The organism is Candidatus Eremiobacteraceae bacterium, from assembly GCA_035710745.1.
GTDB lineage: Bacteria > Vulcanimicrobiota > Vulcanimicrobiia > Eremiobacterales > Eremiobacteraceae > JANWLL01.
The window spans coordinates 10,001-125,343 of record DASTCX010000018.1; the positions used below are offsets into that span (position 1 = coordinate 10,001).

The window sequence follows — 115,343 nt, forward strand, 5'->3', positions numbered from 1 at the left end:
CCCGGTCATGCCGCATCAGTATCTGAGGGAGACGCCAGTCGAGCCGCCGCGTCCGAAGAAGGCGAGCGTTCCCAAGAAGAAGACCGCGAGTCGCACGGTTTCTATTCCGGTCCGCGGTGGTCAGACCGCGGCGGTCGACCGTAAAGGTCGACCGCTCCATGGTGACGTCGCGAAGGGTCGATCGGCGAACGCGGTCGACGTCGAACCTCGCAAGAACGAGAAGGCGCGCGAGCTTGTCGCGACCGCCATCAAACACGCACGCGCCGGGAAACTCGACGCCGCCGAGCGTTCGGCGGTCGCGGCGATCGCCGCAGATTCGCTCGATCCCGAGCCGCACGTGCTGTATGCCGCCCTGCTCATGGCGCGCAACTCGCTCAAGGAAGCCGAAACCGAACTGCGCCGAGCGCTCTTCCTCGATCCGGTCTTCGTGCCGGCGCTCTGGCAGATCGGCAACCTCTACGGAATCACCGAGCGCAAGCGCCAAGCCGCGTTCGCGTTCGCGCGCGCGCTGACGCAGCTCGAAGGTCTGCCGCCCGAAACCGAAGCGCTGCCGTTCGACAACCTCTCCGTGGGCGAGCTGACGACGCTTTTGCGCGCCGAGCTCGGCGAGCGGGCGGAGGCATAGACGATGAACGCTGCCTGGCACGCGCAAACGACATCGGCTTCGAGCCTCACGCAGTCGCATCTGCTCGCGCGCGTCGACCGCTTCGATCTCGCATTCCCGGTCGAGCGCATCATCTCGGTCCACGAAGCGCCGCTCGTCTTCACAGTGCCCGGCAAGCAGCCCGGCATCCTCGGCGCGGTCAAGGTCCGCGGTGAAGCGATCCCGGTCGCGGACGTACGGCGCAGCTTACGGATCGCATCGAAACAAGTCGAGCACGACGATCGGCTCATCATCATCCGCAGCGCGGGCGATCGCCACGTCGGCGTCATCGTCGATCGTGTGCTCACGCTCGTCGACGTCCCCGAAGGCGTTCTCCAAGGTCCGGATCCGCTGTTCGGCGACGCGCAGATCAACGGCAACATCATCACCGGCATCGCCGCCGCGCCCGATCTGTGCGCGGTCGTCGATCCCGACGGTCTCCTCGTCCCCGACTCGTGGGATGACGATGCCGATACCGCCGCGGTTCTCGCCGCCGAGATCAAGCCAGACGATCCGCTCGCGAACCGCACTCGTACGCTCGCCGAAACGGTCATCGCGATCGAAAAGTCCGGCACCGACGCCGCGGTCTTCACTCTTTGCGGACAGCGCTACGCCGTGCCGATCGGCAGCGTTATCGAATTCTTCAGCGATGCGACGTACTCGCAGCTCCCGTTCTCATCGGCGTCGATGGCCGCGCTGGTCAACCGGCGCGGCGAAGCGCTTCCACTATATGATGTACGGCCGCTGCTCGGGCTGCGCGGCGACGCGCTCTCGAGCACGGTCGACGGCGTCGTCCTCGGCGGCAACGGCTATCGCGTCGCGATCGCCGTCGACGCGTTCGAGGGTCTTGAAGTGTTGGCCACCGCGGCTGCATCGAGCACGCGGCCGGGCCGTTATTGCGTCTCCATCCACGCCAGCGAGCGTGGAGCCATACAACTCCTCGACGTCGCGGCGCTGACCGCGGCGCCGCAGCTCAACCTGTCAGGTGAGGGACCCATATGATCCAGCAACTGCTTGCCGTCCAACAGCAAACGCTGCGCGGCAAATTGCTTCGCATCCTCGGCGTCGTGCTGCTCGTCGTCGCGGCGCAGATCGCGCTCGCGTTCGCGCTGCCGCGGATGATCTTCGACCGCGAGTCGGACATCATCTCGGGCATCCAGCCGATCTCCGATGCGGCTGCGAACGTCCGGCTCGACGTCCTCTCGATGATCGGCGGCACCGCGCAGTGGGGCCTGTCGAACAGGACCGAAGATCTGTCGCTGTACAACGACGGCTCGACGAGCTTGCCGAAGGACATGGCGAACCTGTCGCGACTCGGCGATCAACAGCCGACGAACGTCAAGAACGCCGTGACGAAGCTGACCGAAGCGGCGCAGGACGAGTCGCAAGTCGTCCAGTCGATCGTCTCCCAGGCGCAAGACGGCACGACCGACATCCGCAAGGCTGTCGCGGGCGGCTTTGCCGAGGAACGCGACAAGATGGGCCGCTTCATCCAAGCGCAGCAAGCGCTTCAGGGCGCGCTCGATGACGAACGTGCGCAAGACGAGCGCAACGTCACGGAGCTGCTGTGGGTGCTCATCGGATCGCTCGTCTTGACGGCTGTGCTCGCGCTCCTCATCGCGGTCTTCCTCGCCGGCGGCACGATCCGCGCGGTGAGCGATGCCGCGGTGCTTCTCTCGAACACGGCCGGATTGATCGCATCGGGCGACTTCACGAGCCGCGTCGAGTTGAAGACCGAAGACGAGTTCGAAGCGCTCGGCGAGGCGGTGAACAACATGGTCGAGCGGCTCGGCGCGTCGCTGCAGCAAGTGCAGACGGCCGTGAACGAATCGACCGTCGCCGTCATGCAGATCGCGACGACCGCCCAAGAACAAGAGCGCATGGCGACCCAGCAGTCCGTCGCCATGAGCGAGATCTCGCAGACGATCCAAGAGCTCAACTCGGCATCGCAGAACACCGCGACGCAGGCCGAGTCGGTCTCGTTCAAATCGCAAGAGAGCGCCGAGATCGCGCGGCGCGGCCGCGCCGACGTCGAGACGAACGTCTCGATGATGCTGGCGCTACGCGACCGGTTCCGTCAGACGTCGGACCGCATCGCGCATCTCTCCGAGCAGATCGCGCAGATCGGCACGATCACGCGCACCGTCGCCGACTTCGCGGCTCAGACCAACCTCCTCGCGCTCAACGCAGCCGTCGAAGCCGCGCGCGCGGGCGAGCAAGGTCGCGGCTTCGCGGTCGTCGCGGCCGAGATCCGCAAGCTCGCCGACCAATCGAAGACGGCGACCGAGCGCATCGACGCGCTCACTCGCGAAGTGCAGCGCGCTTCGGACGAGTCGGTCATGGCGATGATCGAAGGCAGCCGCAACGTCGACGAGAACGCGACGCACGCGGCGCAGACCGGCCAAGCGATCGCCGAGATCATCGAGACGCTCCAGCATACGGTCGACTCGATGCAAGAGATCGCGCTCGCGGCCAAACAGCAATCGCACGGCATCGAGCAGGTCACCCAGAGCATCACGTCGATCAACGCCGCGATGCGCGACACCGTGTCTGCGACGGCGCAGACGCAGGAGGCGACTTCACGGCTCAACGATCTGGCCCTCGGCCTCAAACATCTCGTGGCGGCGTATCGGATCTAAGCGTACATGGAACTCTCGCCGGCCGAGCTGGCCGAGCTGCAAACCGTCTTCAAGGCTGAGTGCGACGAGCATCTGTCGGCCTTGAACGATTTGCTCATGAGCCTCGAGCGCCGTCCAGACGACGCGGAGTCGCTCAACGAGACGTTCCGCCGCGTCCACTCCGTCAAGGGTGCGGCGCGGATGGTCGGTCTGGCGGGCATCGAAGCGATCGCGCACGCACTAGAGACGATGCTCGCTCCGGTCCGCGACGGGAAGCGCAAGCTCGAACGTCGCGAGCTCGACATGCTCTTCGAGGGCACGGACGCGATCACGGTCTTCATGTCGACGGCCTCAGGGACGTCTACCGAGGATCCGAAGGTCCGCGAATTGCTCGCGAAGATGGCGCCGGCCAACGGACACTCGAACGGTGCGTCGACAAAGCCTGCGAGCGAATCAAAGGCCGACACGCCGGTTCCCACTGCATCGCCTGAGGGCCCGAAATCGACGCCCGCCTCCGCGATCGAACTCGCCGTCGAGAACGTCGCCGGCGGTGAGATGGTGCGCATCCCGGCGGACAAGATCGACAAGCTCATCGCGCTGCGCGGCGAGCTCGTCCGCGCGCTCACCGTCGAAGAAGACGAGCTGAAGAGTCTCTCGGCGCTCGTCGACTCGGCGCTCGAAGACATCGAAGAGGCTCGGCGCAAAGCGATCGGTGACGCGGCACAGATGAACGATGCGACGACGTCCGAATTGCGCCGCCGCCGCGAACAGCTGCGCACCGCGCTCTCGCGCATGGCCGAGCGCAACGCGCGCCGCACGAGCGGACTCGAGGAACTGCGCGACAGTCTCGCCGATCTGCGCATGCTTCCCGCCGGAACGATACTGCAGGGCATGCACCGCATCGTCCGCGACGTCGCGCTCAATCAAAGTAAAGAAGCCGATCTGACGATCGCCGGCGGCGACGTACCGATCGACAAGGTCATCCTCGACGCGCTCAAAGAGCCGCTCATCCATCTCGTCCGCAACGCGGTCGCGCACGGCCTCGAGTCATCGGACGTCCGCGCCGCCAACGGTAAGCCGCGATCGGGCAACGTCCGCATCTCCGTCAGCACCGGCACCTCGAGTGCCACGATCACCGTCGAAGACGACGGCGGCGGCATCGACTTCGAGCGCGTCCGCGACTCGGCGATCGCCAACAATTTCGCGACGACCGTCGAAGCGGAGCAGATGACCGAGGCGAAGCTCGTCTCGCTGTTGTTCAAGCCCGGTTTCTCGACGGCGCGCTCGGCCGACCAATTCTCCGGCCGCGGTGTCGGGCTCGACGTCGTCGCCGACCGCATCGCGCAACTGCACGGCAGCTACACGGTCGAGAGCGTGCTCGGCAAGGGCATGCGGGTCTCGCTGCGCGTGCCGGTCAGCTTGCTCACGTCGTCCGTCTTGACGGTCAAAGCGGGCACGCATGAGGTCTGCTTGCGCCAGACCGAGATCCGCGAAGCCGTGCTGCTCAAGCCCGAGGACGTCGTCAACGTCGACGGCCGGATCAACGCGACGGTCCGCGGCGAGGTCATGCCGGTCGTGCCGCTCGCATCGATCGCAGGCGGCGACAACGAGGTCTTCTTCACGCACGACGGCGTCAAGCCGGCGATCGTCATCGAATTCGGCGAACGCGCGGCGGCGCTGGTCGTCGACTCGCTCGAAGGCGTCTCGGACGTCATCGTCAAGCCGCTTCCGAAACCGCTCGGTCAGCTCGCGGGCATCGCCGGTTGTGCCATCCTTGGGAACGGCATCCCGCTGTGCGTTCTCGACGGCGAGCATATCGTCGTGTCGGCGCACGATCGCGGCTCGCGCGGCGCGGTCGTCCATCAGAAGCAGACGGTGAAGCGCAGTCTCTTGATCGCCGACGACTCGCTGACGACGCGCACCCTGCTTCGAAACATCATGCTGAGCGCGGGGTATGACGTCGAGACGGCTGTCGACGGCGTCGATGCCTGGAACAAGGCGCAGCAACGCAAGTTCGACTGCATCATGAGCGATATCGAGATGCCGAACATGAACGGCTGGGAGTTCTGCGCGCGCGTGAAGCGCGACGGCAGGCTCGCCGACACGCCGCTCGTCCTCATCACGTCGCTGTCTCGCGACGAAGAGCGCCGCCGCGGCCTCGAGCTCGGCGCCGACGCCTATATAGTGAAAGGATTGTTCAACGAGACGCAGCTCCTGGAGACCGTGGAGCGCCTTGTCGCGTGAGCAAAGCTCGTTGGGCCCGCGTGCTCATCGTCGAGGACTCGCCGACCGCCGGCCGAGTGCTCTCCGAAGGCATCAGCCGCGATAGCCGCCTGGCCGTCGCCGGCGTCGCGAGAACCGCCAAAGACGCGATGTCGATGGCGAGCCTGCTCAAGCCCGATGTCATGACGCTCGATCTCATGCTGCCCGATCAGAATGGGCTCGCCATCATCCGCAATATCACCGAGCACGCGAACCTGCCGATCATAGTCGTCACGTCGCTGCCGGCCGAGGGCGCCGATTCACTACCCTTCCAAGCGCTCGAGGCCGGCGCGACTGACGTCGTCGCCAAACCCAATGGCGATGCGGCGTCACTTCGGCGGTTCTTCGACGACCTCAACGAGCGGCTCGCATCGATCGCGGTCACGCGATCGGTACCGACGCACGCACCGATCGCGCTCGCGCGGCCGATCCCGATGGCGCCCGAGGCGCACCTCGATTGCGTCGTCGTCGGCGCGTCGACCGGCGGACCGCCGGCGATCGTCGACTTCCTCCGCGGGCTCGGTGAGAGCTTCCCGGCTCCGGTCGTCATCGTCCAACATATCGCGGCGCCCTTCGTCGACGGCCTCGTCCGCTGGCTCGACAAGGAGACGCCGATGTGGATCTCGTTGGCGGATGACGGCGTTCGGCCGCAGCCGCATCATGCGTATCTCGCACCGGCAGGCTGCGACGTCACGTTCGCTCCGAGCGGTCGGCTTATAGTCAAGAAGGCATCGAACGACCGCAAGGGGATCGCGCCGTCGGCGGACGCGCTGTTCGAGTCCGCAGCCGAGACGTACCGTTCGCGCTGCGCGGGCGTGCTGCTGACCGGCATGGGTAGGGATGGGGCGGTCGGTCTCTTGAAGATGCGCAGCAGACGTGCGCATACGTTCGCTCAAGACGAACGGAGTTGCGTCGTTTTCGGGATGCCCGCTGCGGCCGGCAGATTGGGAGCGGTTGAGATGTTCGCCGAACCGAAGGTTATAGCATCACGTCTGCGAAGGCTCGTCGCGAAAAGCGAAAGGATGGCCTGATGAGCAAGACCGTCTTGCTGGTCGACGACAGCGTCACGCAGAGCTTCGCTCTGAAGTTGGCGCTCGTCCGAGCCGGCTTTCGCGTGCTCACCGCTCCGGACGGGCGTACGGCGCTCAAGACGCTCGCGGCGGAGAAGCCCGACGTCGTCGTCGCCGACGTCATCATGCCGATGATGGACGGCTACGAGCTCTGCCGTCAGATCAAGGACAACGCCGATTCGGGGAAGACGCCTGTCATCCTGATGAGCGGCCTCGGTGAGACGCACGACCAATACTGGCGAAAGCACGCCGGCGCCGACCTCTACGTCGCGAAATCCGCGGACGCGAGCCGCCTCGTCAAAGCGGTCGAAGACCTCCTCGCGGGCAACGTGCCGGACGCGGACGCCTCGGCGAACTAGCCCAGGAAACCAAGCGGACGTCTGAGGCGGTCGAGCGCGGCTCGGCCGTCTTCCTTTTTGGATGTCGATTGGGCCGCCCTATTTTTGTCCGACGCCGTCGACTTCGGGCATTAATATAAATGATGGTTCGACGGCGCTGGCGCCTCGAGCCGCCGGCTCTTACGAGTCGTAGCACTTTTTCATTCTTATCGAAAGCGGTGCGACCCGTGAGAAGCTCCGTCTCAATCGATTTCACCGTAGAGCGCAAGCCGAAGATCGACGCATTGTTCGACGAGCCGACGGACGACGTCGTGTCGATCGCTATCGAGGACTCGCAAGCCGGGCTGAGCCTGAGGATCGCGCGATCCGACTTCGAGCGGCTCATCAGCGCCGTCGATTCGCGGCGCAAAGAATACGCCCGGATCAAAGGGCTCTCGCAGCAATCGAAGTTCGTGGCGGACATCCGGCGAGCTCGGGTCGAGGGGCGCCTGAAAGACCGCTTCTTGCCGAGCGACTTGCGCGAGGCGTGTCCGGGCTGGGCGGACGCCACGTATTCGGCCTTCCCGCCGCAGTATCGCCGGGGCAATCCCTCGGGCCACGTGCCTTACTTCGAGCAGAACGAAGACGGCACGTATTCGCTGCTCGAAGAATCCGTCGCTTCGATCTAGACGACCGCCCCGATTAGATTGGGAGCGGTCGAGATTTATCTCGACCGCCGCGGCCCCGCAGAGATAGTGCTGGGGAGCGGTCGACCTTTACGGTCGACCGCCGAGCTTCGCTCGGCCTGCTACGTCTTTGAAGCCGACCTCACGTCGCGTAGGAGCGCCTCCGCGTGACGAAGCGCTTCCGTACCTTGCTCGTCACCGGATAGCATCCGGGCGATCTCGATCCGCAACTCCTCGCGATTGTCGATCATCCGGGCCGCGATCGTGACGCGATCGCGCTTCTTCGCCTTTTCGAGAGCGATATGTTCGTCGGCGTGCGCGGCGATCTGCGCGAGGTGCGTCACGCAGAGCACCTGCACGCGACGCGAGAGCGCGGCTATTCGCGCACCTACGGCACGCGCGGCAACGCCGCCGATCCCGGCATCGATCTCGTCGAGGACGACGATCGGATGCGGGTCGACGTCGGCAAGCGCGACCTTCAGTGCTAGAAGCAGCCTTGAGAGCTCGCCGCCCGACGCGGCCCGCGCGATCGGCCGCTCCGGCTCGTTCGCATTGAGCGAGGCGTAGAACTCGACCTCATCTGCGCCATCCGGACCGATTCCGTCAGCCTTCGGGTCCACCGCGCACCTGAACGCAGCGCCGCGCATGTCGAGAGATCCGAGCTCCTCTCCAACTTTCGCGGAGAGCGTCTTCGCGGCGGCGACTCGCAGTCTCGTAAGAAGCGAAGCGGCGTGCTCTAGCTCGCGCTCGACATCGGCGAGCGACCGCTCGAGGGCGACGATGTCCTCGTCGCGTCCTTCGATCCCGCGCGCGGTTTCGGCGTAGCGCTCGCCGGCGGCGACGATCTCCTCGATTGTTCGGCCGTACTTCTTCTGCAGCCGCTCGATGAGCGTCAGACGGTCTTCAAGCGCATCGATCGCAGCCGGATCGTCTGCGACTTCGTCTGCGCCTGCGGCAACGGCGCTTAGAAGATCGGAAGCGGCGCCTTGAACGCCCTTCGTGCTTTCGGCGAGTTCGCGCAGCCGAGGGCCGAATTGTGCAATGCTTTCCAACGCGACTGCAGCTCTGCCCAGCGACGCAACCGAACCGATATCTGCGTCGTCGAGCGCTGCGATCGCGGCGCGCAAAGCGTTGCCGATCTTCGCCGCGTTCGCGAGCATGGCTCGGCGCTCGTGCAGTTCCTCGATCTCGCTGGACCGCAGGCGCGCCGCGGCGATCTCATCGGCCGCGTAGCGAGCATCTGCGAGGGCTTTGTCCGCTTGAGCCGCCGACATCCGAAGCGCCGACAGCCGACCCACCAGTTCGACGCGCTTCGCGTAGAGCGACCGGACCGAATCAAGCGCTGTCGTCGCGGGTTCTCCTGCGAACGCATCGAGCGCTTCGCGATGGAGCGCCGGCCGTACGAGACGCGTGTGCTCGTGCTGGCCGACGACGTCGAGCAGGATGTCGCCGAGTTCGCGCAGCTGAGCGGCTGTCGCGGGCCGGCCGTTGATGCGCGCGCTCGAGCGCCCCTGCGCTTGCATCTCGCGAGCGATGACGAGCGGCTCGCCCTCGTCCGAAGCGAAGCCGTTGTCGTCCGCCCAACGCCGAGCAACGGCGTTCGGCTCGACCTCGACATGCACGGTTGCTTTTGCGCTGCCTGCACGCACGACGTCGGCGCCTGCGCGAGCGCCGAACGCGAAGCCGATCGCATCGATGACCATCGATTTGCCGCTGCCGGTCTCGCCGGTGAAGACGTTGAGGCCAGGTCCGAGGTCGACGGTCGTCCGATCGATGAGGCCGAAGCCTTCGACCGTCAGCGTCCGCAGGGAACCGTCAGTGCGTCGGACGGCCAACGCTCCCATCCTCGTGTCTGACGGATCGCTTGATCGACGTCCCCCAGTGCAGCTTGCGCTCGAGGACGCGGAAGAAATGGCGATCGTCGAGGCGCACGAAGTGCGCGGCGTACGGCGCGCGCGCGATCTCGATCGACGAGCCCGGCTGCAGATCCGCTTCGAGTCTGCCGTCCGCGTAGAGGTGGGCGGGTCCGCTCGCATCGCGCGGCACGCCGATGCGGATCGTCTCGTCTGCCGCGACGACCAGTGGTCGCGAGAAGAGCGTGTGCGGGCAGATCGGTGCGATGCCGAACGCGTCGAGACCGGGCGCGAGAATCGGTCCGCCCGCTGACAGGAAGTACGCCGTCGAGCCGGTGGCACTCGAGACGACGATGCCGTCGGCGGGGATATCGGCGACCCGCTCGCCTCCGAGCGCGATGCTGAACGTCAGCGTGTGCCCGTGCTCTTTGCGATCGATATGGACGTCGTTTATCGCGAGAAAGCGCTTGCCGTTTTCGAGCGTCGCTTGAAGCACCGTGCGCGCCTCGGTCTCGACGCCGTTCGCGATCAGGCCGCCGAGCATCGTCGCGTAGTCGCTGCGGCTGAGCGCGGTGAGGAATCCCATCCGACCGAAATCGATGCCGACGACCGGGATGCCGAGCGGAACTGCAAGGTGCGCAGCGCGGAGCAGCGTGCCGTCGCCGCCGAGCGAAACGATGAGGTCGGCGCCCGCGGGGAATCCATCGGAAGCGGCGGCTTTCAGACCGACGGCCGAAGCTTGGTCCGGTTTGATCTGGAGAGCGACCTTGGCTTCTTCGGCGATCCGAATGACGGTCTTCGCCGCGTCGACCGCCGAGCGCCGGCGCGTATCGACGTAGATCCCGAGGTTGCCGATGCGTCGCGCGCTCATCTGACGAGCGTTTCGTGAGCGGCCGCGACGACCCCCGCCACGTCGAGGTCGCGTGCTAGGACGCCGCCATCGGCTCGTCCGCCACCGGCGATAACTGCGCCGATAAGGAACTCGATGTTGCCGGCAGGGCCGGTGATCGGCGAGAACGTGAGCCGCGCCGGCGCTAGACCGACGCTTTCAAACGCCGCCATGACGGACTCTATCGCTTTCGCGTGCTCCGATGCATCGCGGACGACTCCGCCGCGACCGACGGCGGCCCGACCGGCTTCGAACTGCGGCTTGATGAGGGCGACGAGCCGCGCGCTATCCGATGCCGAGGCGCGAAGCTGATCGGCCAGTTTCGTCAGTGATATGAACGAGACGTCGATCGTGATGAAATCGAACGGAGCGCCGAGCTCGCGGACGTCGGCGATACGGAAGTTCGTGCGATCGACGACGGTGACGCGCGGGTCGCTTTGCAGCGACCACGCGAGCTGGCCGTAGCCGACGTCGACGGCGGTCACGGATGCGGCGCCGCGCTGAAGCAGACAGTCGGTGAAACCGCCGGTCGATGCCCCGACATCGAGACAGCGCAAGCCTATGACCGGCCACTCGAACGCGTCAAGCGCCTTTTCGAGCTTCTCACCGCCCCGGCTGACGAATCGCGTGTCGTCGGTGATTTCTATCCGAGCGTCGTCGGGTACGCTCGCACCGGCTTTCGTAACGGGACTCCCGTTTACCATGACCTTGCCGGCCATGATGAGCGACTGCGCTCGCTCGCGCGAGATCGATGCGGATGTAGCGACCACCGCGTCGAGGCGGTTCGTCTTAGGCTTGGACGTCATCGAAGTCAGGTTCGATATCGAGCGGCCGCGGCGGTCGACCATAAAGGTCGACCGCTCCCTTTTCTAGCCGAGCTTCGCTCGGCATACCACATTTTCTCAATGGCTAGACCGCGGCGGTCGAGATAAATCTCGACCGCTCCCTACCCACCGTCTTCTTCGTCGTCGGCGTCTTCTTCACCATCCAGGTCGGCGGTGGAGCGGGGCGACTCGACGTCGCGCAACGCTTCCTTCACTTGGACTTCGGCTTCGGCGAGGAGCTCGCGGCAAGCGCGGGCGAGCTTTGTGCCTTCCTTGAACAGCGCGAGCGACTTCTCGAGCGGCAAATTGCCGTCGTCGAGGGTCTCGACGATCTGCTCGAGTCGCGCGAGGCTTTGTTCGAAATTCGGCCCGTCGCCGGAACCGTCGTCAGGCTTCTTCTTGCTCGTCGTCTTCGCCACGAGGATCCTCCTTCGCGGTCACGGCTGCTTCGAGGCGGCCGCGGTGCAATTCTATATCGAGCGGATCGCCGACCCGCGCTGCGGTGCTGTCGACCAGCGCCATGCCGCCCTTATCGAACACGATCGCATAGCCGCGCCGCAGCGTCTCCGTCGGACCGAGTGCGGAAAGTCGCGCGTTTGCGACTTGCAGCGAGTTCGTGCGAGCGAGCATCGCCTGCGCGAGCGAGATGCGCAACTGCTCTTCGAGTTCGACGATCTCTGCGACGGCGCCGGCGAACGCGCGCGCCGTAGCGACCCGCAATCGCATTCCGGCCGACGCGATCCTGCGACGCAATTCCACGGTCCGCCGACGCGGGTCCGAAGTGCGCAGCCTGACCTCGAGTTCGTCGATGCGCTGCGCTCGTGCGAACACGACTTCGCTGGCCGCACCTACGATATCGTCCGATGCGCGATCGACGCGTGTCTGAAGGCCTGACAGCGCACGCCGAAGCGACCCGATGAGCCGCCCCTCGCTGGCATCGAGCGATTTCAGCAAGCGCGCACGATCGGGCGAGACGAGCTCTGCGGCCGCTGTCGGCGTGGCGGCGCGAATGTCGGCGACGAAGTCGGCGATCGTCACGTCCGTCTCGTGACCGACCGCCGATATCACCGGCCGCGCGCACGCGGCGATCGCGCGAGCGACGACCTCGGTGTTGAATGCCCACAGATCTTCGAGGGATCCGCCGCCGCGCGCGACGACGACGACGTCGACCGGAAGCGTCGAAGCGCGCCGGATCGCCATCGCGACCCGCGTCGCCGACGCCTCGCCCTGCACCGGCGTGTGGACGACGACTACCTCGATGTGCGCGCCACGGCGACGGCACGTCGTGAGGAAATCCGCCAACGCCGCTCCTTCGCGGCTCGTGACGATCGCGACGCGGCGGACGAATTCCGGCAGCGGCCGCTTGCGTTCGCGGGCGAACAGCCCTTCGCGCGACAGCTGCTGTTTGAGCTGCTCGAACCGCCGGTGCAGCTCGCCGCGGCCGACCGGAACGATGTCGTCGACGTCGATCTGATACTTGCTCTGCGGGATATAGGTCGTGACGCGACCGCGGATCTCGACTTGCAAGCCGTCGGGAAGAGGAAGCGTGACGTCGATCTGCGACAAGCGATCGCCGAGGCAGATGCATGCGATGCTCGCTTGCGCGTCCTTCAAAGTGAAGTATGCATGGCCGCTCGCCCGGTTGACGTTGCAACCCGAGATCTCACCCACGACTCGAACGCGCTGTGGAAACGCGCCTTGGAGCGCGCGTTTGATCTGCCGGCACAACTCGCCGACGCCGACCGGCGGCGCTTCGAACAACGATCGCATCGTCACGTATCGCGCGGAGGCGCTGTCACCGGCGTCACGGGCGGCGTCGCCGGCACATCAGCGGGCGTCGCGGAATCCAAAGGCGTCGGCGTCGGGGCCTCCGCCTGCGGCGGCAGCGTCACGTCCGGTGCCGGCGTCGACTGATCCACCGGGGCTAACTCGTGCCTGCCGACCGCGACGTGCGCCGTCTGCGAGCAATATTCAAGCGGGGCCGTGCCGTTGAGGAAGTATTCCGCGCGACCGCCTTGCCCCGGCCGCGCTCGGCGATTGTTGCCGCACACTCGCACCACCTGGACGTCGGGCGGCTGCGATTGGAAATCCTCGACCTTCTGATCCGCGAGCGCGGTGCGCATGAAGCGCGCCCAGATGCGCGCCGGCACGTTGCCGCCGTACGATTCGTACATCTTCGAGTAGTCGTCGTTGCCCACCCATACCGATGCCGCAAGCTGCGGCGTGAAGCCGACGAACCACGCGTCGCGAAAGTCGGACGTGGTGCCCGTCTTGCCCGCGGCAGGCCGGCCGATGATCGCGTTCGGATAGCCGGTCCCCTCTTGTATCACGCCCTCCATCATCGTCGTCATGATAAACGCGGCACCCGCCGACATCGCGACGTGACGTTCGGGGAAGCGCGCGTCGTAGACGATCGAGCCGTACTTGTCCTCGACGTAGCGGATGCCGGTCGGTTGCGTGTAGATGCCGCCGTCGGCGATCGTCGAGTATCCCGAGACCATTTCGAGCGGCGAAACGACCGCGGTTCCAAGCGCGAGTGAGAGATCGGGCTGCAGATCTTCGGTGATGCCCATCCTGCTCGCGTAGTCGATGACGTTGCCGATGCCGATATCGTGCGCCAGCTCGACGGCGACGATGTTTCGCGAGAGCTCGAAGGCTTTGCGCAGCGTGATCGGGCCGAGGTATCGATGATCGTCGTCGGACGGCGTGTAATCGCTGCCGTCGCCCGCCGGATACGTCACTTTGGAATCCGGATACACGGTCGAGACGGGCACGCCGCGGTCGACCGCTGCCGAGTAGACGAAGCCTTTGAACGACGATCCCGGTTGGCGCCGGGCTTGCCAGGCGCGATCGAATTGACTCTTGGCCGAGAAGCCGACGCCGCCGACCATCGCCATGATCTCGCCGGTGTGCGGGTCTTCGGCGACGAGCGCTCCTTGGTGCATGCCGTAGCCTTCGGACGCGCCTTCCTTAACGAGCGACGTCACCGCGTTCTGCGCGATCGTCTCGTACTTGGGATCGAGCGTCGTGTATACCGTCAGTCCGTCGTGGAACAGACGCTGCGGCCCGATGATGCTCTCGAGCTGCGCGATGACGTAGGTCGTGAAGTACGGATATTTGTAGGAAAGCACGCCGCCCGAGTTCGCACCGACGAGATGGGCCGGCGCGGCGGATGCGGCGTCCGCTTGGGCCTCGGTCACGAAGCCGTTGGCGACCATCCGGTCGAGCACGTGCTGCTGGCGGTCGCGGGCGAGCTTGAGGTTGGCGTACGGGTTATATAAGGAAGGCGCGGCGACGAGCCCGGCGAGCATCGACGCTTCGGAGAGGGTCAGATGGCTCACGTCCTTGCCGAAATACGCATGACTGGCGGCTTGGACGCCGTACGCGCCGGCACCGAAATAGACGAGATTGAGATATCGCTCGAGGATCTCGTCCTTCGTGTAGTAGCGCTCGATCTCGATCGCGAGCAGCGCCTCTTGGATCTTGCGGCCCATCGTCTGCTCGTCGGTGAGGAACATGTTGCGCGCGAGCTGCTGCGTGATCGTGCTCGCGCCTTGCTCGATCTGTTGGTGCTGCCAGTTGGCGAGCGCCGCGCGCGCGATGCCGCGGATGTCGACGCCCGAATGGCTGTAGAAGCGCTCGTCCTCGCTGGCGACGATCGCCTCGCGCATGACGGTGGGGATCTGCGTGATCGGCACGTAGACGCGGTTCTTGTCGTAGAGCCGCGCGAGCAGCGTTCCGTCGCGCGCGAGAATGCGCGTCGTCCCTGCGGGTTCGATATCGGATAGCCGCGAGATGTCCGGCAGGTTCTTGCCGTAGGCGGCGATGATGCCCAGGGCGGTGATGCCGGCGCCGACGGCGAGGACGAGCACGATCGCGACCACCCAGATCGCGACCCGGCCGATCCTGCGATAGATAAGCTTCATCTCGTGACCGATGGCCGCGTTTTCGCGAGCGCGTCAAGGATCGCGTTGACGAACGAAGCGCTCTTCTCAGTCGACAAGCGGCGAGCCAGTTCGATGGCATGGTTGATGACGTGTGTCGTCTCAGCCTCCGGCCGGTAACGGAGTTCCCACGCGGCGAGATAGAGTATCAAGCGGTCGACGCCCGCGAGCCGTTCGAGCGTCCAACGTTCGAGCAACGGCTCGAGCTGCGCTTCGAGCACCGCTTGGCGCTCGAGCGTGCCGCGCACGAGCATCTCGACGATCGTCCAGTCGGTATCGCGCGGTGCATCGGAACGCTTGTCGATCGCAGGATAGACGGGCTCGTACGGATCCTCGGCCGCCGCGTCGTCGCCGCGCGCGAAAACGCCGACGCCGTTGCGCGCCTGGGCGATGGCGTCATCGAGCGGGCGCCGCCCGATCTCGACGGCGTAGAGGATCTCGACTGCGACGCGGTGTTCGCGGCGTTCTAAGGCCATACGATCTCAGGCAGCGGGCGGCTGCAGCACTTCTTCGCGCAGCCACGTCACGTGCGTGTTCGCGCCGGCGAACGACGGCGACTCCAAGATGCGCTCGTGGATCGGCACCGTCGTCGTCACGCCCTTGATCTCCGTCTCGGACAGCGCGCGACGCATCCGAGCGATCGCGCTCGCGCGGTTGCGATCGTACGCGATGATCTTGGCGAGCAGCGAATCGTAGTACGGCGGGATTTCGGCGCCCGAGAAGATGTGCGTGTCGACGCGGATACCGGGTCCGCCAGGCAGCAACACCGAACCGAGCTTGCCCGCGGCAGGCGCGAACTTGTTGTCGGCGTCTTCCGCGTTGATGCGGCATTCGATCGCATGGCCGCGCGGCTTGATGTCCTCTTGCCGAACGGTGAGCCGTTCGCCGGCCGCGATGCGTATCTGCCAGCGTACGAGATCGATGCCGTAGACGACTTCGGTCACCGGATGCTCGACCTGGATGCGCGTGTTCATCTCCATGAAGTAGAAATTGCCGTCGTCGGTGACGAGAAATTCGAGCGTGCCGGCGTTCGCGTACTCCGCGGCGCGCGTCGCCCGCACGGCCGCCCAGCACAGCTTTTCGCGAACTTCGGTCGGCAGGCGAGGCGCGGGCGCCTCTTCGAGCAGTTTCTGGTGTCCGGGCTTTTGCACGGAGCAGTCGCGTTCGCCGACGTGGATCGTGTGGCCGAACTCATCCGCCAAGACTTGCACTTCGATATGGCGCGGATGGACGAGCAGCTTCTCGACGTAGACGCGGCCGTCGCCGAACGCCGCTTGCGCTTCGCCGCTCGCCGTCTCGAGCCCGGCGGAGAGATCCGCCTCGCGCCCGACGATGCGCATGCCCTTGCCGCCGCCGCCCGCGGTCGCCTTGATGAGCACGGGGTAGCCGACGGTGCGACAAAACGTCTTCGCGTCTTCGAGCGACTCGACGATGCCGGAGCCGGGGATCACCGGTACTCCCGCTTCTTCCATCCGCTTCTTCGCCGATGCTTTGTCGCCCATGAGCGCGATCGCCGCTGCCGGCGGCCCGATGAACTTGAAACCGTGCGACGCGCAGATCTCCGCAAAGGTCTCGCGCTCCGATAGGAACCCGTAACCCGGATGGATCGCATCGACGCCGGCGACTTCCGCCGCGCTGATGATGTTCGGTATGTTGAGGTACGAGCGCGCCGATTGCGGCGGCCCGACGCAATACGATTCGTCGGCCATGCGGACGTGAAGCGAATTGCGGTCGGCCTCGGAGAAGATCGCGACCGTCTTCACGCCGAGTTCTTTGCATGCGCGGACGATGCGGAGCGCGATCTCGCCGCGGTTGGCGATCAGTACTTTGTTGAACACGTCGTGTCTTTCAGATGCGCGGTGGCTCTATGTCGTCGTCAGGCCCGCTTTCGGTGCCTGCGGGTTCGTCCGGCAGCGCTTCGATCGGTCCGGTGTCGATGACGAACAGCGTTTCGCCGAAATCGACCGGTTGACCGTCCTCGGCGACTTGCGCCACGAGCCGGCCGTCGACGCCGGCTTTCACTGGCGTCCGCACCTTCAACGCCTCGATGTATCCGAGAATCTGATCCGGCGCCACTTTCGCGCCGAGCTCCAGGGCATCCGGCGCGCTGTGGAAGATACCGACGACGTCCGCAGCGACGGTCGTGTACGCGCGACCTGGCTCGGCATCCGGCAGGTAGTCGTGCGTGCGGGGCGAGCGGCGGGGTTCGGCGGTTTCGGCATCGAGCGATGATGCCCGCGAACCGGCCTTTTCAAGCGTGACGCTGCCTTCCGGCGTCGTCACGCGAAGCTGCATGAGCGGCGTTTGTGCGAACGCGTCGCAGAGCTCGGGCAAGCGGTCTTCGACGAACTGCAAGAGGTCGGCCGACGCCGAATCCATCCCGTCGTTAGAGTCGTGGGTCACGTGCGGCCGCTTCGCCGCAGATACCCTTGCGGCCTATCGCTTTGCGGCGTTCCAACGCTCCCGGATACGATCATCGCCCGTACGCTGCGACGCACGCGCACCGAGTGTTTCCAATCCTCGCGCATCCTGGCGACGCCGCGACGGAACTCATCATCGGGGATAAGGAAAAACGACGATAAGAATTTGCGTTCGATCCTATCGGCGAGACTCTGGGGATCGTCTTCGAGCTCCATGTGGATGTCGCGCTGTTCGACGTCCTCGAATCCCGCGCGTACCAGGTCGTTCGCGAGCTTCTGCGCGCTCGGAAATCTCGCCATATCGATCGCCGGCAACGAGGTGAAATAGCGCGCATAGATCACTTCGGCGAAATGGCGATGCGGGAACGTCGCGATCGAGAGGACGGCGCCGGGGTCGAGCGCGTGGAGGGCGCGACGAGCGAACGGCTCGACGTCAATATAGTGGATGCAATAGAACGCGGTGATCGCATCAAAGGGTCCGCGCGGCAGCGTCTGGTTCGCATCGCCTTGGAGGTATTCGATCGCCGGCACACGCGCGCGCGCGGCCTCGAGCATCGTTTGGCTTGGATCGTAACCGGTCACGCGGCAGCCGAGTTCATGAAGGCGCTCGGAGAATCGGCCCGTGCCGCAACCGACGTCGAGGACGCGAGCCCCGCGTGTGAGACGCGCCGATTCGACGACCGCGTCGAGCACAGCCTTATCGAATTTCGAAAACGGGCGCAGCTTGTCGTAGCCTTCGCCCGCGCCTCCGGGTGCGTCGTAGTCGACGCGTGGCGGCGGCACGAGCTTTGCAGTTCCGCGAAGTCTAGTCACGCCGCGACGCTCCTCGGCCGGCAAGGCGGCGAGTAGTGCTGCCGCGTTGCGGCCATCGGACGACGCGACAACGTCCGGCGCGATCTCCGCCAGCGGCTCGAGGGCGAATGCGCGCGACGCGAGACGCTCGTGCGGCACTATGAGATCCGGCTCGTCGATGCGCGCATCACCGAGCAAGAACAGATCGAGGTCGAGCGTTCTTGGTCCAAAGCGTTCACGGCGTTCGCGACCGAACTCCCTTTCGATCGCTTGGAGGCGTTCGACCAGTTCGCGAGCACCGAGTCCCGTGTCGAAGGCGGCGACGGCATTGATGTACGAGGGCTGCTCTTTTACGCCCCACGGCTCGGTGAGATAGAGATCGGAGTTGACGAAATCCGTTCCGAGCGCGCGCAGCCGCTCGAACGCTTCGCGCACGATGCCGGCCGAATCGCCGAGATTAGACCCGATGCCGACGAACGCCCTAGCCACGCGGGCGCGTGCGCGAGAGTTCGACTTCGGGCGTCGCTCCGTCGAGCAGACCGGACTTGCGCACGCGGACCGAGGCTCGCTCGACGCGCGGGTCGCGCATCAACTCGTTTAGGCACTCGTCCGCGAGCGCTTCGAGCAGCGAGAACGAGCGCTCCGTGACGACGCGCTCGCAAAGGCGATAGGCTTCGTGGTAATCGACCGCGTCTTCGAGGCGATCCGAGCGGGCGGCGCGCGAGCAATCGACGATGAGCTCGGCGTCGAGTTCGATCTCTTGCGGGTTCGCCCGCTCCGCTTCCGTCACGCCATGGCGGCCCCAAAAGCGCATGCGCCGGATGCGGATCGCGTCCGTCACGGCTTCTGTCCGGTCGAGGTTGAAAGATCCGGCGTTGCGGACCGCGGGTTACGCGCCGCACCGACGCGGCAGATCGCATCCGCGACGTCGATCGCCGGCACGAGCTTTTCGACATCGTGGATCCGCACGATGTCCGCGCCCGCCTCGATCGCGAGCGTTATCGATGCAGCGGTGCCGAACGCGCGCTCTTCTACCGGCAGCCCGGTGATCTTGCCGATGAACGACTTGCGCGACGTGCCGACGAGCAGCGGATACGGCAGCCGTTCGACGAACTCGCCAAGACGCCCGAGCACGAGGACGTTTTGGTCCGGCGTCTTGCCGAAACCGATTCCTGGATCGACGATGACGCGCGCGACGCCGGCCTGTCGCGCCTCCTCAGCCGAGCGTCCCAACGAGTCGATGATCTCGTCGACGCAATCGCCTTCGTAGTCGCTCGCGTTGCGGTTGTGCATGACGACGAGCGGCACGTCCGCGCGCGCCGCGACCTCGACGATGCCCGGAACGGCTCCCCAGACGCAATTGACGATGTCCGCGCCGGCCTCGAGCGCGGCCGATGCGACTGCGGGCTTGAACGTATCGATCGATATCGGCAGATCGACGGCCGCGCGAATGGCTCTCAGCGCCGGAAGTACACGCGCCGCTTCTTCGTCTTCTCGCACAGGCTCGTGACCGGGGCGCGTCGATTCCCCGCCGACGTCGATGATGTCGGCGCCGGCCGCGGCGAACGAACGAGCCCTTTGCACGGCGGCTTCGACGTCGCGGCTCAGACCGTCGCCCGAAAACGAATCTGGCGTTACGTTGATGATCCCCATGACGAACGTCCGCGTGCCCCAGCAGAACTCGCGGCCGCGGATGGTCATCGGGTCGAGTGCGAACGGCCGGATGCTACGCACGCGCGTGACTCCCGTCCGCGACGTTGCGGGCGAACCACTCGCGCAGCCGTGCGACGAGGAATGTCGAGCCGGTGACGACGACGAGTTCGTCGGCCGCCGCCATCCGCCGCGCTATGGTAAGCGCCTCGATCGGGTCGTCGATCGCGCGGGCGCTCACGCCCGCGGCCTCGGCGGTAAGGGCGAGCCGCTGCGGGAGCATCGCCGCGCGATGCGCGACGTCAAACGACGTGAAGATGAAATGCGCGGGCAGCGTCGACCATGTCTCGAGCATCTCGCGAGATGCCTTGCCCTCGGCGACCGCGACGACGAACGTGAAGCGCTTGTCCGGAAAGTGACGCAGCAGACCGCCGCGCAACGCTTCCGCTTTCTCGGCGTTGTGCGCGACGTCGAACAACAGCGAGGGCCGCGATGGATAAAACTCCATGCGTCCGGGCAGCGCGATCGACGACATCGCGTGTTCCACTTGCGTGGGACTCACCGGCAGCACGTCCCGGACCTGTTCGAGCGCGACGATCGCCGTCGCCGCATTGAGCACTTGGAATTCGCCGAGCAGCGGCATCGAAAACGAGTACGCCGCGCGCTCTGTGCGGATCTCTGCGTGCTGCTCGTACGCGCCGCGGGCTTCAGAGCTAATAGCTGCAGCCGACTGCACCCTCGTCAGCGGCGCACCGGCTCGCAACGCCGCCTCTTCGATGACGCGGAGCGCGCCAGGATGTTCTGCCGCGGTCACGACCGGTACGCCCTGCTTGATGATGCCCGACTTGTCGGCGGCTATCTCCTCGACCGTGCCCCCGAGCACGTCAGCGTGATCCGTTCCGACGTTCGTCAGCACGCTGACGATCGGCAACAAGACGTTCGTGCCGTCGAGCTTGCCGCCGATCCCGACTTCCACGACCGCGCAGTCGACGCGCTCTTGCGCAAAAAGCTTAAACGCGAGCGCCACGAGCAATTCGAAGTACGACGGAGCACCGTGCGGGCCGCGCTCCATCTCGCCGACCGCGGGCATCATCTCCTCGATGATCGCGGCGAAACGTTCCTCGCTCACCGGTGCACCGTCGATGACCGCGCGTTCCGTCACCGACCGGAGGTGCGGCTTCGTATGCAGGCCGATTTTGAATCCGGCCGATCGGAGCATCGCGGCGGCCATCGTCGCGGTCGAGCCTTTGCCCGATGTGCCGCCGACGTGGATCGACTTGAATTCGCGCTCCGGATTTCCGATGAGGTCGAGCAGGTCGCGCATGCGATCGAGCCGTCCGGGATGCCGCCGCGACACCGACTCGTTCGTCGTCGTCTGGAGGAACTTGACCGCGCTCGCGAAGTCCATCGATCAGGGCTCCGCCGCATGTTCGCCGACGCTTCCGGCGAGAAGCTCGATGGCGTGCGGCAGCACGCCGGCGATGACGCCGAGCGTCTCGCGCACGCCGCGCGGGCTGCCGGGAAGGTTGACGATGAGCGTCTTACCGCGCACCGCGGCGACCGCGCGCGACAACATCGCGGTGGGGACTGCCCCGACGCTCGCGGCGCGCATCGCTTCCCCTAAGCCCGGCACCTCGTAATCCATGATCGCCAGCGTCGCCTGGGGTGTTAGGTCGCGCGCGCTCAAACCGGTCCCGCCGGAAGTGAGAACGCAATCGACGTCACCGGAATCGCACCACGTCCGCAAGCGCTTTTCGATGAGCGGCCGGTCATCTGCGACGATCTCGCGTGCGACGACACGCGACCCTTTCGGCAGACCCGCTTCCATGACGGGAAGACACCCGTCGTCACGCACGCCGGCTGCGGCCTTGTCGGAAAGGACGAGGAGCGCGAAACGCATCAGGCCTTGTACGTGCCGCTTCGCCCGCCCGATTTCGCGAGCAGCTTGACCGACTCGATGACGATGCCGCGATCGAGCGCCTTGCACATATCGTAGATGGTGAGCGCGGCGACGCACGCGCCGGTCATCGCTTCCATCTCGACGCCCGTCGGACCGGTGCAGCGAGCGCTGCACGTGACCGAGGCGGTGTTGCGCCCGCGCAGCGAGATGTCGACGTCGACGTGCGTCAAAGCGAGGGGATGGCACAGCGGGATGAGGCTCGACGTCTTCTTGGCGGCCATGATGCCGGCGATGCGCGCGGTCGCAAGCGCGTCGCCCTTCTTGAGATCGCCGGACTTGAGCGCTCGGTGCGCTGCCGCGTTCATCCGGATGATCGCTTGCGCCGACGCTTCGCGCAACGTCGCGCGCTTAGCGCCCACGTCGACCATGGTCACCGAGCCGTCCGGACGCACGTGCGATAACTTCGCCTTCACGGCGAAATAGTTACCGCACGACGAACCGTTGCCCTATCGACGCGTATCCGCCGGCGATCAGCCGCCGTGGACCCGGCCGAGCAGTATCCCGAGCGTCACGAGACCGAACGCCCAGCAGTAGTATGCGAACGGCGTCAGCCGGTGATCGTTGACGTAGCGCATGAAGAACCGGATCGCGAACATGCCGGTGACGAACGCGACGATGAAGCCGGTGACGATCACGAGGCTCGGTTCCGGCGCCGCGCACAGATTAGCGACGCCGTGCAGCTCCGTCGTCACCGTCGGATCGCACGGTTCCGGCTTGAGGATGCGCAGCATTTCGAACGCGCTCGCGCCCAAGATCGCGGGGCCTGCCAGCAAGAACGAGAAGCGCGCCGCTTCCTCGCGCGTCAGCCCGGCCCACATGCCGGCGACGATCGAGAAGCCGCTGCGCGATCCGCCGGGGAACAACCCGCCGATCTGGCTGAGTCCGACGAGAATCGCCTTCACCCATGAGAGGCCGGCGGCGCCGGGATGATCGTCGGCGCGCCGCACTTCGGGGAAGTACATGCGCGACGATTTCGGATTGAGCTCCTCGTGTTCGACTTCCTCGACCTGCTCGACGGGCCGCCGCTGCATACGCTCGATGAGGAAGAGCGCGAGGCCGGTCACGAGCAAGAAGCACGCCGCGAAGATCGGCAGACTGAAGAGCTGGTCGAAGAACGGTTCGCCGGCTTTGCCGATGAGGAAGAGCGGTATCGTGCCGGCGATGACGAGCAGCGAGAGCCGCTGGTCGGACTTCGTGAACTTGTCGCGGAAGCCGGTGAAGAACCCGACGACGAGCGCCCAGTAGTCTTTCGCGAAGAAGAGAAGCACAGCTAGGAACGTGCCGAGGTGGAGCATGACGACGAAGGGCAGGCTCGGCGGTTTCCAGCCCAAGAGCGCGGAGATGATGAGCGTGTGGCCGGCGCTGCTCACGGGGAACAGCTCAGCCACACCCTGGATGATGCCTAAGATGATCGCATGGACGTACGCGTTATCCAATCGTGCACCCCTGTCACTACGCGAGAAACGCGGACCGACATGCGCCCGCGCCTTCTACCGATAGTGTGTTTCGAGAGCCCCTTCCTAAGCAGGGTACGCACTTTCCTGTGCATTTACGGGGCATCGCGCGAGGGCGACTGCAAAAACGACGTTTTTCCTAGCGGTCGACGTTCCCGGCGGCCTAAGGCGCTATAGGGCGTAAGTCGGCACGACGGTTCATTTCTCGGTAAGACACCAGCGATCTAACGCGTCACGAATCCGACGTCATCGTCGCCCGCTTGTCGTCCGGCGTCGAGTATCTTCACGATCGCGTCGTATTTCGCGTCGGCATCGGCGACGATCGCGATGTGCGTCGAAAGATGCACGCGCTCGTGCGCGGCGACGGCGTTCGCGATGGCTGCGTAAAGACCGCTGTCCGTCGTGGCGACGCCGTCGACGTAGATCGCGCCCGCGCGCGTCACCATGACGTCGATGACGCGCGTCGGATCGATTATCGGCGTAATGGGATTAACAGTACCGGTTAGCTCTTTTTGGAATCCCGGAGGTACTGCGATCGACGTCAGGATCATGAAGACGATAAGCAGCACGAGGAGCACGTCGGTGAACGGCGTGATATTGATCTCCGCCATCACATCGCCATCTTGCCGCGCGACTGCCGACGTCATCTTGCGTGTGAGTCGCGATCGGAGCGGCAAAGGTTCACGGGTTTGAACAAGGGAGCGGTCGACGTTTACGTCGACCGCCGCGGTCGTCCCAAAGAGCCGAGCTTCGCTCGGCCTACTACATTACGAAAGAAAAATCACAAAGAAAAACCGCGGCGGTCGAGATAAATCTCGACCGCTCCCTGATCCTTTTCGCGGTTTGTGTTGTAGGGCGACCTTATTGGTCGAGGCGGAAGTTGTAGACGATCAGGTAGTCGAGCTGGACCGCAACGCCGTTGTACGTTGGCGGCTTGAACGTCGATGCTCTCGCGGCTTTCAGCGCCGCTTGATCGAGAAGCGGATTTCCCGACGATTCCTGGATGACCGCGGCGAGCACCGACCCCGTCGGACCGACGGTGATGCGGACGGTGACATCGCCTTGGATGCTCTCTTCCTTGGCCATGTCGGGATACTCGGGCGCCACCTTGTTGATGAAGACGGCGTCGGTCGCCTCGACCGGGCCTGACGGCGTCGGCGGTGCTGTCGCCGGCGGCGCCGTGCTGGCGGCCGTCGCCATTGCGGTCGGGACGCCGTTCGGATTCCCGACCGGCGGCGGCGTATACGCCTGCTCGGCAGGTCCACCACTATTCGAGCTGCTGTGGCTCTGCACGACGTGCAGCTTGAGATTGACCGGCGGAGGCGTGTTCTTCGGCGGCGGGGGCGGCGTCGGCGTCGGCGTCGGATGCGGCGTCGGCGTCGGCTTGGGCGGCGGCTTGATCAGCGTTTGGACGGTCACTTTTTGCGGCGGCGGCGTCGCCTCTTGTTTGAAATGAGGAACGACGCTCTCACCCAACGATCCTATCGCGAAGTGGATGATGCCGGACGCGATGATGAACGCGATCGACAGACCCGTGATGTAGTACTTCTCGCGCTTCGTGAAAAGCGGAGGCAGCGATTGGCGCTGGCCCGGACCGCCCGGAGGTCCGGGGGAGCTCGGCGAGCCGCTTGTGGGTGGTGTCGTCGACACTCGATGGATCCTTTCGGCCTAGCCGTTCGATGTCGCTGGCGTGCCCTGGATGTGGTTAGCCAGACCGAATTCAGTGAAGCCCGCCGTCTTCGCCGCGTCCATGACGGTGAGCACCGTGCCGTACTTCGACGTCGGCGCCGCCTTGATGATGATGTCGGTCTGGCTGCCGTTCAACTGGTCGAAGTACGCTTTGAAGCGGTCGTAGATCTGTGCCTTCGGGATCGTCTCGGCGCCGATCTGCACCTGGTCCTTCGGGTCGATGATGACGACGATCGGCGACGGCGACACCTTGAGGCGGTTCTTCGCCTCCGGCACCGGCGGCGGCTTGAGCAGCGAGGTGAGGATCATGAAGATGATGAGCAGGACGAGGAGCACGTCCGTGAACGGCGTGATGTTGATCGTCGACATCACGTCTTCTTCGGGGCCCGATCCGACAAGTGCCATTGCTCGCTAGTCCTTACTGCGTGACGAATCCGACGTCGTCGTCGCCGGCCGCGCGCGCCGCGTCGAGTATCTTGATGATCGTGTCGTACTTCGCGTCCGAATCGGCGATGAGCGAGATGTGCGTCGTATAGCCTTGCGCGACGTGCGCCTTGTGATAGGTGACCGCCGAATTGATCGCGTCGTAGATGCCGTTCACCGTCGTCGGATGTCCATCGACGAAGATGCGGTTCGCCGCCGTCACGATCACCTGGATCTGGAAGTGCAACTGGTTCTGCGTGACGTTATGCGGCGTATTGTTGCTCTTCGGCAGTTCCTTTTGGAAGCCGGGCGGTGCGGCGAGCGCGGCGAGGATCATGAAGATGATGAGCAAGACGAGCAGCACGTCGGTGAAGGGCGTGATGTTGATCTCCGCCATCACGTCGCTGTCTTGCCTTGCCGATGTCATGCCCATGGTCTATCGCCTTCTCTGCCGTGAGTCGCCAAAGGACGCCAGATGGTTCATTGCCGGGCGATCCTCGAAGAGCGGCCTAGCTCGCGGGGCCGGACGGTTTCGGCGCCGGCTGGGCCGACGGAGCCGCCGTGCGCTGCATACCCTTCGGTGTGTACAGCTCGGTCGGGATCGGGGCGCCGGTGTTGTGGAAGTGGAGCATCTCGGCGAGCTTGTTCGCGGCGACGATCATCTCTTGGTTGTACGCCTTGATCCGCGATTTGAAGTAGTTGAAGAACACGACCGCGAGGACGGCGACGAGCAGGCCGGCGGCGGTCGTCACGAGGGCCTCAGAGACACCTGCCGCGACGACGGCCGGCGTCGAATTGCCTTTGAGCGCGATGTCGTTGAACGCCCGGATGATGCCGAGGACGGTTCCGAAAAGTCCGACGAACGGCGCGATGACGGCGACCGTACCGATGATCGAGAGGTTCGCTTCGAGCGTGTTCAACTGCTCGAGCAACGCGATCGAGAGCGCATCCGAGATGTCGGCGCGGCTCTTCTCGTGCCGGTACAGACCGAATTGGAGGATCTTCGGCAACATGCCGCGGTTGCGATCGCAAACGGCTATCGCGCCCTTCATGTCGTCCTTGCTCACGCGGTCGCCGATGTCGCGCAGCAGCTGCGCGGGATCGCTGTGTTGGCGCATGAAGAAGAATATGCGCTCGAACACGATGCCGAGTGAGACGATCGACAGAACGAGCAGGATATACATCGCGAAGCCGCCGCGGTTGAGAAAGTCGACAAAATCTTGTAACGGATTCATCTTACGTTGTTACCCCTTCGGTCGACAGCAGACGACCGCGTTTCGCGAGAACCACGGGTTTTAGAGTAAAAAACACAGACGGCGGGCCGACGCCCGTCCGTATGTTCGCACCAAAGTACGACGGCGTCCTATGGAATCCTACCACGCTCAGCGCAGACCAAACGCATGCTACGACGCTCGAACGCGTGTGTGGACGGAGAGTCGGAGCTGCGTGTGCGGGCTCCGACTCGCCTAACGATTCGCGCTTAGGATTGATGGCCGGGCTGATTTGTCTGTTCGTCTCTACCATTGTTGTAACCGGTGAGATCCTGACCGTTCAGCTGCTTGTAGGCGGCGTTGACCTGCTCCATGCCCTGCGAATTGTTTTGTGACTTGAAGATGTCATACGCTTTCTTCAGCGCGGCATCGGCCTGGGTCTTGTCGCCCTTGATCACCTGAGCATCCGCGACGCCAAGCGCGTACCAAGCGTGCGGGTTGTTCGGATCGGCCTTCGTGGCCTCGTCCGCGTACTTCTGCGCTTCGGAGGCGAGATTCGCATGGCTCGTGCTTTGCGCGTTGAGGTAGTCGATGGCGATGCTCGCTTCGTAGGCGGCCGCCTGGACGGGCGTCGCCTTCGCTGTGAGCTGCGCCATGCCGTTCGACACGGTCTGCGTATCGCCAGCGGCTGCGCTCAGCTGAAGCATGCCGAATTGAGCGTCGAGGTTTGACGGATCGATCGAGAGCGCTTTCTTGTACGCATCGTGCGCCGCCGCCGTGTTGTTGTTCGCCATGTACATCTCGCCGATCTGCGTCGGCCAAGCGGCATTTGTCGGGTCGAGCAGCTCGAGCTGGTTGAGCGGCGTGATCGCTGCGGCGAAGTTGCCCGAGCGGGCGTAGTAGCTGAAGAGATATTCGTACGCGAACAGGCCGTGCGAGTTCGCTTGTTCGGCGCGGTTGATGTCGGCCATGCCGTTCGTCCGGTCGCCCTGCGACAGCTCGGCGTTGGCCTCGTCAGCGAGGATCCGCGACGTCACCATCGAGCTCGATTTGTTGTCGAGCGACTCCGCCTTCTTCAACGTCGTGACCGCGTTGGCGAAGTCGCCGAGCGACGTCTGCGCCTCGCCGAGGAGGATGAAGTATTCAGACGACTTCGGGTCGAGGTTCGTCGCCTTTTGCGCGTACTGCTGTGCCAGCGCGCTCTGGCCGTTGTTCTGCAGCAAGAAGCCGTAGTTGAAGTACGACCCGGCAGCGATGTTCTGGAGCTCGACGTGCGGGTCGAGTTTGAGCGCTTGATCGAACGCATCCGACGCGCTCTTGTACTTGTCGAGCGCCGTCGCCTGATTCGACCCGGCGTCTTGATAGAACGCAAGTCCTTGATTGGCCCAAAGCTTCGCGTTCGTCGGCATGAGCTGCGTGCCGGCCTCGTATGTCTGCTCCGCTGCCGAGTAGTTCTTCGCGAGCAGATATTGATTGCCGATCGCTAGTCGGGTCGCCACGTCTCTCGGGTTCGCGGCGAGCTTCTTTGCGAGCGTCGACGATGCGCCTTCGTCCTGGGCGACGCCGGTGAGCGTGAAGCGATACGTCACGTCGTAGAAGCCGACGGTCGGTGTCGTACCGCGCGTCGCGGGATTGTACGTCGACGCTTTTGCGGCCGTCACGACGGCGTCGTCGAGATCCTTATGACCGGACGACTTGAAGACGATGAACTGCTTCGGCTTGCCGTCGGCTCCGACGAGGACCTTGAGCACGACGGATCCGATCTCGTGCTTCGCTCGTGCGGTATCCGGATAGACGGGTTGAACGCGAGTCTTGAAGGTCGGAGGCGTGTAATAGGTGACGTCCGCTCGTGCGGCGGGCGAGTAGGCGGCTAAGCAAGCCGCGGCCACGGCGACGGCGGCGATCCGCCTTGCGATGTTGCTCATTGGACTCCTTGCGGGTTTTTGATTCTGGCCGATATGAACGGCGCGTTGAATTTAACGTAAAAAGTGGGTCGATGATTCTGCGACTAGTCGGCCACAACCCGCCTGCGGGCCGAGCCGGCTTTGGAGAATAGTCGTTCCATCGCCCGTACGTCGGCCTGCCGAGCGGCGCTGGTGACACGCGCTGTCACGCGCTCGAGCGCCCGCAGGCAGCGGACGATTTCGCCCCGGTTCGCATCGATGGCGGGGCGCCAGATGTCGTAGGGCGACAGCGCGAGGCGTGTCGTGTCTGCGAACCCGGGGCCGGCGAGCAGCGCCGCCTTTCTCCCGCCGATTTCGGTGGCGGCCAAGACGAGCGCGATCGACGCGAGTTGGGGCAGTGCGCTCATCGCGGCGACGGCGCGGTCGTGCGCCGATGCGCTCATCCTTAATCCGGTGCCGCCCACTCGTTCGACGAGCGCCGACGCGCGCTTGAGGGCATCGCGAGAACGGACGTGCGGCGGCACGACGAGTGCGAACGGCCGGCCGGTGAAAAGGGTCGCGTCGGCATTGCGCGCTCCGCCTTTTTCTCGACCCGCCATCGGGTGCATGGAGACGTAGGCGACGTCCGGCCGCCGACGCAGAGGGAGCCGGACGGCGCGAAGCATCGGGCCTTTCACCGGAGTGACATCGAGGATGAGCGCGCCCTTAGCGGCGGCGCGGATGACATGCGGCGCTAGATCGAGGGCCGCGTCGAGCGGGGTGCCAATGACGACGACGTCCGCCTCGCGCACCGCTTCTTCCATAGAAGCGGCGATTTCGGTGATGCCGCGACGCTTCAGGGCTGATCGCGCATTTGAGGGACGCATGTCCCAACCGACGATGCGAGGCCGCGGCGGTCGAGATGAATCTCGACCGCTCCCAGATCTTAGAGCGAGACCGAGCGAGGCTCCGATGAGACCCGTGCCAAGGATGGCGACGGTCGATCTCACACCGGCGCCGTCACGTCCGACGCCACCGGCCGTCCGACCGCGCGCGCGACCGGGCGCAGCCCATCCATCATGGCCGCGAAATTATCGAAGGTCAGCGACTCGAAGCCGTCCTTGAGCGCCTCTGACGGATTCGGATGGACCTCGATCATGAGTCCGTCGGCACCGGCAGCGATGCCCGCGCGCGCCATCGGCGTCACGAGATCCCACTTGCCGGTGCCGTGACTCGGATCGACGATGACGGGCAAGTGCGTCAGCTGCTTGACGAGCGGCACGGCGTTGAGATCGAGCGTGTTGCGCGTCGCCGGTTCGAAGGTGCGAATACCGCGTTCGCACAGGATGACGTCATGGTTGCCGCCCGCGTAGAGGTACTCGGCGGCGAGTAGCCACTCTTCGATCGTCGCGGAAAGCCCGCGCTTGAGCATCACCGGTTTGCGCGACTTGCCGCATTCCTTGAGCAGATTGAAGTTCTGCATGTTGCGCGCACCGATCTGGAGGATGTCGGCGTATTCTTCCACGATCGGAACGTCGCGCGGGTCGAGCACTTCGGTGATGACCGGCAGTCCGGTTTGCGCTCGCGCTTCGGCTAGGATCTCGAGTCCGTCTTTGCCCATGCCTTGGAACGAGTACGGCGACGTACTCGGCTTGTATGCGCCGCCGCGGAGCAGCGTCGCGCCGCAACTTTTCACCCAATGCGCGGTGTCGACGAGCATGTCGCGGCCTTCGACCGTGCACGGTCCAGCCATGACGTGCACCGCGTTCGCGCCGATCTCCGTGCCGTTGGACAATCGAACGACGGTGCCGCCTTGCATACCTTCGCGGCTGACGAGCTTGTACGGCTTGCTGATCGGCATGACGCGCTCGACGAAAGGCAGTCCGCCCAGCTGCGCCGCCAGCGTCTCTTTGTTCTCGCGAACGCCGAGCACGCCGATGATGAGTTTTTCGGCACCTTGCGAGACGTTCACGCCGAAACCCATCGCGGTGATCTTGTCGACGACCGCCTTCGTCTGTTCCGGCGTCGCACCGGACCGCATCACGACGATCATCGAACTGTCGTGCTCCCCTCTCGTTGTTGTGCGCCCTCGAGGTCGGGTCGGAGCGACCTCGCGCCGTCGAGGTAGACGTGCCGGATCGCGGCTTGCGCGACGTCGACGTTGACGAGCATCATGACGCGCACGCACTTGTCGAGCCGGCCGGGCACCGACATCTCGTGACCGCAAAGCAGCGGAACGTCGTGCCAACCGAGCTCGCGCGCGGCCGCTGCGGGGAACTCCGCTGTCAGGTCGGGCGTAGTCGTGAAGAAGATCGCGCCGATGTCTTCCACCCTCACCGCGTTACGTTCGATGATCTCGCGGAGAAGACGGCTCGTCGCCGCGACAATCGCCTCTCGCTCGTTCCCGGACGCCGTGATCGCGCCGCGGATACCTCGTGCTGCCATGTGGGCGCTTTCATTCTGTGGGCTGAACGGCCGCCCTTTTTCGACGCTTCAGTCTCGTTTCAGGCGGCGCCGATAGCGTTCGAAGGCGTTCGAGCGCGACGTTTTCGGTTTTGGTCGGCATACGAGTCGCGCCCGGTTTCAGACCACCAAGCAACACAGGGCCGAATCGGATCCGCTCGAGATCGATGACGCGTAGGCCGCGGTTCGCGCACATGCGACGCACTTGTCGATTTCGACCTTCGCGGAGCGTCATCGAAAAGGAATGCGTGCCGTCGGCGTTCGCGCGGATATCGCGCGCGCCGAGCGCTGATTTCGACTGCCCGGTCAACGTGCCGCTCGCGCGCACACGATAGACCTTTTCGACGCCGAACGACGGATGCGTAAGAACCCGCGCGAGTTCACCGTCCGTCGTGCAGAGAAGGACGCCGGTCGAATCGGCATCGAGGCGGCCGACTGGGAAATAGCGCGGTGATCCAGGGAGAAGCTGCGCGATGCTAGCGCGCCCGCGTTCGTCGTGCATCGTCGTGACGACGCCGCGCGGCTTGTTCAAAACGAGCGTGTCGAGCCGCGCCGCCTGTCGCGCGATGTTGCGACCGTTGACCGTCACGCGTTGCGTGGTCGGGTCGATCGTCTCGCCTAGACGCGCGACGCGCCCATCGACCGCGACAACGCCGCTTTCGATGAGCGCATCTGCCTTGCGCCTTGCGCATATGCCGCGCTCGGCGAGGTACTTGTTGAGCCGCGTCACGGCGCTATCAGACCGCTCGCCGAGCTTCGCTCGGCATACCACACCAGACTAGCGGTCGCCGTCGCCTGACATCGACATCGCTTCTTTGGTGACCGACTTGAGGAACGCTTCGTTCGAGTCGGTGCGCCGGAAGCGCTCGAGGATGAGTTCGGTCATCTCCTGCGTGCCGAGCACCGCGGTGGCGCGGCGCAGCATGACGACCTTGCGGAGCTCGATCTCGCTGAGCAGGAGCTCCTCGTGACGCGTGCCCGACTTCTTGATATCGACGGCCGGGAAGATCCGGCTGTCGGCGAGCTTGCGCACGAGATTGATCTCCATGTTGCCCGTGCCTTTGAACTCTTCGAAGATGACGTCGTCCATCTTCGAGCCCGTCTCGATGAGCGCGGTCGCGACGATCGTCAGGCTTCCGCCTTCCTCTATATTGCGGGCCGCTCCGAAGAAGCGCTTCGGGCGATGGAGGGCGCTCGTGTCGAGGCCGCCGGAGAGGGTCCGCCCGGTCGCCGGCATCACCTGGTTCCAGGCACGCGCGAGACGGGTGATCGAGTCGAGCAGGATCACGACGTCGTGACCGAGCTCGACGAGCCGCTTGCAGCGTTCGAGGGTCAGCTCGGCGACGGCGGTGTGGTTGTCAGGATGTTCGTCGAAGGTCGAAGAGACGACCTCGCCTTCGATCGACCGGCGCATGTCGGTGACTTCTTCGGGCCGCTCGTCGACGAGCAGCGCGAACAGGTCGACCTCCGGGTGGTTGGCCGCGATCGCATTCGCGATCTTCTTGAGCAGCGTCGTCTTGCCGGCTTTCGGCGGCGACACGATGAGCGCGCGCTGTCCCTTGCCGATCGGGCAGAAAAGGTCGAAGACGCGCCCGCTCATCTCGAGCGGCGACGTCTCCATCTTCAGCCTGACGTCGGGATAGACGGGAACGAGCTTGTCGAAAACCGCGCGACCGCGGAGCGATTCCGGGTCTTGACCGTTGACCGCCTCGACTTTGAGGATGCCGTGGTACTTCTCGTTGTCCTTCGGATCGCGGATCTGTCCGGCGATGAGGTCGCCCGTGCGAAGCTCGAATCGGCGGATCTGGGATTGCGAGATGTAGACATCGCCCGGACCAGGGCGCATGTTCTCACGCCGCAAGAAGCCGTAGCCTTCGGGTAAAATCTCGAGGACGCCGGTGGCGAAATGGAGTCCGGCCGCTTTTGCCTGCGCCTCGAGGATCGGGAACACGATGTCGCGCTTCTTGATTCGCTGGAGGTTCGGGATTTCGAGGCTCTTCGCGAGCTCGATGAGCTCGGTGCGGGTCTTGTCCTCGAGCTCCTTGACGGAGAGCAAGTTCATGACGGTGCCGTCTTTGCCGACGTACGTCTTCGGCGAATTGTCGTAACGCTCGACCGGCTGCTGCTGTTGCTGCCGCGGCACGAACACTCTGCCCGGCTGCCGGTTGCCGCGATCGAAACGCCCGCGGTCTCGGTCGCCGCGATCTTGGCGGTCGTAGCGCCCCCGGTCTTGGCGATCCCGGTTATCGCGGCCGTCGCGGTCCGGACGTTCGACGCGGTCGTGCCGCTCGTAGCGTTCCGGCCTCTCGACGCGCTCGGGGCGCTCGCGCTCGATGCGATCGGGCCGCTCGCGCTCTACCCGCTCGACGCGATCTTGGCGGTCTCCGCGATCTTGGCGCTCCTGGCGGTCGTAGACGCGCTCCACGCGCTCTCGGGGTTCGCGGGGTTCGCCGCGATCTCGCTGATCGTAGGCACCTTCGGCCTCCGCGTCACGCGGCTCTCGATCGTCGAACGCCGACGTCGTTTCTGCGCGCCCATCGCTCTCCGGCGCCTCGTCGGTATCATCCGAGACGGGGCGGATGCGCGCGCGGCTGACCGGCCGTCCAGGTCGAGCGGGGCGCTCTGGCCGGGGCGAATTTTCGAAATCGTTGTCTTCTTGCACTGTGACCTGCTTTGAGTCTATGGAAGGTGAGGCGAATGAGGGTGGGGCGTGTTGAGGATGAAGCGGCTCGCCCGGATCGGGCCTACGCTCGAGGCTTTAGGACGCATGACGAATGACAAGACGAACCTTGGCGACGCTCGTGCCGATGGTGATCACGTTAGGATGTTGTGATTGAAGCGGATGAACCGGTGCCGTGTGCTTGCGACCGGTCTCGCTTTCGTCACTATAGCATATGGCGCGAGCGTCCGTCAACGTTGACGCGCGACACATCGCTCGCCGGCCGCCCTCGGCGATGGGCCGAAATCGCCTTGCTGTCGGCATCGAAAAAGCGCAACGGCCACTCGCGGGCGACGGTAAGCCCTATTCGGTGGCCCTCGAAGAGCCGCTTCGGCTCGGTGCCCTTCGCGATGCGCAACTCGCCGACCGCGAGATCGACGCCGTCGAGCGAGCGATCGATCGCGAGCGCGCGGCACAAGTTCCCTGGTCCGCTCGCCAATCTGACGTCGTCGACGCCCGGCCTTCGGGCGCGCATCGTTTCGATTCCACTGACGGGCTCGGCGGCACGGATCAGCACGGCTGCGCCGATCCCGGGGCGCTCGGTTGTGACGTTCAGACAGAAATGATTTCCATAGATGAAGTAGACGTACGATGTGCCGGGGCGCCCGAACGCGCTCGCGTTGCGTTTCGTCGGACCGCGATACGCGTGACACGATGGATCGACGAGCGGCAAGTAAGCTTCCGTCTCGACGATTCTTACTGCGATCTTGCCCGAGCGCTCATCGCCGTCGAGCGGCTCGCGGATCAGCAGCGCTCCGACGAGCCGGCGGGCGACGGAAATCGTCGGCCCGTAGAAATCGAATGGGACCTCGCGCGCTGGGTCTTGACGGCCGTCGTGTTTTGCGTGATGATTGCGCAACACAGGGACCGGCTTCGCTCCGCTAGGTGAAGTGGTTCGCACGTTCGCTTTTCGGCAGCGCGTTCATCATGTCGGCCGGCCCTTGCTTTGAAGAGGGGCACCATCATGCTGACGACGGCGTTTCGCCCGCACCGCGCGTATTCGCTCCTCGAGGTCTTGCTGACGGTCTCACTCCTCGGCATGCTGCTCTTCGCGATCGCATATGCGGTGACGCATGCGCTTGCGACCACCGCGCTCGATGTCGGCCGCAACGGCATCGCGAGATCGGCCGACGAGCTCGCCGGCCGGCTGTCATCCGAGGCGCGCAGTTCCACCGCTGTGTTCGTCCCCTCGAGCGATGTGTACGGTCGGCCGAACGACGATCCGAACGGCGGCCATGAGGTCGACTTCTTTCGGAAGGCGTCGGACGGCACCGCGACCTTTGTTGCCTATAGATACGACCAAGCCTCAGGCGAAGTCGACAGATTTGAGTACAATCCGATAACGGGCGGCCCACCGAATATTCTGAACCAGGACGTGGTCGCGACAGAGGTTTCCGCATTCGCGGCGACGTTTCATGAGGCATCTTCGGTGCCGGGAATCGTCGGCGGTGCCAACGCGAAGCCCGTGCACATCTATTATGGATCAGCTTCTTGGTCAGGTGGAAATGGTATCGTAACGGTAAGCGTAACCGCTGGTGCGAGCGGCGGGCTACAGCAGCATCTCGATGTCCATCTTGCGTCGCGCGCGGCACCGACGGACGTGTTGGTTCTCGTCGCTCCCGGATCGCCGCCGCCGTCACCCTCACCGAGTTCTAGTCCAATTTTAGTCGGTTTTAGCTTACACTCCGCACATCCGCATGGACCAAACCACCAAGGAGGTGGCGGTGATGGCGATCCCGGCGGCGGCCTATGGGGTCCAGGAATACCCGGAACGGCATGGTTTACCGGAAACGGTGTCGGCGCGTCGGAGGATTGGCAGTCGTTGTATAGCCAGTTCAACATTGTCCAAGACGGAACGTATAATTTCAAAGACTCGAATGGCAATGCCGAGTCAGTGACAATATCATGTGACGGCTCGTGTCCGCCATTCATACCAAATCCGATCGCGACTGATGGTCCGACGGTCATTTTTCATACTGCCAACTAATGGGAGGATAAGCCGGAACCCATTCGAACCGCCCCATAACCAGCTTCCGACATGCGGGTTACGCCGCGCGCCTTGGACGGTCCCAAAGGACCGCAGCGTGGCGCGACTCGGGTGGCTGGTGTTCTTGCCATTGAGGGAGGAAATCTCGAATGCCCAAGTTGATGCGGGCTTTGATGGCGGTTGCAGCGGGTGCGCTGCTGGTCTTCGCAGGTCAGGAAACACGGGCTCTGGCTGCTGCGACCACCGGCGCGATCGCGGGCACCGTCACCGATGCCTCAGGACATCCGCTTGCAAACGTAGCGGTCTCCGCCGTCTCGCCATCGATGACGGAGAAGACGACAACGGGTTCCAACGGATTCTACGCGCTCCAGGGCTTATCGCCGGACACGTACACGGTTACGTTCACGCTCGAAGGTTACCAACCGCAACAAGTGCTGGGGCTGACGATCGTGCAGGGCGAGTCGTACACGCAAAGCGTCAAGATGCAGAACGAGGCGAAGGTGATCGGCACCGTCGCAGTTCGCAGCGCGACGTCGCTCGTGCAACCGAAGGCACCGGCCGACACCTATACGGTCAATCCACAACAGATCCAGAACATCACAGGCACGCCGCAGAATATCTCCGAGACGGCGCTGCTCGATTCTCTGCCTGGTATCACAACCGATAATGCCGGTTACCCGGTCATTCGCGGCGGTGCCGAGAACGAAGAGGGTTACGAACTTCAAGGCGTCGATGCAACCGACCCGATCACGGGCCAGTTCATCAACAGTCTCAGCCTCGCCGGCGAGTCGTCGGTCGTTCTTTCGACCGGTGGTTACGACGTCAGCGCGGGCAACACGAACGCCGGCGTCGTCAACGAAGTCATCAAGCGCGGCACATACCCTGGTGAGGGTGAGATGACCGCGACGGTGAACGCGCCGAACTTCGACCACCGCTTCGCGTTCGATTACGGCAATGCGACGGCGGACAACCGCTTCAGCTACTTCTTCGGGTTCAACGGCCTTCGCCAGTTCCGCGTCTACGGAGACACGAAGACGTTCCTGCCGCGGCTCGTAGGCTCTGTCGGTGATGCTTCCGGCAACATCGACACGACGAATATGTTCTACCGCTGGGGTACGAACAACGCGAACGAGCTCGAGTACATGGGCGAAACGGGCGCCAGCGTCTTCTACCTGAACTACGGGATCAACCCAAACAACACGCCATACGCGACGTTCAATCAGCTCGTCCAGCTCGATACGGGAGCGAACTGCACGGGGCCGGGCTTCACGCCGCCGTGCACCGGAGGCGCGGTCGAATTCACCACGCTCTTCCCCGGCCAGACAGCGCTTTCGCAGAACACTGGCTATCCGGACAACGAGAACAACGTCCACACGATCGAGAAACTGAACTACAAGCGCCAATTCAGCGCTTCAAGCTTCGGCGACTTCTTCGTGTTCCGGACGATCGAAGCTGACGTTTTCCTGTTCCCGTGGGACGGCGGAGCGTTCGGCGACGAGTTCGAGCACAACGTCAACAACAATCTTGGCCTCTCATTCGACTATACGAATCAGTTCAATTCGCAGCACGAAGTTTCGTTCGGCGGAGAAACGATCTACACGCAGTCGAAGTACGACCTTGGGCAGCCGTCGTTCGAGGCTTTTGTCTTCCCCGCTCTTGACCCGCCCGGCAGCTTCTCGCCGTGCGGCCAACCAGCGGGCACGGGTTGCTTGCCGCAGCTGACAGGGCTCGTCAACGACCCTCTCCATAGGAGCAACTTCTGGATCCAAGACAAATGGACCCCGACCGACAAATGGACAATCCAACCCGGTTTGCGCTGGGATGGTGAGCGGCTCGATATCCCTGCGAATGCCGCGGCCCAAAACCTGTCACTGACGACCGACGCGAGCGGCAACGTTCTCGAGGTCCCCGGCCCGCCGCTAACCTCTGACGTGACTCGCCCGACGCAGGTGAGCCCGCGTCTAGCGATCAGCTTCCAAGCGAACGCGACAAACACGTTTCGCATGTCCTACGGCAAGAACATAGAGTTCACGCCGTTCTCGAACATCGAGTTCAAGTGGAACGGTAACCCCGCAACAGCGTCGTTGCCGATTCCGAACTTCATCTTCGGAGGCCCCCACGCGCCTGGATTCAGTCCTACGTGCGTGCTCGGTCGCGATCCTCAAAACAACAATGCACCGTGCAACGGTATAAAGAACCTCTATCAATTGAATCAGGACCTCTTCAACTCGTCGTTCTTCGCTCAGTACACGCCGGTGCGTCCGCAGCGCGCGACAAATGTCGACGCGTCGTGGGAGCATGACTTTGGGCGCGGATTGCAGCTTAAGATCACGCCGTATTACCGTAAAGGCGTCGACTACGTCGTCGCCAATACGCCGTTGCTGCTGACGTTGCCGGACGGCACGCCAGTCTTCGGCTCGCCGCGAGAAGAAAATGCCGGCATCAACATCAATACCGGCGTCGAATTCTCGCTGCAGAAGCTCGCGACGTACGGCTGGTCGGGCTTCATCAACGCGACGTACGACAACACGCTCGCCAACTACAACAGCGACTTCTTCCCGTCGGTGAACAACGCGGCGCTGGCACTTGGACATATGTTCCATGTGTCGTACCTCGCCCCGGTCACCGGAGCGTTCAACCTCAGCTACGACTCGCGAGGCGGATTCCATGCGTCGGCGGAAGTCCCGTACGAGTCCGGTTATCGCTACGGCGTCGGTACACACACCTTCGTGTATATCACGAACGCGCAAGGCAAGCTCGTACCGATGGAGGTCCTCAACACCGATCTCGCGGCGACGTCGCTCGGCCTCAATGCAAATACGAGCGCGTACTACTTCACGGACCCGGCCAATCCGGGAACTATCGCCAACCCGAACATCACCGGCTCGCGCGGTACGCCTGACGGCACCGATCCGGGGACGCTCAAAGGCCCGGCGATCGCGACCCTGAACCTCTCGCTCGCGCACGACATAGGCACGAACGGGATGGAGGTCGGATTCCGCGTCTCCAACTTGTTCGGCAACTACACCGACGCGGTTGTGGGTAGCAACTCGCGCTACCGCAACAACGGCCTCGGCGGCTACGGCAGCACATCGGGGACGAACACCTTCAACCCGATCTACGAGCCGTATCAGTACCCCCGCAGCCCGCTTCCGTTCGAGAACGAAGCAACCGGACCGGCGAGACTGTGGACCTTCTTTGTGAGCAGTAAGTTCTAAGAGAAGGCCGCCTCCGTCGTCGAGCGGGCCCTCCGGGGCCCGCTCGATGGCCCGGTTTACAACACACGTGAGAAAGGAATCAACGGAGATGCGCAATTTCGGCGCAGGGATCATCGCGATGCTGTGCCTCGTCGCGATCGCGGGCTGCACGACGAACAAGTCTATCGCCAACATCACGACATCATCGAACAAGATGCAGCTCGCCGTCGGCACTATCAACGATAGCGCCGGCACGCTCGGGATCGGCGGGGTGTCGCTGAACGTCGTCACGACGTTCCGCAACTCGCTCGGCAACTCGGCGTTCATCCACCCAGGCTTCTATACATTGACCGGTCCTAGCGGCACGATCGTCACCCCAAACCCATCGAACCCGTGCGATCAGCTCTTCGTTTACGGCGATCTGCCGATTGGTTGCGAAGCCGACAGCATCGGCGACGCCATCGTCGGTGTTCCTCCGGCGTATACACCGCCGAGCTCGGTCCTCGGATACCCCATGGGCTTCATCCAGACGGGTGCGGCGGCGAGCGCCGGAGCCTATTCGGTTTCGACGATAGTCACCGTCAACGGGCAGAACGTCACCTATACGGCTAACGCGACGTTGAGCCCGATCGTCATGGCGAACGCGACCGGCGTCACCAGTTTCGCTTCCGACGGCAAGGGTGGTGGCACGTTCACGATCGGAAATCCGCTGAAGGCGAAGCTGAAGCTGCACCATCACGGCTTCGTACCGGTGAGCGAGTATCTCATCCTCGTGAGCAACTCGGTCATCAGTTCGTCACCGCTTATCGTCGCGGCCGTCGAGACGACAAGCACGACGGCGACGATCGTCGGCACGGGCGACTGCTCGAGCAGCGTCGGTGGCATCCCGATCCCGTGCGGCGGTAACAACGCCTACGTGATCGACGCCGACTACCCGCTCGTCGAGGACGGGCCGCCAGCCAGCCATGCACAGACGCCTCAGCTCGACGGGCCTAACGGTTCGGCGGATATCAGCGTCTCGCCGATCGCAGGCATCACCGAATAGACCATCCTCGGTAGGACAGCACATGGGCGGCGCAGCGGCGCCGCCTTTTTCTTTTTGCAACTCGGGCGCACGCAGACGAGTAGGCACAACAGCGCGGACGGAGAACGCGCGCGTTTATGGGTGACGACCGTCTAACCCGCAACCTCAAGGTCCTCGGCGTCGTGGCGCTGAGCCTGGCGCTCGCCGCGGTCGCTTACTTGTTCCTCGCGAAGATCAAACTCGTCGTCATCATCCTAATCGCAGCGACGTTTATCGCGTATCTGCTCTATCCCGCGGTCGTCTGGCTCCAACGCCGGCGCTTTCCACGCTGGGCCGCGATCACCGTCGTTTACATCGCGCTCGCGGTTCTCATCGGTGCAGGCCTCGCGTACATTGGACCGGTCGTGACGGACGAGGCGCAACGCCTCACGACCGATACGCCGAAGCTGCTCGCCGAAACGCGCGATGCGATCGTCAACGCGAACAACAACCTGCTCGCGACGATCCCCGAGTCAGCACGACAGTCTGCGGTCACGTCGCTCGACAACCTCGTGTCGCAATTCCAATCCGTCGCCGCCGACTTCGCCGGTCAGGCCGTGCGCTTCGCGGCGAGCCTCGCAGCCTTCATGACGGCGGTCATCTTGGTGCCATTGCTCGCGTTCTATATACTGCTCGATATCGACCGCTTGCGCGAAACGATCGTCGGGCTGTTCCCACAACGCCATCGCGAGCGGGCGCTCGCCGTGCTCGCGGATATCGACTCGGTCGTCGGCGGCTTCGTCCGCGGTCAGATAATCGTCGGCGCGATCGTCGGCGGCCTCGTAACGGTCCTGCTGCTCATCTTCAGGATCAAGTACGCGTTGCTCATCGGCGTCTTCGCCGGCGTCGCAGATCTCGTGCCGTACGTCGGCGCGTTCGCCGGTGCGATTCCGGCGGTGCTGCTCGAGCTCTTCAATGCCGGCCCCGTTTGGGCGCTCATTCTCGTCGGTGCCTTCGCGCTGTTGTATGAGCTCGAAGGTCACATCATCGCACCGGCGATCGTCAGCCAACGCGTCGGGTTGACGCCGCTCGTGGTCATCGTCGCGATCCTCATCGGCGCGGAGGTCGGCGGCATCGGTGGCATGTTCCTATCGGTGCCGATCGCGGGCATCATCCGCGTCTTGACCCGACGCTTCATGCACCCGCAAGTCGTCGTGCCGACGCAGCCGCTTGCGCCGATCGAAGAAGCGGTCGAGTCGACCGCCAGCGCTGAAGACAAGCCGCGTATCGAAACGGCGACAAAGTAGAGTCTCTTCTCAATGGAAAGGCCGCGGCGGTCGAGATAAATCTCGACCGCTCCCTTCATATCGAATAGACCGCGGCGGTCGATTCTGTTTTTGGGTTAGGCGACGCTTTGGTAGACGGTCGACGCGAGCGCCGATGCTTTTGCGCGCAGGGCGGCGAGGCGCTGCGCGGGCACGGCGATGATCCTCGCGCTCGCGAACTCGTTCAGCTTGCAGCCGAGGATGATGTACGGAAGCGTGAGATCGCGATGCGGGTCGGTGCGGCGCTGGATCTCTCCGACGACCGCTTCGTCGTCGGTCTGCAAGAGCACCCGGCGGACGTCGAGCGAACGCAGCCGTTCGAGCGCGCTGATGAGACCAGCGTAGGTGTACTCGTGCCCCTTTTGCGAGGGCATCTCGTGGACGGCGAACGGGATGAAGTGCTCGACCGCGGTGCCAGACTCGTCGATGAGCGTCAGCGCGGCGAGGCCGCGGCCCGGGCCGCAACGCAGGGTCGCGACGAGCGCTTGGCAGTCGCGGCGGGTTTTTCGGGTCCTCTCCAGGGTCTCCATGATGGTAAAAGTATATCGAACATGTGTTCGAAAGTCAAACGAACGTCCCGCTAAAAGTGGGCTCGTCCTGGCCTATGGCGACGTCGATGATACAGCAGAAACGTGCCCAGGATCGACGACGTCAAACAGCTCGTCGAAGGCGGACATATCCGCCGTTCCGGCACGATTCGCCAGTACAGCCTCGTAGACGGCGAGGACGCGGCCGGCGGTAGCCCGAGCATCGAAGGATGCTGCCGCGGCTCTTGAGTGTGCCGACGCGGCGCTTCGAGCAGCCGGATCGGTGAGCAGTCGTTTCAGCTCCGCTGCCATCCCCTCGGCGTCGGCGACGAGCGCCCCGGCGAGGTTGCTTCCAAAGACGTCTCGCGTCTGGGGGCTGTCGATCGCGACGACGGGCAGCCCTGCTCCGAACGCCTCCGCGAGAACGAGCCCTTGCGTCTCGGTCACCGACGGGAACATGAAGGCGTCCGCGGCCGCGTAGTACGTCGGCAGCTCGTCGTGCGGAACACTTCCGACGAAGTGGATGGCCCCTTCGAGCCCCTCAGCCCTCGCCTGCTGCTTGAGCGAATCCTCAAGCGGGCCGCTGCCGACGAGCAGCAATTGGGTGTCGGGAAGGTCGGCGCGGACCAAGGACAGCGCTGCGAAGGCCAGGGGGACGCTCTTCTCCTGCGCCAGGCGCGAAACGAGCAGCAAAAGCGGGGCATCCGGGGCGATTCCGAGCCGTCCCCGGACCCCTATTCCGACGGTCGCTTCGGTGTTGCGGAACGCCTCGAGATCGACGCCGGTCGGCACGATGCAGATCGGCGCGGTGACGCCGTCGCGACGCAATCCGGATGCCACCGTCTGCGTCGGAACGATCACTGCATCCGCGGCATTCGCGTATGCGCGCGTCAGCTCGCGCGTCAACTGCGCCGTGATGCGCGGTCCGAGCGGCGAGTAATGCGAGTAACGATCGAGCATCGTGTGATACGTGAAGACGAGCGGCACGCGAAAACGTCTGCGCGCGTAGTACGATGCCATCCATCCGGTGATGAAGAGCGAGTGGCTGTGGATCACGTCGCACTGGCTCAAGAACTGTCGCTTGTTGCGGCGCGCGACGAGCGGAAGCGTCAAACGATATTCCGTGCGTGCCGGAAGCGGAAGCGACGGCATGCGGAAGACGCGGCCTTTGGTCTCCGCACCGCGCGGGATGTGCGGAGCGAACGTGTACACGTCGTGGCCGCCTTCTCGCAACACGTGTGCGAGCGTGTCGACGGAGGTCACGATACCGTTGACGATGGGACGGTACACTTCCGTGAAAAGCGCGATCTTCAAACGTGCGTTCCTAACGCGGTCAATGCTCGATTGTGGATAAAGTCGCGTTCGTCATTTCGAACCGCGATTCCCATTCGCGGTACAAATCGTCTGCATCACGGAACGCTGCGTGGATTATCGTCGCAGATGAGCGTCCGTTGAATTGACCGCTTCGCTCGCTGCGTGGTATAATGCCTGTACACATCGAGGCTTACTCAAAGCCTTTCTTATTCTGTAGCGTTCGCAACTAACCCGACAAAACGCGAACCTGACCTGAGTCCCGACGCAGCCGAAAATGCGCTGCCGCTTTCAAAAAAAGCCGCTCGGCGAATACGCCGCCGCATGTCGAGACCTACGGAGCATTGCACGATTTGACCCCATTTCGATCTCCTCGCTTGAACTATGCCGCGAAGCATCTCGCACCGGCGCTACGCGCCGCGCGACGGCCGGCATCGCAGATCGGCGGCATCATCGCCGTCTTTTTCATCGCCTGTTCGATCTCGCGCTCCGACGCGAAGATCCAGACGTCACCGCTGCCGATCTTCGATCCGTCGCGCATCGTCGGCACGTGGTATTCATCGACGAACGCTGATCCCGCGACGTCGAACGCTGCGCGTGAAGCGATCGCCGCCGGGCGCACGAGCGCCGTCGTCGCATCGGCACAGTCGATGCTCACGACGACGAAGATCGACGATTCCGATACGCGCGTGCCCGAAAGCGTCTCGAAGCTGCACGTCGAGACGAAGATCCACTCGCGCCGCATCTACTTCGACGCGGATCCAACGGTCCGATATTCGCCGCACCTCGCACCCGGCGAACGCGAGATGCTGCGCTCAGGCGCGCGCGGCGTCGCATGGGTGACGGAACGCGTGACCGTCTGGGATGACGTCGTCGTCAATCGCCAGGTCGTGTCGCGAGAGGTCGTGCATGGGCCGACGCCCGGCGTCGTGCTCGTCGGCACGCCGAAGACCCTCGCGCAGCTGCGTCAGGCGATGCCGAACGTCGCGTTAGGAACGGCGATCACGATGATCGCGACGGCATACACCGCCGATACCGCAACCGCCGCACCGACCGGCTACACCGCGACGGGCATCCTCGCGCAGGAAGGCGTCGTCGCCGTCGATCCGCGTGTCATCCCGCTCGGCACGAAGCTCTTCGTGCCCGGCTACGGCATCGCGCTCGCGGCCGACACCGGCGGTGCGATCGTCGGCAACCGTATCGACCTGTGCATGGACTCGTACTCGCGTGCCATGGAGTTCGGTCGCCGGCCGGTCCAGGTCTACATCCTCAAGCGGTAGCGCACGCCGCGCCGTCGAACGCGCCGCCGCGATGACGGATGACGGCGCGTCCTTTGGTTCACCGAAACAGTTGCTCGCTGCGCATGGCCTGCACGTGCGCAAGCGTCTCGGACAGAACTTCCTCGTCGATCCACGCTTCGCCGCTCGCGTCGCCGACGCGTTGCCGGCGGATGCATTCGTCATCGAGATCGGCGCGGGCACGGGGTCGCTGACCGCCGCGCTTGCGCAACGCGCACGGCGAGTCGCGACCATCGAGATCGACAGGGGTCTGGCTGCGATCGTGCGCGAGCGCTTCGCGGGCGTGGGGAACGTGAGGCTCGTCGAAGACGACGCGCTCGAATTCGATTTTGCCGGCGCTTTGCGGCCCGAAAACCCGCCGCGCGCCGTCTGCGGCAATCTTCCTTATTACATAACGACGCCGCTCATAGAGAAAATCCTCGATACCGTCGACTCATGGGAGTCGGCCGTGCTCATGGTACAGCGCGAATACGCACGCCGCTTGACGGCCGTACCGGGCACGCCCGATTACTCGAGCCTCACCGTGTTCGTCGGTTACCACTGTTCGGTCGAGAAGATATTCGACGTCGGCGCAGCGGGTTTTTATCCGGCGCCGACCGTGTCGTCGGCGGTCGTCCGCCTGACGCCGCGGGCGGATCGAGCCGCCGGCCTTGACGACGAACGAGTGCTTCTCAAGACGATACGCGCGGCGTTTTCGCAGCGACGCAAGACGCTCGCCAACTGCATCCTCGCAGCGGTCCGGTCGAAGTCAGGGGATGAAAAGGACGAGCGAGTCCGGCGATCCATCGAGCAAGCCATCGCGGCCGCACGACTCGAGCCCCAGATCCGCGGCGAGCGGCTGTCGCTCGACGATTTCAAGCGGCTTTCGAATGCACTCGTGACGGCGCGCATCGATATCGTCTAGGGACTTCGCCGCGCGGGCGACAATGTAGCGGCATGCAAGAGACCGTCGAGGAACGTCCTCCGTTTTTGAAATCGGAGTGGTCAGCCGCGGGCTGTGGGCTCGTCGGCTGCTTCAGTTACGCGCTGTTCGCCATCGCGCAGGTCGTCGCGTTCGTCATCGTCCTGCTGCGCGCACATCCCGAAGCGGTTCGGCTTTTCACGGAGCAGCCGCCGCCGCCGAACCTCACGGAACTCGTCCAGCAGTGGACCATCCAGATCAGTTCCGCTGAGAATCTTTTCTGGTTCGCCATCGCCGGCGACGGCTTCATGGTCATCTTCGCACTCATTTTCGCTGCCGCGTTCCTCAACGCGAAGGGCCGCGCGCTCGGGCTTGGCGTCAAGACCACCGGCGCTCAGCTCGGTCTCGGGGTCGCTGCGGGCCTCGCACTCGTGCTCGTCGCCGACCTCGTGACCGCCGGTCAAACGAGGGTCGTCGGCCAGCACCCCCAGGCCGTCGCCGAGATACTCAAGACGCACAAAGGCGGTGTGAGCTTCATCTTCGATTTCCTTTCGGTCGGCGTGATCGCGCCGTTCGCCGAAGAACTGTTGTTCCGAGGAGTCATCTTCGCCGGACTTGCGCAGCGGCTGCCGCTCTATTGGGCAGCTGCGATCAGCGGTGTCATTTTCGGAGCGGCCCACCTCGACCCGTGGAGCATCGTGCCGCTCGCCGTCGTCGGCACCGGTCTCGCGCTGCTTTACCGGCGCACGGGATCGCTGTGGCCGAACGTGTTAGCACACGCGACGTTCAACACGTTTTCGCTCGTGCTGGTCTACGTGTTCCCGAAGCTCGCGACCTGAGGGCCGTTCTTCAATGCAAGACCGCGGCGGTCGAGATAAATCTCGACCGCTCCCTGGCTCATTTTGTGAGACCGCGGCGGTCGAGATAAATCTCGACCGCTCCCAGTCTTCTATGACGGCATCAATGCGTGATGGCGGCGAAGACGAGATAACCCGCGTAGAAGATGCCGCACGCGAGCAGAGCGATGCTGCTGAGGCGCCGGCGAACCAGGGTGGCGATCAACACGAGGAGCACAGCCGCAAAGGCGGCCGCGCACGCAGCATAGCCATGTGAATCCAAGCGCCATGGCGACGCCAGCATCGCGATGGCCGATGCGATCGAGGTCTGGAACATCATCGCACCGATGACGTTGCCAAAGGCGAGTTCATCCTCTTTGCGCCGCATCCACAGGACGACGTTCATCGCTTCGGGGAGTTCCGTCGCGACCGGACTCAAGAATAGCGAAACGACGAGCGGTGGGATGCCGACCATCGCGGACACACCGCTGACGGATGACACGAACCAGTGAGAGGCGAGTACGGTGACGGCAAGGGCGATCGCCATCTGCACGAGCACGATCCACATCGGCGGCTTGACCGCACGTGGCGAGAAGCGGAGCGGCGGCGGTTGCGTTTCGACGCCGGAGTCGCCGTGACGGAAATGATAGCGCAGATAGACGAAATACGCGATGATGACCGCGATCGATGCGCCGATCCGCACCGCCGGAGTCGGAGCAAAGGAAGCACCGACGACGAACGCAAAAGTGAGGACGAACAGGGCGAGACCGACGATCGCGTTACGCGGCTCGACCGCGAGGAAACCACCCGTCTTCTCATAGATGGAGTGGCGGAAGAACGCGATGCCGCCGACGGCCGAGAAGACGACCGTCGATAGCATGAAGGGCGCGCCGAGGACCGCACCGATGCCGACCGCCTGGCTGCGCGCGTCGTGCAAGACGACGAGCGCGACGATCGCAACCATAGTCTCCGGCAGCGACGACCCGATCGCCGCGACGATCGCGCCGGCCGCGTTGCGCGCCAGACCGCGGAGCGACGCGAACCATTCGACCGCGTTCGTAAACGAGTCGCTTGCGATGACGAGCAAGAGGAGCGCGCCGAAGAGCTGGGCGGCGGTCAGCACCGGGCGTCGGTTTAGCCCTACGACGAAGCCTTCCTCCGGCGCCCAGCTGACGCTAGAGATGGAGTGAGCGTGCCGTATCGCATCCTGCACATCGCAGACGTGCACCTCGACATGGCGTTCGCGGGCGCCGATGCAGCCCTCGGAAAACGGCATCGAGAGGAGCTGCGCGCGGCGTTCGAGCGTGCGCTCGCGCTCGCCAAGGAGCGTCGCGTCGACGCGCTGTGCATCGCGGGCGATCTATATGAAGACGGACGCGCGGGCAGCGACCGCGCCGCCTATCTGCGACGCGTTCTCGGCGATCTCGCGCCTATCCGCGTCTTCATCAGCCCGGGTAACCACGACCCTCACACGCCAGCTTCTATGTACGAGCGCATGGGCGACATTCCGGATAACGTCACGATCTTCGGCCGCCGGCGGTTCGCGTCGGCGACGCTCGATGACGGGCTCACGCTATGGGGCTTCGGCCACGAGCATGGGATCGATCGAGATCCGGCGATCGGCGATTTCACCTGTGAAGGGCCGGGAACGCATCTTCTTCTCTTCCACGGATCCGACCGCGACCACATGCCGCCCGACAAGGACGGCGTCGCGCCGTTCTCTGGCGCCGAGATCGAACGGACGGGCGCGGCCTACGCGATGGTCGGCCACTTCCACGGCATGCTCCAGGCACCGCGCTACGCCTACCCGGGTTCGCTCGAACCGCATACGGTCGCGCAGGACGGTCGACATACCGCCTCGCTCGTGACTGTCGAGAACGGTCGCGTTTCGCCCGATTTCATCGACGTCAACCGCGTGCGCTACGTCGACGTCGACGTCGACATCACGCGATATGGCGATCGGGCGGAGCTCGCGCGAGCGGTCGAAGACCGACTGGCGTCCGCAAGCGCCGGCGACGGCGCTATGTATTGCCGCGTGCGGCTTGGCGGCGCGGCGCAAGGGTCGCTCGAGCTCGACGCGGCCGCGCTCGAAGCCGACCTCGCCGAGCGCTTCCCGGGCACACGGATCGTCGACGGAAGCGCCGCAATCGATCTGGATGCCGCCGCGCGCGAAGGGCGGACCGTTCGCGCGCACTTCGTCCGGACGATGCGCGAGCGGATCGCCGCCGCGCCGGCGACCGAACGCCCGCTGCTCGAAGACGCCTTGCGTTACGGGATGCTCGCGTTCGCACGGAAAAGCATCCCGGCGTGAAGCTCGAGCGCCTGGTCATCGCCGGTTTCGGCCGTCTCCGCGATCTTTCGTTGAGATTCGGCGACGGCCTCACGGTCGTCTACGGGCCGAACGAAGCCGGCAAGTCGACGATCGTCGAGTGCATACTACGCATGCTCTTCGGCTTTCCCGAGGCGCACCACAATAAGTTCCGTACGCGTTACGAGCCCTGGACCGGCAACGGCCGCTTCGCGGCGATGCTCGCGTACCGTCTCGACGATGGCCGCACGTTCGAGGTCTCGCGCGATTTCGCGCGCGCTGACGTACCGACCGAAACGGTCGACGCGGTCACGCGGCGCATGATGCCGGCGCTCAGCGGCAACAAGTCGGCGGCGCCCGGCCAAGAAGCGCTTCAGATCCCGCTCGAAGTCTTTCGTTCGGCAGCGGTGTTGAGCGCGAGCGATATCGGCGTCGACGAGGCGGCATCGCAGGCGCTCGCGGAGCGCCTCGCCGAGATCATCGGTTCGGCAGGCGACGCCAGCGCGAAGGAGGCGATCGAGCGCCTCGAAGAGGCTCGCAATTCGATCGGCCTGACCGGCGCGAACACGCCGCTCGGCAAGGCGAGCCGAGAGGCCGACGACGCCGAGGCCGATCTCCGCCGCTTTCGTGAGGACCGGGCCACCTTTTCGGAGACGATTCGCGAGCAGGCCGAGCTAACCGAGCGCGCTCACGATCTCGCTGCGCGAAGATCCCGGTGCGCGGCCGCCCTCGCGGCGGTCAAACTTCGAAGCTTGCGTTCCCGGATCACCGACGCCACCGAAGCGAGGCGGCGTCTCGATGCCGCGCTCGACGAGCGTCGCGCCGTCGACTCAGGATCGCCCGGCGCGTTCGAGCGGCGCGACGACATCGAAACCGCCGTCGAAGCGTTGCGCGCCGCCCAGCAGTCGGAGGCCGACACGACCGCTCGATCGGTCGCCCGCGCCGCCGATCGCGCCGCGCTGCGGCACGACGTCGACGTCGCCGGCAACGAGCTCATCGAGAAGCGCGCGGCCGTCGCGCGCTTCGACGAAACGCTTGCGACGCACGAAGCAGCCGCGAAAGATCGGCCCGCGATCTCGGCGGACACGCTCGCAACGCTCGAACACGAAGCGGACGAGGCCGACGCAGCGGAGAGCCGCGCGCGGACGCTCGAGACCGCCGCAGCGATCGCGCGCCAGCTACAGCGACCGTCGCCGCTGGGCGCATTGGTCGGGTTTGTACTGTCGGGAGCGTTCTTGGCCGTCTGGCTCGTCACACACGCGCTCGGGTTTGCGCTCGGCGGCGTCGCGCTCGCTGCTGTCGGCATTTTCTTCGCGGTCATGTTCAGCGGGGCGAATCGTCGCCGTGCTCAGACGATCGCCGACGCGCAAACAGCGGCCGAAGAAGCCGGCCACGTGAACGACCGGGCGACTGCGGCGCTTGCCGCCCGCTGCCGAGCGGTGGGATGTCCGAACGTCGCCGCAGTGCGAGCGGCGCGAACGGCGCAGCTCGAGATCGAGAAGGTTCGCGTCGCGCGTGACGGTGCGAGCGAGGCGGCACGCATCCTCGGTCAGCGACGCGATGCGCTCTCCCAGCGCCTCGACGACATCGACGCCATCGAGCGCGACCGGCGAACCGCAGCCGCGCAGGCCCAAGAGCGCAAACGCGCGCTCGATGCGCTGCTCGATCACCTTTCGATAGCGCCGGGGCCGATCGACGGTCGCATCGCCTCGTACAAGCAACTGCGAGGCGCCGACGAGCTCGCTGCGCACGCGGATGCAGCAGCCGGCAACGCTCGCGCCCAACTCGAGCGTGCGCTCGGCGGTTCGACGATCGATGCGCTCGAAGACGATGCCGATCGATGCGCGGTGCAAGCCGCGAGCGGCGGCGATGCGGGCGAGTTCGCGGATCGTTCGGAGGCCGACTTAACGTCGGAACTCGAGGCGCTTGAGAGCGAACAACGGATCGTCGAGCGCGCGCTTGACGCCGCGCGTGGCCGCAACGCTGAATTCGAGCGTAATCATCCGGTACCGGTCGCGGAACTCGAAGAGCGGGCCCAGTCGGCTGCGGCCAAACGCGATCGCCTGCGAGCGGTTCGCCTCGCGCTGGAAACCGCAAGCGCGGAGATCGAGCGCGTGAAGGACATCGTCCACCGCGATTTCACGCCGCCTCTCAACGACGCCGTCGGTAAGCTCGGCGCAGCGATGACCGGCGGACGCTATGCCGAGGCGTGGATCGATCCCGCCGACTTCGCGGTCCGCGTCCGCGTGCCCGAGACCGCGACGACGCAAGACGCGTCCGTTCTCTCGACCGGCACGCTCCAACAGCTTCAGCTCGCCTTGCGCGCCGCGCTCGCGACGACGCTCGGGAGCGGCGAACGAGTGCCGATCCTCGTCGACGATGCGCTCGCGAATGCGGACGACGTTCGAGCAGAAGCCGCGCTCATCCAAGCCGCGACGCTCGCGCGAGCCGGCCAGCAGATCGTGTTCTTCACCCATCGCGACGCGCTCGAGGCGCGCGCGTCGTCCCTCGTCGGCGTCACAGTCGTGCGACTCGACGGTCCGGTCACCGATTCTAACCCGCCAGCCGGCCAGCAAGATCACGCCCGCTATTCCGAAGCTGTTCCGGACGCTAGCGCGCAGCCCGCGACTGCCGGCACACCGCCGAGCTCCGGCATGCTGCCGGGCTTCTCGACCTGAGCGCAGAGCTTCGCGTCGGCATCGACGCGTCGAACATCGTTCGCGACCGCCGAGGCATCGGCCGTTACGTCCGCGGCCTCATCGATGCGTGGACCAAACGCTTCCGACCGCGCGTCGATCTCGTGCTCCTCGTGCCGGATCTCTTCCCGCGGCTCGTCGAGCCGCGGCTGCGCGACGCGACAGGCGTCGCCGATATCTCGGCGATTCGCCAAGCTGATGCGCGCAAGTTTGGCGTTCAACTCGTCTGGTATCCGTGGAACGGCATGACGTGGACGACGACGCTGCCTTCGGTCGTCACGGTCCATGATCTCTGGCCGTTCGTATCGCCTGCCGACGAACAGCGCAAGCGTGACCGCGAGCAGAGCCACTATCTGCGCGCGGTCGAGTCGGCGACGCGCTTCATCGCCGTATCCCGGTTCACCGCAGACGAGATGGTCGAGCGGCTGAAGATCGATCGCGCGCGCATCGACGTCATCCCGCACGGAGTCGCGCGACTGACGATAGACGACGTCGCGCCTGCCCGCTTGCCGAGCGGCGATCGATACGTCCTTTTTGTCGGCGAGACGGAGGCGCGAAAGGATGTCGCGACGCTCGCCCGCGCGGCGGCGCTACTACCTCAGTCGCTCCGATCGTCGATTGTTTTCGTCGTCGCGGGTAAAAAACAGCGTACGATGGCTGATGTGTTTGCCACGCCCGGCGTTCGCTTCGACATCCTCGGCGAGGTGAGCGACGGGCGACTTGCTTCCTTGTTTGCCGGTGCATCGGCGTTCGTCTTTCCGTCGCGCTACGAGGGCTTTGGTCTGCCCGTCCTCGAGGCGATGAGCTACGGCGTGCCGGTCATCGCGTCCGACGCGCCTGCCGTCAAAGAAGCCGCCGGCGATGCAGCTTTGATCTTCACTGCCGGCGATGCAGCTGCGCTTGCTTCCGCGCTCGAACGGGCGCTCACCGACGTCGACCTGTCGCGGCGGTTGTCGGAGGCCGGTCGCGCACGTGCCGCGTCGATGACGGTCGATCTCTGTGCCGAGCGGACGCTCGAGGCTTTCGGTCGTGCGCTCGCGGCCTGACGAAACGAGTCCGCGTTTGCGGATCGGCGTCGATGCGGACAATCTCTTGCACGACCGACGCGGCATCGGGCGCTACGTCCGGGCGCTGCTTCGTCGCTGGCTTTCAAACGACGGCGACGTCGACCTGACGCTGCTCGTCTCCCACCCGTTTCCCGGCATGCTGACGAAGCGGCTGGCGGCCGCGCTCGGCCTTGCTCGGGTCGCGGTCGCGAATCGTTCCTACGCGCGGCGCCACGGTTTCGACGTCGTCTGGCACCCGTGGAACGGCATCTTCTTCCGCACCGACTGCCGCGACGTCGCGACTATCCATGACGTTTGGCCATTCGTCGACGCACCTGCCGACGACCCGGCGCTCGCACAGCACCGGCAAGAGCCGTTCCTTCACGCGGCGTCTCGCGCGTCGCGCATCATAACAGACTCACAGTTCTCGAAAGGCGAAATCGTGAGACATCTCGGTGTCGGCGAAGGCCGGATCGAGGTGATCCCGCTTGGCGTCGATGCAGATCTATTGAACGCAAGGCCGCCGCACGTCGACATCGCAGGAGCGCAGCGCTACGTCCTCTTCGTCGGGGAAGCTGAGGCGCGCAAAGATCTGCCGACGCTGTTGCGAGCGATGGGTTTGTTACCCCAGGAGCTGCGCGCGACGACGGCTATCGTCGTCGCCGGCAAGAGCGCGTCATCCGTGTCGGTCCCCGCTGGCGTCCGAATCCACTTCGCCGGCGAAGTCGACGATGAGAGACTTGAAGCGCTCTATGCAAGCGCGGCAGTGTTCGCATTCCCCTCACGCTACGAAGGGTTCGGGCTGCCGGTGCTCGAGGCGATGGCGCTCGGCGCGCCGGTCGTCGCTTCCGATGCGGCGAGCGTTCCCGAAGCGGGCGGCGACGCAGCTTTGTACTTCCCAGCGGGCGACGCGAGCGGGCTCGCCGCGCAACTGGGGCGCGTCCTCTCCGACGGATCGCTCGCGCAAGAACTTCGTGAAAAGGGAAAACGGCGCGCGGCGGACATGTCGTGGGACCGCTGTGCGGCTGCGACGCTCGCCGTGCTGCGGAGCACGGCAGCCACGTCCATATAGGGGCCCTCGAGGCGCGTCACGCGCTCCGAAGGGAATGGCGCTCGACGAACGGACGCTTAAGGGCGATCGAGACCAGCTCTACTTGTGCGGGCCCTGCGGATCGTCGTGGCTGTTGACCCAATGGATGTTGTTTCCGGGCGACGGCGTAGCAGCGGATCCGCAACCGCTCAGGATGGCGGCCAGTGCCAGGCCGGCGACGGCCCGGAGGAGGATGCTCGGACGCATAACAATCACCTTTTCTAGGACGGCTGCAAGCAATGATTAGCAACAGTCTTTCTCTAGCATAGGCTGGCTTTTGATGGCGGTCACCGGGAAAGTCCCCACTCTTATCGACCTGCGGCGTTCTAGTGTGCGCCCGGATACGTTCGTGGGGCGCGTCGAGGAATTGTCGGCACTCCGCTGTTCCTGGCCGCCGGTCACCATCGTGTTTGGAGAGCCCGGCGGCGGAAAGACTCGGTTGCTTCTAGAGGCGGCGCGTCGGGGGCGCACGTCCTCTACGATGGTCTCGTGCCACCCAAGCGCTCGAACGATCCCTCTGGAGCCTCTACTCGCCGTCGCAAATGATCTGCGGAGCGGCAGCCCTCGACCGCGCGAGTGGGAACGCCCGAGTGAGGGTGGGCGCCTCGTCGTGATCAGGGATCAGCTTGAGCGTGAGGCCGCTTCTGGAACGTTGCTGATCCAAATAGATGACGCGCACTGGGCTGACGACCAAACCCTAGACGGCATCGCGTATCTTGCGGACCGCCTTAGGAATGCGCCGATTCGCTGGCACGTCGCGGCGAGGATCGGCGACGATCGTTGCGAGCGACTGGCGGTCCGGCTCGCCCAGATGCGAATCAGCGAGGTCCTGCGCCTTCGCGAGTTCGGGATCGCCGAGTTTCGGTCGTTCGTAGCCAACGCGTTCGATCACCCGATCGATGAGGCGGCGATCGGTGAGCTCTACGCACTATCTGGTGGCAATCCACTGTATACTGAGCAACTAGTCGTCGCCGCTGTAGCGGGTGAAACGACGCAGCCGGCCGGACTAAACGCATTGTTGGCCGAGCGTATCCAATCGCTTTCCGATGGTCAACTTCGGGTAGCACGAGCGATGGCGGTGATCGGCGAAGCCGCCCCGTTAGGTACTTTGAGCCAGTTGTGCGGGCTCCCGGAATCTATGAACTCCCTCGTCGCAGAACTCGAAGCTCGCTTTATCGCGAAAACATCGCCGTTGGGCGTCCAGTTCCGCCACGACTTGCTCAGGCGTGCCTGCTACGCTTGGACGCCGTCTGAGGAACGAACCCGCCTTCACCGCGTAATGGCCGAGCTTTGCACCGACACCTGGCGCCGCGTCTTTCACTTGGATGGTGCTGGCCTCGGGAACGAGGCGGCGGAAGCACTGCTCCATCACGGTCTGTCAATGATCGACAGAGCTGATTGCGTGGAAGCGAGGGCAGCGCTCGAAGGCGCCGTTGCGCGCGCCGGCGATAAATCAGACGTGTCTGCTCAGGCGAACGCCGGGCTCGCGGCAATCGTGGCATTGGCGGGCGAGACTGAATTGGCGCTTGAGATGATCGGTCGCGTGGAGGTGTTGTCAGACCGGCTGGCACCGCAGTTGCGCGCGGAGATGCGAGGCAGATTTGCCGAGGCCGTGTTCGAGGGCTCCGACGACACAGTCGTGCCGTTAGAGTTTTTGAGATTCGCGATCGATGACGCACGTGTCGCAGCGCCGCAGGCGCTACCACGGCTCTACCGGGTTGCGGGCGCCGTCGCTGACCGGTCAGGCGAGTCGCGCGCCGCTGAGGAACTGCTTTCGATGGGGGTCTCGGCCCTTTCGCCGTCGACGCCGTCGCGAGATCGCGTTCAGCTCAAGTCGTGGATGGGCGTCGTCCGAGCGAGGCGGGGAGACCCGGAGAGGGGCATGGTGGAAGTTGCGGAGGCCGCAGAAACCGCCATTGCACATGGACTTACAAGCGAGTTTGCTCAGGCCTGCCTGAAGTGTTGCTACGTGTCGGATCTTAGAAGCGACCGCCAGGCCTACGAGTCCTGGTGCCGCCGAGGTCTCGAAGTCGGCGGCACGAAGCTGCCGCGTGTCGCCGCACACCTGCGCTTGAATCTTGCGACGGCGCTCAAGGATCGAGGCGCGCTCGAGGAGGCCTTGCTAGCAGGCGAAGTCGCGTACATAGACGCGCACAATGGCGGCAAGACGCTTCGTGTCCAGGCCGGGTGTTCTCTCGCGCTGACGTACTCGATGCTAGGAAAATTCGTCGATGCATTTCGGATCGTCAGCGAGATACAACGCTATGACGTGTCGGATCGCTGGCTTCGAGCGATCCAATTCGTCGCGGGCCGCGTGTTCGAGATGTCGGACGATCTGGATTCAGCGCTCGGCTGTTACGAAGGGGTTGGTGTCGCCTGGGTCGACCGGTTCGAACCTGAGGGCACCGACGTTCGCGCCAAGGCTGGTGAGGCGCGGGTGCTCTATCAGCTAGGCCGCATCAAAGAGTTGCATTCGGTGCGGGAATCCGCCATGAAGGGATTCGAGCGCGGTTGGCCGTTGGGTGCGAGCTTACGCGCTGAGATCGAAGGCTACGCCCTCATAGCCGATGGGTGCATCGACGAGGGTGTTACATCGCTGCTCGATGCGGCCCGTACGTCGAAGGAACGGTTCCGTGCGGCGTACCTCAAGGCGACGGCGGGTTTGGCAAAAGCCGATCGTGATCTCATCAACACCGCTATCTGCGAGCTCGACGAGATGGGAGCACAGATCGCCTCCGAGTCGATCCGACGCAAAGCGCGTGGGATCGGCCTGCGGCCGCGGCACCGCCCGCGCTCGAAGCTCGCGGTCACCGGATCTGACGTGCGCATCGCATCGCTCATCCGCGCCGGCAAGACGAATGCCGAGATCGGCGCGCAACTCGGTTTGAGCACGAAGACGGTCGAGCACTACGTCTCGAACATGCTCGCGAAGCTCGGGCTGCGATCGCGAGCCCAGTTGGCCGCGACGATAGGTTCGGACTCCGAGTAGGTCCTAGGCGCTTTCTTCTACGTCATCCTTGCGGAGCCGCGTCGCAGGCAAGGCGAATCCGACGATCGCGCCCGCGATGACGCCGCCGATATGCCCGGCATTTGAGATTCCCGGCTGTGTGAAGCCGACCGCCAGCGTCGCCAGTATCGGGAAAAGCGCCCAACCGACGAGCGTCCTTCTCAGCCTCGGCACTCTTAACCCGAGGGCGAAGATCGCGCCGAACAAACCCATGATCGCGCCTGACGCACCCGCCGTTATGTCGGCGGTGTGGATCGTCGACTCGTATGCCGCAATGCCGCCCGCGATGAGCGCGCTAAAATAGATGATCGCGAAGCGTCCGCTGCCCCAGATGTTCTCGACGACCATGCCCGCCTGCGTCATTGCGTACATGTTGAATGCGATGTGCTGCAGGTTGAACTGCAAGAAGCCGGCGGTGACGATCCGGTAGTATTCCCCGCGCGCGACGAGCTCCGGGATGATCGCGCCTAGGAACATGAGGCGATGCACGCCGGAATCGCCGTACTGCGGCGATAGCTGATCCGCTCCATACACCAGAATATTGATCACGACGAGCGCGATCGTCACGGGCGCGTAGCGAAGGCTCATCGCAGGGCCAGACGCAACCCGGCCGCCAACAAGGGGATCATGATCTCGTGGTGGCCGGTGAACATGTAGCCTCGCCCGCCGTCGAGATGCGGCCGGTGGACGACGTTCGTCCGAGGGCGATAGTGCCGGATGAAATCGAAATCCGCCGTGACGAACTGACCGCGGAAGCCGAGATTGCGCGCTACCGACAGAGCCTTCAGAAACACCTCGGGCATGATGACGGCCGATCCCCAGTTCAGGTACGCGCCTCCGTCGGTCAGCGCTGCGACGACGCGCGTGAACGTCCTGAAATCGAACAGCGTCGCCGCACCGAGCGCCGCGCCATCCGCCTGCGGATGCATATGGATGATGTCGGTCCCGACTGCGACGTGGACGGTCACCGGGATGTCGAGCGCTGCGCCTTGCGCGAGGATCGACGTCTCCGCGTACGGCGCTTTGCGCGCGAGCAGCGCGTCGCCGAGCGCGCGGCCGAGTCCGACCTTCGGACCCGCGCGAGCGATCGCTTCAAGGATGAAATCCGACGTCTCTGCCGACATGCCGAACGATCCGTCACGCAGCGCGACGTCGACCTCCTCGGACGTCTTGCCCGCGATCGCGAGTTCGACGTCGTGGATGCAGACGGAGCCGTTGCTCGCGACCGCATTGACGATGCCGTCGCGCATGAGATCGATGAGGACCGGCGCCAGACCGGTCTTGATGACGTGTCCGCCGATGCCGACGGCGATCGTCTTATCCGCGCGATTCGCGTCGGCGAGCTGGCCGACCAACGCGCGCAGGTCCGACGCCGCGAGAATATCCGGAAGGCCGCGCCAGAACTGCTCGAACGAATCGCCGGCACGTGGCGGCGTCGCGAGCGAATCTTTCGAGACCTTCGACGGCCGCTCGTCGATGTGCGTCAGCGCAAGCTTGTCGAGGTCGATCTCCGGCAAGCGCCGCTTGCGATTCACGTCGGCTTCGTTTCCGTCCGGTAGCGGTCGATCAACGCCTGCATGTCGCGCCGGAAGCGCTCGGGCGAGAACTTCTTCGCGTGTGACGTGAGGGCGGATCGATCGAGCGTGAGCCGCGATGCCGCGCGCAACGCATCGCTAAGCGCTTGTGCGGTCGGCTCGCGGAAGAATATCCCGGTCGCGCCTTCCACGACGGTTTCGAGCGCCCCTCCGCCTGCGAATGCGACGGTCGGGCGGCCCGATGCCGCCGCTTCGATCGGCACGAGACCGAAATCTTCGGTGCCCGGCACGATGACGGCGCGCGCACGTGCGAACAATCGTCGACGCTCGACATCATCAACGCGGCCGGCGAAGCGCGTCATCGGTCCGGCAAGACTGCGCAGACGCGCTTCGTCGGGACCATCGCCCATGATGACGAGCGGCGCCTTCATCGCTTCACACGCCTCGATCGCGAGATCGACGCGCTTGTACGGGAGAAATCGCGCCGCGACGAGGTAGTGTTCTGGCGGCTCGTCCGATGGCGCGAAATGATCGAGCGTCACCGGACACGGCACGACGTCACTGTCGCGCCCATAGATCTCGCGGATCCTGCCGGCGACGTTGTGCGAGTTCGCGACGATCCTCGTCGGGCGCATTGCAGCGGCGAGATCCCAACGCCGCAGCGCCGGCACGGCGGCCGCGAACAACGGACGAGCCCATCGCGGCACGACGTCGGCGGCGTGACCCTCTTCGCGCCAAAGAAATCGCGCAGGCGTATGCATGTAGCAGACGTGCAGCGCACCTGGCGCCGTTCGAACGCCCTTTGCGAACGACGTCGTCGACGAGATGACGAGGTCGTAACCAAACAGATCGAACGATTCGACCGCGCGCGGATACAACGGAAGCAAGGCACGGAAATCGCGCCGGCGGATGGGCACGCGCTGCAGCCAGCTCGTCCGAACGTCGACGCCGTCGAAGGCCCCGGAAAACGCCTTGGGCTCGTAGATGGTCGTGTACAGCGGGGCGTCGGGATAGAGCCGCCGCAGTTCGAGAAGCACGCGCTCGGCGCCGCCGAACTGCGTCAAGAAGTCGTGGACGAACGCGACGCCCACGGGCAAAGCCCTAAGGACCGGCCTGGTTAGGCGAGACGAGCGCGAGCGTCTGCGTTCCGAGATACTTCTGTGCGACGCGGCGAACGTCGGCCGGCGTCACGGCTTTGATCCGCGCCGGCAACTGATTCTCGAACAGGATACCTGACGGCGACAACACCGAGCGCCCGAGAAGCCAGGACTGATCGTCGAGCGTTGCGATCGACGTCAAGAACGTCCCCTCGGCCGATGATTTCGCCTCATTGATTAGTGCTGCGGGCAGCGTCGAAGTCCGCAACCGCGAGACGCCGGCGTTGAGCGTGCGCAGTTCGCTGACGATGTCGACGCCGTTGTAGAACTCGACGAGCATGCCCGGCTCCGCCTCGTACTGATAGTATCCGCCGACAAAGCCTGCCGGCAGCTGTGCGGCCGATCCGTACGAAAACGAATGGACGTCGCCGCCGCGGCCCAAGAGCGCCTCGATGACGAGCATGACGGGGAAATCGGACGAGAATTGCGACGGCACCGAAAAACCGACCGCGACCCACGGCGCCGCGACGGCTCTGTGCGCGACGAGCTCGTTCGCCCGGATCTTAGGCGGCGCAGCGCCGCGCGGCGCCTCGTTCGGCGCAAAACCAAGGAACGCCGATCGCACCGCATCGTAGCCCGCCGGCGTCACGTCGCCGGACAGTGCGACGACCGTGCCGTGACCGTGCCGGTACTGTCCGGCGAAGGCCTCGACATCCGAGGCGGTCGTCGAGGCCAATGCCGTCGGCGAGCCTTGATCGAGCGTCGCATAGCCGGTGCCGGCGAACTCCGACTGCTTGACCATCGCGTACACGGTCATCGATGGATCGGCTATCGCGTCGCGCGCCGACTGGAGCGCCGCTTTGCGCGCTTCGGGCAGCGCGGATGCGTCGGGCGCTCTCAACGCCGCGCCGAGCCCATTCATCAGGCGCGCCAAGTCGTCGGCTTTGCATTCGAGCGAGAAGCGCGTGTTTTCGGGATCGATCGTGTATGAGAGAGAAGCGCCGGCGTCTGAAGCCGCCTGCGATAGCGTCTTACCGCCGTCCACACGCGTTCCGAGAACGACGGCCGCGGTCAGACCCGCAATGCCGCCACGATCGGGCGGCTGTTGCGCCGCACCTGCCGGCAGGAAGACGTTGACGCTCACGATCGGCGTCTCCGCCGACCCCTGCGTCGCGAGCACGACGCCATTCGGCAACGTCTCGGTCCCCGCCCCGGGGAACGTGGCGTCACCAGATGTCACGACGGACCTTGGCGTCAGCACTTGCGGCGCAGATGCGGCAGCAGCCCGAACCGACATCATCGTCGTCGTCAACGCGGCAAGAACGAATAGCGACGCGACGCGCGCGAGATGCCTCACGTCAGTGCCCTCCCGTCAACATCGCGGTCGACGCTTTCTGCGGTGCGATCGTGATGACGACCGGAGCAGCGCCGAGATAGCGGCGCGCGACGTCGTGCACGAAATCGGGCGTCAGCGATGACGCCGAAGCGAAATACTCGCCGCCGAGCGAGACGTCGGTCGCGCTCGGTGCGTACGACGGTGCGTTCATCGCGAAGTACCAGCCGTAGTTGTCCGCGAGCCCCTGCGGCGAATCCATCTGCCGAAGCAGCCTCGTCTCGTACGCCGAGAGCGCCGTCGCGAACCGGTCTTGCGACAGCGGTCGCGCGAGCAGTTGGTCGAGCGCGTTGCGCAGCGATTTCGCCATCGCTGCGGGGTCGACGCCCGTGCCGGTCGCGCTGACGTAGAACAGACCCGGCTGTTCGAGGGTCACGTACTGACCGTCGATCGCCGCGCCGGCCGTGGTAGCGGTCGCTGCATTCGCGAACGCCCCAGTCTGCGGATCGGTGAGATAGTCGGACAAGAAATCCATCGCCGTCGCCGCGCGTCGATCGGTGATCGGCGGACCCGGCCACGCGAGCGCGACGCCGGGTGCATCGACGTCGGGGTTCGTCAAGCTGATCGGCGCAGCAGGAGGCGCGGCGATAACAGAGGCCGGCATCGAAGATCCGGCGCCCGAAGTCGGCGACGCGGCAGCGATGTGCGCCCGCAAGACATCGGCATCGGCGTTGCCGAGCGCGATGACCGCCGATTCGCTCGGCACGTACGAATGCGCCGCGTAGTCGCGGACCTGTGTCAGCGATGCGGTCTCCAAGAGCTTCGAGTTGCCGAGCGTCGCGTCGTGGAGCGGGCCGTTCGCGAAGATCGCCGCGAAGACTTCGTCGCGCAGCACGGCGACCGAGGATTGCGCCGACAGCGCTTGTTCGGCGGCCAGCCGCGTCTTCGCCTGATCGAGGGCGGCCGCGTCGATCGACGGCCGAAAGACCGCGCGCATGAGCGCGTCTTCGAGGGCCGGCGCTTGATCCGCCGGCGCTAAGACGACGAACTCCGTCGCCGTTTGGAAGATCGAGACGCCGACCTGGCCTCCGTGCGAACGGACGATGTCGCGCAGCGTCGTGTTCCCGCTCTTCGCGTCGACGACCGCGAGCGCAGTCAGGCGAGCGATGCCAGGCTGCGTCGACGTCCAGCCGCTTGCCGGGCAGCGGACCCAGATCTCGAGCGCCACCGCGCCCGATCCCGTCGCGTGCCGCACTTCCATGGTCAGGCCGTCGTTTAGAACCGTCTCGCCAGGTGCGAGCTCGGGGCCGGCGAGCGCCGGTGAAGACAGCCCGGCCGCCGAGAGCGTCGCCGCGCCGGCGATAAAAAGCGCGGCGAGCACGCCGCGCCGTCGATACATCATATCAAACCCTTTGGTCGAGAAGATCGAGAACCCTACGCGCTACGCCGGCTCGGGCGGCGGGAACGGCAAGCCTTTGGGCGCGGAGCGCGGCTTCTCGGACGGCGGTTTCGCGGTCGCCGCAGCAGCCGAATCGGGCACGGTGCTCTCCGGCGCGGCGGGCTTCGCCTCGCTCGGTCGGGGGCTGTCCGAAAGCAACCGCTCTATTTCGTCTCCCTCGACCGTCTCTTTTTCGAGCAGCGCTTCGGCGAGCCGGTGGAGCTTGTCGATGTTCGTCTCGAGCAGATGGAACGCGTTCGCGTAACACGAGTCGATGATCGCTCTGACCTCGGCGTCGATCTGACTTGCGACTTCTTCCGAGTAGTTGCGCTCTTCCATGATGTCGCGGCCGAGGAAGACTTGCTCGTGCTTGCGCCCGAGCGCGAGCGGGCCGAGCTTCGTGCTCATGCCGAACTCGGTGACCATCTTGCGCGCGAGCGACGTCGCTTTTTGCAGATCGTCTTGCGCGCCCGTCGTCACTTCGTGGAAGATCAGCTCTTCCGCTGTGCGGCCGCCGAGCAGCACGGTGATGCGGTCGATGATCTCGCCTCTCGCCATCAAGAAGCGGTCCTCGGTCGGCAGCTGCATCGTATAGCCCAACGCCATGCCGCGCGGGATGATCGTTATCTTATGGAGCGGGTCCGCGTTCGGCAGCAGCTTGCCGACGAGTGCGTGGCCGCCCTCGTGGTACGCGACGATCTCCTTCTCGCGATGGCTGATGATGCGGCTGCGGCGTTCCGGTCCCGCGATGACGCGGTCGATCGCTTCCTCGCAATCGTCCATCTCGATCTGGTTCTTGTTCGCGCGCGCGGCGAGCAGCGCGGCTTCGTTGAGCAGATTTTCGAGATCAGCGCCCGAGAAGCCGGGCGTTCTGCGCGCGAGCACTTCGAGTTTTACATCGGGCGCCAGCGGTTTGTTGCGCGCGTGTACGCCGAGGATCTGCGCGCGGCCGACGACGTCGGCGCGATCGACGACCACTTGACGGTCGAAGCGGCCTGGGCGAAGCAGCGCCGGGTCGAGGACGTCGGGCCGGTTCGTCGCGGCGATCAAGATGACGCCTGTGTTGACGTCGAAGCCGTCCATCTCGACGAGCAATTGATTGAGCGTCTGCTCGCGCTCGTCGTGCCCGCCGCCGAGGCCCGCGCCGCGCTGACGACCGACCGCGTCGATCTCGTCGATGAAGACGATGCAGGGCGCGCTCTTCTTCGCTTGGTCGAACAGATCGCGGACGCGCGATGCGCCGACGCCGACGAACATCTCGACGAAGTCCGAGCCGGAGATGCTGAAGAACGGCACGCCGGCCTCACCCGCGATCGCGCGCGCGAGGAGCGTCTTGCCGCTGCCTGGCGGCCCGAGAAGCAGCAGGCCCTTCGGGATGCGTGCGCCGAGCGCTTGGAACTTCTTCGGATACTTGAGGAACTCGACGACTTCGGCGAGCTCTTGCTTGGCCTCATCGACGCCGGCGACGTCGGCGAACGTGACTTTCGGCCGGTTCTCGGAGTGCAGCTTCGCGCGGCTGCGCCCGAACGAGAGCGCCTGGTTGCCCCCCGATTGCGCCTGCCTGAAGACGAACAGAATGATGATGATGACGAGGACGAACGGTCCGATCGTCGTCAGCAAGAAGTATGTGTTCTGGTTCGTGTTGTTCGTGTCGAACTGGAAGCGCACGTCGTGCGACTTCAGCTCTTTCGCGAGATCGTTCTCGACGCCGGCCTGGATCGGGATCGTCTCGGTCGTCCCGTTGCGCTTGAACGTGACCGAATTCTGGCCGATGACGACGACGTCTTGGAACGACTGCGGTTGCGTGTCGACCATCTGGATGAAATCGCTGTAGGTCGGAGGCTTTTGCGCCTGGCCGCCTTTCGTCTGCATGTACCAGACATACGACAAGCCGATTATCGCCAAGAAGACCGCTGACCAGATGATGTTGCGAACGAGTCTCGCCAAAGGGAGTGTCTCCTGCCCGGCCAGCCGTGACCGGGACGTCCGTCCTACTATATACGTTCGGCGGACGTCTGAAGTTTACATATATAAGGGAGATTTCTGAACCGTTCTTGGTGGTCTAAACCGTAACCTACCAGGAAGGCGTCGGGGGCGTCCAGACCTACGAAATCAACTGTGACGCCTTCGTGCCTGTGGAACGGTTTATCGAGCAGGACGCACGCCCGCAGGCTGGCGGGGCCATGGCTGCGGATCGCAGCCAACAGGCGACCGAGCGTCACACCTTCATCGACGATATCCTCGACGAGAATGACGTGTCGTCCCTTGAGGTCGCCGTCGATATCCTTCACGATCCGAACGTCGCCGGCTCCTGTGCTTCGACCCGTTCCATACGATGTCACAATCATGAAATCGATGGTGAGCGGATAGTCGCCGAGCGCACGCATGAGATCGCCGATGAAGATCGCGGCGCCTTTGAGCACGCCGATGAGAAGCACCGGCTCGCCCGCGTATGCGACGCGGATCTGGGCCGCGATCTTTTCGATCGCGCTTGCGATCTGCTCCGCGCCGAAAACGACCTCGAGCGATTCACCGCGCCGCAGAGCCGGCTCGACCATCATACTTGATGTATCGGCAGCGGCGGTTCCCAACGGACTTCGATCACCCGTCGACCCGGACGAGCCGCAAAAGCGGCGCTCGCGCGCACGCCGACCGCCGCGGCGATCGAGCCGTTCTTGCAGAGCAGCGGCACGTGGCGACGCTGTTCGAGCGGTAGCCCGGCTTTGCCAAGAAAACGCGCCATCCCGACGGTGCCGCGCCTGCCGGCGGGGACGAAACGGTCGCCAGTCCGCGGCGATCGCACGACAAGCTCCGCGCCGGGCGGCAGCAGCTCGGAGTCGAGTAGGATGGTACGAGAAGCCGGCGCACGCTCGTCACCAGATCTACGAGCGGCTCGGGCCGCGATACGACGCATGGTGATCGAGCCGCCGCCCCAGGCGATGTTCAGCCTCGTGCACGGTGCCGCGATGGTGAGCGCTTCGCCGTCGCGCGAGCGCCGGCTCGCCGCGATCGGCGTGAACGTCGCGCGCCCTGCCGACAGTTCGGCCTTCGCACGCCCGGCGTGAAACGACCCGCCGCGACGCGTACGGATCGCGCTCGCGATCGCGGCGCAGTGCGCGAACGTGAAATCGCGCGCGACGCCTGCGACGCGGCGGACTTCGATCCGGAGGACGCGCCGCAAGAGGGCGTCGGGCAACCGGCGGAGTTCCGACGCGACGAGCGACGCGCCGTCGCGCGAGCGCACGCGCCGCCACGCCGAGGCAGCGACCGCGTCGAGCAGCGCCTTGTCGTCGTTGGCGATCGCCGCGCCGCGCGCGATCGCTTGACGCGAACCCGGCGCGATCGATTCGAGATCGAGCAGCACCCGGCGGATCGCGTTGCGCCGGAAGCGATCGTCCGCGTTCGTCTCGTCCTGCGCGACCGCAACACCGTTCAGCCGCGCGTACTCGGCCAAGAGCGCTTTCGGCGCCCACAAGAGCGGCCGGACGATGTCGACATCTGCGCCGATCGACCGGCGCGGCCGCATCGCAGCGATGCCATCGATGCCGCTTCCGCGGAGCAGCGCCATGAGCGATGACTCGGCGACGTCGTCGCGTTGATGACCTGCGATCACGATAGAAGCGCGTTGCGACCGAGCGAACTCGGCGAGCGCCTTATAGCGCCGTGCGCGAAGGCGCGCCTCGGGTGAACTGCCTTCATCCACCTCACCGGCAAGACGAACGCTCGCGAGCTCGGCGCCGGATGCCCGCGCTTGCGCTTTCACCGCGCGCTTGTCTTTGGTGATATTCGCTCGGGGGCGCACGTCGTGGTCGACGTAACAGGCGATCAACTGCGCGGTTGGTCGAGCGCTTCGAACCGCGAACAGAGCGGCGGCGCTGTCCGAGCCCCCGGAGCATGCGACGACGATCCTCGATGGGCCGCTCGGAATGCCGAGCATGTCGCAGGCGGTGCGGACGCGCGTTTCGACGTCGTCGATCAGCCGCGCGTCAGCCTCGTCGCGCGACTCGTTCGATCTCGCGACGGACTTCGCGTTCTTTGATCGCTTGCCGCTTGTCATGCGTTTTCTTTCCGCGCCCGAGCCCCAGTTCCACCTTGACGTTGCCGCGTTTGAAATAGGCGCGCAGGGGGATGAGGGTGAGCCCCTTCTCTTGGATCGTGCCGACGAGCCGTTTGATCTCGAGGCTGTGGAGGAGCAGCTTGCGATCGCGCTTCGGCTCGTGCTGCGAGAAGAACGTGCCGCGATCGTACGGCGGTATGTGGACGTTCACGAGCCACGCTTCGCCGTTGCGCAACCGGACGAAACCGTCGCCGAGGCTGCAGCCGCCGGCCCGCATGCTCTTGACTTCCGTGCCCGTGAGCACGATGCCGGCCTCGATCTTGTCGACGAAAGAGTATTCGTGATAGGCGCGCCGGTTCGAGGCGATCGGCTTGATGCCGTCGTCAGCCACCGTCGCGGCCGCCTTCTTCGGTCCCGAGCTCCGTCAAGAACCGCGCTTTGCCTTCGGCGTACAGCGTGCCGTCTTCGCCGCGCAGCGTGCTCTCCATCTCCATGACGCGCCCGCGGCGGCCCTGCACCTTGCCTTCGACCACAAGCGGCGCGTCGGTCGGCACGGCTTTGCGGAAGCGCACTTCGATCCGCGCCGTCACCGCGCGCTCGCCCGCGGCGATCGCCGCATGCGCCATCGCTTCGTCGAGCAGCGTCGCGACGATGCCGCCGTGCATGATATTCGACCAGCCGCCGAATTCGCGCCGCGGCACGACGCGGCTTTTCGCCGTGCCGTCGCCGTAGTCGAAGGTCATCCGAAGTCCGGTCGCGTTGTCGGGCCCGCAAGCGAAACAGCGCCGGTCGTCGGCCAGGCGCGGCTTCATCGGCTCCGTCGGCTTCATTGTATCTTGCCGGCGCGGATGCGATCGAGCTGCGCTTTCGCGTACTCCGGCTCTTCGCCGAACGTCACCGCGTCCGCATAGGCCTTCTTCGCGAGCTCGAGCTCGTGGAGCTTGAGGTAGAGATCGCCGAGGAGCGGCAATCCGAACTGGCCGGCCTCGCCGACGTGGCCGCCGTCGAGATCGATCGCGGTCTTCAAATACGCGACGCCGGCGTCGTACTGGCCGAGATCTTCCATGACCGAGCCGAGGTGGAAGTATGCGTCCGCGTAGCCGGGGATGAGGTTCGGGATGTCGATGAGATACGTCAGCGCGCGCTGCGGGTCGCGCAGATCGTTCTGATAGATGCCCGAGAGGTACTCGAGCGCGAGGATATCGTGCGGCTCCGATGCGATGGCCGAGAGAAATTCCGCCTTCGCGCGATTCGTCGACTCCTCACCGAGCCGATAGATGCCGAGCCCGACGTGAGCGCCGGCGAGCGTGGGCTCGGACGCGACCGCTGCGTCGAGCGCGTCTTTCGCGTCGCTCGACCTCTGCGGCACCGTCTGCGCCTCGAAGAGGTATGTGTAGGCGAGGCGGGTCTGCGCGATGGCGTCCTTCGGATGTTTGACGACCTCGTCTTCCTCATCGTTCGCGAGCGAATCGAGCGCGTCTGGACCGACGTTGCTCACCGCCGCGTTCATGAGCGAGAGCGCGAGCGAATCGGTCGGCGCGATCTTCAGCGCCGCGTTGAAGTCGGTACGCGCATCATCGAAGCGCTTGCCGTAGAACGCCGCGAGCCCCGTGTTGAGATCGGATACGAAAGCATGGTCCGTGTAAGGATCGGCGTTCGACGCCGCGGCGAGCGCCGGCGCGCACGACATCGTCGCACCCACGATCAAGAGCGCTGCAGCGATCGAGGTCTTCATCAATATCCGAGCGCCAGCCGGTCGGCGAGCTGCGAGGGAAGTCGAGCGCTTTCGATCCGCTCCTGGACCGCACGCACGTCGTACGTCACCCTCCGCACGTCGACGTATGCCTCGTCGACGTCGATCACGGCGAACGCCGCCTGCGGATTCCGGTCGCGCGGCTGGCCGACGCTGCCGGGGTTGACGATGTAACGATATTCGTCGGATATGTCGATCCGTCCGCCGTGGAGCAGACGCTGCTGGAACGTCCGGCCCGACTTCTCTTGGTAGTAGACCTCGGCGATGTGGCTGTGGCCGACGAACGTCAGCGACGCGTCCGTGCGCCCGAACGCCGCCTGCGCATCGACGACGTCGAGGATGTAATCGAAGTGGTAGACCGGCGCGCCGTGGACGATGTCGAACGTCGGAAACGTCCGGACTCGCGGCAGCGAGGCCAAATATTCGAGGTGTTCGCGCGACAGCGCGGCTCGATTCCACTCGATCGCCTCGCGCGCGAGCGGACTGAAGTAGTCGATGCCGGACTCGTTCGCGGCAGCCTCATCGTGATTGCCGGCGATCGAGACGCAGTTCCGTCCGATGAGCGTCGCGCAGCACTCGTTCGGGCTCGGGCCGTAACCGACGATGTCACCAAGACAGATCAGGCCGTCGATCTGCAGCGAGTCCAACTCGCCGAGGACGGCAGAAAGTGCTTCCATGTTCGAATGGACGTCGGAAATGATGCCGTAGCGCATAAGAGCGGTGGGGGATCGCCTCGTAAGCTGCGGGTGTTTCTCGTCGCCGGCGACGCCTACCTTTGGTCGATATCTTCAGCCCACTACTTGACTATCGCGAGTTTGTCGACCACCGATGTCACGCCTTTGACGCCGTGGACCGTTTGATCAACGACCGCCTTGTGCGCCGGCGATGGCACGTGCCCCGTCAGCGTCACGACGCCGCGATGCACGTCGACGTGGATGTCCGCCGCGTTGACACCCGTCTGCGCGACGAGCGCGCCGTGCACTTTCGCCGATAGCGCCAGATCTGCTTCGATTTCTGCCGCCGTCGGCGCAGATGCATCGACGACGACTTGATCGTCGAGCGTCTCGACGCCCTTGACGCTGCGCGCCGCCTTGTCGATAGCTGCGCGTTCACCCATATTCGCGATCTTGCCGGTGAGCGTCACGACACCGTTGCTGCTGGAGACGTGTACGAGACCGACCGTCGCGGCGTCGATGCCGGCGATGGTCACTTGCACCTGAGCGGCGAGCAGTGCGTCATCTCCAGCCGAGCGCGCCTTATCGGTTCCGTTCTGACCGCAGTCGACGAGCGACAGAGCCAGCGCGATAACTGGTATGCTCGCGATCGCGCGCAGAGCTTGCAAACGTGCTTCCATTGTTATCCGACCTCCGAGCCCATACCGATGTATTCCCATCCGAGGGCACCGCTAGCGCTGGCAACCGCTCCGAGCGCCGCCGGAACGGCGATCGCCCAAGGAAAGCGATGACCCGGCCCGTCCTCCCACACGATCGCATAAAGCGCCGGCTTGCCCTCTTCGAACGCAAGCGCGAACTGTTCCGCGAGGAATTTCGTGGTCCTCGCCGACGTGCGCATTCCGGCCGCGATCGATGCGGCCGTTTCCCAGGGGTCCTCCGAGGTCCGACGCTCGAGCTCGACGGCCGCACCAGTGCTCGAGTGGCTTGCGCTGCGCGCTTTAGCGATACCCTCCCGGCGCGACCCGATGACGAGCAGCGTGCGACCTTTTCCCAAACGTGCTTGGACGCGCTCGAATGAACCGTCGCGCACGATGATGCCTGCGGCATCGGCCGTACCTTCTTCGAGCGCCTCGCCGCTCTCGTCAGCCGTCCACCGGCAGCGGAATCCCGCGAGCGCGGCGAGCTCCTCGATGAGCGGATCGTATGGACCGGCGAAAAGCGGCATCGATGTGTCGTCGCTTTCGCGCAGCGGCGTCCATTCGACGGCCACGTGACGCACGTGATGCGCCGTGCCGCTTCGCAGACGAAAGCGCGCGTCGGCGCGCGCGAGACGATAGAGGCCGCCGCCGATGTCCGGCAGCGGATCGACGATCGCGCGCGGGCTGCCGGGCGCGGTGAGCACCGTCGCGAGCGGCCATTCGTCGCGCGAACCATCCGTGTCGACATCTCTCGCGAGTCGTGCGCGCCGCGCCTGCGTATCGGCGAAACCGCCGAGCCTTCGGAGCAGCGGCGCGACGTACGCTTCGAAAGCGAAATGGCACGACGCCGGATAGCCGGGCAGGTTGACGATCGCGACGCCGCCGCTGTGTCCGAGGATCACCGGCCGCCCAGGTCGCGTCGCGACGCCGCGGACGTCGATCGCACCGACCCGTTCGATCGTGCGCGCGCCGCGATCGCGCGCGCCGTTCGAAGAGCCGGCCAGCAGCGCGACGACGTCGGAGTTGGCGACCGCGTCCGTCAATGCATCGAGAAGCGCGCCGTCGTCATCGGCGATGACAGCCGTCACCGTGACCTCCGCGCCGAGCGCGCGCGCGGCTGCGGCGATCATGGGCGAATTGCTGTCGATGACGGAGCCGGGCTTCGAAGGGGCTCCCGCCGCGACGACCTCGTCGCCGCTCGGGATGACGGTGAGACGCGGCTTGCGCACGACGTCGATGGTCGTGCAGCCGCTCGCGATGAGCGCGGCGCAATCGACCGGACGCAATGCGACGCCCGGCCAACCGATCGCGACTCCTGGGGGCACGTCGTCACCCGGGAGGCGAACGTGTTTTCCGATCGCGATGCGCTCTGCCACGACGATCGTCTGACCGTCGACCACGACAGCCTCGATCGGGATCACCGCGTCCTTGTCGCGCGGCACCTTCGCGCCGGTGTCGACCGGCGTCGCATCAGTGCCTAACGTCAAGCGTTTTGGATTTGCCGCCGACGCATCGCGGAGGTCGGCGGCGCGCACCGCGAAACCGTCCATCGCAGCAGCACGATACGTCGGACAGGGTTCTTTCGTGCGCGTGACGTGCGCGGGCGCGCGCCCGACGGCGTCGTGGAGCGCGATCGCCTCGGCCGCAAGTCGATCCGGACATCCGGCGTCGCGCAGGTGCGTCCACCACGTCCGCACGGCCTCGGCGAACGGCGTCGCGTGCGGCGCGCCGCCGTCCGTCACGGCCGCGGCGGAGCGCTTAGCGGCCACGCGTCGACGCTCGTGCCGGCGTCGATGCGGCCGATGCCGAGCGGCACGGTGACAAGCGCGTCGGCGAACGCGAGGATGTGCATCATCGCCGACGTGCCGAACAGGGGCCGCGCGCGGACCTCGCCGTTATCGCGATGGAGCGCGACCGGAATGCGGTGTTCGAGCGTCGGGCTCACGTCGATCGTCTGCGAGAGGATCGCTCGCACGGCGACGTCGTTCGGCATTCGGTCGAGCATCCGCAGCAAGATCGGCTTGCCCAAAGTCTCGAGCATGACGAGCGCGGAAACGGGATTGCCGGGAAGTCCGATCACGGGCTTGTCGCCGACCGCACCGAGCACGGTCGGACGACCGGGTTTCGCCCGGACGTGATGGACGATGACGCCGGGCGGCCCGGCGGCCTGCACGACGTCGGGGGTGAAGTCGCGCTCGCCCGCCGACGATCCGCCCGAGATGACGACCGCATCGCACTCGTCGAGCGCGCGTTTGAAGGCTGCTTCAAATGTCGTGCGGATATCGGGAACGCGATCGTACTGCACGGGCTCGAACCCCATCGCCGCAAGCGCCCCCGCGAGCGAGAAACGGTTGATATCCCGGATCTCTCCGGGATGGATGGGATCGCCCGGCGCGACGAGCTCGTCGCCGGTGAGCAGCATGCCGACGCGCGGCCGTTCGTAGACGTCAATCGTATCGATCCCGGCGCCCGCGAGCATCCCGACGCGAGCCGGCGTCAAAACTGTCGCCGAATCGAAGAGCAGATCGCCGCGGCGCACATCGGCGCCGCTGCGGGTGATGTTGTGCTCGGCATCGGAAGCGTCGCGTACGGTCGCGATGCGATCGTACTCTTCCGTATCCTCGATCATGACCGCAGCATCGGAGCCGGGCGGCAAGGCGCCCCCGGTCGAGATGCGCATGGCCTGACCGCGCGCGATCGGGCCCGGCGGCGCGGCGCCCATCGCCACTTCGCCGACGACTCTCACCGTCGCAGGTCTTTCCCGCGATGCACCGGCGACATCGTCTGCGATGACGGCGTAGCCGTCGACGCGCGATCTCGAGAACGGAGGCACGTCCTCGACGGCCTGGATCGGGCCTGCGAGCGTACGCCCGACGGCGTCACGCACGCTCACGCGGACAGTTCTAGCGCGGCGGAGTGGGACCTCAGCCATCGCCGCAAGTGCTTCGGCGATGGTGACGCGGTTGCGCGGGACCTCGATTAGTGGCGTCGCTCACACCCTCCGAGAGCGGCCGCACGGCGGCCGATATTTTTAACGTGGGGGACTTCGCCACGCGCCCGCGCCGTGCGAGCCTGGCATCCTTTGTCGCGGCCCGATAGCGACCCTCGCTCCGCGCCCGAACCGCTCGCGTAAAATTGGAGGCTCGATGTATCCGGTCAAGATGGATGACTTGCTGAAGGCGACCGTCGAGAAGGGAGCTTCCGACCTACATCTCGTCGTCGGCAGCCCGCCGATGATCCGGCTTCACGGCCGTCTCGAACCGCTCACGACGGATAACGTGTCGCCGGCTGTCGCGCAAGAGCTCATCATGTCCATCACCAAGAAGGAAGAGACCGATGCGCTCATCGAGCATCGCGAGGTCGACTTCGCGTACTCGCTGCCTGGTGTGTCGCGCTTCCGCGTCAACGCGTGCTATCAGCGCGACAGCATCAGCGCCGTCATGCGAGCGATTCCCGGCCTGCCGCCGGCGCTCGAGGAGATGGACCTCCCCCCGATCGTCGCCGAAGTGACGAAGAAACCGCGCGGACTTGTCGTCGTCACGGGCCCGACGGGATCGGGCAAATCGACGACGCTCGCCGCGATGATCAACTTCATCAACCGTCGTGAGGCGGTACGGATCGTCACGATCGAAGACCCGATCGAATTCCTCCATCAGAACATCAAGGCGGTCATCAGCCAGCGCGAAGTCGGACGCGATACACTCTCGTTCAAGAACGCGCTTCGCTCCGCGCTTCGCCAGGATCCCGATGTCATACTCGTCGGTGAGATGCGCGATCTCGAGACGATCTCGCTCGCGCTCACCGCTGCCGAAACGGGCCATCTCGTCTTCGGTACGCTTCACGTCACGTCCGCACCGGAGTCGATCAACCGCATCGTCGACGTCTTCCCGCCCGAGGCGCAGGAGCAAGTGCGCCTACAACTCGCGGGCGTGCTCGAAGCGGTTTTCACGCAGACGCTCGTTCCGCGTGTCACCGGCGACGGCCGAGTATGCGCGATGGAGATCCTCGTCGGCACACCCGGCGTGCGCAACCTCATCCGCGAGAACAAGCCCGCGCAGATGATGAACGCTATCCAGACCGGCTCGTCGGTCGGCATGATGTCGCTCGAGAAGAGCTTGGCGGCGTTCGTCGCTGACGGTCGGATCTCGCTCGAAGCGGCGCTCGAGAAATCGTCGCACCCCGACGAGCTCAAGCGGATGTGTTCGGAGAGCGCTCCGAAGACGCGCTTCGCCTCCAACTTCTAACGCATCGACGGGTCGCTTGTAGCGGTCGTGCTTTAGCTCGACCGAGTAGGGCATGGACCGCTCGTCCGATAATAGCGGCCCATGCTCGACCGCGCGCTCATAAGAGAAAATCCAGACCGCGTCCGGCGCGCGCTGGGCCGCCGCCAGCTTTCGAGCGCCGTCGTCGACGAGTATCTCGAAATCGATCAGCGTTGGCGCGCCGCCGTCACCGCGCTCGACGTCTTGAAGTCCGAGCGCAATAAGCTCTCGGCCGAGTTCGCCGCGGCAAAAGGGAAAGCGCCCGACGTGCTTGCGGCGCTGCGCGAGCAGTCCACGAAGATCGGCGAGCGCATCAAAGAGCGGGAGCACGAAGCGACCGCGCTCGATGTGCGGCTCGCCGCGCTGCTCGCCAACGTGCCGAACGTCCTCGCCGACGACGTGCCCGACGGCGCCGACGAACGCGCGAACGTCCAGCTGCGGGCCCACGGCACGCCGCCGGCGCTGGGATTCGAGCCTCGCCCGCACTGGGAGATCGGCGAGCGGCTCGGCATACTCGATTTCGAACGCGGCGTATCGCTCGCGCGCAGCCGCTTCACGGTTCTCACCGGCCTCGGGGCGCGGCTAAACCGTGCGCTCGTCAACTTCTTCCTGGAACGGAACACGGCGGCAGGGTTCACGGAGATCGCGCCTCCTTTGCTCGTCAATCGGGAGAGCGTCGAGGCGACCGGTCACCTATCGAAGTTCAGCGACCTCATGTTCTCGGTCGAAGACGGCTCGCTGTTCCTCTCGCCGACGTCGGAGGTGCAGCTCGTCAATCTCCATCGCGGCGAGACGCTCGAGAACGGCGCCTTGCCGAAACTCTACACGGCCTATACGGCGTGCTTCCGCGAAGAGGCCGGCGCCGCTGGCAAAGATACGCGCGGACTGATCCGCCAGCACCAGTTCGAAAAAGTCGAACTCGTCTCGCTGTGCCGCCCCGAGGAGAGCGCTGCGATCCACGAACGGATCGTCGCGTTAGCCGAAAGCTTGCTACGCGCGCTCGAGCTGCCGCACCGCGTGATGCTCCTGTCTTCCGGCGATACCGGGTTCGCGTCGCAGAAAACGTACGACATCGAAGTCTGGCTGCCCGCGCAGAACACGTATCGCGAGATCTCGTCGTGCAGCAATTGCGGCGATTTCCAAGCCCGGCGCGCCAACATCCGCTATCGCCCCGGACCGAAATCGCGACCGGAGTTCGTCCATACGCTCAACGGCTCGGCGCTCGCCGTCGGGCGGACGCTTGTCGCGATACTCGAGAATTATCAACAGGCCGACGGATCGGTCCGCGTTCCCCATGTCCTCAAGCCGTACATGAACGGCGTCGACGTCATCGCCTGACCGCAACCATCACAGGGAGCGGTCGAGATTTATCTCGACCGCCGCGGCCTGACGGTACTGATTACAGTCAAGACCGACCGTACGTTCGGAATTGTGCGGTTTCAGACAAAGTAGTACCGTTTATTCTGTGGGGCAGCCAACCTCACGGAAAGCCGTCGTCATGATATGCGACATATGCGGCGAGGACAGGTCTGGCATCATCATGATTGTCGATCAAGACGGACGCTATGTAGTCTGTCCTGATTGCGCGCGTCTCATGCCACCATCGTTCTGGAAACAGGAGCCACGCGAGCCCGAGGAATCGGACGAGCAGACCGGATAGCTACGGCTCTGCGTTCTATGCGGCGCTTCCCAGCCATCTTCTCCCAGTGCCCTGACGACTTCGCGACCTCGCTATGAAAGGCCGCGGCGGTCGAGATAAATCTCGACCGCTCCCTTTATCTTATGTATGTGTCGGTGATGGCGAGGCCATCGCGGTAGGCGATGGAGACGGCGTCGCGGTCGCAAGGCCGGGCGCGGGTGCCGCCGACGAGCCGGGCGCGGGCATGGCGAAGATCGAATCGTCTATCGCGACGTTCACTTGCTCCGATGTGATCGTCTCAACTGTCGTGCCTAGTCCAGGCGAGGTAGTCACGACCGTCTTGGGGTAACGTTCGCCTGCCGAACCAACCTGGTAGTTCGAAAGGTTCGCCGATTGCTCCGTATCGCTAACCTTAGTGATAAAGTACGTGGCCGGATCGACGAGCATAGTCGCCTCAGGGCAATCCTTTTCGATGACGTCCAAGGACTCATATTCTTTGCCGTCGACCGTCGCTCTGCTCGACCGCACGGACATCACCGGCGGACCCGCGGCCGATTGTAGCAGCGTGAGGATCGGGTCGATCGCCTGGCAGCGAAAAGTAGATAAATCGCTGCCGCTCATCTCCTGGACGTGTCCGTAGGAGTCGCGCACCCAGCCACGCGTACCATCAAATCCGTAAGTCTCGGTTATACGCATCGCGGGTACTTGGACGACTCGGACCAGTCGATTGGGCCGTTCGTAGGTCATCGTTATCGTCGCTGCCTCGCCCTGGAATGGCAATGAGACGACGACGACGCGCGTCTTGATCGAATCGAGAACGGCACTGCCGCCGTACGCTTCGATCATCTTCGCGATGACCGGATTTATCTTCGTCGCGCCGGCAGACGGAGCGACGGATGCGATCGCCGCCACGACAAGGGCGGCGCAGACCAGGCCGAAAGCTCTCGCTCTCATGCGTTTTCCTCAGGATGACTCTAGATGATTGCGGGACGTGGGTCGCAAGCCGCCCCAAATCATCGTGCGTGAAAAGCGCCTGAAAGGCCTTCCGCGCTCGCACGCCCACACTGCAAGGAACCTACGCCGGACGGTGAACTGTGGTCTTCGGCGCACGGACGTTCCGGTCCGTGCGATTCCGCAATCATCTAACGCACCGAGAGGCATTTCTCGTTCCGCGCTGACTGGGGGTAGTTCTTCCATGAGACGATTTTTCTATGCGACGCTGGCGGTGCTCGCGCTCTTCGTCGCGCCCGCGACCGTAAGAGCCGATGATTCGGGCGGTGGCGGTGGACCCGCGCCGTATGCCGATTTCACGAAGGGCGCCCAGGCCCAGCGCGGATTGTTCACCGTGTGGCGCAAGGACGGCAAAGTGTTCCTCGAGCTCTCGCCCAAGCAGCTCGACGTCGACTTCATCCAGACGGCGGTACCGCGCAACGGCATCGGCGGCTACTTCTTCTTCAACGGCTCGACCGATTTCGCGCCCGCGCGTCTCATCCGCTTCACGAAGGTCGACGACAAAGTAGCGATCTCATGGCCGAACACCGATTTCATCGCGACGAACGATTCCGCGGCGCTCGCGATCTCGCAGACGTTCGCGTCGTCGACCGTCGACGTCGCGCCGATCGCCTCGACTGACGACGCGACCGGCGACGTCGTCTTTGACGCGTCGCCGTTCCTCGGCGACATTCTCGACATCGCCACGACGTTGAAGAATGTCCTTAACGTCCAAGATCCGGAGAACGGCTACCGGCTCGATCCGCAGCGCACGTACTTCGGCCCGACGAAGGCGTTCCCGGACAACGTCCTCATCGAGGCCGATCAGACCTTCGCATCCGATCTGCCGAACGTCATCGATAACGTTCCCGACCCGCGCTCGCTGCTCATCAAGGTCGACTACAACATCGCAAGCGCGCCGGACAACTCCGACTTCATGCCGCGGCTCGCAGACGATCGCGTCGGCTACTTCGACAACACGCATCTCGAGTTCGGTAACGACAACGTCCGCTCGCGCGATGTGCGCTACATCATCAAGTGGGATCAGCAGCCGTCGGATCCGAGCAAACGCGTTTCGCCGTCGAAACATCCGCTCGTCTTCTACTTGAGCAGCACGATCCCGCCGGAATACCGGCCGGCGGTGCGCGACGCGCTCCTCACCTGGAACAAGGCGTTCCTACCGCTCGGGATCAGCGACGCCATCGTCGTCAAGGAGCAGCCGGATCCGTCCGTCGACCCGACTTGGGACGCCGACGACATCCGCTACAACGTCGTCCGCTGGCTCACCGAGAGCAACAGCGGCGGCTTCGCGGAAGCTCAGCTCGTCTACGATCCGCGCACTGGCCAGGAGTTCCACACGGGCATCGTCATCGACGCGGATCTCATGCAGTTCGGAAGCATCTCGTATCCGTTCGAAGTGCAGCCGAACGTCACCGCGACGAAGACGTTCTCCGGCACGGAGGCGCTCTACGCGCAAGGCATGCGGCGTGAGGCGAGCTTCGGCATCGAAGCGCTCCAGATGATGGGGCTGATGAGCTACCAGGTACCCTCGCAATACAAGTACGACTTCCTCAAATCGATCGTGCTCCACGAGTCCGGCCACGACATGGGCCTGCAGCACAATTTCATCGGCTCCGACGACTACACGCAAAAAGAGCTGCAAGACAAGTCGTTCACGTCGCGCTACGGCGTCGCGACGTCGGTGATGGAGTATTCGCCGATCAACTTGTGGCCGAAGGGCTACCACCAGGGCGACTTCTACCAGCTGACCCTTGGTCCATACGACTACTACGTCATCCACTGGGGCTACGCGAAGATCGCCGGGGCACGCTCGCCGCAAGATGAGGTTCGGACCCTCAACAGCTGGGCGTCGGCTTGGTCGGATCCGCGCTATCGCTTCGCGTCAGATGAAGACGTCGCGTGGGCAGATGCGCACGCCGTCGACCCGCGCGTCAACCATTGGGATCTGTCCAACGATACGCTCGGCTGGTGCGACACGCGCATCAAGCTCGCGAGCGATCTCATCAACGGTCTCGACAAACGCTTCCCGCAGGCGGGCCAGTCGTACGAAGAAGCGCGCGATGCGTTCGGCGTCGCGATGGGCGAGTATCTGACGTGCGCGGTCATGCCCGAGCACTTCATCGGCGGAGAATGGCTGTCGCGCGCGCATGCAGGCGACCCGAAAAGCAGCGCGCCGCTGACGCCGGAACCGCGCAGCGAAGAACAGCGCGCCTTTTCGATGCTCGACCACTACGTCTTCGGCGACAGCGCGTGGCAGTTCTCGCCGAAGCTTCTCAACGGCATGACGTACGCCGAGTGGTCGCCGTTCTGGGAAAACGGCTCATGGGCGTACAACCCGTCCGACCGCCACGACATCCCGGTCGCCGAGCTCGCGGAGGGCATCCAAGACCAGGAACTCCATATCATGTTCCAGCCGCTCATGCTCAACCGCATCGACGATATGTCGCTGCGCTCGAAGCCGGGTCAGACGATGAGCCTCACCGATCTCTTCTCGTGGACGCAAGCGAGCGTCTTCGGCGATCTGCGCGGCAAGCAGATCGGATCTATCTCGCTCATCCATCGCAGCGAGCAGCAGAGCTATACGGCGCTGCTTTCAAGCTTGCTGCTCACCCCCGCGCCGGGGACGCCGTACGACGCGCAAGCGCTCGCGCGGCTCGAGCTCACCGACCTCCAGTCGAACCTGCGGTCGGCGCTCGCATCGACCAAACTCGACACGATGACCCGTGCGCACCTCGAAGACCTCCAAGTCAGGGTCGGGCGGACGCTCGACGCGCGGACGGTCGTTCCCGCGGGCGGCTAGTCCTTGTAACAAAGCGCGTTACGGGCAGGTCCATCGTGCAGAAAGGTAATCACTGCCGTGAACCTGCCCGCAACCCGGATCGGTCTCTTCGTCTTCCTCTCGGTGATCGCCGTCGCTGCCGTCGCCGGCGGTGTGGCGCTCTCGCGCCGGCCGGCTCCGGTCGAGGACGCGCTCCACGCGTATTGGGGTGCCTCGGCGGGCTAGGGCCTACGGATATGCCTTGCAAGCCGTAAAGCCGAGCGCAGCTCGGCTTTTTTAGTCCAACAGCAGGCGGGCCAAGCTCGGCAGCCCTTCGGCGTAGGTGGGATGCACGTGGACCGAGCGCTCGAGGACGCGCCACGTCGATCCGGCTTCCATGTGTGCGAGGATGACGTGGACGAGCTCGCCGGTCTCGTAGCCGACAAGCGTCGCCCCGAGGATCTTCGCGCTCTGCTTGTCGACGACGAGCCGGAAAAAGCCGACCGTTTGCCCCCACTCGACGGCGCGCGCGACGTCCCCGATCGGCAACGTGACGGCGCGCACATCGCGGCCGGTCTTGCGCGCTTCGTCCGCCGTCATCCCGACACGCGCGACCTGCGGCTCCGTAAACGTCGTGTAGGCGAGCACGCGATCATCTCGCGTCCGGATACCACCGGCGAGGATGTCTTCAAGACGACGGTGATCTTCCCAGGATACGTGGGTGAACGCCGGCTGGCCCGCGACGTCGCCGATCGCATAGACGCCGGTGCAGCTCGTCGCGAAACGCGCGTCGATCCCGATGTTGCCGCGCTTGTCGAGCGCGATGCCAGACTTCTCCGGTGCGAGCGCCTCTGCGTTCGGACGGCGGCCGACGGCGACGAGCAGCGCGTCGGCCTGCAACGTAGAACCGTCGTCGAGTTCCATCTCGAAGGCGCCGTCGTAGCGGATCGCGACCGCCTGGCGGCCGAGATGGAGCGACATGCCGTCTGCCAGCAGCCCTTGCGCGAGCGCCTCCGACGCGTCCGGTTCTTCGCGCGCGAGGACACGCGCGTTCGAATCGACGACGTGCACCTCGCAGCCGCAGCGAGCCATGCCCTGACCGAGTTCGAGCCCGATGTATCCTCCGCCCATGACGAGCAGGCGTTTCGGCAAAACGCGCTGATCGAAGAAGGTGAGGTTCGTCATGTAGGGCGTGCCGGCGAGGCCGTAAACCATCGGCACGAGCGGCGACGTGCCGGTGTCGATGACGATGAGCGGCGCTTCGAACTGTTCGCCGCCCGCCGTGACGATGCGCTCGCCGCTGAACGACGCCTCGGCTCGCACGACGCGGATCCCGGCGGCCGCGACCCGTTTCTCGACGCTCTGCATGAACTCGTCGCGTATCGCGCGCACGCGATCCATCGTCGCGCCGAAATCGACGCTGACGTCGCCGCGTACGCCGAGCTTTTCGCCGTGGCGCGCGCGGCCCGCGGTGTGCGCGGCGGCGAGGAACGCTTTCGACGGCGTGCAGCCGTAGTTGACGCACGAGCCGCCTAGGCGTCCCCGGTCGATGAGCACGACGCGCTCGCCGCGCTTCGCGCGATCGACCGCGAAGGGCACGCCTCCCTGACCGCTGCCGATGACGATGACGTCCACGCTCTCCATGTTCGTCTAGTCCTTAGCGCTTCGGCCGTCGTATTGGGCGACTTGGCGGATCATCTTCGCGACGATACCGGTCCAGCCGGTCTGATGGCTCGCGCCCAAGCCGGCGCCGTCGTCGCCGTTGAAATATTCGTAGAACGGGATGTGATCGCGCCAATGCGGGTCGGTCTGGAATCTCTCGGACGCACCGAAGACCGCGCGTTTGCCTTGTGAATCGCGGGCGAACAATCCGATGAGCCGGCGCTCGAGCTCCATCGCGACATCCCAGAGATTCATGTACTTGCCCGATCCGGTCGGGCACTCGACCATAAAATCGTCGCCGTAGTAGTAGTGGTACACTTGAAGCGCCTCGATGATGAGGTAATTGATCGGGAACCATACCGGCCCGCGCCAGTTCGAATTGCCGCCGAATGCGCCGGTACGCGATTCGGCGGGCTCGTAGCCGACCATGTGCGTCGTCCCGTTCGATTCGATCATGAACGGTCGCAGCGCATGGTACTTGGAGAGCGCACGCACGCCGTGCGGCGAGAGGAACTCCGATTCGTCGAGCATCCGATAGAGGATGCGCGACAGACGATCGCGGTTGACGATCGAGAGCAGTCGCCGTCCGTCGACGCCGGGCATGACGAAGCTCGCGACGTTGTCCGCTAGATCGGGCCGGTGCGCGAGGAACCACTCGACGCGCGCGCGCAGGTTCGGCAGCTTCTCGCCGAGCGCAGCTTGGGCTGTCGCCACCGCGAAGAGCGGCGCAAGCCCGACTGTCGAGCGAACGCGGAGCGGGTCGTGCTCGCCGCTCGGCAAGTGGAGGACGTCGTAGTAGAAGCCGTCCTCGTCATCCCACAGGCCGATCTCTTTCTCGCCCACGTGGTTCATCGCTTCGGCGATGCGCAGGAAGTGCTCGAAGAACTTGCTCGCGATGTCTTCGTACGCCGGCTTCGTCATCGCGAGCTCGACCGCGATCGTGAGCATGTTCATGCAGTACATGCCCATCCACGCGGTGCCGTCAGCCTGGTCGATATGGCCGCCCGTCGGCAGCTGCGCGTTGCGATCGAAGACGCCGATGTTGTCGAGGCCGAGAAAGCCGCCTTGGAAGATGTCGTTCTCGTCTGCGTCTTTGCGGTTGAGCCACCACGTGAAGTTCATGAGAAGTTTCTGGAAGACGCGTTCGAGGAAGAGCGTGTCCGCGCGGCCGTACATCTCGCGCTCGATGCGGTAGACGCGAAGCGCCGCCCACGCATGGACCGGCGGATTGACGTCGCCGAATGCCCACTCGTACGCCGGCAGCTGACCGTTCGGGTGCATGTACCATTCGCGCGTGAGCAGCGCGAGCTGCTCCTTCGCGAACGCAGGATCGATGAGCGAGAACGTCACGACGTGGAACGCGAGATCCCAGGAAGCGAACCAGGGGTATTCCCATTTGTCCGGCATCGAGAGCACGTCGTCGGCGTACATGTGCACCCATTCGTGGTTGCGGCCGTTAAGACGCTCGGCGGGCGGCGGAGGACCGGCCGGATCCCCATCGAGCCAGCGCTCGACGACGTAGCGGTAGAACTGTTTCGACCAGAGCATACCCGCGAACGCTTGGCGCTGGATCGCGCGTAGGTCGTCGGACATAGCAAACGGCGTGATGCGTTCGTAGAACTCGTCCGCTTCCGCCTTGCGCTTGTCGAACAGATCGTCGAAAGCCGTGCTGAATGCGGCCGGCAGGGATGCGGGCAGCCCCGAGTGGAGGCGCAGGCGGATGACGCGCGTCGCGCCCGCGTCGATCGCGATCGCGTAGCGCAGCGCGCACTTCGTGCCTTCTCCGAGCGGATTGACCGCATCGCTCTCACCGTCGATGATGTAGCGGTGAAATGCGTCCTTCACGTAGTCGATCTCGTTGCGGACTCCGAAAAGCCGCTCGTAGTTCGTCTCGTTTTCGGTGAAGAGCGTTTGCGGTTCGCCTTCGCACTCGAGGAGCATGCGACCGAGACTTGGGTGAAGCGCCTCGACGGCGACGTGCGCCGCGTCGGTGGCACGGTGGAGCGACGGCCTCGGGCTTTGTGGCGCCCACGACCAGGTGTTCCGGAACCAGAGCGTCGGCACCACCTCGATCTCGGCGCGTTCGGGCCCGCGGTTCGTGACGGTGATGCGGATCGACACGTCGTCGACGTCTGCTTTCGCGTACTCGACGAAGGCGTCGAAGTAGCGGTCGCCGTCGAAAATGCCAGTGTCGACGAGCTCGAACTCGGGATCGTTCCTCGTGCGCCGGCGGTTTTCGGCGAGCAGCGCCTCGTAGGGGAATGCGGCTTGCGGATACTTGTAGAGGCACTTCATGTACGAGTGCGTCGGCGTGCCGTCGAGGTAGAAGTAGCACTCCTTGACGTCCTCGCCGTGGTTGCCTTCGTTGCCCGTGAGGCCGTAGAGGCGCTCTTTGAGGATCGGGTCCTTCTTGTTCCAAAGAGCGACCGCGAAGCAGAGGAACTGGTGATCGTCGGAGATCCCAGCGATGCCGTCTTCACCCCAACGATAGGCGCGCGAACGCGCGTGATCGTGCGGGAAATATTCCCACGCGGTTCCGCCGGCGCTGTAGTCCTCGCGGACGGTTCCCCATTGGCGCTCGCTCACGTACGGCCCCCAGCGACGCCATCGCGCTTTGCCGGCGGCGTCATCCTGGAGACGCTGCTCCTCGTGCGTCAGCGGGGTCATGGGCGTCTCTGCGCGGCCAACGTCATCCAAGCCTCCAGCGTCTGCGCCACCGACCAAGCTTGGGCGATGCAACCGCCCGGCGCATGCGGTGCGTCGCCGTCAAAAACTTCAGGGATCTGTCCGAGCCCGTATGCGAAGAGCGCATCCTCGAGCGGCGCGAGCAGCATTCGGGCTGCGCGCGCGTCACCGTACGCGCGATAGTGTGCGATCGCGTATGGGCCGAGCAGCCACGGCCAGACCGTTCCTTGATGGTACGCGCCGTCGCGCCGCGACGGATCACCTTCGTAGCGGCCGGCGTAGCGCGGATCGCTTGGGGCGAGCGTGCGCAAGCCGTACGACGTGAGGAGCGCTCTGCCGCAGGCGTCGACCACCTTGCGCATCCTCGTCTCGTCGAGCAGCGGCTCCGGCAGCGAAATCGCGAAGATCTGGTTCGGCCGCAATGATGCGTCCGCTCCGTCCGGACCATCGAGGACGTCGACGCAGAAACCGAGATCCTGGCGCCAAAATCGCTCGAAACCCGCGCGAGCGTTTGCGGCAAGGCCGTCGAACTTCGCGGGCGATCCGGCCGTCGTCATCGCGAGCCGGCCGGCGGCTGCGAGTGCGTTGACCCAAAGCGCATTCACCTCGACGGGTTTGCCGATGCGCGGCGTGATGACGTTGTCGCCGACCTTCGCGTCCATCCACGTGAGCTGGACGCCCGCCTCGCCGGCGGCGAGCAGCCCGTCCGTCTCGTCCATCTTGATTCCGTGACGCGTGCCGCGAACGTGCCAGTCGACGATCGTGTCGACGACCGGTAGCATCTCGCGCGCGAACGCGGCGTCTTGCGCACTGCTCGCGCACCGCTCGATCGCGAGGATGTACCAAAGCGTCGCGTCGACCGTGTTGTACTCGGGCGCGCCGCCCGTGTCGGGGAACTGGTTCGGGATCATGCCGCGATCGACGAACCGCGCGAACGTCCGGAGCACCGATCGCGCGACGTCGAAGCGGCCGGACCCCAGCGTGAGGCCGGGGAGCGATATCATCGTATCGCGCCCCCAGTCCGTAAACCACGGATAGCCGGCGATGACGGTATCGCCTTCACCGCGCTTGACGATGAACTGGTGTGCCGCGAGCCCCAGGCGATCGATCCACGGCTCGTCCGAGCCTGCGGTCTGTGTGGCACGCAAAGCGGACGCGACATCGCGCTCGCGCGCCGCGAATGCCTCCCACTCGTCGTCCTCGGGCGCGGCCGGCGTTTCGCTTTCGGCGCCGAGAGCAATCGCGCAGCCGGCGCCTTGTGCGAGCGTGATGCTGCCGTGCGCCGCGCAGATGTGATCGTCTCGCGCATCGAGCCCGCGCTCGCGTTCGCGCGCAAGATCGAACCCGTAGTACCACGAGCCGTCGAGCACCCACGCTATCGCGTCCGACATCGCCCAACCCGCCGGCGCACCCGGCGCGGTGGCGAATCGGAAGCCCCCGTGCGACGGCTCGAGCGTCGGCGGCGCACCGCTCGCGCGCGTCGAGCCGTGATGGTCGCGCCCGTCGATGAAGAGGGTGATGCTGAGGTCGACCGGAGCGGACGCGCGCGCGACCTCGTAGCGGACGAACGTGATGTTCGCGCCGCGCTTCATCCAAATGCGCTTTTCGAGGATCGCGTCGGCGAACGCATAGCGCCAGACCGGCGCGGTGCCATCGAGCCTGAACGATTCGATCGACGTGAAGCCGCGCGGATCGACCGTGCCGTCCGCCCAGCCGTTGGCGCCGAGCGCGTAGGCGCGCCCGTCGTAGGTCACCGACTCGTCGACCTTAGGGACGAGCAGCGTACGGCCCGCGGGCGGCGAGGTGGCGGCGACGAGCAGGCCGTGGTAACGGCGCGTCAAGACGCCCGCGACCGTACCGCAGGCATAACCGCCGAGCCCGTTTGTGACGAGCCACTCGCGGCGCTCGGAAAAAGCGAGATCCGCGCACGAGGTGCTGCCGAAGCGGATGGTCAACGGCCGCCCGGCCTCAGTGATGATCTCGGCGGATCGGTTTGCGACGTGACCGCATCTCGTCGATGAGCTCGACGATGCCGGCAGCGGCCGCTGCCAGTAGGCGTTCGCCCTTTTCCGCCGTCGCCTTCGTGGGATCGCCCATGACGCCGCTCTCCGAGATCGCGCTCCAATGCTCCATCATCGCAAGCGGACCGTCGCCGGCGATAAGATCGGTCCAATAATTCTTCGTCGGCTCGTGCGATAGATCGCGCGACGCCTTCGACATGTCGACGAGGTCGGGACGCAGCGCCAGATAGATCGACGTCTCGAACTCGCAAGCATGGTTCATCCCGCCGACCTTGTCGGATTCTCTCAACGACTCGGCGACCTCGCGCACTCCAGGCGCCGCCCAGTAGTTGACGGCAGCCGCGAGCGCGCCGGTTTGCACGACGGTGAGCCTCGCCATGATGTCGACGAACGGCGTGTTGCTGCCGTGGCCGTTGACGATGAGGATACGCTCGAAACCGTGACGCGCTAGACTCGTACAGACGTCGACGCCGTAATGGATGAACGTCTCGGCGCCGATGGTTATCGGACCCGGAAAATCCATGTGGTGCGGCGTGAACCCGTGGATGATCGGCGGCACGAGAACGGCGCGGTCCGCCGCTGCCTCCGCAGCTCGCTCGCACGCGGCGACGCATAGCCGGACGTCGGTATCGATGGGCAGATGCTTGCCGTGGTCTTCAAGTGTCGCCGTTGGGACGACAGCGACCTTGCGCGCTTCGACGGCCGCCTTCACTTCCGGCCACGTCAATTCGCCGTAGCGGTATTTTTGCTGCGTCACGCGCCCGTTTTCAGCCGAAGGGCGGGTCGTACCTTGACCCGCCCTCCCGCTTCGATCAGTACTTCGTGCTGATGAAGAACGTCCAGACGCGCGGTACCGGCGAGTTCGCTTCGTTCTCGTACGGCAAGCGGCCCAGGTTGTACATGAAAGGTTCGCAGCCGAGCGTCTGGCCCGGCGCGCACTGGTTCGGATTGAAGCCCGAGCCCGGTCCGGAGCTACCGAGGCCGTTGGGCACGTAGAAGCCGTTGTTGCCCGGGTTGGTTCCGGTACCCGTCGAGCCGGTATAGTTGCCGAGGATGTTCTCGACGCGAATGCCGACCTCAGTGCCGTTCGAGTTACGGCCGAGCTCGTGGGCGACCGTCAGGTTGACGAACGCGACCGGGATGCCCCGGATCGATCCCGGATCATCGCCTTCCGGCGTGCCGCGCGACGCCGTGATGTTCGGCTGGAACACCGTGCCCGGGTTCGCCGGGTCGGTGAAGTAGTACGCGTCCGCCGACGTGCCGGGGCCACAGGTGTTCTCCGCGAGATCCGTGTTGAGCACTTTGACGGGGATCGCCGGAAGCGACGGATCGCAGAAGTTCGCGAAGACCCAGACTTTCTTGCCGACACCGTACGGGTAACCGGACTCGTACGGCATGTTCATCGACACGTGCCAGCCGTTCGGCGAATCGTACGCGAGGTTGAACGTGCCGGTCACGGGCGCGACGTACGAGACGTGGAACATCTGTCCGGACGCGAGCGCCGCATCGTTCACGAACGGGAAGAAGTCGCCGTCGTAGTTCGCGAGCGTGTTGTCGTACGTGAAGTTGAGGAAGCCCGTGAGACCGGTGCTCGCCTCGCGCTGCAGGTCGAACTCGACGCCGAAGTTCTTGTTGATGCCGGCGTTGCTGAAGTGGAACGGTCCAAAGACCGGCGTACCCGACGGCAGCGTGAAGAGCAGGCTTGAGCTGCCGACGACGTAGTCCGTGCCTTTGCGATAATACGGCGAGACCTTCAGCTCGAAACCGCTGCCGAACGCGTGCTCGAACGACATGTCGTAGTTGACGGCGCGCTGCGGCAGCACGGGCGTGTATTGCGCGAAGTTGTTCGTGTTCTGGTCGATGAGGATCTGCTGGTAGAGGTTGGTGATATTATTGGTCGGCGTACCCGGAACGGGTTGGTTCGGGTTCGGTCCGACGATGAACCCCGGCATGCCGGGATACGGCGCGCCTTGGAGCAGATGGAAACAGCCGTTGTTCGGCGTCGTTCCGACCGTGCAATTCGCGAGCGCCGGGTCGATGCGGTACTTGTTCTCGATGCCAGACTCGGGTTCGAATTCGATGTTCTTGCCGTACGAGAAGCGCAAGACGTCGCGATCGCTCAGCTTGTATGTCAGCCCGAGCCGTGGGCTTATCTGCTGGGGCTGCGTGACGTTCGTTCCGATCGGCGCGCCGAGATGCGTGACGAAGTTGAAGTTATCGTCGAACGTGTAGTACATGTTCTGTTGCGGCACGTCCGGCGGCAGCGAGTAGATCTGCTTGTCGAAGCGCACGCCGATGTCGGCCGTGAAGCGGTCGGACGGCTGCCAGAGGTCCTTCACGTAGAAGTTCATGCGGTGGACCGGGTCGTCGACATACGATAGATCGCTCGGGAACGTCGTGAGCGGAGCTAGCGAATGACTCGTCGGCAAGTTGAAACCTGGGCGGATCGCATCGATAGCCGCATTGAGCGGCGCGATGTAGCAGCCGCCCGAGTCGTTGAAGCCGAGCAGCTGCACGCAGCTCGTACCCTCGAGCGGCATATCGAAGGGCTCGAAACTGGGGACACCTGCGGAATAGAGCGATTTGAAAACCGTGTAGTCGGCGCCGACGCCGAGCGAGTGCCGGCTCGATAACTGGTTCGTGTAGTCGAAGCCGGCCCCGAGGCCTTGGGTCTGGAGATCTTCGTAGAAATCGGAGAAAGATCCGACGTCGTATGGGTAGTTGAAGATCAGGTTCTCGATCGTCTGGTGAACGCGCGTCTCGACGAAACTCGACGAGCTGAGCTGACGTTTGAACTGGAACTTATCGATGGCCGAATTGAAGCTCTGCGAGTCAGGATACTTGATGAACTGGTTGTTCGCCACCTGACCTGGGAACGGCGTCAGGTAGTCCGCTTCGGTGATGTTGCCGATCGGGTTGCCGTTCGGGCCCGTCACCTCTTCGGCGAGTCGCACGTTGCCGTTCGCAGAAGCGTACGGCGCGGTGTTCGGGTTCATGAGCAGGCCGAAGATGAAGTCGCCGGCCGTTACGTCTGAGAGGAACTGCAGCTCGTTCGACTGGTTTTTGCCGAAGTGGTAGTACATGTTCGCGACGGTATCGTCGGTGTCGACGAAGTTCGTGAAATTGAGGTCGAACGGGAGGGTGTCTTTTAGATTGCCGTAGCCGGCGGCGTCGCGCTGACCGCCGAACGAAAAGTAGTACGAGAAGCGGTTGTCCGGTGTCGCGTTGCCCCAATCCATCGAGAGCTCGTGGCCATAAAGCGGGCCGGTGATGCGAACCGTCGCCTGACCAGAGCCGGGATACGCACCACGCGTGATCACCTGGTTGATGACACCCGAATTCGTGTTGCCGTTGCTCACGTCGTAGCCGCCGGTCGAGAGCTGGATGCTCCGCGTGCCGTTGAGGCTCAGGCCGTTGAGGAACTGGCCTGTGACGGGATCGGTGTTGTCCACCCCTTCATATTCGTATCCGACGTCGTTCTCTTGACCGGCGCGGATGATGGGATATCCGAAGTTGTCGGTCGTTACGCCTGGAAGCGAGTTGAAAGCCTGGAAGCCGTTGAGGTCCTGCGGCGTACCGTTGATGTTCTGAACGACGGATTGGGTCACGGTATACGTGTCGGCGGTCTGCGTCGGCTGGATGACCGACGTCTGCCCGCGCACGGTGACGTTGCCGAGCGTCTTGATCGAAGCGGACAAACTGCCGTCGACCCTGCGGTTTTGGTCTTGGACGACCGTCACGCCCGCGATGATCAGCGGTTCGAATCCCTGCTTGCTGAATGTGACGCGATACGTGTCGACCGGTAGGCCGGTGATGACGTAGTATCCGTTCGCGCCGGTCGTCGTCGTCGTCGTGGACGTCGGCGAAGCGACCGAGACGTGGACGCCCGCCAGCGCTCTGCCGGAGGGATCGGTGACGAATCCTTGGATCGTGCCGGTGGTTCCGGCGGATGCGTACGAGGCGAAGCATCCGATCGCCAACATCACGAGGGCGACGATGGTCGCTATGCGCGTCGGTCGGCTTGACATGTCATGCCTCCGCTGAATCGGGAAAATTGCCGTTCGGCGAGGCCGTGCTCTCTCGCATGCGGCTCGCTGGACCAAATCGAGTTCTTCGCCGGAAATCGCCGCCCTGTCGCGTGCCTGCCGGAGGTTCGGACGATGAACCGCGGAACGCTGTCCCCGCGATGACGCGCGACAGCGACGGTAACTGGTGGACGTTCACCATCGATAAAGATGTCCGGGCGGACAACGTGAAAAGCCGCTTTACGGGCGAAATGGACGTCAATCCTGAATTGCCCGGTGGTTTTCACCGCCTCGACTATCACGATTACCTCGGCCTCGATAGACTGCTTGCCTGTCAGCGACCTAGCTCGCGGATTCCCGACGAGCGCGCGTTCATCGTGACGCATCAGCTCATGGAGATCGTCTTCAAGCTCGTCGTTTTCGATTTGGCCGTCGTGGCAGCGACGCTCCAAGACGTCTCTTCTTCGGACCAGACGGCCGCTGCGGTCATCGAAGGTCGCGGAGCAGACGACGCGTGGCGCCCCGCGCTCACGGCAGCCGCTCGCATCTCTTTCGCTTGCCGAGAGCTTCTGCCGTCTACGATGCGCATTTTGTCGGACCCGAGCGACGCCGATGAAACGTTCAACAGCATCGAGTTCCACCGGTTCCGACAAAACCTCGAACCCGCGAGCGGGTTCCAATCCGCGCAGTTCCGGCTCATCCAGCGGGCGCTCGGCAAAGCGAATCTCTTGTCGGTTCGACTATTTCCGGCCCGTACGTATCGACAGTTCTACGGCGACGTCGCCGGCGACACCGTCAGGGTCGACGATCCCGTGATCCTGCGAGAGGATTCAACGGTCGCGTCGCCGTCACCAGGCGACCCGCTCGAACGAGTGGCTCGGCTTGAAGAATCCGCCAACGCCGCCTTGGAGCAGGTGGCCCGCGTCGCCGGCGCATCGCCCGACGCAAGCGGTCCTGATGTCATCGACGATCAGGACGTCAAACGCGCCGTGACGCTGCTCGAACGCATCCTTTCAAGAGGAAGAGGCGGTGCGCGAACGACCGGCTCCGCGTCGGCGGTCCAGTTCGCCGAAGACCTTTCCGCGGCCGCGGCGCGCGAGAACGCCCGTCGCAACGGACTTCAACTCGCACGTGCCGGCGCCCACATCTTGCGCAAGCGCGCGCCCGCGTCGCCGCTCCACGATATTCTCTCGCGCCTCAGCGCGGCCGACGAAGCGCTTCACGGCACGGCGCACGACAGTTTTCTTTCGGTCCACCTGCGCGTGACGCGCGAGCGGTTGCGCCAGATCCGCGCCTATGCGGCGAAATCTGGCGAACCCGAGCCGTCGATCGGCACGGGCGGCGGCGGCATCGAGTATCTCGGATGGTCGCAGCGCTACTTGATCCCGCTCTTCCCGGCGCTCGTCGCCTTCCGCGAACTCGGCGACTGACCCGCGCCGCGGCGCGGCCGAGCGCGAAATGGAACGCCTTTTCATCTGGTTTGTTCCCGGACTGTCACACCTCCGGACGTATCCTCTCGGGTAGAACCCGGCCCAACTGGAGGCCGGTCTGGGAGGACATGCTGATGTTTCGCTTGGGAATCGTGACGGCGGCGGTGGTCTGCTTATTCGCCTCGAGTGCGATGCAGGCGTCGGCGTCTGCGACTGACGGCATCGCGGCGGGCGTTCCGCATTTCGCGAGGACCGCGGTCTATTTGGGCCGAGCCAACCCGAACATGCCGGTCCGGCTCGTCGTCCATCTCGCCTATCCAAGACCGAAGGACGTCGACTCATTCCTACACGTCGTGAATGATCCGTCGTCACCCGTCTACGGCCGCTACCTCACTCCGGCACAATTCGCAGCCGCGTTCGCGCCGTCACCGCAGGCGTACGCACACGCGATGGCCACGCTCGAAAACGCAGGCTTCCGCGTCATCGGCACGTACGCCGACCGGAAGGCCATCGACGTATCGGCTGACGTCCGGCATGCGCAAGCCTTCTTTGGAACATCGATCGGCATGTTCCGGTTCGGGCGATCGGCGACGTACGCGAATATCACGCCGGCTCGCATACCGACGGCGCTTCGCGGCACGGTCATGGCGGTGAGCGGCTTCAACAACTTCACGCGCCTTCACAACCACCTTACCGGAAGGTATCGCTCGTCAGGTGGGCTGAGCCCGAGCGGCACCAACCCCGGACCCTACGGACCGACGGACATCCAGACCGCGTACAACGAGTCGATCCACGTCAATCCGGCGATCAACGGCGATGCGCCGAACGGCAACCACGCGACGATCGCGATCGAAACCGCTTTCGACTATCAGGACAGCGATCTCACCGGCTTCTGGACGATGGGCGGCGTGACGCGAGCGCCGGGCGCGTACGTCTTTCGCGTGCTCGTCGATAACTCGACCGGGCAGGGCATCTTCAACGCCGACGAGAGCGAAGAGACGACGGCCGACGTCGAACAATCGTCGTCGAACGCGAGCGGCGCGAACGTCCTCGTCTACGAAGGCGTCGACAACCTCTTGTCGACGTTCGACGATGTCTACCTCGCCGTCGTGAACGACAAGCGCGTCGACGTCGTGACGACGTCGTGGGGGCTCTGCGAGATCGACGAAGACATCAATGAAGTGCTCGCGGATAACGATCTCTTCAAGCAAGGCGCCGCGGAAGGGCAGACGATGTTCGCGGCATCGGGCGACAACGGCTCGAAGGACTGCCAGGACTCGACCAACCAGAACACGGTGACGGGCGTCGACTTCCCATCGAGCTCGCCGTGGGTCGGCGCGGCCGGCGGCACGTCGATGCTATTGAACTCCGACGACTCGATCAACACGGACACCGGCTGGTCGGGCAGCGGCGGCGGGATCTCGGTCATCTTCCCGTTGCCGTCCTATCAGACGTCGGTGCCGACGCTCGGAAGCACGAGCGGCCGCAATTCGCCCGACGCGGCGCTGCTCGCCGACAACACGACCGGCTACACGTTCTACTACGTCGGTTCGGGCACGCTGCTGAAGATCGGCGGTACGAGCATCGTCGCACCGAACTTGGCCGCCGACTACGCACAGTACGCCGGCTACTACAACAAGCGTCTCGGCCTCGCGCAGTCCGGATTGTACGCGATGTTCCCGAAGCGCACGTATCCGGGAAAGGTCTTCTACGATATCCTGACAGGCAGCAACGGCGACTACAACGCGCACGCGGGGTTCGACAACGTGACCGGCACGGGGTCGTTCAACGGATACCTGTACATGACGAAGGTGCTGCCGCACGCCGGCAACACCCCCCTCTGACCGGCAAGGCCGCGGCGGTCGACCGTAAAGGTCGACCGCTCCATCTCATCTCGAAGGCCCGCGGCGGTCGAGCTAAAGCTCGACCGCTACATCTTTATCGATTTCGCGATGAGTCGGACCACTCACGGTACTCTTCTGCTTTTGCTTTGAGCCCCGCGTCGATCTCGAGTTGCTTCGCGTAGTCGCGGACGTCTTGCGTGATGCGCATCGAGCAGAAATGCGGACCGCACATCGAGCAGAAGTGCGCGACCTTCGCGCCCTGTGCCGGCAGCGTCTCGTCGTGGAAGGCGCGCGCTGTCTCGGGATCGAGCGATAGCGCGAACTGATCCTCCCACCGGAACTCGAACCGCGCCTTCGAGAGGACATCATCCCAGTGGTGCGCGGTCGGATGACCCTTCGCGAGGTCGGCAGCGTGCGCGGCGATCTTGTAGGCGATGACGCCGTCTTTCACGTCTTGCTTGTCGGGCAATCCCAAGTGTTCTTTCGGCGTGACGTAGCACAGCATCGCCGTGCCGAACCAGCCGATCATCGCCGCACCGATCGCACTCGTGATATGGTCGTAGCCGGGCGCGATATCGGTGACGAGCGGGCCGAGCGTGTAGAACGGCGCCTCGTCGCACGCGGCGAGCTGGCGCTCCATGTTCTCCTTGATGAGGTGCATCTGGACGTGGCCGGGGCCTTCGATCATCGTCTGCACGTCGTGGCGCCAGGCGATCTTCGTCAATTGGCCGAGCGTGTCGAGTTCGCCGAACTGCGCCGCGTCGTTCGCGTCGGCCGTGCAACCGGGCCGCAGCCCGTCGCCGAGCGAGAAGCAGACGTCGTACGCCTTCATGATCTCGCAGATGTCTTCGAAGTGCGTGTACAAGAAGTTCTCTTCGTGGTGCAAGAGGCACCACTGCGCGAGGATCGACCCACCGCGCGACACGATGCCGGTGATACGGTTCGCCGTGAGCGGCACGTAGCGCAGCAACACGCCGGCATGGATCGTGAAGTAGTCGACGCCTTGTTCGGCCTGCTCGACGAGCGTGTCGCGGAATATCTCCCACGAAAGCTTCTCGACCTTGCCGTCGACCTTCTCGAGCGCCTGATAGATCGGCCCGGTGCCGATCGGCACGGGCGAATTGCGTAAGATCCATTCGCGCGTCTCATGGATGTGCTTGCCGGTCGAGAGATCCATGACCGTATCCGCGCCCCAGCGCGTCGCCCACGTCATCTTCTCGACTTCCGCTTCGATCGTCGACGAGACCGCCGAGTTGCCGATGTTCGCGTTGATCTTGACGAGGAAGTTGCGGCCGATGATCATCGGCTCGCTTTCCGGATGGTTGATGTTCGCCGGGATGATCGCGCGGCCGCGCGCGACTTCATCGCGGACGAAGGACGGCTCGACGCCCTCGCGCAACGCGATGAACTCCATTTCCGGCGTGATCTCGCCGCGACGCGCGTAGTGGAGCTGTGTGACGTTGCGCCCGTCTTTTGCACGCAGCGGGGTCCGCGAGTGCGCGAAGCGGATCGAGTCGAGCTCGGTTTTCGCCTCGCGCTCGCGACGATATGCGGACGTCGGCTGCGTCAAGCGCTCGACGTCGCCGCGACCTTCGATCCAAGAGGCGCGCAGGGGCGCGATACCCTGATGCGGATCGCATTCGAGGCCGGGATCCGTGTACGGTCCGCTCGTGTCGTAGACGCGGAAGTCCGAGCCATCGGTCAGGTGGATCTGCCGCATCGGCACTCGGATGCCGTCCGAACCGTCGACGTAGACCTTGTGGCTTGATGCGTGCGTGCCGCGGACCGGCGGCTGAAGTGTGGTAGCCATCTTCTCCTCCCTGCGCTGGCATGATCCAGATCAGGTGTTGACGGTCGGCGACGTCGAGTCGCCCTCTCAGTCCGCTCGAAGCGCGGACTCCCGTGCGGCCTGACCCCTTCGCTGGAACGGCCTCGCGCGACCTGCGCGAGCGCATCGAAGGTCCGCCAAGTTGACGCCGAACCGCTGCGAGCTATATGCCGGTCATGACGATAGAGAGCGACCAGCCGACCGCGCGCGCGATGAAGACGACGTCGCAGTACTCAAGACCGACGTGAGAACGCTCGGCGAATCGTTTTTCGGCCCGAACGCCGAGTCATCCGCATCGACGACCGGTTGTCGGGCATCGAGGATCTTCGGCTACGCTCGGTCCTCGACGACCACGAGCGGCGCATCGCGCGCCTCGAAGGGTTCTGACGCAGCCGAGCTTCGCTCGGCCTACTACATCCTAAGCGAATTCACGTTGAGCGAATTCAGGCGAACAAAGCGTCGCATTTCGCCGCGAAGACGAAATCGCTCTCCGTCAAGCCGTTGATCTTGTGCGTCCAGATGTCGATACGGACCGTGCCCCACGCCAAGTAGACGTCGGGATGATGCCACTGCTGTTCGGCCATGGCACCGACGCGATCGACGAAAGCGAGCGCCCCGGCGAAGTCCTTGAACTTGTACGTCTTCGTGAGGTGATGGTCGTCGACGGATCGCCAGCCGTCGACTTCCGCGAGCAGAAATTTGATCGCGTCCGCGCCCAAAGGCGGCACGCCGCCTTTGCACGGGATGCAATCGCGCTCTGCGAGGCCGCTCATGTGTTCCGCCCGCCTGCCGAGCTTCGCTCGGCCTACTACTTTTTCGGTGTCTTCTTCGGCGGGGCGGCCTTGCCGCCGAGAGCGGCTCGGACCTGCGCCGTCGTCACCGGACTGCCGCTATTGCCCCACGATCCGCGGATGTAGCTTATGACTTGCGCGATCTGATCGGGGGTCAAGATGCCTTTCCAAGCCGGCATCGCCATGGAGCCGTAGCTCGTGCCCATCGCCGGCTGTCCGTGCATGCCATTGGCGACCGTCAAGATGACTGCTTTCGCATCGCCCGAAACGAACGGATTGTTGGCCAGGGCTGGCGCGACGTTCGGCGTTCCACCGCCGGTCGCACCGTGGCAGCTGACGCAATTCGTCGTGAAGACTTGCTGTCCAGCCGCGTTTGCGACGGCAGCGCCGCCCGCCGGTGCGGGCGTCGCCGGGGAAGCGCCGGCGCCTTCGACCGGCGTCAATCCGTGGAAGCCGCTCGCGGCTTGCCGCTCGCCGATGACCTTCGCGCCGAACCAGCTCATGTAGACGATGTTCGCAAAGACGAACGCCGTGATGCCGAACAGGAGATAACGCGTGCCCCATTTCCTGCTCGGATTGCGGTCGATCCACGGCAACGCGAGCAACACGAGGACCGCGAGACCCGGCAGGATGACGGTCGCGACGAGCTCCATGCTCGGCGGCGAGGCGTTGAGGATGCCGTACAGCGAGTAGAAATACCAGGCGGGCGTCGGCACGAACTGCGCGTCGTTCGGATCGGCCTGCGCGAGCAGCGGTGCCGGCGAGTGCCATGCGAGCAGCGCGATGATGCCGAACATGATGAACGCGACGACCGTATCCATGAATATCTGGTCGGGGAAGAACTGTCCGACTTTCTTCGGCTTCTCGTCGACCGGCGGGCCCGCCGCGCCGTTGTGCCGGAAGATCGCGAGGTGCGCGCCGACGAGCAACAAGATGAGGATCGGCGTCAGCCAGACGTGCAGGCCGTAGAAGCGGCCGATCGTCAGCGTACCCATCGTCGAACCATCTTGGAGGAAGTTCGCGATGGCCGTCCCGATGACGGGCACGGTGCCGGCGATGTTGATCGATACTTGGGTCGCGAAGTACGCGTCGAGGTCCCACGGCAGCAGGTAGCCGGTGAGCCCCATCGCTAGCGTCGTGAAGAACAACAAGACGCCGACGATCCACTGCATCTCGCGCGGCTTCTTGTACGCGCCCCACACGAGCGTCTGGAGCAGGTGCATCGTCATGAGGACGATCATCGCCGATGCGCCCCAGTAGTGGAGGCTGATGACGAACTGACCGAGCGTCACGTTCTCGTAGATGAATTTCGTCGACGCCCACGCGGTCGTCGCCGACGGCGAATAGTAGAACGTGAGGAAGATGCCGGTGACGATCTGGATGACGAGCGCGATAAGCGTGGCGCTTCCGAACGTGTACCAGTAGCTGACGCCTCCCGGCACGTCTTCCGTGAGGAAGTCTTTCGTCAGCGTGACGAAACCCGTCCGCTGATCGAGCCAGGTCAGAACGTTCTGGATCATCTCTGTCCTCTCGGTCGCTGCAGTGGGTTACGAGTAGGAGACGACGATACGCGTCGGCTCACCCTGTTTGTAGCGGATCCAGGTGATCTTGGCGATGCCGCTCTTCTCCTCGATCGGGAGCGGGTCGAGACCGCGCGGCGCCGGACCGGCGACGTGCTCGCCGTATTTCGTGAACTGCGAGCCGTGGCATGGACAGGCAAATTTTTGGAGGTCTTTTTGCCAAAGAGGTTTGCAACCGAGATGTGGGCAGATCGAACTGAACATCATGAAGCCCATGACGACGGCGGGGTACGGCGAGATGCCCTCCGCCACGACTTTTAGATCGGGAAGGTCCGGACGCGCCGCCTGCAGTTTTGCCATCCCGTCAGGACCGAGCTTCATGCCCCACACGTATTCGGGCTCGTCCGTTTCGATGTAGCCGTCCTTGACGTGGTGCGTGAAGTGGATCTGGACCGGGGTCTCCGCGCTCGCCTCGAGCTGCTTCAGATCGGAGGCGTCGAGCGGCCACTGCCCCTTGGAGCCAGCGATGATCGCCTCGGTCGGCACGAGCGACAAGATCGCGGGAATCGCGACGCCGACACCGACGATGCCGCCGAGCACGACGGTAGCGCCGGCCATAAATGTCCTGCGGCTGATCTCTTCAGGGGTGCCGGGATCCTGCGCGCTCTGGCTGCTCGTCACCGCCCGTCCCTCCATATAATTGCGCCGAAACCGCGTCGCTGCGCACTGTCGGCCTGTCTGTTCTCTACGCTGTGCGGGACGCCTGCCCGATGATTGGGCCGCGCGACACCCTCTCTGCATCGTTTGGCGCACTGCGCCCGTTACGCGGGAGTTCGCGCAAACGGGACCTCCGGGTGGCGCGCATTGGGCTCTTCGAATGGGGGTTGTGAGCCGCGTCCGCGCGCAGTAGCCTGTGCTCCACATCACTACGTCCGGAAGGTGCGCACATGAGGCTTAGAAACGCTTTATCGACCGCGGCGGTCGCAACCATCGCGACGGCGATCGTCGTCGCGGGCTGCTCGATGTACGGCACGAGCGGCGTTCAATCTCCGACGTCGCGGAGCGGCCACGCGGCCGCGCCTTTCGACGTGCCGTCGCCGACGCCGACGCCGATCCAGCTCGCCATCGCTGGTCTAATCGGTACGCCGACGTGGCCCAACCACGACACCGCGACGGGCGGACAGGGCCAGCAGGTCGCCGGCCTCAATTGCCTCGCCCAGCTGTCGGAGCCGTTCCACCACCACGTCCAGTTGAGCATCTTCGTCAACGGCCAGCAGCTCACGGTGCCGATGGGCGTCGGGATGTTCCAGCCTGGCAGCGGCAAGAGCGGCTACATCTACCACACGACGTGCCTCTACTTCGTACACACGCACGACCGGACCGGCATCATCCACATCGAGTCGAAGGTCGACCAGCCGTACACGCTTGGGACCTTCTTCAAGCTCTGGGGTGAGCCGCTCACGAGCACGCAGATCGCGCAGTTCACCGGGCCGGTGTCGATCTACATCAACGGCACGCTCGACACGACCGATCCGATCGCGTCGGTGCCGCTGACCGGCGGCAGCGACATCACGCTCGTCATCGGTACGCCACCCGCGTGGATCCCGGCGTACATACTACCACCGAGCCTGTCGCCCTAGCCTGTCGCCACAGCGCGCTCCGCCCGAGGCAAAGCATCCGGCCTCGAAGCGGAGCGCGTTTTTTATTTCTTGCGGTCTTTTTTGTTGACCCAATCGAAGCGGCTTATATCGCCCGAGAGCTGCTCGACGGCGCCGTCTGCGGTAACCGCAGCCCTTATCGGCTCGTTGCCGCGCAGTTCGACGAATACGTTGCCGTTCGCCGCCTTCCCGATGACGACAAAGCCCAACGATTGGAACTTCTTGACGACGTCCTGCTGCTTATCTGGCATGAAATTCCCGCTTCGGCGGGACGGAAAGCCACCCTCTGGTGTCGAACATCACCGGTCCTGAAAGGTAGTGAATCGTGGAACCGGACCAGTACATCAAGGAATTCTTCGATACCATCAAAGCGCAGCTCTCGGACACGCGCGTCGACGTCGAGCGCCGTCGCGCAAGCTATAAGAACTCGGTCGTCACCGCGCGATGGTCGGACTACTTCTGGGATGTCGAGATGAAGTCCGCAGAGTCGGAGCCGCTGCGGCGGCTGTACGACCCCTCGAACGCCCGGTCGTCGGAGACGGCCGCGGAGTATTTCGTCGACGCGCTGCTCAAGGCGGCTGGAGACGATCCGCTCCCGCCGGAGATGCGTCCCCCGAGACGCGGACGGCGCCATTTCGGGAAGCGGGCGGCGACCTAAACCTAGCGGCGGTAAATGTCCTCGCGCGTCGGCGGCACGCGGACGCTCCCGTCGGGCAGACGCTTCGCTAGGAGCGTCTGGCCCAGTCCCATGCGCCCCACCGAAAAGCCGTGCGCGGAGCCGGCCATGTAGAAGCGCCAGACGTTGTACGTCTCGTCGCCGACGGTCGCGCGCGCCCGCGCTTCGTTCGCTTCGAGCCGGCGCACCCACTCGCGCAACGTGAGCGCGTAGTGCTCGCGCAAGTTCTCGACGTCGCTCACCTCAAAGCCGGCCTCCTCCGCGGCGACGGCTATCTGATCGATGCGAGGCAGGTCGCCGTCGGGGAAGACGTAGCGCTCGATGAAAGTCGAACGTTTCGGCGCGAACCGCTCGACAAGAGCGGCGAGCCCGCTCGGCCGAACGCGCTGCGACGTGATGCCGTGATTGAGGAACAAGCCGCCGGGCACGAGCGCTCCGTGGACCGCTCGGAAGTAGCTCGGCAACATGTCGATCCCGACGTGCTCGACCATCCCGACGCTCGCTGCTTTGTCGAACGGTCCGAGCTTGTCAAGTTCGCGATAGTCGAGCAGCTCGACCTCGCAGCGATCGGTCAACCCCTCGGCCTCGATTCGCTTGCGCGCGTATTCCGCTTGCCGACGGCTGAGCGTGATCCCCACCGCTTTGGCACCGTACTCGCGCGCCGCGAAACGGACGAGACTCCCCCAGCCGCATCCGACGTCGACGAGCCGCTCCCCGGCACGTAGTCGCAGCTTGCGGCAGATGTGGTCGAGTTTTGCGAGCTGCGCGTCGTCGAGCGAGTGCGAACCGTCCTTGAAATACGCGCACGAATAGACGAGTTCGCGGTCGAGCCACAATTCGTAGAATTCGTTCGAGACGTCGTAGTGGTACGCGATCGCCGCTTTGTCGCGATCGAGCGAGTGTTTGCGACCGCGCGCGCGGTAGGCGCGACGCGTACGGCCATTCGTGCGATCGCTTAACGAGGGCGGCAAGCGAAGCGCCATCGACACGATAGCAGCCGCATCGCGCGCTCGTAGCTCGCGCGAAAGACGCTCGACCTGCGCGATCGCAAATTCGACCTCACCCCGGACATCGAGGTCGCCTTCGATGACGGTGCGGGCCGCGGACGCGCTCTCGGGGCCGAGGGCGAGCGCGCGAAGCGCTCCCAGATGACGCGCGATGATGACCGCGCGCGGCGCACCTTCGCACGCGTAGAGCGTCGTCCCGTCGGCGAGCTCGGCGCCGAGCCGATCGGTGTGGCCCTCAAGCATGATGCGCAACATCGATCGCGCGACGTCGACGGCGTCGGTGTCGGCGCGCTTAGCGCTAAACGATCCGTGTGTGAGGTCGGGCCTCATCATCCATAGTATACCGCAGCTCCGGCCGATAATGCATCGTGGCGCGGAGTTCCGGTGGAGATGAATCTCGACCGCTCCCAGGCCGAAAGTCCCGTCTAGCCGCGGGCGATGAGCGAGATGCCGATGGCCGCGCAGCCGACGCCGAGCCACTGGAGCCGGCCGAGCCTCTCGCCGAGGACCATGCGGGCGAGCATGACGGTGCTCGCCGGATAGAGCGACGTTATGACCGCAGCGACGGAGATGAACGTGTAGCGGAGCGACAACAGGTACAAGACGTTGCCGCCCATGTCGAGCACCCCGCTCCACGCCATCGTCCTGATTGACTTCGGCGCCGGGACGGTGAAGCGCCCCAACGCGAGCGCGACGGCGCCAACCGAAGCGACCGAGACGACACGAGCTGCCACCAGCGGCCACATCCCGCGCGACGTCTGCGACAGGATGACGTAGAGCAGACCGAAGCCGATGCCCGCGGCGAACGCTTCCACGAGCCCGGCGCGTCGCGGCTCGGCTTGTCCACTGACGTCCTCATGCGACGACGAGGAGATGAGCGCCACGGCGCCGATCGCGAGGACGATGCCGATGATGGCGATCGTCGACGGCCGTTCGCCGATGACGAACCCATAACCGACGGGGACGACCGCGGCGATGACGGCGGTGATGGGCGCAACGACGCTCATGCTGCCGATCGCTAGCCCGCGATAAAGACACGCGATCGCGACGCCGCCGAACACACCGACGAGCGCGCCGAGTTCGAGATCACGCGCGCTCGGCGGTCCGGGGCTGAGCAACGGCACGGCGAGGAGCGCCGTCGCAAGACCGAACAGACCGGTGAGCGGCACGACGGTGAGGACCGAGTCACGCTTTGTGGCTAGGCCGCCGAAGAAGTCGCCCGCACCGTACACCGCCGCGGCAGCGAGTGCGATGATGACGCCCAAGGCGGCGCGTCAGCTCTTGCGCTGGTGGAGTGCGAAGCGGTTCCCTTCCGGATCGGTGACGAAGCACGCCCGGCACATCGGATTGTCGAAGACGTCGCCGATCTCGACGCCCAGTTTCTTCAGACGATCGTGCTCCGCATCGACATCATCGACTTCGAAGGCCGCGCTGCCCTGAGAGCCCGCTTTGATGCCGATCGACTCGCCGTTGCCGATCCCGAAGGTCGATTCGCCGACGTCGAATTCGGCCCAGAAGTCGGTGAACATGTCGCCGGGAGTCAAGCCGACGACATCGCGGTAGAACTTGATCGCACCCGGCACGTCTTTGACCGAGTATGCGATGAACGCCAATCCTTTATACATCACGGCCTTTTCTCGCGGTCGCGCGCGCTACCCTCGACGCGAAAGGCATCGCGCGCGGGCCCGCCCAACGTGAACCCTCGACCGCGGCCTCACTCGCCGCGCGCTCGCGCGTTGCGCGCTCTCGCCGCGAAAGGATGGCGCCCTTGGCCACCGCGACAGCCTCGCAAGACCGGGAAGCCCAAATCGAACTCACGTGGCGCGCGATCATCCTTGGCGCGGCGATCACTTTGGTCTTCACCGCGGCGAACGTCTATCTCGGACTCAAGATCGGCCTCACCTTCGCGACGTCGATCCCCGCCGCCGTCATCTCGATGGCGGTCCTTCGCGCCTTTCGGTCGGCGACGATCTTCGAGAACAACATCGTCCAGACGGTCGCGTCGGCCGCAGGCACGCTCTCGTCGATCATTTTCGTGCTGCCCGGGCTCGTCATGGTCGGCTGGTGGACTGGCTTCCCATACTGGGAGTCTTTCACGATTTGCGTCACGGGCGGCATCCTCGGCGTCATGTACAGCGTGCCGCTGCGGCGCGCGCTCGTCGCGCAATCGGATCTGCCGTATCCTGAAGGCGTCGCCGCCGCAGAAGTACTCAAGGTCGGCGTCGGTTCGCGCGGCGCGACAGCCGCGTCGATGGACGAGAACAAGAAAGGCCTGCTCACCCTCGTCGTCAGCTCGATCGTGTCGGCGGCCTTCGCGCTCGTCGTGGCCTCACGCGTGTTCATCGACACGCTCCAGGGCTATATCCGAGTCGGCATGGGTGCGAGCGGATTCGGCATCGGCTTGTCGCTCGCGCTGCTCGGTGCGGGGCACCTCATCGGACTTGCGGTCGGCATGGCGATCTTCGTCGGGCTATTCCTCGCGTGGGGCGTCTTGACGCCGCTCTTGACCTCGATGCATCCGATGGTGGGCGACGCCGCCACCGTCGCGACGACCGTCTGGGCACACCAAGTTCGCTTCATCGGGGCGGGCACCATCGGCATCTCGGCGATCTGGACGATCTTCAGACTCGCAAAGCCGGTGTGGACGGGCGTGACGTCCGCGATCGCCGCGACCCGCGCCCGCACGAAAGCAGGCGGCGATGCCGGTCTGCCGCGCACCGAGCGCGACCTTTCGATCAGCGTCGTCGGGATCATAAGCCTCGCGTGCTTCATACCTATAGCCGCGCTACTCGCGATCTTTCTCAACGGTAGCGCGCTCGCATCGCTGACGGTGCCGCTCGTCGTCGTCGGCGTGCTCTATATCGTCGTCGCGGGATTTTTCGTCGCTGCGGCGTGCGGCTACATGGCCGGACTCATCGGCTCGTCGAACAGTCCTGTCTCCGGCCTTGGCATCTTGAGCGTCATCGGCGCCTCGCTCGTGCTCGTCGTCGTCGCGAAGACCGCTGGGCCGGCCGGCGCGCCTGCACTCGTCGCTTATGCATTGTTCGTCACTGCCGTGCTGCTCAACGTCGCGACGATTTCGAACGACAACTTACAAGACCTTAAGACCGGTCAGCTCGTCGACGCGACGCCTTGGCGCCAGCAGGTCGCACTCATCGCCGGCGTCATCTTCGGCTCGATCGTCATCCCGCCGATACTGTCGCTCCTCAACACGGCGTACGGCTTCGGCGCAGGGCCGCACGCGCTGCCCGCACCGCAGGCGACGCTCATCTCGGCGCTCGCGAAGGGCGTTATCGAAGGGCAAATCGATTGGGGGCTTATCGGCACGGGTGTGCTCATCGGCATCGGCATCATCATCTTCGACGAGGTCCTTCGCGCCACGACGAAATGGCAGCTGCCGCCGCTGGCCGTCGGCCTCGGCATCTACTTACCCGCTTCGACGACCGCGGGCGCGGTTGTCGGCGCCGTCGTCGGATATGCGTACAACCGTTGGGTCGCGGGCAAGCCGTTCGGCGAGGTCGCACGCCGGCTCGGCGTGCTGGTCGCCTCTGGTTTCATCGTCGGTGAGAGCCTGTTCGGCGTCGTCAACGCGGGCGTCATCGTCGCCTCGAAGAACTCGACTCCGTTCGCGGTCGTCGGCGATTCGTTCGCATCCGCGTCGAATTGGCTCGGCGCATTGGCGTTCATCGTGTGCGTCTACGCCACGTATCGCTGGACCGCCGGTCTCGCAAGCAAGTCTCCTACGTCGTAAGGAAAGCACGAGTAGTCGTCTAAGACGGCGGTCCGCCCGGAGGGGTGGCGGAGCGGTTTAACGCGGCGGTCTTGAAAACCGTTGAGGCGCAAGTCTCCGTAGGTTCGAATCCTACCCCCTCCGTTCTATTCGCATTTACGCCGAGGTTCCGCTCATGGTCACGATCGCCGAGCTGCGCACTATTCCGCTTTTCGAAGGCGTCGCTGACCGCGATCTCGAGCAGCTCGCCAATGCTGTCGCTGACATCCGACTTCTCGCGGGCGAATACGTCGCCCACGAAGGTGAGGGTCGCGCGCTCATCATCGTCTTGGAGGGGCGCGGCGAGGTCCTCAAAACGGTCGACGGCATCGAACGCGTCATCGGTGTCCGCCGGCCGGGGGACTTCTTCGGCGAAGTCCCCATCGCACTCAACGTGCCGTTCGCCGCGAGCTTGCGGGCCGGAGAACCGTCGCGCGTCATCAGCATCGAGCCGAAGGACTACCACGCGCTCGCCGCTTCGTCACCGGCCGTTTCCGCGAGGGTTGGAGCATCTGCGCTGGATCGGATCGGCGGTCTACAGGATGTCGCGTCCGAACCGAGCGCTCCCGAGCTTATGGTCGTCGCTCCGCGATGGGATCCGAAAGGCCACGAGCTTCGCGACTTTCTCCATCGGAATCAAGTGGCGTACACATCGGTCACTCCCGACGATCCGAGTGCTGCGACGCTCGCTGAAGCGGCAACCGGTCCGTATCCCGTCGTTCGGCTTCGCGACGGATCCACTGCCGTCGCCCCATCGCGACGCGATATCGCCAGAGCTGTCGGCTTGTCGATCGCGCCGAAGGGACGCGAGTACGACGTCGTCATCATCGGCGGCGGACCCGCCGGCATGGCGGCGGCGGTGTATGGGGCATCTGAGGGGTTGAACACTGTGCTCATAGAGCGCCAAGCGCCGGGCGGTCAGGCCGGGCAGTCGTCACGGATCGAGAACTATCTCGGTTTCCCCGTCGGTGTCTCCGGCGATGAGCTCGCGAGCCGAGCCCTAAGGCAAGCTCGACGTTTCGGCGCCGAGATCGTCGTGACTCGCGACGTGACAGGCGTCGACCCTCGGTCTCGAGTTATCGAGCTCGACGGCGGCGACCGCCTAAGCGCTCGTACGATCATCATCGCTGTGGGCGTCACGTACCGCCGGCTCGCGGTCGAGTCATGCGACCGCTTCACTGGGCGAGGCGTATTCTACGGCGCTGCACGGAGCGAGGCGAGCTCGACGCAAGGTCAAGACATCTTCTTGGTCGGCGCCGGCAATTCGGCGGGTCAGGCCGCACTCTTCTTCGCGAATCACGCTCGTTCGGTGACGCTTCTCGTCCGCGGCGACGCGCTCGAGAAGAGTATGTCGTACTACCTTATCGAGGAGATGAGGACGAAACCGAATATCAGCGTCGAGCTGCGATCGGAAGTCGCGGACGCCCATGGCGACGATCACCTCGAGGCGGTGGACGTCGTCGACCACGCGACGGGGAAGATCGCCCGCCGTGCGGCGGCCGCACTGTTCGTCTTCGTCGGCGCCAACGCCGACACGTCGTGGCTACCGCAAGAGATCGCTCGCGACTCGCGCGGGTTCGTGCTCACCGGGGCGGACGCGAGCAAGTCCGGCTCCTGGGAGCTAGAGCGTCAGCCGCATCTGCTCGAGACGTCGGTTCCCGGAATATTCGCCGCGGGCGACATCCGCGCCGGATCGATCAAGCGCGTCGCGGCGGGCGTCGGCGAAGGCAGTATGGCGATCGCGTTCGTGCATCAGTATTTGCAAGAACGTCAAGCGGAGCGGGCGGTGTGACGGCCTAGCGGAAGCGCGCGGACGAGTAGGCGACGCCGCCCTCGGCCTTGAGGCGGAGTTGCGCCGCGACGTAGCGGCGCAGCGCTTCTGCGTCTTGATCGCGCAGCCCGACGAAGCGGACGCCGTAATCGATGTGAAGTTGACCTTGACGCGGCCGGATCGAGACGATGCGGCAGACCGCCTGGATCTTGACGCCGTATGCCGTCTCGACGATGATCGTCAAGACGTCGCTCTTCGTCAGGCGCATCGGTGTCGAGATGCGCGCGCCGCCGGCGGCGAGATCTTCCAACAAAACCGAATGGACCGCACCGTCGCGCGCTAGACGCGCATCGACACGGACTTCGACCGGGATGCGTGCGCTCGAGCGCGATGTGCGATTTTTTTGCGCGTTGAGACCGTCGAAGATTCCCATCGCAACATAGGACACCCCATGCCGCGGAATTGTGACGTCACATCCAGTTCATATGAACGCTGCGGCCGTGTGGCGCGCGTCGTCGCGCGCGGCGACGAACGTGCCCAGCCGTTCTAGGTCTCCTGGTCTGACGCGCACGAACTGGACACCGTAGTCGCTATGGATGCGACCAGGCTTCTGGCGCGCGAAGATGACGGAACACCCGAGGGTGAATGAAGCGCCGCGCCCCGCGGCGATCGTAAGCGTCAGGTCCTCGCCTCGCGCGAAACGCTGCTCCGACGAGATGCGCGCGCCGCCGACCGACAGATCGTAGATGATGACGGTGTTCTTGCTCTGATCTTTTGCGCGATAGAGATCGGCGCGCTCTTCCATAGAGATGCGTTTGGAAGCGCGGGGACGCCTGAACGCCGCGCGGTTGACTCGGCGCTTCCCAACGCCGAACAGCGCGTCCAAGAAACTCATGACTGGGATGATTTGGCCCAGCGCGGCGACGAAACCTCGGGCCGTCCATGGGCCGTCTACATGCGATCATACGAGGGAGCGTCCAAGGCGTATTTTTCAGGGCGTCCGTCGTCGAGCAGGCTCGGTCGCTCGGCCTCGTCGGCTGGGTCCGTAATCGCCACGACGGCTCGGTCGAATGCGTCGCGGAAGGCGATCCCGAGAGCCTGCTCGCCCTTCGGGCCTATTGTGAAAATGGGCCGCCCGGCGCGCGCGTCGTGAGCGTCGAGACGATCGACGAACCCGAGACGGGCGGATTCACTTCGTTCGCGATGCGCTCAAGCGGGTAAGGTCGCGGCGGCGATCGACGTCGGCGAACGCCGAGGGGGTCGATGCATCGACGAGGGTTACGCGATCGCGGTTCAGGACCGTACCCTTCGCGCCTCGATCGCCGCTCAGGCGGGCGAGCTTGGCGTACATCGATCGCGGGAAGATCGCGGGCGAGCCCCACACGCTTCCGCTTCGCAATGCCGCAGGGCGATCTTGATTGTCGAGCCAGGCGGCGATCAGCGCGTCTATATCTGTGACGTTGATGAGCGGCGCATCGGCGAGCATGAGCACGAACGCGTCTTCGTGCGCGTGGGTCGCCGCTGCTAGCGCGATCGACGAACCGATCCCGGTCGCCCACCGATCATTCGAATAGACCGCCAGCCGTCGCGGATCGACCGCGGCGAGAACGCGATCGACGGCCGCGCCCACGATGAGGCTGCAACACGAAGCGCGCGACGCAGCGGCTGCGTCGATCGCGTGCTGTGCCAGCGGTTTGCCTGCCGTCATCGCGACGAGCTTTTCACCCGGCGCGCCGAAGCGACTCCCGGCTCCAGCGGCGAGCACCGCACATCCGATCGCGCGGACTGCGCCGCGGCGATCACGCATACTTCGCGACCACCTCGATCATCCGATCGTGGATCTTGCCATTGCTGGCGACGAGTCGACCGCCATCGAGCGAGAACGCTTCGCCGCGGTAGCCGCTGACGCGTCCACCCGCTTCCGTGCAGATGAGCGCACCTGCCGCGACATCCCATGCGTGCAGACCAGGTTCCCAGAATCCGTCGAAGCGGCCGCAGGCGACGTAGCATAGATCGAGCGCCGCCGATCCATCGCGCCGTATCGCGCGTGTGATCTGCAAGAAGTCGCCGAACGGATGGATATTCGATAGCGGATCGTCGACTCGATGCGCGGGAAAACCGGTGACAAGCATCGCGGCGCTTGCGTCGTCGCACGATGAAACGCGTATCCGACCGCCGTTGCACGTCGCGCCGCTGCCGCGTTCCGCCGAGAACAGCTCGTCTGCCATCGGGTCGAAGACGCAGCCGAGTTCGACGACGCCTTCGCGCTCGAAGGCGATCGACACCGAGAAGCATCGATAACCGTGCGCGTAGTTCGTCGTGCCGTCGAGCGGATCGACTATCCAGCGGCCGCGGCTCGGATCGCCGCTCGAGCCGGTCTCTTCGCCGAGAAACGCTTCGCCGTGGAAGGCTTCCGAGAGGATAGAACGGATGAGCTTTTCGCTCTTCGTGTCCGCGTCGGTGACGAGATTCGTCCGGACGTCCTTCGAACGGACGTGCATTTCGGTCCCGAGCATCGAACGGAGCAGCGCGCCCGCCTCGCGTGCTGCGCGAGATGCGACGTCCATACGACGGTCCACGTCCGCCACTTGGCGCGGCGGCATGATTGTTCATTCAGCGGCTGGAAAGACGCATGTATCATGCTCGAAACGCGTTCGCAGATCCCCGACTACGAGCTTCCCGGTCCGGCCGCAGCCGAAGTCGTCAAGCGCGAAACCGCGCTCATGACGACCGGCACGAAGACCGCACCGGTCGCCGTGAAGACCGCGAAGGGCCTCTTGCTCGAGGACGTGGACGGCAACGTCTTCCTCGACTTCACGAGCGGTATGGTCGCCGCCGTCGGCCACTCGCACCCGAAAGTCGCGCAGGCGATCGCGGATCAGGCGCAGCGATGGCTCTTCATCAATAGCCCCGACTTCTATTCGCCGCTCGCGGCGGAAGTGGCGGAGCGTCTAGCGCGTCTCGTGCCGGGTACGGCCGGAAAAAAAGTCTTCCTGTGCAACAGCGGCGCCGAGGCGAACGAGGCCGCCATCAAGGCGACGCGGTGGAACAACCCGACGCGCAAGCGCCTCATCGGTTACATCGGTGCGTTTCATGGGCGGACGATGGGTGCGAACGCGCTCACCGCGAGCAAGATCGCGCAGCGCGCGCGCTTCACGCCGAACATGCCGGACGTCCATCACGTGCCTTTTGCGACGTGCTACCGCTGTCCGTACAAGATGACATACCCGAGCTGCGACATATGGTGTGCGCGCATCCTCGAAGAGCTCTACTTCAAGCAGCTCATACCGCCGGACGAAGTGTCGGCGATCTTCGTCGAGCCTATCCAAGGCGAAGGCGGCTACATCGTGCCGCCGCCGGAGTTCGTGCAGATCGTCCGCGACATCGCGAACCGCTACGGCATCCCGTACGTCGACGACGAAGTGCAAGCAGGCATGGGCAAGAGCGGCAAGATGCTCGCGATCGAGCATCACGGCGTCACGGCGAATTGCACGTCGATCGGCAAGGCCCTCGGGTCCGGCGTCGCGGTTGCGGCGCAAGTGCTCGACGCGAACCTCGACTTCGGCGTCCAGGGCGCGCATTCGAACACGTTTGGCGGCAACGGCATCGCGCTGGCGGCCGCCAAGGCGACGCTCGACGTCTTCGAGGAGGAGCACCTCGTCGACCGCGCGGCCGAGCTCGGCGCATATCTCTTCGATCGCCTGCTCGAACTTCAGAAGAGTTTCCCGGCGATCGGCGACGTTCGGGGCAAAGGCCTCATGCTCGCGATCGATTTCGTCGTCGATCGAAAGTCTCGGACCCCCGATCCGGCCCATCGAGACCGCGTCCTCGAGGGCTGCTTCAGGCACGGACTCATGTTGCTGCCGTGCGGCTTCTCCGCGATCCGCTTCACGCCGGCGCTCGTCGTCGAGCGCGAGCAGATCGATCGTGCTATCGCGGTCCTCGACAAAGCGATCAGGGAAGCCTGACCGCGGCGGTCGAGATGAATCTCGACCGCTCCCTAATCGAGAAAATCGACTCGCCCTTCGGGGCATGACAATAGCGACGGTGGCTTGCCCTGGCGCTGGTTTATTAAGTACAATGGCGCTAGAGGAGGGCGTGCGCGGTGGAACCCGTCGAAGCGTTCGTCAGCGAGCTATGCGGACGACCGGTCGAGCTGTCGGCCGGCGGCGCTCGCACGCGCATCGGGCGGGTCGAGGATATCGCGGTCGACGCCGCCGAGGCCTATCCTCCGGTCGTGGGCGTCTACGTGAAATCGCGCGGCAAGCTGCGCTACGCGCCGGCCTCGGAGATCGCCTCGATGGACGAACGGGTGACCGTCCTTACGGCGGCGCCGAAGGACCCGGCCGACTCGTCGATCTCCCCGAACGAACTGCTCCTCAACAAGGAACTGCTCGACAAGCAGATCGTCGACGTCGACGGCCGTAAGGTCGTTCGCGTCAACGACGCGCGCCTTGCGACGACCGGCGAGACGCTGCGCCTCATCGCGGTCGATATCGGCATCTCGGGACTCTTGCGCCGCCTCGGACTGCGCGGTCTCGGCCAAGCCTGGCTCCGGCGCGTGACGAAACCAGGTCTGCGGCCGGCGCTGATCTCGTGGGATGCTGTGCAGCCGCTCCATCGCGATGCGGCCGGCGAGGCGATACGCCTGCAAGTCCCGCGCGAGCTCATCAACCGCATCCACCCGTCCGACCTCGCGTCGATCATCGAGGAGCTCAACGCTTCAGACCAGGCGTCGCTCGTCGGCTCGCTCGACGAAGAGACGGCCGCGGACGCGTTCGAGCAGCTCGACTCCGACACGCAGCTTTCGATCCTCGAGGATCTCTCGCCCGATCGCGCCGCCGACATCATCGAGAATATGTCGCCGGATGACGCGGCCGACGTCCTCGGCGAGGTCGAGCCCGAGAAGCAAGAACAGATCCTGCGCCTCATGGAGCCCGACGAGGCGAAAGACGTGCGCGAGCTGCTCACGCACGACGAAGAGACCGCCGGCGGTCTCATGACGACGGAGTACCTCTCGATCCCGCCTGGCCTCACCGTGGCGCAGACCTTCGATCACATCCGTCAAGCGGCGGAAGACGCCGAACTCATCTATTATCTATACGTGCTCGAGCCGGATGAGAAGATCGTCGGCGTCGTGGCGCTCAAGGATCTCATCACCGCGCGCCTCGACGCGCCCGTCGACGCAATCGCGGTCGACGACGTCGTCCACGTGCCGCTCGAAGCGAGCAAGGAAGAGGTCGCGACGACGATCGCCCGCTACGACTTCCTCGCGGTTCCGGTCGTCGACGAGCACGGCCGCATGCACGGCATCGTCACGGTAGACGACGTCATCGACGTCCTGCTCCCCGAGAAGCTCCGGCGCATGCTCAGCCGCGTCGGAAAGTCGCGGTCGAAGTCGCAGAAAGCGCCGCGGTAGGTCTTGGAAGCCGTCGAGACGGTCGACACCGCGCGTCAGTCCAAGCGTCCGAATCTCCTCCGGACGCTCTTGATGTTCTTGTCCATCGTCGGCCCGGGGATGATCACCGCGAACATCGACAACGATGCCGGCGGCATCGCGACGTACTCGCTCGCCGGCGCGAATTTCGGCTACGAGTTCTTGTGGCTCATCGTCGTCATCACCGTCGCGCTCATCGTCATCCAAGAGATGTGCATCCGACTCGGCGTCGTGACGGGCAAGGGTCTCGCGGATCTCATACGCGAGCGCTTCGGCGTGCGCATCACGCTCGTCGTCATGATCTTGCTCGCGCTGTGCAACCAGTTCACGACGGTCGCCGAATTCGCCGGCATCGCTTCGAGCGCGGACGTGCTGCACATCAGCCGCCTCGTAGCGGTCGCCGTCGCCGCGCTCATCGTCTCGCTGCTCGTCTTGCGCGCCAACTACAAGGTCGTCGAAAAAGTCTTCCTCGCCGCGTGCCTCGTCTATCTGACGTACATCGTATCCGGGATTCTCGCTAAACCCGATTGGCCCGTCGTGCTGCGCGCGACGATCTCGCCGCATATCTCGTTCGCGCCGGCGTATCTCGCGATGTTCATCGGCGTCATCGGCACGACGATCGCGCCATGGATGCAGTTCTACATCCAATCCTCGGTCGTCGAAAAGGGCGTCAAGCCGAAGGAGTTGCGCTACTCGCAGGTCGACGTCGTCCTCGGCTCGTTCGTCACCGACATCGTCGCGTTCTTCATCATCGTGGCATGCGGCGCGACGCTCTTCGTCCATCACGTCGTCGTGAACGATGCCGGCCAGGCCGCCGCGGCGCTCGAGCCGCTCGCAGGCCGCTACGCGTCGCTGCTATTCGCGATCGGCTTGCTCAACGCGTCGCTCTTCGCGGCATCGGTGCTGCCGCTGTCGACGGCCTACACGGTCTGCGAAGCGTTCGGATTCGAGTCCGGCGTCGACAAGCGGTTTGCGGAAGCGCCCATCTTCTTCTCCCTCTATCTCGTCATCATCGTGCTCGGCGCGCTGCCCGTCCTCTTCCCTCATGCGCCGCTGCTCACGATGATCTTCTGGTCGCAGGTCATCTCGGGCATGCTCTTGCCTGTCGTCGTCATCGCGATGCTCATCCTCATCAACGATAAGTCGCTCATGGGCAAGCACGTCAACGGCCGGGTCTTCAACATCATCGCATGGGCTACGGCAACCGGCGTCATCGCCGCGACGCTGGTGTACCTGTTCTTCCTCGTCACGGGCACCGGATCATGACCGCCGACGAGATCGCGCAGCTCGCCGAGCGCGCCGCCCGTGTCATCACCGGCGGCGGCGGCATCAAGGCGCTCGCACAATTGCTCGCCGACGCCGTCGACGGATCGGTGCTCATGGAGGACGAGCAGTGGCGTCATCTCGCGCTGGCCGAGGGTGCCGGCGCGACGGGGGCGCTGCCTGCGTCGTTCGCGCCGTTTCGGAGTGGTGCGCCGATCGCGCAAGGAGCCGACGGCGCCGTCGCTCGAGCGAAGATCGACGAACGAATCACCGCGTTCTGCGCGCCGATGCCGGGCGCGCCGGATGCGGACGGCGTCGCCGGATACGTCACCGTGTTCGTCGCCGGCAAGCCCGCGTCGGCAGTATCGGCGGCGTTGCGCGTCGTCGCGGGCGCTGCGGGCGTCGAGCGAGTACGGCGCGGCGCGGGCAAGTCGCAGGCGAGGCGCGCATTTTGGGATCGCGTGCTCGGCGGCGGCTATGCCGATTCGGCGGCGCTGAAGGACGATGCGGCCGCAGCCTCCATAACGCTCGCACCGTCGTACGTCGCCGCCTTATTCGACGTCGAAGGCGCATCGCCGACCGCCGTCCGCGATACGATCGCGCAGGCGCTCGCCTCGACCGACGTGGTGTGTCCGCCGGTTCCCGCGGGCGGCCACGTACTCGTGCTCTTCGGGGTCAGGCACCAAGCCGATGTCGCCCGCGCGCGTCAAGCCGCGGCGAACGCCGTGCGGGATCTGCCGGCGCAAGCCGTCGCTCGGTCCGTGACGTGCGGGATCGGCGCGCATCACGCCGATCCGCTCGACATCGCCCAATCGTTCAAGGAAGCGCGCCAAGCACTCGTTCTCGGCCGACGGCTTCGCGGGCGCGGCAGCGTCACGACGTACGCCGAGCTCGGCATCCACGCGCTGCTCCATGCGGGCGCCGATCGGGATTCGTTCGCACGTTTTGCGGACGCGACGATCGAACCGCTCGTCGCGTACGATCGTAAACACAAGACGGAGTTGTTGAAGACGTTGCGCCTGTTCTTCGAGGTCGGGGAGAACGTCAAGGAGGCGGCCGAACGGCTCTCGGTCCATCGCCACACGATCTTCTACCGCCTCAACCAGATCGCGCAGATCTTGAAAGTCGACCTCAATAACCCCGACGACCAACTCGGCGTCCGCGCCGCGCTCGCCATCAGGCAGATGCACTCGGACGACGACAGAGGCTTGCCATGACCAAACGCGACATCCCCAAGCGGGCGCGCGAGCTCGGCGTCCAATTCGTCCGCCTGCAGTTCAACGACATCCACGGCGTCACGAAGAACGTCGCCATCCCGGCGAAAGAACTCGACGCCGCGCTCGACGGAAACGTCGTCTTCGACGGATCGTGCATCGAAGGATTCGTCCGTTTCGAAGAAGCCGACATGTACCTCATGCCGGATCCGGCGACGTTCGCCGTCCTTCCGACCGCGCCGGGCGCGCCGGTCGAAGCGCGGCTCATGTGCGACGTCAAGAACCCGGACGGATCGCCGTTTGAGGGCTGCCCGCGCAGCACTCTGCGCCGAGCGCTTGACGAGGCTGTGGCGCTCGGTTACGGAGTCCGCGCCGCCGCGGAACTCGAGTTTTTCCTCTTCGAAACGCCGGCTGGCGGCGGATCGCCGGTCGCGACGACCGACACCGGGTCGTACTTCGATCTGAGCCCGATGGACCGCGGCGACCTCGCGCGCCGAGATGCCGCTTTGGCCCTCGAGGACATGGGGATCCGCGTTTCGGCGACGCATCACGAGGTGTCGCCCGGGCAGCACGAGATCGATCTTGCGGTGACCGACCTGCTCGCTCTCGCGGACGGCGTCGCGACGGCTCGCGTCGTCGTCAAGACGATCGCCGCTCGGCACGGCCTCAACGCGACGTTCATGCCGAAGCCGCTGCTCCATCGCGACGGCAGCGGGCTGCACGTGTCGCAATATTTCACGGCCGGCGACGGCGCGAACGCGTTTCTCTCGGCAGGGACGTTGGCGAACCTCAGCGAGATCGGCTTGGCATACGTCGGCGGATTGCTCGCGCACGCGCGAGGCTTCACGGCGATCACGAATCCGACGGTCAATTCCTACAAACGCCTCGTGCCCGGCTACGACGCGCCGTCGTTCGTCACGTGGTCGCAGCGCGCGAAGAGTTCGCTCGTCCGCGTGCCCGACGAGCGCGGCGGGGTCGTCCGCGTCGAGCTGCGGTCGCCCGATCCGTCGTGCAATCCGTATCTGGCGTTCGCATGCATCCTCAAGGCCGGGCTCGACGGCATCCGCCGCAAGCTGGTGCCGGGCGACCCCGTCGACCTCAATGTCTCGACGATGCCGGAGGACGAGCGCTCGGATCTCGGGATCGATCAATTGCCGGCTTCGCTGCAAGAGGCGATCGTCGCGCTCGACGCCGACGCGGTGACCCGCGCGGCGCTCGGCGACCACAGCTACCACCGGTTCCGCGAGGCGAAGCTTTCGGAATGGGAGTCCTACCGGACGCAGGTGACCCCGTGGGAACTCGACGCGTACTTGACGCTGTGAAGCTGTGTCAAGCGCTCCTCGCAACATTGGTGGCATTTGCGGCGTTGACGTTTCCTTGCGGTTCGGTCGCCGATATCCACGCCACCCCTTCAGCAGACGAGGCGGCTATTCGACGTCAAATCCAGACGTTTGTCGGCCCGATCCCGCCCACGGATCGCAAGTCGATGAAGTTCATCGTCGCGTTCCCTCGACTCGAGGATGGGGCCTCGACGGCGCTCGTCTACCTGATCGGCAGCGGCTACTGCGGTAGCGGGGGTTGCATGTTGTTCGTCATGGTGAAAGATGGTGACCATTGGCGGATGATGAGTCGGACTACGATCACGCGGCCTCCTATCTACATGCTCCGCCAGACGTCTCACGGCTGGCACGATATCGCAGTCCTCGTTTGCGGAGGCGGAATCATCAACTGCTATGAGTCCGAAATCCCATTCGATGGGAGGACTTACGCGTTGAATCCTTCGGTACCGCCGGCACGAAAATTGCAGCATGTGTCGGGCACCGTCGTCATTAGGTCGTACGGTCAGGCGATTCCGCTCTACTAGTCAAATGCCGAGCTTCGCTCGACATACCACATTAGCTCTTGCAAGGCCGCGGTGGTCGAGATAAATCTCGACCGCTCCCGGGCACCCTTTACAGTTTGCCGACCATGTTGCGGATGAGGTTCGTCTCGATCGCGAGGCCGGCGATGCGGGCGAACACCTCGATCGCCTGGATGATCTCGTAGGCCGGCACGCGCCGGTCTTTCGGATCGTCCGGTGTGAGAACGCCGATCAGCTCGCCGTTCGAGTTGAAGATCGGGAATAGCAAGATATCGTTCTCGTGCCACTGGCCCGAGTCGACGCGCGGAAGCACCGCGCGGCTCG

The 115,343-nt window shown here is 64.8% G+C and carries 103 protein-coding genes, 1 tRNA gene and 1 riboswitch (2 of these 105 running past the window's edge); of the genes, 38 read left to right on the forward strand and 66 right to left on the reverse strand.

The window, feature by feature from the left end; genetic code table 11:
- From VFO25_07190 to VFO25_07220, 7 genes are all read left to right on the forward strand, one after another.
- A protein-coding gene (locus VFO25_07190) for a CheR family methyltransferase (GenBank protein ID HET9342679.1) crosses the window boundary here: on the forward strand, positions 1-625 show its end. It extends 866 nt beyond the left edge of the window; only the last 625 of its 1,491 coding nucleotides appear in the window; its start codon lies beyond the left edge, outside the window; it ends in the stop codon at positions 623-625.
- Between the two features lie 3 nt (positions 626-628).
- Entirely contained in the window at positions 629-1,645 is a 1,017-nt protein-coding gene (locus VFO25_07195) for a chemotaxis protein CheW (protein ID HET9342680.1), read from the forward strand.
- Positions 1,642-3,282, forward strand: coding sequence for a methyl-accepting chemotaxis protein (locus tag VFO25_07200; protein ID HET9342681.1), 1,641 nt, complete (start codon positions 1,642-1,644; stop codon positions 3,280-3,282). Before VFO25_07195 ends, VFO25_07200 begins: the two co-directional genes overlap by 4 nt.
- Before the next feature lie 6 nt (positions 3,283-3,288).
- Positions 3,289-5,505 carry a response regulator gene (locus tag VFO25_07205; GenBank protein ID HET9342682.1) on the forward strand — a complete coding sequence of 739 codons (2,217 nt, stop codon included), beginning with the start codon at positions 3,289-3,291 and terminating at the stop codon, positions 5,503-5,505.
- Complete coding sequence (locus tag VFO25_07210; GenBank protein HET9342683.1) at positions 5,502-6,554, forward strand: chemotaxis protein CheB; 1,053 nt, start codon at positions 5,502-5,504, stop codon at positions 6,552-6,554. Before VFO25_07205 ends, VFO25_07210 begins: the two co-directional genes overlap by 4 nt.
- The gene (locus tag VFO25_07215) at positions 6,554-6,952 is read left to right on the forward strand and encodes a response regulator (GenBank protein ID HET9342684.1); all 399 of its coding nucleotides are present in this window, start codon (positions 6,554-6,556) and stop codon (positions 6,950-6,952) included. Before VFO25_07210 ends, VFO25_07215 begins: the two co-directional genes overlap by 1 nt.
- A gap of 206 nt (positions 6,953-7,158) precedes the next feature.
- Positions 7,159-7,599 carry a hypothetical protein gene (locus VFO25_07220; protein HET9342685.1) on the forward strand — a complete coding sequence of 147 codons (441 nt, stop codon included), beginning with the start codon at positions 7,159-7,161 and terminating at the stop codon, positions 7,597-7,599.
- A gap of 119 nt (positions 7,600-7,718) precedes the next feature.
- Here the strand turns inward: VFO25_07220 and recN are convergent, their stop codons facing one another.
- From recN to rho, 27 genes are all read right to left on the reverse strand, one after another.
- On the reverse strand, positions 7,719-9,431 hold the full coding sequence (gene recN, locus VFO25_07225) for a DNA repair protein RecN (GenBank protein ID HET9342686.1): 1,713 nt from the start codon (positions 9,429-9,431) through the stop codon (positions 7,719-7,721).
- On the reverse strand, positions 9,412-10,320 hold the full coding sequence (locus tag VFO25_07230; protein ID HET9342687.1) for an NAD(+)/NADH kinase: 909 nt from the start codon (positions 10,318-10,320) through the stop codon (positions 9,412-9,414). Before VFO25_07230 ends, recN begins: the two co-directional genes overlap by 20 nt.
- Complete coding sequence (locus VFO25_07235) at positions 10,317-11,144, reverse strand: TlyA family RNA methyltransferase (protein ID HET9342688.1); 828 nt, start codon at positions 11,142-11,144, stop codon at positions 10,317-10,319. The genes VFO25_07230 and VFO25_07235 overlap by 4 nt, the downstream gene beginning before the upstream one ends.
- 140 nt (positions 11,145-11,284) lie before the next feature.
- A complete protein-coding gene (xseB, locus tag VFO25_07240) occupies positions 11,285-11,581 on the reverse strand; it encodes an exodeoxyribonuclease VII small subunit (GenBank protein HET9342689.1) in 297 nt (98 codons plus the stop codon).
- On the reverse strand, positions 11,550-12,932 hold the full coding sequence (gene xseA, locus VFO25_07245; protein HET9342690.1) for an exodeoxyribonuclease VII large subunit: 1,383 nt from the start codon (positions 12,930-12,932) through the stop codon (positions 11,550-11,552). The genes xseB and xseA overlap by 32 nt, the downstream gene beginning before the upstream one ends.
- A gap of 2 nt (positions 12,933-12,934) precedes the next feature.
- Entirely contained in the window at positions 12,935-15,088 is a 2,154-nt protein-coding gene (locus VFO25_07250) for a PBP1A family penicillin-binding protein (protein HET9342691.1), read from the reverse strand.
- Entirely contained in the window at positions 15,085-15,582 is a 498-nt protein-coding gene (nusB, locus tag VFO25_07255; protein HET9342692.1) for a transcription antitermination factor NusB, read from the reverse strand. The genes VFO25_07250 and nusB overlap by 4 nt, the downstream gene beginning before the upstream one ends.
- A gap of 6 nt (positions 15,583-15,588) precedes the next feature.
- A complete protein-coding gene (gene accC, locus VFO25_07260; protein ID HET9342693.1) occupies positions 15,589-16,944 on the reverse strand; it encodes an acetyl-CoA carboxylase biotin carboxylase subunit in 1,356 nt (451 codons plus the stop codon).
- Positions 16,945-16,954: 10 nt separating this feature from the next.
- Positions 16,955-17,509 (reverse strand): biotin/lipoyl-containing protein, encoded by a 555-nt coding sequence (locus VFO25_07265; protein ID HET9342694.1) that lies wholly within the window; start codon positions 17,507-17,509, stop codon positions 16,955-16,957.
- Positions 17,506-18,807, reverse strand: a complete 1,302-nt coding sequence (gene folK, locus VFO25_07270; GenBank protein ID HET9342695.1) for a 2-amino-4-hydroxy-6-hydroxymethyldihydropteridine diphosphokinase — start codon at positions 18,805-18,807, stop codon at positions 17,506-17,508. Before folK ends, VFO25_07265 begins: the two co-directional genes overlap by 4 nt.
- Positions 18,800-19,159 (reverse strand): dihydroneopterin aldolase, encoded by a 360-nt coding sequence (folB, locus tag VFO25_07275; GenBank protein HET9342696.1) that lies wholly within the window; start codon positions 19,157-19,159, stop codon positions 18,800-18,802. Before folB ends, folK begins: the two co-directional genes overlap by 8 nt.
- On the reverse strand, positions 19,156-20,052 hold the full coding sequence (gene folP, locus VFO25_07280; protein ID HET9342697.1) for a dihydropteroate synthase: 897 nt from the start codon (positions 20,050-20,052) through the stop codon (positions 19,156-19,158). The genes folB and folP overlap by 4 nt, the downstream gene beginning before the upstream one ends.
- A complete protein-coding gene (locus VFO25_07285; protein ID HET9342698.1) occupies positions 20,045-21,376 on the reverse strand; it encodes a folylpolyglutamate synthase/dihydrofolate synthase family protein in 1,332 nt (443 codons plus the stop codon). The genes folP and VFO25_07285 overlap by 8 nt, the downstream gene beginning before the upstream one ends.
- A 3-nt stretch (positions 21,377-21,379) precedes the next feature.
- A complete protein-coding gene (locus VFO25_07290) occupies positions 21,380-21,868 on the reverse strand; it encodes a MogA/MoaB family molybdenum cofactor biosynthesis protein (GenBank protein HET9342699.1) in 489 nt (162 codons plus the stop codon).
- The gene (gene moaC, locus VFO25_07295) at positions 21,868-22,341 is read right to left on the reverse strand and encodes a cyclic pyranopterin monophosphate synthase MoaC (GenBank protein HET9342700.1); all 474 of its coding nucleotides are present in this window, start codon (positions 22,339-22,341) and stop codon (positions 21,868-21,870) included. Before moaC ends, VFO25_07290 begins: the two co-directional genes overlap by 1 nt.
- Before the next feature lie 57 nt (positions 22,342-22,398).
- Positions 22,399-23,364, reverse strand: coding sequence for an undecaprenyl-diphosphate phosphatase (locus tag VFO25_07300; GenBank protein HET9342701.1), 966 nt, complete (start codon positions 23,362-23,364; stop codon positions 22,399-22,401).
- Between the two features lie 242 nt (positions 23,365-23,606).
- Positions 23,607-24,029: a biopolymer transporter ExbD gene (locus VFO25_07305; protein ID HET9342702.1), complete on the reverse strand. Its 423-nt coding sequence runs from the start codon at positions 24,027-24,029 to the stop codon at positions 23,607-23,609.
- A gap of 214 nt (positions 24,030-24,243) precedes the next feature.
- Positions 24,244-25,032 carry a TonB family protein gene (locus tag VFO25_07310; protein ID HET9342703.1) on the reverse strand — a complete coding sequence of 263 codons (789 nt, stop codon included), beginning with the start codon at positions 25,030-25,032 and terminating at the stop codon, positions 24,244-24,246.
- Positions 25,033-25,050: 18 nt separating this feature from the next.
- Positions 25,051-25,476 (reverse strand): biopolymer transporter ExbD, encoded by a 426-nt coding sequence (locus tag VFO25_07315; protein HET9342704.1) that lies wholly within the window; start codon positions 25,474-25,476, stop codon positions 25,051-25,053.
- A 13-nt stretch (positions 25,477-25,489) separates the two neighbouring features.
- The gene (locus VFO25_07320) at positions 25,490-25,921 is read right to left on the reverse strand and encodes a biopolymer transporter ExbD (protein ID HET9342705.1); all 432 of its coding nucleotides are present in this window, start codon (positions 25,919-25,921) and stop codon (positions 25,490-25,492) included.
- 82 nt (positions 25,922-26,003) lie between these two features.
- The gene (locus VFO25_07325) at positions 26,004-26,729 is read right to left on the reverse strand and encodes a MotA/TolQ/ExbB proton channel family protein (GenBank protein ID HET9342706.1); all 726 of its coding nucleotides are present in this window, start codon (positions 26,727-26,729) and stop codon (positions 26,004-26,006) included.
- Positions 26,730-26,974: 245 nt separating this feature from the next.
- Positions 26,975-28,630: a TonB family protein gene (locus VFO25_07330; protein ID HET9342707.1), complete on the reverse strand. Its 1,656-nt coding sequence runs from the start codon at positions 28,628-28,630 to the stop codon at positions 26,975-26,977.
- 83 nt (positions 28,631-28,713) lie between these two features.
- Positions 28,714-29,598, reverse strand: coding sequence for a prephenate dehydrogenase/arogenate dehydrogenase family protein (locus VFO25_07335; GenBank protein ID HET9342708.1), 885 nt, complete (start codon positions 29,596-29,598; stop codon positions 28,714-28,716).
- Positions 29,595-30,641, reverse strand: a complete 1,047-nt coding sequence (gene aroF, locus VFO25_07340; GenBank protein ID HET9342709.1) for a 3-deoxy-7-phosphoheptulonate synthase — start codon at positions 30,639-30,641, stop codon at positions 29,595-29,597. Before aroF ends, VFO25_07335 begins: the two co-directional genes overlap by 4 nt.
- Complete coding sequence (gene aroH, locus VFO25_07345; GenBank protein ID HET9342710.1) at positions 30,638-31,033, reverse strand: chorismate mutase; 396 nt, start codon at positions 31,031-31,033, stop codon at positions 30,638-30,640. Before aroH ends, aroF begins: the two co-directional genes overlap by 4 nt.
- Before the next feature lie 10 nt (positions 31,034-31,043).
- Entirely contained in the window at positions 31,044-31,781 is a 738-nt protein-coding gene (locus tag VFO25_07350; GenBank protein HET9342711.1) for a pseudouridine synthase, read from the reverse strand.
- Between the two features lie 48 nt (positions 31,782-31,829).
- Positions 31,830-33,200 (reverse strand): transcription termination factor Rho, encoded by a 1,371-nt coding sequence (gene rho, locus VFO25_07355; protein ID HET9342712.1) that lies wholly within the window; start codon positions 33,198-33,200, stop codon positions 31,830-31,832.
- Between rho and VFO25_07360 the strand changes: the two genes are divergently transcribed.
- On the forward strand, positions 33,180-33,728 hold the full coding sequence (locus VFO25_07360) for a hypothetical protein (GenBank protein HET9342713.1): 549 nt from the start codon (positions 33,180-33,182) through the stop codon (positions 33,726-33,728). The genes rho and VFO25_07360 overlap by 21 nt on opposite strands.
- 208 nt (positions 33,729-33,936) lie before the next feature.
- Here the strand turns inward: VFO25_07360 and VFO25_07365 are convergent, their stop codons facing one another.
- A complete protein-coding gene (locus tag VFO25_07365) occupies positions 33,937-34,629 on the reverse strand; it encodes a DNA-3-methyladenine glycosylase (protein HET9342714.1) in 693 nt (230 codons plus the stop codon).
- Positions 34,630-34,734: 105 nt separating this feature from the next.
- Between VFO25_07365 and VFO25_07370 the strand changes: the two genes are divergently transcribed.
- From VFO25_07370 to VFO25_07385, 4 genes are all read left to right on the forward strand, one after another.
- Positions 34,735-35,757, forward strand: a complete 1,023-nt coding sequence (locus tag VFO25_07370; protein ID HET9342715.1) for a hypothetical protein — start codon at positions 34,735-34,737, stop codon at positions 35,755-35,757.
- A 149-nt stretch (positions 35,758-35,906) separates the two neighbouring features.
- Positions 35,907-38,975, forward strand: a complete 3,069-nt coding sequence (locus VFO25_07375) for a TonB-dependent receptor (protein HET9342716.1) — start codon at positions 35,907-35,909, stop codon at positions 38,973-38,975.
- Positions 38,976-39,063: 88 nt separating this feature from the next.
- On the forward strand, positions 39,064-39,999 hold the full coding sequence (locus tag VFO25_07380) for a hypothetical protein (GenBank protein ID HET9342717.1): 936 nt from the start codon (positions 39,064-39,066) through the stop codon (positions 39,997-39,999).
- A 116-nt stretch (positions 40,000-40,115) separates the two neighbouring features.
- On the forward strand, positions 40,116-41,264 hold the full coding sequence (locus VFO25_07385; protein HET9342718.1) for an AI-2E family transporter: 1,149 nt from the start codon (positions 40,116-40,118) through the stop codon (positions 41,262-41,264).
- Between the two features lie 95 nt (positions 41,265-41,359).
- Here the strand turns inward: VFO25_07385 and VFO25_07390 are convergent, their stop codons facing one another.
- Together VFO25_07390 and VFO25_07395 are read right to left on the reverse strand one after the other, a co-directional pair.
- Entirely contained in the window at positions 41,360-41,812 is a 453-nt protein-coding gene (locus VFO25_07390) for a hypothetical protein (GenBank protein HET9342719.1), read from the reverse strand.
- A gap of 72 nt (positions 41,813-41,884) precedes the next feature.
- Positions 41,885-43,123 (reverse strand): glycosyltransferase, encoded by a 1,239-nt coding sequence (locus VFO25_07395; protein HET9342720.1) that lies wholly within the window; start codon positions 43,121-43,123, stop codon positions 41,885-41,887.
- 374 nt (positions 43,124-43,497) lie between these two features.
- On the opposite strand from VFO25_07395, the gene VFO25_07400 reads away from it, so the two are divergent.
- The 3 genes from VFO25_07400 to VFO25_07410 all read left to right on the forward strand — a co-directional run bounded on the left by VFO25_07400 (position 43,498) and on the right by VFO25_07410 (position 46,158).
- On the forward strand, positions 43,498-44,400 hold the full coding sequence (locus VFO25_07400; protein ID HET9342721.1) for a 3D domain-containing protein: 903 nt from the start codon (positions 43,498-43,500) through the stop codon (positions 44,398-44,400).
- 31 nt (positions 44,401-44,431) lie between these two features.
- On the forward strand, positions 44,432-45,322 hold the full coding sequence (rsmA, locus tag VFO25_07405; GenBank protein ID HET9342722.1) for a 16S rRNA (adenine(1518)-N(6)/adenine(1519)-N(6))-dimethyltransferase RsmA: 891 nt from the start codon (positions 44,432-44,434) through the stop codon (positions 45,320-45,322).
- 65 nt (positions 45,323-45,387) lie between these two features.
- Entirely contained in the window at positions 45,388-46,158 is a 771-nt protein-coding gene (locus tag VFO25_07410) for a CPBP family intramembrane glutamic endopeptidase (GenBank protein HET9342723.1), read from the forward strand.
- Between the two features lie 121 nt (positions 46,159-46,279).
- Here VFO25_07410 and VFO25_07415 read toward each other — a convergent pair whose 3' ends face one another.
- On the reverse strand, positions 46,280-47,278 hold the full coding sequence (locus VFO25_07415; protein ID HET9342724.1) for a hypothetical protein: 999 nt from the start codon (positions 47,276-47,278) through the stop codon (positions 46,280-46,282).
- A 69-nt stretch (positions 47,279-47,347) separates the two neighbouring features.
- On the opposite strand from VFO25_07415, the gene VFO25_07420 reads away from it, so the two are divergent.
- The 4 genes from VFO25_07420 to VFO25_07435 all read left to right on the forward strand — a co-directional run bounded on the left by VFO25_07420 (position 47,348) and on the right by VFO25_07435 (position 53,277).
- Positions 47,348-48,466, forward strand: a complete 1,119-nt coding sequence (locus VFO25_07420; protein HET9342725.1) for a metallophosphoesterase — start codon at positions 47,348-47,350, stop codon at positions 48,464-48,466.
- Positions 48,463-51,141, forward strand: coding sequence for an AAA family ATPase (locus tag VFO25_07425; protein HET9342726.1), 2,679 nt, complete (start codon positions 48,463-48,465; stop codon positions 51,139-51,141). The genes VFO25_07420 and VFO25_07425 overlap by 4 nt, the downstream gene beginning before the upstream one ends.
- Positions 51,142-51,272: 131 nt before the next feature.
- Complete coding sequence (locus tag VFO25_07430) at positions 51,273-52,205, forward strand: glycosyltransferase family 1 protein (GenBank protein ID HET9342727.1); 933 nt, start codon at positions 51,273-51,275, stop codon at positions 52,203-52,205.
- Between the two features lie 16 nt (positions 52,206-52,221).
- Positions 52,222-53,277, forward strand: coding sequence for a glycosyltransferase family 1 protein (locus VFO25_07435; GenBank protein HET9342728.1), 1,056 nt, complete (start codon positions 52,222-52,224; stop codon positions 53,275-53,277).
- Positions 53,278-53,992: 715 nt separating this feature from the next.
- Here the strand turns inward: VFO25_07435 and VFO25_07440 are convergent.
- Complete coding sequence (locus VFO25_07440) at positions 53,993-54,187, reverse strand: hypothetical protein (GenBank protein HET9342729.1); 195 nt, start codon at positions 54,185-54,187, stop codon at positions 53,993-53,995.
- A 1,077-nt stretch (positions 54,188-55,264) separates the two neighbouring features.
- Between VFO25_07440 and VFO25_07445 the strand changes: the two genes are divergently transcribed.
- Positions 55,265-56,284 carry a LuxR C-terminal-related transcriptional regulator gene (locus VFO25_07445; GenBank protein ID HET9342730.1) on the forward strand — a complete coding sequence of 340 codons (1,020 nt, stop codon included), beginning with the start codon at positions 55,265-55,267 and terminating at the stop codon, positions 56,282-56,284.
- 3 nt (positions 56,285-56,287) lie between these two features.
- Here VFO25_07445 and VFO25_07450 read toward each other — a convergent pair whose 3' ends face one another.
- From VFO25_07450 to glp, 15 genes are all read right to left on the reverse strand, one after another.
- On the reverse strand, positions 56,288-56,890 hold the full coding sequence (locus VFO25_07450) for a rhomboid family intramembrane serine protease (protein HET9342731.1): 603 nt from the start codon (positions 56,888-56,890) through the stop codon (positions 56,288-56,290).
- On the reverse strand, positions 56,887-57,837 hold the full coding sequence (locus VFO25_07455) for a hypothetical protein (protein HET9342732.1): 951 nt from the start codon (positions 57,835-57,837) through the stop codon (positions 56,887-56,889). Before VFO25_07455 ends, VFO25_07450 begins: the two co-directional genes overlap by 4 nt.
- Positions 57,834-58,928 carry a glycosyltransferase gene (locus tag VFO25_07460; protein ID HET9342733.1) on the reverse strand — a complete coding sequence of 365 codons (1,095 nt, stop codon included), beginning with the start codon at positions 58,926-58,928 and terminating at the stop codon, positions 57,834-57,836. Before VFO25_07460 ends, VFO25_07455 begins: the two co-directional genes overlap by 4 nt.
- Before the next feature lie 10 nt (positions 58,929-58,938).
- On the reverse strand, positions 58,939-60,291 hold the full coding sequence (locus VFO25_07465) for an insulinase family protein (protein HET9342734.1): 1,353 nt from the start codon (positions 60,289-60,291) through the stop codon (positions 58,939-58,941).
- Between the two features lies 1 nt (position 60,292).
- Positions 60,293-61,669 (reverse strand): insulinase family protein, encoded by a 1,377-nt coding sequence (locus tag VFO25_07470; GenBank protein HET9342735.1) that lies wholly within the window; start codon positions 61,667-61,669, stop codon positions 60,293-60,295.
- Positions 61,670-61,708: 39 nt separating this feature from the next.
- Positions 61,709-63,652, reverse strand: coding sequence for an ATP-dependent zinc metalloprotease FtsH (gene ftsH, locus VFO25_07475; GenBank protein HET9342736.1), 1,944 nt, complete (start codon positions 63,650-63,652; stop codon positions 61,709-61,711).
- Between the two features lie 47 nt (positions 63,653-63,699).
- Positions 63,700-64,266 (reverse strand): hypoxanthine phosphoribosyltransferase, encoded by a 567-nt coding sequence (gene hpt, locus VFO25_07480; protein ID HET9342737.1) that lies wholly within the window; start codon positions 64,264-64,266, stop codon positions 63,700-63,702.
- Positions 64,263-65,762: a tRNA lysidine(34) synthetase TilS gene (gene tilS, locus VFO25_07485; protein ID HET9342738.1), complete on the reverse strand. Its 1,500-nt coding sequence runs from the start codon at positions 65,760-65,762 to the stop codon at positions 64,263-64,265. The genes hpt and tilS overlap by 4 nt, the downstream gene beginning before the upstream one ends.
- Positions 65,692-66,153, reverse strand: a complete 462-nt coding sequence (smpB, locus tag VFO25_07490; GenBank protein ID HET9342739.1) for an SsrA-binding protein SmpB — start codon at positions 66,151-66,153, stop codon at positions 65,692-65,694. Before smpB ends, tilS begins: the two co-directional genes overlap by 71 nt.
- A complete protein-coding gene (locus VFO25_07495; protein ID HET9342740.1) occupies positions 66,146-66,574 on the reverse strand; it encodes a PaaI family thioesterase in 429 nt (142 codons plus the stop codon). Before VFO25_07495 ends, smpB begins: the two co-directional genes overlap by 8 nt.
- Before the next feature lie 14 nt (positions 66,575-66,588).
- Entirely contained in the window at positions 66,589-67,497 is a 909-nt protein-coding gene (locus VFO25_07500; GenBank protein HET9342741.1) for a tetratricopeptide repeat protein, read from the reverse strand.
- Positions 67,497-68,228, reverse strand: a complete 732-nt coding sequence (locus VFO25_07505) for a metallophosphoesterase family protein (protein HET9342742.1) — start codon at positions 68,226-68,228, stop codon at positions 67,497-67,499. Before VFO25_07505 ends, VFO25_07500 begins: the two co-directional genes overlap by 1 nt.
- A gap of 83 nt (positions 68,229-68,311) precedes the next feature.
- Complete coding sequence (locus tag VFO25_07510; protein ID HET9342743.1) at positions 68,312-68,869, reverse strand: BON domain-containing protein; 558 nt, start codon at positions 68,867-68,869, stop codon at positions 68,312-68,314.
- A gap of 2 nt (positions 68,870-68,871) precedes the next feature.
- Positions 68,872-70,656: a molybdopterin-binding protein gene (locus VFO25_07515; protein HET9342744.1), complete on the reverse strand. Its 1,785-nt coding sequence runs from the start codon at positions 70,654-70,656 to the stop codon at positions 68,872-68,874.
- Positions 70,626-71,867, reverse strand: coding sequence for a gephyrin-like molybdotransferase Glp (gene glp, locus VFO25_07520; GenBank protein HET9342745.1), 1,242 nt, complete (start codon positions 71,865-71,867; stop codon positions 70,626-70,628). Before glp ends, VFO25_07515 begins: the two co-directional genes overlap by 31 nt.
- Positions 71,868-72,048: 181 nt before the next feature.
- On the opposite strand from glp, the gene VFO25_07525 reads away from it, so the two are divergent.
- Together VFO25_07525 and serS are read left to right on the forward strand one after the other, a co-directional pair.
- Positions 72,049-73,131 (forward strand): type IV pilus twitching motility protein PilT, encoded by a 1,083-nt coding sequence (locus VFO25_07525; GenBank protein HET9342746.1) that lies wholly within the window; start codon positions 72,049-72,051, stop codon positions 73,129-73,131.
- Between the two features lie 81 nt (positions 73,132-73,212).
- On the forward strand, positions 73,213-74,487 hold the full coding sequence (serS, locus tag VFO25_07530) for a serine--tRNA ligase (protein HET9342747.1): 1,275 nt from the start codon (positions 73,213-73,215) through the stop codon (positions 74,485-74,487).
- 442 nt (positions 74,488-74,929) lie between these two features.
- On the opposite strand, the gene VFO25_07535 is transcribed toward serS, so the two are convergent.
- Complete coding sequence (locus VFO25_07535; GenBank protein ID HET9342748.1) at positions 74,930-75,742, reverse strand: hypothetical protein; 813 nt, start codon at positions 75,740-75,742, stop codon at positions 74,930-74,932.
- Positions 75,743-75,983: 241 nt separating this feature from the next.
- Between VFO25_07535 and VFO25_07540 the strand changes: the two genes are divergently transcribed.
- Positions 75,984-78,599: a zinc-dependent metalloprotease gene (locus tag VFO25_07540; protein HET9342749.1), complete on the forward strand. Its 2,616-nt coding sequence runs from the start codon at positions 75,984-75,986 to the stop codon at positions 78,597-78,599.
- A gap of 57 nt (positions 78,600-78,656) precedes the next feature.
- Positions 78,657-78,803: a hypothetical protein gene (locus VFO25_07545; protein ID HET9342750.1), complete on the forward strand. Its 147-nt coding sequence runs from the start codon at positions 78,657-78,659 to the stop codon at positions 78,801-78,803.
- A gap of 51 nt (positions 78,804-78,854) precedes the next feature.
- Here VFO25_07545 and VFO25_07550 read toward each other — a convergent pair whose 3' ends face one another.
- From VFO25_07550 to VFO25_07570, 5 genes are read right to left on the reverse strand one after another with little or no spacing between them, the layout of a single operon-like run.
- Positions 78,855-80,192: an FAD-dependent oxidoreductase gene (locus VFO25_07550; GenBank protein ID HET9342751.1), complete on the reverse strand. Its 1,338-nt coding sequence runs from the start codon at positions 80,190-80,192 to the stop codon at positions 78,855-78,857.
- A 15-nt stretch (positions 80,193-80,207) separates the two neighbouring features.
- The gene (locus tag VFO25_07555; protein HET9342752.1) at positions 80,208-82,886 is read right to left on the reverse strand and encodes a hypothetical protein; all 2,679 of its coding nucleotides are present in this window, start codon (positions 82,884-82,886) and stop codon (positions 80,208-80,210) included.
- Positions 82,883-84,859: an amylo-alpha-1,6-glucosidase gene (locus tag VFO25_07560; protein ID HET9342753.1), complete on the reverse strand. Its 1,977-nt coding sequence runs from the start codon at positions 84,857-84,859 to the stop codon at positions 82,883-82,885. Before VFO25_07560 ends, VFO25_07555 begins: the two co-directional genes overlap by 4 nt.
- A gap of 13 nt (positions 84,860-84,872) precedes the next feature.
- A complete protein-coding gene (locus VFO25_07565; GenBank protein HET9342754.1) occupies positions 84,873-85,682 on the reverse strand; it encodes a creatininase family protein in 810 nt (269 codons plus the stop codon).
- 55 nt (positions 85,683-85,737) lie between these two features.
- Positions 85,738-88,953 (reverse strand): TonB-dependent receptor, encoded by a 3,216-nt coding sequence (locus VFO25_07570; GenBank protein HET9342755.1) that lies wholly within the window; start codon positions 88,951-88,953, stop codon positions 85,738-85,740.
- 158 nt (positions 88,954-89,111) lie between these two features.
- On the opposite strand from VFO25_07570, the gene VFO25_07575 reads away from it, so the two are divergent.
- Together VFO25_07575 and VFO25_07580 are read left to right on the forward strand one after the other, a co-directional pair.
- Positions 89,112-90,380, forward strand: coding sequence for a tryptophan 2,3-dioxygenase family protein (locus VFO25_07575; GenBank protein HET9342756.1), 1,269 nt, complete (start codon positions 89,112-89,114; stop codon positions 90,378-90,380).
- Between the two features lie 134 nt (positions 90,381-90,514).
- On the forward strand, positions 90,515-92,224 hold the full coding sequence (locus VFO25_07580) for a S53 family peptidase (GenBank protein HET9342757.1): 1,710 nt from the start codon (positions 90,515-90,517) through the stop codon (positions 92,222-92,224).
- 94 nt (positions 92,225-92,318) lie between these two features.
- On the opposite strand, the gene thiC is transcribed toward VFO25_07580, so the two are convergent.
- The 4 genes from thiC to VFO25_07600 all read right to left on the reverse strand — a co-directional run bounded on the left by thiC (position 92,319) and on the right by VFO25_07600 (position 97,044).
- The gene (gene thiC, locus VFO25_07585) at positions 92,319-94,034 is read right to left on the reverse strand and encodes a phosphomethylpyrimidine synthase ThiC (protein ID HET9342758.1); all 1,716 of its coding nucleotides are present in this window, start codon (positions 94,032-94,034) and stop codon (positions 92,319-92,321) included.
- Positions 94,025-94,138: riboswitch (TPP riboswitch) on the reverse strand. (Overlaps the previous gene by 10 nt.)
- 357 nt (positions 94,139-94,495) lie before the next feature.
- Positions 94,496-94,825: a 4a-hydroxytetrahydrobiopterin dehydratase gene (locus tag VFO25_07590; GenBank protein ID HET9342759.1), complete on the reverse strand. Its 330-nt coding sequence runs from the start codon at positions 94,823-94,825 to the stop codon at positions 94,496-94,498.
- 35 nt (positions 94,826-94,860) lie between these two features.
- Positions 94,861-96,363 carry a cytochrome b N-terminal domain-containing protein gene (locus tag VFO25_07595; protein ID HET9342760.1) on the reverse strand — a complete coding sequence of 501 codons (1,503 nt, stop codon included), beginning with the start codon at positions 96,361-96,363 and terminating at the stop codon, positions 94,861-94,863.
- A 27-nt stretch (positions 96,364-96,390) separates the two neighbouring features.
- Positions 96,391-97,044, reverse strand: coding sequence for a ubiquinol-cytochrome c reductase iron-sulfur subunit (locus tag VFO25_07600; protein ID HET9342761.1), 654 nt, complete (start codon positions 97,042-97,044; stop codon positions 96,391-96,393).
- Between the two features lie 266 nt (positions 97,045-97,310).
- Here VFO25_07600 and VFO25_07605 point away from each other — a divergent pair, with 266 nt between their 5' ends.
- Positions 97,311-98,003, forward strand: a complete 693-nt coding sequence (locus VFO25_07605) for a hypothetical protein (protein ID HET9342762.1) — start codon at positions 97,311-97,313, stop codon at positions 98,001-98,003.
- A 62-nt stretch (positions 98,004-98,065) separates the two neighbouring features.
- Here the strand turns inward: VFO25_07605 and VFO25_07610 are convergent, their stop codons facing one another.
- A complete protein-coding gene (locus tag VFO25_07610; GenBank protein HET9342763.1) occupies positions 98,066-98,272 on the reverse strand; it encodes a hypothetical protein in 207 nt (68 codons plus the stop codon).
- Positions 98,273-98,346: 74 nt separating this feature from the next.
- On the opposite strand from VFO25_07610, the gene VFO25_07615 reads away from it, so the two are divergent.
- Positions 98,347-98,679, forward strand: coding sequence for a hypothetical protein (locus VFO25_07615; protein HET9342764.1), 333 nt, complete (start codon positions 98,347-98,349; stop codon positions 98,677-98,679).
- A 2-nt stretch (positions 98,680-98,681) separates the two neighbouring features.
- On the opposite strand, the gene VFO25_07620 is transcribed toward VFO25_07615, so the two are convergent.
- The 3 genes from VFO25_07620 to VFO25_07630 form a co-directional block, all read right to left on the reverse strand.
- Positions 98,682-100,037: a cyclopropane-fatty-acyl-phospholipid synthase family protein gene (locus VFO25_07620; GenBank protein HET9342765.1), complete on the reverse strand. Its 1,356-nt coding sequence runs from the start codon at positions 100,035-100,037 to the stop codon at positions 98,682-98,684.
- A gap of 92 nt (positions 100,038-100,129) precedes the next feature.
- On the reverse strand, positions 100,130-100,969 hold the full coding sequence (locus VFO25_07625; GenBank protein ID HET9342766.1) for a DMT family transporter: 840 nt from the start codon (positions 100,967-100,969) through the stop codon (positions 100,130-100,132).
- A 9-nt stretch (positions 100,970-100,978) separates the two neighbouring features.
- Positions 100,979-101,329, reverse strand: coding sequence for a VOC family protein (locus tag VFO25_07630; protein ID HET9342767.1), 351 nt, complete (start codon positions 101,327-101,329; stop codon positions 100,979-100,981).
- A 143-nt stretch (positions 101,330-101,472) separates the two neighbouring features.
- On the opposite strand from VFO25_07630, the gene VFO25_07635 reads away from it, so the two are divergent.
- From VFO25_07635 to VFO25_07645, 3 genes are all read left to right on the forward strand, one after another.
- The gene (locus tag VFO25_07635; protein ID HET9342768.1) at positions 101,473-103,455 is read left to right on the forward strand and encodes an oligopeptide transporter, OPT family; all 1,983 of its coding nucleotides are present in this window, start codon (positions 101,473-101,475) and stop codon (positions 103,453-103,455) included.
- 38 nt (positions 103,456-103,493) lie between these two features.
- Positions 103,494-103,578 (forward strand) — tRNA-Ser (locus VFO25_07640).
- A gap of 31 nt (positions 103,579-103,609) precedes the next feature.
- A complete protein-coding gene (locus tag VFO25_07645; protein HET9342769.1) occupies positions 103,610-105,265 on the forward strand; it encodes an FAD-dependent oxidoreductase in 1,656 nt (551 codons plus the stop codon).
- A 4-nt stretch (positions 105,266-105,269) separates the two neighbouring features.
- Here the strand turns inward: VFO25_07645 and VFO25_07650 are convergent, their stop codons facing one another.
- Positions 105,270-105,677, reverse strand: a complete 408-nt coding sequence (locus tag VFO25_07650; GenBank protein HET9342770.1) for a PilZ domain-containing protein — start codon at positions 105,675-105,677, stop codon at positions 105,270-105,272.
- A 48-nt stretch (positions 105,678-105,725) separates the two neighbouring features.
- The gene (locus VFO25_07655) at positions 105,726-106,139 is read right to left on the reverse strand and encodes a PilZ domain-containing protein (GenBank protein ID HET9342771.1); all 414 of its coding nucleotides are present in this window, start codon (positions 106,137-106,139) and stop codon (positions 105,726-105,728) included.
- Positions 106,140-106,186: 47 nt separating this feature from the next.
- Between VFO25_07655 and VFO25_07660 the strand changes: the two genes are divergently transcribed.
- The gene (locus tag VFO25_07660) at positions 106,187-106,465 is read left to right on the forward strand and encodes an acylphosphatase (GenBank protein HET9342772.1); all 279 of its coding nucleotides are present in this window, start codon (positions 106,187-106,189) and stop codon (positions 106,463-106,465) included.
- Here the strand turns inward: VFO25_07660 and VFO25_07665 are convergent.
- Both VFO25_07665 and VFO25_07670 read right to left on the reverse strand, forming a co-directional pair.
- Positions 106,434-107,051: a nucleotidyltransferase family protein gene (locus tag VFO25_07665; protein ID HET9342773.1), complete on the reverse strand. Its 618-nt coding sequence runs from the start codon at positions 107,049-107,051 to the stop codon at positions 106,434-106,436. The two genes, VFO25_07660 and VFO25_07665, sit on opposite strands and share 32 nt — an antisense overlap.
- On the reverse strand, positions 107,044-107,811 hold the full coding sequence (locus VFO25_07670) for an inositol monophosphatase family protein (GenBank protein HET9342774.1): 768 nt from the start codon (positions 107,809-107,811) through the stop codon (positions 107,044-107,046). Before VFO25_07670 ends, VFO25_07665 begins: the two co-directional genes overlap by 8 nt.
- A gap of 72 nt (positions 107,812-107,883) precedes the next feature.
- On the opposite strand from VFO25_07670, the gene VFO25_07675 reads away from it, so the two are divergent.
- From VFO25_07675 to VFO25_07700, 6 genes are all read left to right on the forward strand, one after another.
- Positions 107,884-109,212 (forward strand): aminotransferase class III-fold pyridoxal phosphate-dependent enzyme, encoded by a 1,329-nt coding sequence (locus tag VFO25_07675; protein HET9342775.1) that lies wholly within the window; start codon positions 107,884-107,886, stop codon positions 109,210-109,212.
- Positions 109,213-109,349: 137 nt separating this feature from the next.
- Entirely contained in the window at positions 109,350-110,663 is a 1,314-nt protein-coding gene (locus VFO25_07680; protein ID HET9342776.1) for a CBS domain-containing protein, read from the forward strand.
- Between the two features lie 3 nt (positions 110,664-110,666).
- Positions 110,667-111,947, forward strand: coding sequence for an Nramp family divalent metal transporter (locus VFO25_07685; GenBank protein ID HET9342777.1), 1,281 nt, complete (start codon positions 110,667-110,669; stop codon positions 111,945-111,947).
- Positions 111,944-113,161 (forward strand): helix-turn-helix domain-containing protein, encoded by a 1,218-nt coding sequence (locus VFO25_07690; GenBank protein HET9342778.1) that lies wholly within the window; start codon positions 111,944-111,946, stop codon positions 113,159-113,161. Before VFO25_07685 ends, VFO25_07690 begins: the two co-directional genes overlap by 4 nt.
- Positions 113,158-114,480 carry a glutamine synthetase family protein gene (locus VFO25_07695; GenBank protein ID HET9342779.1) on the forward strand — a complete coding sequence of 441 codons (1,323 nt, stop codon included), beginning with the start codon at positions 113,158-113,160 and terminating at the stop codon, positions 114,478-114,480. The genes VFO25_07690 and VFO25_07695 overlap by 4 nt, the downstream gene beginning before the upstream one ends.
- 164 nt (positions 114,481-114,644) lie before the next feature.
- Positions 114,645-115,022: a hypothetical protein gene (locus VFO25_07700; GenBank protein ID HET9342780.1), complete on the forward strand. Its 378-nt coding sequence runs from the start codon at positions 114,645-114,647 to the stop codon at positions 115,020-115,022.
- 88 nt (positions 115,023-115,110) lie between these two features.
- Here VFO25_07700 and VFO25_07705 read toward each other — a convergent pair whose 3' ends face one another.
- Positions 115,111-115,343, reverse strand: partial view of a GAF domain-containing protein gene (locus VFO25_07705; protein HET9342781.1) — the 3' end only. It continues 1,504 nt past the right edge of the window; only the last 233 of its 1,737 coding nucleotides appear in the window; the start codon falls outside the window, past its right edge — the gene reads right to left on this strand; its stop codon occupies positions 115,111-115,113.

Bases quoted from the DNA above. Each gene is read 5' to 3' on its own strand.
- VFO25_07195 (HET9342680.1), top strand. From the start codon at position 629: ATGAACGCTGCCTGGCACGCGCAAACGACATCGGCTTCGAGCCTCACG.
- VFO25_07200 (HET9342681.1), top strand. From the start codon at position 1,642: ATGATCCAGCAACTGCTTGCCGTCCAACAGCAAACGCTGCGCGGCAAA.
- VFO25_07205 (HET9342682.1), top strand. From the start codon at position 3,289: ATGGAACTCTCGCCGGCCGAGCTGGCCGAGCTGCAAACCGTCTTCAAG.
- VFO25_07215 (HET9342684.1), top strand. From the start codon at position 6,554: ATGAGCAAGACCGTCTTGCTGGTCGACGACAGCGTCACGCAGAGCTTC.
- VFO25_07230 (HET9342687.1), bottom strand. From the start codon at position 10,320: ATGAGCGCGCGACGCATCGGCAACCTCGGGATCTACGTCGATACGCGC.
- VFO25_07235 (HET9342688.1), bottom strand. From the start codon at position 11,144: ATGACGTCCAAGCCTAAGACGAACCGCCTCGACGCGGTGGTCGCTACA.
- xseA (HET9342690.1), bottom strand. From the start codon at position 12,932: ATGCGATCGTTGTTCGAAGCGCCGCCGGTCGGCGTCGGCGAGTTGTGC.
- VFO25_07250 (HET9342691.1), bottom strand. From the start codon at position 15,088: ATGAAGCTTATCTATCGCAGGATCGGCCGGGTCGCGATCTGGGTGGTC.
- nusB (HET9342692.1), bottom strand. From the start codon at position 15,582: ATGGCCTTAGAACGCCGCGAACACCGCGTCGCAGTCGAGATCCTCTAC.
- VFO25_07285 (HET9342698.1), bottom strand. From the start codon at position 21,376: ATGGACTTCGCGAGCGCGGTCAAGTTCCTCCAGACGACGACGAACGAG.
- VFO25_07290 (HET9342699.1), bottom strand. From the start codon at position 21,868: ATGCGTTTCGCGCTCCTCGTCCTTTCCGACAAGGCCGCAGCCGGCGTG.
- VFO25_07305 (HET9342702.1), bottom strand. From the start codon at position 24,029: ATGACGTCGGCAGTCGCGCGGCAAGATGGCGATGTGATGGCGGAGATC.
- VFO25_07315 (HET9342704.1), bottom strand. From the start codon at position 25,476: ATGGCACTTGTCGGATCGGGCCCCGAAGAAGACGTGATGTCGACGATC.
- VFO25_07320 (HET9342705.1), bottom strand. From the start codon at position 25,921: ATGACATCGGCAAGGCAAGACAGCGACGTGATGGCGGAGATCAACATC.
- VFO25_07325 (HET9342706.1), bottom strand. From the start codon at position 26,729: ATGAATCCGTTACAAGATTTTGTCGACTTTCTCAACCGCGGCGGCTTC.
- VFO25_07330 (HET9342707.1), bottom strand. From the start codon at position 28,630: ATGAGCAACATCGCAAGGCGGATCGCCGCCGTCGCCGTGGCCGCGGCT.
- aroF (HET9342709.1), bottom strand. From the start codon at position 30,641: ATGATCGTCGTGATGCGGTCCGGTGCGACGCCGGAACAGACGAAGGCG.
- aroH (HET9342710.1), bottom strand. From the start codon at position 31,033: ATGGCAGCACGAGGTATCCGCGGCGCGATCACGGCGTCCGGGAACGAG.
- VFO25_07370 (HET9342715.1), top strand. From the start codon at position 34,735: ATGCTGACGACGGCGTTTCGCCCGCACCGCGCGTATTCGCTCCTCGAG.
- VFO25_07375 (HET9342716.1), top strand. From the start codon at position 35,907: ATGCCCAAGTTGATGCGGGCTTTGATGGCGGTTGCAGCGGGTGCGCTG.
- VFO25_07380 (HET9342717.1), top strand. From the start codon at position 39,064: ATGCGCAATTTCGGCGCAGGGATCATCGCGATGCTGTGCCTCGTCGCG.
- VFO25_07385 (HET9342718.1), top strand. From the start codon at position 40,116: ATGGGTGACGACCGTCTAACCCGCAACCTCAAGGTCCTCGGCGTCGTG.
- VFO25_07390 (HET9342719.1), bottom strand. From the start codon at position 41,812: ATGGAGACCCTGGAGAGGACCCGAAAAACCCGCCGCGACTGCCAAGCG.
- rsmA (HET9342722.1), top strand. From the start codon at position 44,432: ATGACGGATGACGGCGCGTCCTTTGGTTCACCGAAACAGTTGCTCGCT.
- VFO25_07450 (HET9342731.1), bottom strand. From the start codon at position 56,890: ATGAGCCTTCGCTACGCGCCCGTGACGATCGCGCTCGTCGTGATCAAT.
- VFO25_07470 (HET9342735.1), bottom strand. From the start codon at position 61,669: ATGATGTATCGACGGCGCGGCGTGCTCGCCGCGCTTTTTATCGCCGGC.
- hpt (HET9342737.1), bottom strand. From the start codon at position 64,266: ATGATGGTCGAGCCGGCTCTGCGGCGCGGTGAATCGCTCGAGGTCGTT.
- tilS (HET9342738.1), bottom strand. From the start codon at position 65,762: ATGACAAGCGGCAAGCGATCAAAGAACGCGAAGTCCGTCGCGAGATCG.
- VFO25_07495 (HET9342740.1), bottom strand. From the start codon at position 66,574: ATGAAGCCGCGCCTGGCCGACGACCGGCGCTGTTTCGCTTGCGGGCCC.
- VFO25_07500 (HET9342741.1), bottom strand. From the start codon at position 67,497: ATGAAGACCTCGATCGCTGCAGCGCTCTTGATCGTGGGTGCGACGATG.
- VFO25_07505 (HET9342742.1), bottom strand. From the start codon at position 68,228: ATGCGCTACGGCATCATTTCCGACGTCCATTCGAACATGGAAGCACTT.
- VFO25_07510 (HET9342743.1), bottom strand. From the start codon at position 68,869: ATGGAAGCACGTTTGCAAGCTCTGCGCGCGATCGCGAGCATACCAGTT.
- VFO25_07525 (HET9342746.1), top strand. From the start codon at position 72,049: ATGGATGACTTGCTGAAGGCGACCGTCGAGAAGGGAGCTTCCGACCTA.
- serS (HET9342747.1), top strand. From the start codon at position 73,213: ATGCTCGACCGCGCGCTCATAAGAGAAAATCCAGACCGCGTCCGGCGC.
- VFO25_07535 (HET9342748.1), bottom strand. From the start codon at position 75,742: ATGAGAGCGAGAGCTTTCGGCCTGGTCTGCGCCGCCCTTGTCGTGGCG.
- VFO25_07540 (HET9342749.1), top strand. From the start codon at position 75,984: ATGAGACGATTTTTCTATGCGACGCTGGCGGTGCTCGCGCTCTTCGTC.
- VFO25_07555 (HET9342752.1), bottom strand. From the start codon at position 82,886: ATGACCCCGCTGACGCACGAGGAGCAGCGTCTCCAGGATGACGCCGCC.
- VFO25_07570 (HET9342755.1), bottom strand. From the start codon at position 88,953: ATGTCAAGCCGACCGACGCGCATAGCGACCATCGTCGCCCTCGTGATG.
- VFO25_07575 (HET9342756.1), top strand. From the start codon at position 89,112: ATGACGCGCGACAGCGACGGTAACTGGTGGACGTTCACCATCGATAAA.
- VFO25_07580 (HET9342757.1), top strand. From the start codon at position 90,515: ATGTTTCGCTTGGGAATCGTGACGGCGGCGGTGGTCTGCTTATTCGCC.
- thiC (HET9342758.1), bottom strand. From the start codon at position 94,034: ATGGCTACCACACTTCAGCCGCCGGTCCGCGGCACGCACGCATCAAGC.
- VFO25_07590 (HET9342759.1), bottom strand. From the start codon at position 94,825: ATGAGCGGCCTCGCAGAGCGCGATTGCATCCCGTGCAAAGGCGGCGTG.
- VFO25_07595 (HET9342760.1), bottom strand. From the start codon at position 96,363: ATGATCCAGAACGTTCTGACCTGGCTCGATCAGCGGACGGGTTTCGTC.
- VFO25_07605 (HET9342762.1), top strand. From the start codon at position 97,311: ATGAGGCTTAGAAACGCTTTATCGACCGCGGCGGTCGCAACCATCGCG.
- VFO25_07610 (HET9342763.1), bottom strand. From the start codon at position 98,272: ATGCCAGATAAGCAGCAGGACGTCGTCAAGAAGTTCCAATCGTTGGGC.
- VFO25_07620 (HET9342765.1), bottom strand. From the start codon at position 100,037: ATGATGAGGCCCGACCTCACACACGGATCGTTTAGCGCTAAGCGCGCC.
- VFO25_07630 (HET9342767.1), bottom strand. From the start codon at position 101,329: ATGTATAAAGGATTGGCGTTCATCGCATACTCGGTCAAAGACGTGCCG.
- VFO25_07645 (HET9342769.1), top strand. From the start codon at position 103,610: ATGGTCACGATCGCCGAGCTGCGCACTATTCCGCTTTTCGAAGGCGTC.
- VFO25_07650 (HET9342770.1), bottom strand. From the start codon at position 105,677: ATGGGAATCTTCGACGGTCTCAACGCGCAAAAAAATCGCACATCGCGC.
- VFO25_07655 (HET9342771.1), bottom strand. From the start codon at position 106,139: ATGAGTTTCTTGGACGCGCTGTTCGGCGTTGGGAAGCGCCGAGTCAAC.
- VFO25_07660 (HET9342772.1), top strand. From the start codon at position 106,187: ATGGGCCGTCTACATGCGATCATACGAGGGAGCGTCCAAGGCGTATTT.
- VFO25_07665 (HET9342773.1), bottom strand. From the start codon at position 107,051: ATGCGTGATCGCCGCGGCGCAGTCCGCGCGATCGGATGTGCGGTGCTC.
- VFO25_07670 (HET9342774.1), bottom strand. From the start codon at position 107,811: ATGGACGTCGCATCTCGCGCAGCACGCGAGGCGGGCGCGCTGCTCCGT.
- VFO25_07675 (HET9342775.1), top strand. From the start codon at position 107,884: ATGCTCGAAACGCGTTCGCAGATCCCCGACTACGAGCTTCCCGGTCCG.
- VFO25_07690 (HET9342778.1), top strand. From the start codon at position 111,944: ATGACCGCCGACGAGATCGCGCAGCTCGCCGAGCGCGCCGCCCGTGTC.
- VFO25_07695 (HET9342779.1), top strand. From the start codon at position 113,158: ATGACCAAACGCGACATCCCCAAGCGGGCGCGCGAGCTCGGCGTCCAA.
- VFO25_07700 (HET9342780.1), top strand. From the start codon at position 114,645: ATGAAGTTCATCGTCGCGTTCCCTCGACTCGAGGATGGGGCCTCGACG.